The following is a 114,341-nucleotide window of genomic DNA, read 5'->3' on the forward strand; positions in this document are numbered from 1 at the left end:
GTGGAGAGGGTTTACTTGAGCGCCCCCGCCGTGAGCCCCTGCACCACCTGTCGCTGGAAGATGATGTACGCGGCCAGGATCGGCAGCATCGCCATCACCAGGCCCGCGAAGAGGCCCGAGTAGTCGCCCTTGTAGCCCTGGCTGGTGGCCAGCTCGACCAGGCCCTGGGCGAGGACGCGGTTGTCCGGCTCCGTGTTGAGGACCGTCGGCAGCATGTACTGGTTCCACTGCCCGAGGAAGTTGAAGATGCCCACGCTGATCAGGCCGGGCTTGGCCATCGGCAGCATGATCTGGAAGAACGTACGGGTGTGGGAGGCGCCGTCGACGAAGGCGGCCTCCGCGATCGACGACGGCAGGGTCCGGAAGAACGACGTCAGGAAGAACACCGTGAACGGCAGCGAGTACGCGATGTAGGCCAGGATCAGGCCGGGCAGCGTGTTCAGGAGCTGCATGTTGTTCATGACGTAGAACAACGGCACCAGGGCCAGCATGATCGGGAAGCTCATGCCGCCGACGAACAGGAAGTAGATGAACCGGTTGCCCACGAACTCGAAGCGCGCGAGGACATAGGCCGCCATCGAGCCGAGCACGAGCGTGCCGACCAGTGAGAAGCCCACCACGATGATCGTGTTGAGGAAGTACTCGCTCATGTGCGCCGACGACCAGGCGCGCGACCAGTTCTCGAAGTGCAGCTTGTCGGGGAGCGCCCACGGCGTGCTCAGGATGGAGTTGTCGTCCTTGAAGGACGACATGACCGCCCAGAGCAGCGGCAGGACCACCATGATCGCCCAGATGATCAGGACGCCGTGCGAGAAGACGTTCAGGGTGCTGCCCGAGATGCTCTTCCCCGACTCGGGAGCGTCCTGCTTCGCCACGCGCTGGCCGGGGATCTTCCCGGCGGTGTCCGTCGTCGCGTCGGCGGGGGGCGGGGTGTCAGTGGTCTTCATCAGTACTCCAGCCGATCGCGCCGGCCAAGACGCATCACGATCGCCGCGAACAGCAGCGTGACGATGAGGAGGGCGACGCCGATGGTGGTCGCGTAGGCGGCGTTCGCGTCACGGAACGCCGACTGGTAGACGTACAGCGGCAGCACGGTGGTCGAGTAGTCGGGGCCGCCGGGGCCGACGGTCATGATGTTGACCGCCGAGAACGCCTCCGCGCCGAGGGCGAGGATGCCCATGTACACCCAGCCGGACTGGATGGTGTCCCACAGCAGCGGCAGCGTGATCTTGAAGAAGGTCGTGATGCGGCTGGCGCCGTCGAGCAGCGCCGCCTCGTAGAAGTCCTTGGGGATGGAGGCCATGCCCGCGGAGAAGAGCACCACGAAGAAGCCGACGGTGCTCCACACCAGGACGGCCATGACCGCCCACAGCGCCCAGGTCGGGTCGCCCAGCCACTGGGGCTGGAAGCTGCCGAGGCCGATGGCGTCGAGCGCCGAGTTCAGCAGGCCGCCGCTGGGGTTGTAGATGAAGCGGAACAGCAGGGAGACGATCGCGACCGAGAGGACCTGCGGGAAGAAGTACGCGATCTTGTAGAAACCGGAGCCGCGGACGCCGGTGACGGCGGCGCCCTTACGGCGCCGCCCACCGACGTTCAGCATGAAGGCGAAGAACAGCGCGAGGCTCAGTGTCACCAGGGGCAACAGCACGACGAAGATCACACTGTGCTGCAGCGACTTCCAGAAGATGTCGTCGTGCAGCAGGCGCGTGTAGTTGGCGAAGCCCACCATCTTGAAGTCGGGGCTCAGTCCGGTCCAGTCGGTGAACGAGTAGTAGATCGACTGGACGAACGGCCAGATGACGAAGATGGCGTACAACGCCAGGGGGGCCACCAAGAACCCCACTATGAAGCGGTACTTGCCGTGTTGCATGGTTACCGACCCCGATCGCTGTGCGGGTGCCGCCACTGTTGACGTGTGCGCACGTGCTGTTCTTCCGCCTGTCGCTTACTGGTGCTTGTAGTGCTTGACCGACTGGTCCTTGGCCGCCGCGTCCGCGTAGCCCTGGATCTTCTTGATGGCCTCGGCCGGGGTGAGGCGGCCCGCCATCATCTCGCCGAGACCGGAGACGCCGATCTGCTCCTTCTGGAGCTTGACGTACCAGTCCTGGAGGCGCGGGTTGACGACGTTGTCGCCGGCCTTCTCCAGGGCCGCGACACCGGACTTGAGGCCCGGGGTCAGCTCGATGCCGTCGGTGCCGCCGTTGAAGGCGGACAGCGACTTCACCTGGCTGGTGAAGTTCTTCGACGAGGCCTCGCTGAGCATGATGCGCAGCTGCTCCATGCCGCCCTCGACGTTCGCCGCCTTGGCCGGGACGATGAACGGCTCACCGCCGGAGGCCCAGATGGTGCCGAACGGCATCTTGTCGCTCTTGTCGAGGCCGGAGGGCGCGCCGACGGCGAGGTTGAAGTCCTTCGGGATGACCTTCGCCGACTCGTTCTCCACCCAGGAGCCGTTCGGAATGAACAGCGCCTTGCCCTTGGCCCACTCGGTCTGCGACTGGATGTGGTCGATACCGGGCGTGCCCTTGAGGATGTATCCCTTCTTGTAGAGCTCGTAGTACGCCTCGAAGGCGGCCTTGACGGCCGGGTCCTTCCAGGCGTTCGGCTCCAGGTTGTCGATCTTGTCGAGGACCTCGCGGCCGCCGATCTTGGCGATGAACGGGTAGAGCGAGAACGGCAGGTAGTACGGGTACTTGCCCGCGTACGTCCAGCCGGCGATGCCCTTCTTCTTCGCCTTGGCACAGAGGGCGAGCATCGCGTCCCAGTCCTCGGGGTACTCCGAGTCCAGCTTCTCCAGGGCCGTCTGCGAGTACCAGACGCCGTAGACCGTGTACGCGTAGTACATGATCCACACCGGGTCGCCGTCGAACTGGCCCATCTCGACGATGCCCGGCCGCAGGGTGTCGCGAACCTTCTTGTTCGGGTCGTCGATGGACGGCGCGTCGAGCAGCGGGGTCAGGTCGGCGAGCTGCTTCTTGCCGACGAGGACGCCCATGTCCATCTGCTCGGCGCCCGAGTTGTCGATCAGGTCCGGCGGGGTGCCGCCGTTGAACTTCGGCTGCAGCTCCGACTGGATCTTCTGCGTGGCGTGGAAGTTGACCTTCGCCTTCGGGAACGCCTTCTTGTACTGGGCGTTGGCGTCGGTGGCGTACTTGGTGCCGAAACCGCCGTCGAAGATGGTCACCGACAGCGCCGCGCTGGCGTTGACCGCCAGCGGGTTGTTCTTGGACTTGGTGCCCTTTTCGACCTTGTCGTCACTGCCGCTGTCGCCGCTCGCGCACGCGGACAGCAGGCTCGCGGCCGGCACCGCGGCGATGCCGAGGGCCGCGGAACGCTTGATCAGAGTGCGACGGCCGACGCCACCGTTACCGTGCTGGTCGGAAGTGGATCCCATGCTCAAGTCCTCGCCTTCTCCAGGACTCAGGCGGTGAACCGGATCCTCCCCGGCACCGCGGTGATGTGCTGTGTTGTACCCCTGCTGAGGGGGAACGCAGATGGAGCTGGGTGGTGCGGAAACAAGCCGGTCGGAGGGGCGATGCACGGATACCGGGACGCTGCGCGCGCCCCGCCGTTTCCCCCTGTCCCCCCGGTCCCGGCGCGGCCTGAACTCGGGCCTGGCCGGACGCCGACAGGTATAGTCCACTCCCTGTGAGCTGGGCAAGATCGAATGCAGGTTTGGACGCCGGTCTTTTCCGAGTTGAGACCTCCCGGAAATAAGCCGCACGGCGGGCTTTGTCGAGCGTCCCAACTTCCTTGCGTACAAAGGGTGTACACGGAACCCGAATTCCGACCCGAATGTCCGGCCCGTGCACTGGCTTTCAACACCCTTGACACCAGGCGTCACTTGACGCCCTACTGGACCTTGCGCAGCGAACTGACAACGTTGTCTACGGTCGTCGGAGGGCACACACCTCATGCAGGGCCTCACGCAGGGCAGAAGAACCCGACACAGACTCGCGTCCACGGCCGCCCTGGGCGCGGCCGCACTGGTACTCACGGCGGCCGGGCAGGGCGCCGCCGTCGCGGCATCACCCCACAAGCCGCACACCGACACGGAGTTCAGCTCTTCCTTCGAAGCGGGGCAACCCGTTCCCGACTGGCTGAACACGGTCGACACCGCACCGGACGGCAGCAAAAGGGCGTCCGGGGTCGACGGTGCCTACACCGGTGGAGTTCCGGGCAATGTGAACGGCCATGTGACCGAGGTCCGGGCCAGCGGTGAGAACAGCGGCAGCGGCGAGGTCGCGGCCAATCTGACCGACGGCGAGTCGAGCACGAAGTGGCTGGCGTTCGCGCCGACCGCCTGGGTCGAGTACGACCTCGACACCGCGCTCAAGATCACCAACTACAACCTGACGTCGGCCAACGACCACGACGAGCGCGACCCGAAGGACTGGGTCCTCAAGGGCTCGGCGGACGGCAAGGACTGGACCACGCTCGACTCGCGCACCGGCGAGAGCTTCGACAAGCGGTACCAGACGAGGAAGTACGAGCTGGAGAAGCCGGCCGAATACGCCCATTTCCGGGTCGAGTTCACGAAGAACAACGGCGCGGGCGACGCGACGCAGCTGGCCGATCTCCAGCTGTCGACGGGTGACGAGCAGGCTCCGGCGCCCGAGGACATGCTCTCGCTCGTCGACAAGGGCCCGAGCGGCTCGCCGACGGCGAAGGCGGGCGCGGGCTTCACGGGCAAGTACGCGCTGCGCTACGCGGGCACGCACAAGACGGACGGCCGCGCGTACTCGTACAACAAGGTCTTCGACGTCGATGTGAAGGTCGCGCGGAACACCGAGCTGTCGTACAAGATCTTCCCGCAGATGGCGGACGGCGACCGTGACTACGACGCCACGAACGTCTCGGTGGACCTCGCCTTCACCGACGGCACGTACCTGAGCGACCTGAAGGCGGTCGACTCCAACGGCGGTCTGCTCACCCCGACGGGCCAGGGCGACGCCAAGCGGCTGTACGTGAACCAGTGGAACGCCGTGAAGTCGTCGATCGGCTCGGTCGCGGCCGGCAGGACGATCGACCGGATACTCGTCGGGTACGACTCGGCGAAGGGCCCGGCGAAGTTCCGCGGCTGGCTCGACGACATCTCGGTGAAGCGGGCTGCCACGGCCGCTCCGAAGGCGCACCTGAGCGACTACGCGTCGACGACCCGCGGTACGAACTCCAGCGGCGGGTTCTCGCGCGGCAACACGTTCCCGGCGACGGCCGTCCCGAACGGGTTCAACTTCTGGACGCCGGTGACGAACGCGGGCTCGGACAGCTGGCTGTACGACTACGCGCGCGACAACAACGCGGACAACCTGCCCACCATGGAGGCGCTGGCGGCGAGCCACGAGCCGAGCCCGTGGATGGGTGACCGTCAGACGTTCCAGATCATGCCGTCGGCGAAGACCGGCGACGCGCTGGACACCTCGCGCTCCGGCCGGGCTCTGCCGTTCAAGCACGACAACGAGACGGCCCGCCCGTACTACTACGGCGTGACGTTCGAGAACGGCGTGCGCGCCGAGATGGCGCCGACCGATCACGCGGCGGCGCTGCGCTTCAACTACCCGGGCGCCGACGCGAGCGTCATCTTCGACAACGTCTCGGAGCAGGGCGGTCTGACGCTCGACAAGGACAACCGTGTCGTCACCGGCTACTCGGACGTGAAGTCGGGCCTGTCGACGGGCGCGACGCGCCTGTTCGTCTACGGCGTCTTCGACAAGGCCGTCAAGGACGCGGACGCGTCCGGCGTGAAGGGCCACTTCACCTTCGACGCGGGCAAGGACCGCACGGTCACGCTGCGCCTGGCGACCTCGCTGATCTCCATCGACCAGGCGAAGGACAACCTGGCGCAGGAGCTGCCCGCGAACCGCTCCTTCGACTCGGTGAAGAACGCGGCGCGTGCACAGTGGGACAAGATCATGAACCGGGTGGAGGTCGAGGGCGCCACGCAGGACCAGCTCACGACGCTGTACTCCTCGCTCTACCGGCTGTACCTGTACCCCAACTCGGCTTTCGAGAAGGTCCGTTCGGAGGGCAGGTCGACGTACAAGTACGCGTCGCCGTTCTCCGCGATGACGGGTCCGGACACGCCGACGCACACCGGCGCGAAGATCGTCGAGGGCAAGCCGTACGTCAACAACGGCTTCTGGGACACCTATCGGACGACCTGGCCGGCCTACTCGCTGCTCACGCCGGACCGGGCGGGCGAGATGGTCGACGGGTTCGTGCAGCAGTACAAGGACGGCGGCTGGATCTCGCGCTGGTCCTCGCCCGGGTACGCGGACCTGATGACGGGCACGTCGTCGGACGTGGCGTTCGCCGACGCGTACGTGAAGGGCGTGGACTTCGACGCGGAGGACGCCTACAAGGCGGCCGTGAAGAACGCGACCGTGGTGCCGCCGCAGTCGGGTGTGGGCCGCAAGGGCATGGACACCTCCCCGTTCCTCGGCTACACGTCGACGGACACCCACGAGGGCCTGTCCTGGGCGCTTGAGGGCTACCTCAACGACTACGGCATCGCACAGATGGGCCAGGCCCTCTACAAGAAGACCGGCAAGAAGCAGTACCAGGAGGAGTCGGAGTACTTCCTCAACCGGGCCCGCGACTACGTCAACATGTTCGACGACAAGGCCGCCGGTACGGGCTTCTTCCAGGGCAAGGACGCCAAGGGCAACTGGCGTGTGAAGTCCGAGGACTTCAACCCGGCGATCTGGGGCTACGACTACACGGAGACGAACGCGTGGGGTTACGCGTTCACCGCGGTGCAGGACAGCAAGGGCCTCGCGAACCTGTACGGCGGCAAGGACGGCCTGGCGAAGAAGCTGGACACGTACTTCGCGACGCCGGAGACCGGTTCGGCGGACGTCGCCGGTTCGTACGGCGGTGTCATCCACGAGATGACCGAGGCGCGTGACGTGCGGATGGGCATGTACGGCCACTCCAACCAGGTCGCGCACCACGTCACGTACATGTACGACGCGGCCGGCCAGCCGTGGAAGACGCAGCAGAACGTGCGCGAGGTGCTGTCCCGCCTCTACACCGGTTCGGAGATCGGGCAGGGCTACCACGGCGACGAGGACAACGGCGAGCAGTCGGCCTGGTACCTCTTCTCGTCCATGGGCTTCTACCCGCTCGTGATGGGCAGCGGCGAATACGCCATCGGTTCCCCGCAGTTCACCAAGATGACCCTGCACCTGGAGAACGGCCGCGACCTGGTCGTCAAGGCGCCGAAGAACAGCGCCAAGAACATCTATGTGCAGGGCGTGAAGGTCAACGGCAAGACCTGGTCGAAGACTTCGCTGCCGAACTCGGTCGTCGCCAAGGGCGGTGTCATCGAGTTCGCCATGGGCGACAAGCCGTCGAAGTGGGGTACGGGGGCGGACGCGGCGCCCACGTCGATCACCAAGGACGACAAGGTGCCCTCGCCCCGCAAGGACGCGATCACCGGCTCGGGCCCGCTGTTCGACAACACCTCGGCCACGTCGGCGAGCGCGGAGTCGGTGGACCTGCCGGTCGCGGCCGACGGCACGAAGGCCGTGCAGTACACGCTGACGTCCGGCGACAAGGCGAAGGCCCCGACGGGCTGGAAGCTGGAGGCGTCGGCCGACGGATCGTCCTGGAAGACGATCGACGAGCGGTCGGGTGAGTCCTTCGCCTGGGACAAGCAGACCCGGGCGTTCTCGGTGCCGAAGCCGGGTTCGTACGCGCACTACCGCCTGGTGTTCACGGGTGGCGCGGCGACGGTCGCGGAGGTGGAGCTGCTGTCGTAGTCGGCTTCGTGAGCGATGCGGGCCCCGCCGGGATCTTCCGGCGGGGCCCGCGGTGCTTGTAGCGTCGGCGGATGGGACAGCTGGATCAGGGTGAACTGCCGTCGCACGCCTCGTCGTTCGGCGCCGCGGCCGACGCCTATGCCGAGCACCGTCCGGACTACGCGCGGGCCGCCGTGAGCTGGGCGCTCGCCTCGGCGCCGGGTCCGCGCGTACTCGACCTCGGCGCCGGGACCGGCAAGCTGACCGCCACGCTGCTGGCGCTGGGGGCCGACGTCGTCGCGGTCGAGCCCGGCGCGGCGATGCTGTCCGAGCTGCGCCGGACGCTCCCGGACGTACGTGCCCTGCCGGGCAGCGCCGAGGCGATCGGGCTGCCGGACGCGTCCGTCGACGCCGTGCTGGCCGGGAACGCCATGCACTGGTTCGACATGGCCGTCGCCGGGCCCGAGATCGCCAGGGTCCTCGCGCCGGGCGGGGTCCTGGCCGGGCTGTGGAACGTCATGGACGACGACGTCGACTGGGTCTCCGGGCTCGCCCGCGTGAGTGGCAGTGCCGTCGTCGGCCCGCGGGACACGCCCGCGAGCTGGCGCGCCGAGACCGCCGCCATGCACCTCCCGAAGACCGGCACGCCCGCACTCTTCGGCTCGCCGGAACAGGAAGTGTTCCCGCACGGACAGGCCCGCACCGCCGCGTCCCTCGTCGCCACGCTCGCGACGCGTGCTGGCGTACTCGTCATGCCGGAGCCGGAACGGGAGGCCGCTCTGGCCCGCATCCGGGCGTTCCTCGCGAGCAGGCCGGAGACCTGCGAGGGTGAGTTCACGCTCCCGATGCTGACCGGAGTGCTCCGCACCCGGCGCCTGTGAACTCGCACCACACCTCCTTGCCGGGGTCCCGCTCCCCCACGCCCCACTTGTCGGCCAGCGCCTCGACGAGAAGCAGGCCCCGGCCGTTCTCGGCGGTGGCGCTCCGCTCGGGGACGGCCGGGGTTCCGGTGCCGCTGTCGTGGACCTCTACGCGCACGGTGTCGTCGCCCTCGTCGAGGGTGATCCTCAGAAGGAAGCCACGGCCGGGCGGGACGCCGTGGAGGAGGGCGTTCGTCGTCAACTCGCTTACACAGAGCAGGATGTCGTCCGCGCGGGTCGTCTTCTGCCAGGCCGTGAGGGCGGCTCGGGCGAAGTCGCGGGCTGCGGGGACCGACTGGCGTTCTCGGCGGTAGAAGCGTTCGCGGGATTGCGGGTTCATGACGGGGAATGTTGCGCAGGGTGATTGACTGGTGACAGTTCGGCAACCCCGACAGATCTTTTGTCGGGGTGCAGGTGGGGTCAAGGGAGTGTGGGGGTGGGGAGATTGAGCGTCATGAGCCCCGGGAAGCGTCCGCCGAAGAATCCGTCGGCGTTGAGGATGGTCGGTGAACTGCTCGCCCTGTTCCGCAAGGCGGCCGGTCACACCCAGGCGACACTCGCCGCACGGCTGGTGATCTCTGAGGCCACCATCGCCGCGTATGAGCAGGGCAGGCGGCCGTTGCCGCTGGACACGGCCGGGCTGATGGATCAAGTGCTGGAGACCAAGGGGGCGTTGGCGGTCACGGTGGCGAACATGCCGGAGATCGACCAGTTCCCGCTCTACGCCGAGCAGTACATGGCGCACGAGCAGGAGGCCATCGCCTTGTCGTGGTACGACATGGCCGTCGTCCCGGGCCTGCTGCAGACTCCCGACTACGCCCGCGCCCTGTTCAGACAGCGCGTGCCTGCGTACGACACGGACGAATTCGAGACGAAGGTATCGGCCCGCATCGACCGGCAGGACATCTTGCACCGCAAGTACCCGCCGACGCTTAGCTGCATCGTGTGGGAACCGGCTCTGAGGATGGCATTCGTCGAACCCGCCGTGCGTGCGGCACAGTTGGGGCATCTGCGCGAATGCGCGGACCTGCCCGGCCTGTCCTTGCAGGTCATAGCGCTCGACGCCGAGGAGAACGCGGGGGATTCAGGCCCGTTCACCCTCCTGGAAACGCCGGAACACCAGCACCTGGCCTACACCGAGTCGCAACGCGGCAGCCAGTGGGTTTCCGACCCGGACGAGGTGTCTATCCTGCAACGTAAATATGCGATGCTGCGGTCACAGGCTCTCAGTCCCCAGGACACCAAGGGCTTGCTGGATCGGCTTACAGGAGAGCAATGAGCACCGCACTGAACTGGTTCAAGTCGAGCTACAGCAACAGCGATGGCGGTCAGTGCCTGGAAGTGGCCTACGACTGGCGGAAGTCGAGCTACAGCAGCGACGAAGGTGGCGCCTGCGTCGAGATCGCCACACACCTCACCGCCATCCACATCCGCGACTCCAAGAACACGGACGGCCCCCACTTCGCGGTGGCGCCCAGCGTCTGGGCCGCCTTCCTCGAACTGCCCCGCGCTTAATTGCGTGGACGGAACGGCATCGCGGCGCTTACAGTCTGGCCCGAACCGTGATGCAGCCCGAGGAGGTGGGACCCATGACCGCAGTACGCACGTGGGTGCTCTCCTCATTCTCACGGGCCGGCCACTGACATAGGTCGCCGGGAGCGCCCGTACTGGGCGATTCCGAGAGGCAGAGACCTATGGACACAACAGAGATCACGCGCGTGGCCGACCGGCACTGGCACGCGCTGGAGAATGACGAAGTGGTCGGCCGGGGCGAGACCTGGCGCAGGCACGACGGCCGGACCTTCCTGAGCATCGACTCCTGGCGCGACGCGACGTTCGACGCGCTCGCGGCGGCCATGCTGGCGGAGCTGCCGAGGCCGCTGTACACGATGGTCGACACCGCTGACCCCGCGCTGACGTCCCAGTGGGAGCGGGCGGGGTTCACGCCCGCGCGCACCGAGTACGTGTACCGCGTACCCACAACGGGACTGGGCTCGGCGCGCCCGCCCGAGGGCGTGACGATCCTCCCCCTCGGCGCGGCGGAGAAGGACCCCCTGCGCGACCTTGACCGTACGATCCGGGCCGAGGTGGAGGCCACTCTCGGCTGGCGGGAGATGCCGGCCGAGGTGCTGCCGCGCCTGGACGACGCCACCGTGATCGACCCGACGAAGTACGCGGTGGCCGCCGAGGGCGACCGGTACGTGGGCCTGGTGCGGGTGGCGCCGGTCCCCCGGCAGCCCAGGATCGGGCTGCTCGCCGTACGGGCGGACCGGCAGCGGCGCGGGATCGCGCGGGCGCTCCTGGCCGACGTACTGAACCACCTGCACCGGTCGGGGGCCCTGCTGGCCACGGCCGAGATCGGCGCGGCCAACACGGCCGCCGCCGCGTTGTTCAATGACATCGGCGCGGAACGCGTCGGAACCAACCTGGAGGTCGTACTTCACTGATGCCGAAGACAAACCCTGGAATCGAGATCGAGGGCACCGTCACCGAGTGCCTGCGCAACGCCAGCTTCCAAGTGGAGCTGACCAACGGGCACAAGGTGCTCGCGCACATCAGCGGCAAGATCCGGAAGAACTACATCAAGATCCTGCCGTTCGACCGGGTGCTGGTGGAGCTGAGCCCCTACGACCTGACGCGCGGCCGCATCCTCTACCGCTACCGCAACTGACCTGCTCCGGTGCTCACTTGCGCCAGAACAGGTGATGGACGACGCTGCCGCCCGGACTCGGCACCACGTCGAGGTGGAACCGGTCGCGCAGCTCGTCCGGCGACTCCCACAGGCGTGATCCCGAGCCGAGCTTCACGCCCGGTGAGACCGCGACGTGCATCGTGTCGACGAGGTCGGCGTCGAGGAACTCGCGGATGACCGTGGCGCCGCCGCCGAGCCGCACGTCCTTGCCCTGGGCCGCCTCGCGCGCCTGGGCGAGGACGGTGGCCGGGTCGGCGTCGACGAAGTGGAACGTGGTGTCGGAGAGGGTGATCGAGGGCCGGGTGTGGTGGGTCATCACGAAGACGGGCGTCCGGAACGGCGGCTCGTCGCCCCACCACCCCTCCCACTCAAGACTCTCCCAAGGCCCCTTCTGCGGGCCGAACTTGCCGCGGCCCATGATCTCGGCGCCGATGTTGCGCGGGTAGTCCCGGGTCAGGTAGTCGTCGAGGCCGCGGCTGCCGCCCGGGTCGGTGCGCATCGGCCAGCTCGCGGTGGCCCCGCACCAGGCGAACATGGTCCCGGGGTCGGCATGCCCGAAGGGCCGCTCGATGCTCTGCCCCTCCCCCGCGCCGAAGCCGTCGCCGGACACATTGAAGTTCTGGACACGCAGCAGTTGGTCGGTCATGGGCACAGACTGTGCCGGACGCGAGACCGCACCGCACCTCCACGCGCCGCATTTCCCATGACATCCTGCGACACATGATCGAACGCTGGACAGAGGCCACCGTCTACCCCGACATGTGGACCGACCCGGACAACGACCCGCGCGACAACGACAACGCGCCGGAAGGCGAACGGGCCACTCTTGACGACTTCCTGACGGGCTATCGGATCACCCTGCGCATGAAGTGCGAGGGCCTGGACCCGGAGCAACTGGCCACCCGCTCGGTCCCGCCGTCGACGATGTCCCTGCTCGGCCTGATCCGGCACCTCGCCGAGGTGGAACGCGACTGGCGCACCTGGCTGACCCTGGACGAACCGCTGCCGAAGCTCTACGGCCCGAAGGACGCCGACTTCCACGGCGCCGTACCCGAACAGGCGGTGGTCGACGCCGCCTACGCCGACCTGGAACGGGAACAGGCGGAGACGGACGCGGCGCTGGCCGAGTTCAAGGACCTGGGCGAACACGTCGGCCGGGACAACGTCGCGATCCGCGAACTCATGGTCCACCGCATCGACGAGTACGCCCGCCACTGCGGCCACGCGGATCTGCTGCGCGAGCGGGTCGACGGCCGGGTGGGTCAGTAACGGCGGAGAGCCGGAGGGGGCGGGGGAACGGGCATGCGCGTAGAAAGATTCTGGAAGAGCCTCGGAGAGTTCCTGAGCGAGACCGTGGGGGAGGCGCTGGCCGAGCTGGTACTCACGATGCTCGCGTGCGCGCTACTGGCAGCCCTGGTGGGAATCGCGTACCTGAGCTGGTCGTTCAGCCCGCGCGGCACACTCGCCGGGGCCGGCGTGTTCGGCCTGCTGCTCGCCCATGGCGCGTGGCACCTGCACCGGAAGTCCGTCAAGAAACGCGGCCGCCGTGTCCTCCCCACCATCACCACCACCCTCTTCATGGTGACCGCCTGCACGGCCGCCTTCCTGCTGTTCTACGCGTCCGGCTGCGGGTGCGCCTGACCGCTTCTCGCGATAGCGGGCCACAGCCCAGGCGGCCGCCGAGACCGGGACGACGGGCCAGAGCACTGTCCAGACCACGGGCCACCACGAGGGAAGACGCTCGGCGAGGGTCAGATCGAGTGCCGAGGCCACCATCGCCGCTCCCAGGCTGGTGCAGAGCAGCCGGCCGGAGACGCGGGTCCCGCGGCTGCCGCGGAGAGTGGTGTGATCGGTGTGCACAGGTGCTCCTGCGTTCAGCGCCGCGACAGAGGGGCGGCGGGGCGAGGGCCTGGCGAGGTGGGGCACGCACGGCTGGGACCTGCGTGGGGGCAGGTGAACAGGTGGTGGGGCGGAGTCAGTGTGCGCGCCCGGGTGTGATCCGGCCAGCACGTTCTACGCGCGTACCAGGTGCGGGAGTCAACTTTCCCCACTACCTCAACAGGGGCACGACCACGCAAAACAGGTCACCATCACGGACAAAACCCGCATATGACCGGTCTGGACCTGACGCAATCTGAACCCTTGCCCGACTCATTTCGCCTCGGCAGTCGAGGAGTTGAGCATTTTCAGCCATATTTTGCAGCCTGAATTCCAAGTTGCATCATGGAAACTGTTGCTTGAGGCGAGTAAAAGCGGTCATCCAGGGTGAATGCCCCCTGATGCGGAGGGGCTTGTTCCTGCCCGTGTGGGACCCGCCTTCGGGGGCATGGCGGGCGACTCGTGTGCTTGGTCTTGGCAGTCCGACAAAAGGGGCCGCGCCCCGGGCAATCCCGGGACGCGGCCCCAACTACTGCATCCTGCCGCTTAGTTGCGGATCAGGTTGCGCAGCACGTACTGCATGATGCCGCCGTTGCGGTAGTAGTCCGCCTCGCCGGGGGTGTCGATGCGGACGACCGCGTCGAACTCCACGCCGGTGTCGGTCGTGACCTTCACCGTGCTCGGGGTCGAGCCGTTGTTCAGCTCCTCGACGCCGGTGAAGGAGAAGGTCTCCTCGCCGGTGAGGCCGAGGGAGTCGGCGTTCTGGCCCTCCGGGAACTGGAGCGGCAGGACGCCCATGCCGATGAGGTTCGAGCGGTGGATGCGCTCGTACGACTCGGTGATGACGGCCTTGACGCCGAGGAGCGCGGTGCCCTTGGCGGCCCAGTCGCGGGACGAGCCGGAGCCGTACTCCTTGCCGCCCAGGATGACCAGCGGGGTGCCCTGGTCGATGTAGTTGCGCGACGCGTCGTAGATGAAGGAGACGGGGGCGTCCTCCTTCGTGAAGTCGCGGGTGTAGCCGCCCTCGGTGCCCGGCGCGAGCTGGTTGCGCAGGCGGATGTTGGCGAACGTGCCGCGGATCATGACCTCGTGGTTACCACGGCGCGAGCCGTAGGAGTTGAAGTCACGACGCTCCACACCGTGCTCGGTGAGGTACTTGCCGGCCGGGGTGTCGGCCTTGATGGCACCCGCCGGGGAGATGTGGTCGGTGGTGACCGAGTCGCCCAGCTTGGCCAGGACGCGGGCGCCCGTGATGTCGGAGACCGGGGTGGTCTCCATCGTCATGCCCTCGAAGTACGGGGGCTTGCGGACGTAGGTGGACTCGGTGTCCCACTCGAAGGTGTTGCCGGTCGGGATCGGCAGCGCCTGCCACTGGGCGTCGCCCGCGAAGACGTCGGAGTAGGACTTGTTGAACATGTCCTCGCCGATCGAGTTGGCGACGACGTCGTTGACCTCGGCCTCGGTCGGCCAGATGTCGGCCAGGTGGACGGGCTTGCCGTCCTGGTCGACGCCGAGCGCGTCCTTGGTGATGTCGACCTTCATCGAACCGGCGATGGCGTACGCGACGACCAGCGGCGGGGACGCCAGGTAGTTCATCTTGACGTCGGGGTTGATGCGGCCCTCGAAGTTCCGGTTGCCGGAGAGGACCGAGGTGACGGCGAGGTCGTGGTCGTTGACGGCCTTCGAGACCTCCTCGGGCAGCGGGCCCGAGTTGCCGATGCAGGTGGTGCAGCCGTAGCCGACGAGGTTGAAGCCGACCTTGTCCAGGTACGGGGTGAGACCCGACTTGTCGAAGTAGTCGGTGACGACCTTCGAGCCCGGGGCGAGGGTGGTCTTGACCCACGGCTTGCGGGTCAGGCCCTTCTCCACGGCCTTCTTCGCGACGAGGGCGGCGGCCACCATCACGTAAGGGTTCGAGGTGTTGGTGCAGGAGGTGATCGCGGCGACGGTGACGGCGCCGTGGTCCAGCTCGTACGTGGTGCCGTCGGGGGCGGTCACGGTGACCGGGTTCGACGGGACGCCGTTGGAGACGGCCGGGGCGTCGGAGGCCGGGAAGGACTCCTTGCCCGCCTCGGAGTCGTCCGAGACGTAGTTGCGCACGTCCTGGGCGAACTGCTGCGACGCGTTCGCGAGGACGATGCGGTCCTGCGGGCGCTTCGGGCCGGCGATGGACGGGACGACCGTGGAGAGGTCGAGCTCCAGCTTCTCGGAGAAGTCGGGCTCGGCGGCCGGGTCCAGCCAGAGGCCCTGCTCCTTGGCGTACGCCTCGACGAGCGCGACCTGCTGGGCGTCACGGCCGGTCAGGCGCAGGTAGTTCAGGGTCTCGTCGTCGATCGGGAAGATCGCGGCGGTGGAGCCGAACTCCGGCGACATGTTGCCGATGGTGGCGCGGTTCGCGAGGGAGGTGGCGGCGACGCCCTCACCGTAGAACTCGACGAACTTGCCGACGACGCCGTGCTTGCGCAGCATCTCGGTGATCGTCAGCACAAGGTCGGTGGCGGTGGTGCCGGCCGGGAGCTCGCCGGTCAGCTTGAAGCCGACGACGCGCGGGATCAGCATGGAGACCGGCTGGCCGAGCATGGCGGCCTCGGCCTCGATGCCGCCGACGCCCCAGCCGAGCACGCCCAGGCCGTTGACCATCGTGGTGTGCGAGTCGGTGCCGACCAGGGTGTCCGGGTAGGCCTGGCCATTACGGACCATGACCGTGCGGGCCAGCTTCTCGATGTTCACCTGGTGCACGATGCCGGTGCCCGGCGGGACGACCTTGAAGTCGTCGAACGCGGTCTGGCCCCAGCGCAGGAACTGGTAGCGCTCGCGGTTGCGGCCGTACTCCAGCTCGACGTTCTGGCCGAAGGCGTCCTTCGTGCCGAACTTGTCGGCGATGACGGAGTGGTCGATGACCAGCTCGGCCGGGGAGAGCGGGTTGACCTTCGCGGGGTCGCCGCCCAGCTCCTTCACGGCCTCACGCATGGTGGCCAGGTCCACGACGCAGGGCACGCCGGTGAAGTCCTGCATGATCACGCGGGCCGGCGTGAACTGGATCTCCTGCGAGGGCTGCGCCTGGGAGTCCCAGTTGCCGAGCGCACGGATGTGGTCGGCGGTGATGTTCGCGCCGTCCTCGGTGCGGAGCAGGTTCTCCAGAAGGACCTTGAGGCTGTAGGGAAGGCGAGCAGAGCCCTCGACCTTGTCCAGCCTGAAGATCTCGTACGACTCGTCGCCCACGCTGAGCGTGCTGCGGGCGTCGAAGCTGTTCGCCGACACGACAGTCTCCTTCATATATGTGCGCGTTCCACCGCATCCTGCCGCCACGACGGGTCGCCAATCCGCTAAGGTAAGGCTAAGTTAGGTAACCCTTACCGTCCGGACTCGACAGTCGGCGCGCGGCTGCGTGCGCCTCGGCAGATATCTCGATGTCGAGATAACTCTAATACATCACCCGTCGGTGCCATCAAGCGGTGCCGTGCGGGGTTCACCGATGCGCGTACCCACGTACGACCTCTCCATCGTCGTACGGGGTTCAGGGCTCCACCAGTGCTGAAAGTACCGACCTCCGTCGATTTACTAAGGCAGCCTTATCAATTAGCCTTAGTGTATGAACCAAGAGCCGGACCCCGAGGCGGTCGCCTCCGCCCTCCTCGCGAGCGTCAGCGTGCTGGTGCGGCGCGTGCGCCAGGTGCCTGTCGAGAGCGGGCTGACGATGCCGCAGCGCACCGCGCTGTCCCGGCTGGAGCGGCTGGGCCCCACCACCTCGTCGGCGCTCGCCCGCGAGGTGCAGATCACCGCGCAGGCCATGGGCGCGACGCTCGGCGTGCTGCGCGAGCGCGGCCTCGTCGAGCGCAGCCGGGACCCGGAGGACGGCCGCCGGATGGTCCTCTCCGTGACGGAGGCCGGGCGCCGGGCGCTCGCGGACAAGCGCAACGAGCGGGTCGAGATGCTCGGGCGGGTGCTCGGCTCCGACGCCTTCAGTGCGGCCGAGCTGGCTCAGCTCCAGGCCGTGGCGCCGCTGGTCGAGCGGCTGGCCGAGCGGCTCTGAAGGCCCTGATCCTCCTGACGGAAAGCAGGCTGATGGCGAAATCCGGAGGGACGCTCATAGCCGGGCGCGTCCCCGACGAGCGGTACAAGTGGACGGCACTGACCAATACGACCGCCGCGGTCTTCATGTCCGCGCTGGACGGCTCCATCGTCCTGATCGCCCTCCCGGCGATCTTCCGCGGCATCCATCTGGACCCGCTGGCGCCGGGCAACATCGCCTATCTGCTGTGGATGATCATGGGCTACCGGCTGGTCCAGGCCGTCCTGGTGGTCACGGTGGGCCGGCTCGGCGACATGTACGGGCGGGTGCGGATCTACAACAGCGGATTCGCGGTCTTCACCTTCGCCTCGATCCTGCTCTCCTTCGACCCGTTCGACGGCGGCCGGGGCGCGGTGTGGCTGATCGGCTGGCGGGTGCTCCAAGCCGTCGGCGGGTCGATGCTGACGGCGAACTCGGCGGCGATCCTCACCGACGCCTTCCCCGAGGAGCGGCGCGGCTTCGCGCTCGGCATCAACCAGGTGGCCGCCCTCGCGGGCATGTTCATCGGGCTGGTCCTCGGCGGGCTGCTCGCGGCCTGGGACTGGCGCGCGGTGTTCTGGGTGAACGTGCCCGTCGGGCTCTTCTTCACCGTGTGGGCGTACCGCACCCTGCGCGAGACCGGGCGGCACGGCGGCGGCCGGATCGACTGGTGGGGCAACATCACCTTCGGCGTCGGGCTGAGCGCCGCGCTGATCGGCATCACCTTCGGCCTCCAGCCCTACGGCGGTCACACCATGGGCTGGACGAACCCGCTGGTCCAGGCGCTTCTCCTGGGCGGGATCGCGCTGCTCGTCGCCTTCGTGGTCATCGAGCGGCGGATCGACGCGCCGATGATCCAGCCGGGGCTGTTCCGCAACCGCGCCTTCACCTTCGGCAATCTGGCGGGCCTCGCCATCTCCATCGGGCGCGGCGGACTCCAGTTCGTGCTGATCATCTGGCTCCAGGGCATCTGGCTCCCGCTGCACGGCTACGACTACGACGCCACTCCCCTGTGGGCGGGCATCTTCATGCTGCCGCTGACCGCGGGGTTCCTCGCGGCGGGCCCGGTCTCCGGGTATCTGTCGGACCGGTTCGGCTCGCGGGGCCTGGCCACGAGCGGCGCGCTGCTCTTCGGCGCCAGCTTCCTCGGCCTGATGGCACTGCCCATCGACTTCAGCTACTGGATCTTCGCGCTGCTCATCGCGCTCAACGGGATAGCGAGCGGCATGTTCGCCTCCCCCAACTCCTCCTCCATCATGGGCAGTGTCCCGGCCGAACTGCGCGGCGTCGCCTCCGGGATGCGCGCCACCTTCCAGAACTCCGGCACCGCCGTGTCGATCGGCGTGTTCTTCTCGCTGATGATCGCGGGGCTGGCCAACAGCCTCCCGCAGACCCTCACCACGGGCCTCCAGCAGCAGGGCGTCTCCGCGCACGTGGCCGCGCAGGTCGGTGAACTGCCGCCCGTGGCCTCCCTGTTCGCCGCCCAGCTGGGCGTCAACCCGGTGGAGAACCTGCTCAAGCCCAGCGGCGCCCTGCACCACCTCTCCCCGGCGCAGCAGCAGACGCTGACCGGCGGCGAGTTCTTCCCGCACCTGATCTCCGGGCCCTTCCACTCGGGCCTGGTCGTCGTCTTCGCGTTCGGCACGGTTCTCGCCCTGCTCGCCGCGCTGGCCTCGCTGCTGCGCGGGCCGGGCCGGGTCCGCGCACGAACGGCGTCCGGCACCTCCTCCCCCAGGACGCCGGCCCCGGCGTCCTCCCATCCCCAGGAGTAATCAGCACCATGGCACTCAGCACCGTCGACCCCACCCCCGCGCTGGTCGTGATCGACCTCCAGCAGGGCATCGCCCCGGCCGGATCTCCGTTCGACCCCGTCGTGGAGCGGTCGGCCCGGCTGGCCGACGCGTTCCGGCGGCACGGCCTGCCGGTGATCCTCGTCAACGTCAACGCTGTCGCGCCCGGCCGTACCGAGGCGGCGCGGGGAGTCCGGCCCGGCGCGGTCCTGCCCGACGGTTTCGCCGACCTGGTCGACGAACTCGGCGCGCAGCCGGGCGATCTGCGCGTCACCAAGCGGCGGCGCAGCGCGTTCCACGACACCGGGCTCGACACCCTGCTGCGCGACCACGGGGTCACCCAGGTCGTGCTGACCGGGGTCTCGACCGGTTCGGGCGTGGAGTCGACCGCGCGCTCGGCCGTCGACCACGGCTACCACGTCGTGCTCGCCACCGACGCGATGGACGACCCGGACGCCGTCATCCACGAGCACAGCGTGCGGCGCGTCTTCCCCAAGCTGGGCGAGACCGCCACCACGGACGAGATCATCGCGATGGTGGAGGCGACCCGATGACCCTGCTCGGCACGCTCCTGAAGAACCGCAAGGCGGACGAGGCGGACTCCGCCTGGCACCGGCCCGGCCTCCAGGCGCCGGACAATCTGACCCTGACCAGCCGGGACTTCACCGACGGCGCGCCTCTGCCGGCCCGGCATGCGGCGAAGAACGTCGGCGGTGAGAACGTCTCCCCGCACCTGACCTGGACCGCCCCGCCCGCCGGAACGGCCGGGCTGCTGCTCGTCATGGAGGACCTCGACGTCCCCACGCCCCGGCCCCTCACCCACTGCGTCGCCCTGCTCGACCCGTCCTGCACCGAGCTAAAGCCCGGCGCGCTCGACGCCGAGCGACCGGGGCCGGGCGTACGGCCGCTGCGCGCGAGCATCGGGCGGGGGTACCACGGCCCGGGCCCGATCAAGGGGCACGGTCCGCACCGGTACGTCTTCATGCTGTACGCGCTGTCCGCACCGCTCGACGAGTCGGCGCTCGGGGCCCGGCCACGGGCGCTGCTGGCGTCGGTCACGGGGCCGCTGCTCGGGCGGGGGCGGCTGACGGGGACGTACGAGCGCAGCTAGGGCCTGTCTCCTCGGCGGACGTGCCCCTCCGTGCTGGCCACGCCCCCGGTCCGATAGCGTCCCGCAATGGCCAGTGACCTCCGTCTCACCGTTCTCGGCAGCGCCACCCCGTACCCGGAAGCGGGGAATCCGTGCTCCGGGTATCTCGTCGAGGGCGGCGGGGCCAGACTCTGGGTGGACGCGGGCAGCGGGACGCTCGGGGCGTTGCAGCGGTACGCGCGGCTCGACGAGATCGACGCGGTGTGGATCTCCCATCAGCACGCCGACCACAGCGCCGACCTGCTCACCGCGTATTACGGGCTGCTGTACGCGGACATCCGCCGCGAGCGGCCGCTCCCGCTGTACGGGCCGCCGGGGATCGCCGACCGGCTCGCCGACTTCCTCACCACCGGCGACCGGCGCAGCCCCGTCGAGGACGCCTTCGACATACGGGAGCTGATCGACGGGCACGGCGCCCGGGTCGGCGCCCTCGACCTGGTCGCGCGCGAAGTGGCGCACGGGATGCCCGCGTTCGGCCTGCGCGTCGAGCACCGGGGACACTCACTCGTCTACTCGGGCGACAGCGCGCCCTGCGCCGCCCTGACCGACCTGGCGACCGGGTGCGGGACCCTGTTGTGCGAGGCGGACGGCGACTCGGCGGACGGGGTGCATCACGGCCCGGAGGATGCCGGGGAGACCGCTGCCGCGGCCGGCGCCGAACGGTTGATCGTGACGCACGTGGGGCGCGGGATCACTCCGGGGGACGCGGTGACGCGTGCGGCCTCGACGTTCGGGGGTCCGGTGGCGTACGCGGCGCCGGGCGCGGTGTTCCCCCTCGGCTGACGTCTGATCGGGCATCGGGCGGGTATCCGGTCGGCACCAGCCGGAAGGAGACAAGTCCATGCCCCTCACATTCCGCAAGAGTTTCCGCATCCTCCCCGGAGTGCGGCTCAACATCAACCGCAAGTCCTGGTCGATCACGACCGGGGGCGGCTCGCACGGACCGAAGCACACTCACAGCAGCACGGGCCGCCGTACGACCTCCATGGATCTGCCCGGCCCGTTCGGCTGGCGCAAGACGACCACCAAGCGCAAGGGCCACTGACGCGACGTCACTCCGATGGACCCCCCGAAATGCGTCATCTCATATCTGAGATAACGTTCACCTCATGGCAGACGACTACCTCGTACGCATCGGCAAGCTCATCCGCGACGCCCGCCAGCACCGGGGCTGGACGCAGACGCAGCTCGCCGAGGCGCTCGGCACCAGCCAGAGCGCCGTCAACCGGATCGAGCGCGGGAACCAGAACATCAGCCTTGAGATGATCGCCCGGATCGGCGAGGCCCTCGACAGCGAGATCGTGTCCCTCGGTTACGCGGGCCCGATGCATCTGCGCGTCGTCGGCGGGCGGCGTCTCTCGGGCTCGATCGACGTCAAGACGAGCAAGAACGCGTGCGTGGCGCTGCTGTGCGCGTCGCTGCTGAACGACGGGCGCACGGTGCTGCGCCGCGTGGCCCGGATCGAGGAGGTCTACCGGCTCCTCGAAGTCCTCAACTCCATCGGCGTGCGCACCCGTTGGATCAACGACGGCGTCGACCTGGAGATCGTGCCGCCGGCCGACCTCGACATGGCGGCCATCGACGAGACGGCGGCCCGCCGCACGCGCTCGATCATCATGTTCCTGGGCCCGCTGCTGCACCGCATGGACCGCTTCAAGCTGCCGTACGCGGGCGGATGCGACCTCGGCACCCGCACGATCGAGCCGCACATGATCGCGCTGCGCCGGTTCGGCCTCGACATCGCGGCGACCGAGGGGCTCTACCACGCCCAGGTGGCGAAGGACGTGTCCCCGGACCGCCCGATCGTGCTGACCGAGCGCGGCGACACCGTGACGGAGAACGCGCTGCTCGCTGCGGCCCGCCACGACGGCCGTACGGTCATCCGCAACGCGTCGTCGAACTACATGGTCCAGGACCTGTGCTTCTTCCTGGAGGCCCTGGGCGTCAAGGTCGAGGGCATCGGCACCACGACGCTGACCGTGCACGGCGTACCGAAGATCGACGTGGACGTCGACTACTCGCCGTCCGAGGACCCGGTCGAGGCGATGAGCCTGCTGGCCGCCGCGGTCGTCACGGAGTCCGAACTGACCGTGTGCCGCGTCCCGATCGAGTTCCTGGAGATCGAGCTCGCGGTCCTGGAGGAGATGGGCCTCGACCACGACCGCTCCGCGGAGTACGTCGCGGACAACGGCCGCACCCGCCTGGTCGACCTCACGGTCCGCCCCTCCAAGCTGGAGGCGCCGATCGACAAGATCCACCCGATGCCGTTCCCGGGCCTGAACATCGACAACGTCCCGTTCTTCGCGGCGATCGCGGCCTCGGCCCAGGGCAAGACCCTCATCCACGACTGGGTCTACGACAACCGCGCGATCTACCTGACGGACCTCAACCGCCTGGGCGGCAGCCTCCAGCTCCTCGACCCGCACCGGGTCCTGGTGGAGGGCCCGACGCGCTGGCGCGCGGCGGAGATGATGTGCCCGCCGGCCCTGCGCCCCGCGGTGGTCGTCCTGCTGGCGATGATGGCGGCGGAGGGCACCTCGGTCCTGCGCAACGTGTATGTGATCAACCGCGGTTACGAGGAGCTGGCCGAGCGGCTGAACTCGGTGGGGGCGCAGATCGAGACGTTCCGGGACATCTGAGCCCCCTCGCGGGATGCCGTCACAGAGACGGAGTCGGGCCGGGGCCCCTCACGACGGGGTCCCGGCCTTTTCGACGGTGCGGGCGAGAATGCCGAGCGTGGCGCGCAGACCCGCCTCCGGAATGATCGGGAAGATCCCCGCCTCGCGGTACCTCTCGTCGATCTGGCTCCAGTCGTAGTAGGACGTGACGAGGGTGCCGCCGTCGCGGGGTTCGAGGCGGTATCCGTAGAGGTGCCTGATGGGCGGCTGGACGGTGCCGGAGATCGTCCATTCCAGGAGCGCGTCCTGCTCGTACCGCGTGATGATGACGGTCACGTCGTACCGCCCCATGGGGAGATCGCCGAGCGCCTCGCGGTCCATGTGGACGACGAACTCGTCCCCCACCGCGCTCACGGGATCGCCCTCCGCCGACTGCAGCATCCCCGAGCTGTCGATACCGACGTGTCCCTGAGGGGAGCGCAGCACCTCGAAGACGGTGGACGGGGAGGCGGCGATCTGCCGGGTGACATCGAATCGTTCTGTCGTCATGCCTCACCCTTGCATGCGAGTTCGGCCGTATTCGGACAACAGTGAAGATTTGACGCCTGAGTTGTTGAGTGGGCGGGATGATTCCGGGACGTCGTCCGGCCCCGCTGTCGGGGCGCGGACAGGATGAAGGGGGAACTTCCTTGCTCCGTGCACTCTTCAGACCCGCCACGCTCTCCAGGTCCGCCGGCTCCTCGCGGCGGATGGTCTCTCTCGCCGTCGGCGGGACGCTGGCGCTGACCGGCGTCGCCGTGCTTCCCGGGGCCGCGACGGGCACGACGGCGTACGTGGCCAATTTCTACGGCGACTCCCTCTCGGTGGTCGACACGAGCACGAACACCGTCACCGGGAGCATCGCCGTCGGCAACAGTCCCGTCGGGGTGGCGGTCAGCCAGGCCGACGCGCACGCCTATGTGACCAACTTCGACGAGGGCACCGTCTCGGTGGTCGACACGGACAACGACACGGTCGGGGCGACCGTCGCCGTCGGCAGCAATCCGCTCGGCGTGGCCGTCACCCCGTCCGGTGCTTCCGCCTACGTCGCGAACAGCGGCGGGACCACGGTCTCGGTCATCGACACCGCGACCGACACGGTCAGCTCCACCATCACGGTCGGGAACGGGCCCAACGGCGTGGCGATCACCCCGTCGGGTGCCACCGCGTACGTCGCCAACAGCGACGGCGCCTCGGTGTCGGTCATCGACACCGCGACCGACACGGTGACCGCCACCGTCCCGGTCGGGTCGTCCCCCGCAGGTGTGGCGGTCAGCCCCTCGGGGAGCGTCGTCTACGTCGCCAACAGTGGCGCGAACACCGTCTCGGTCATCGACACCGCGACGGACACCGTCAGCTCCACCATCGCGGTCGGCGGCGCCCCGAACGGCGTCGCGTTCGACGCGTCGGGCACGCGGGCCTACGTCGCCGACCGGGGCAGCGACGACGTGAAGGTGATCGACACGGCGAGCGCGGCCGTGACGGCGACCGTGCCCGTCGGCGACGGCCCCGTCCGTGTCGCGGTCGCCCCGTCCGGCACGGCCGTCTACGCCACGAACGTGAACGACGGCACCGTCTCGGCGATCGACACCGGTACGCATCAAGTCACCGCCACGGTAGGGGGATTCGACGGGTCGTACGGCATCGCCTTCGCCGGCGCGCCGTCTCCGGCGCGGGCGGACATCGACGTCCGGCTCACCGCCCAGCCGCACCTGAACATCCTGGTGCCGTACCTCTCGTACACCCTCACCGCGCACAACACCGGTCCCCAGGAGGTCAGTTCGGCGACGCTCACCGCGAAGATCCCCGCGGGGACGAGGGCCACCAACCTCGCCTCGGGGTGCACCGCCTCCGGCACCACGGTCACCTGCGCGTACGGTGCCATCGCCGACGGTGCGAGCGTGAACAAGACGTTCCGGGTCCCGGTCAGCCTGCTGACGCTCGGCCCGGTCAAGGTCACCGGTCAGCGCACCGCCTCCGCGCCGAGCGATCCCGGCCCGGCCAACGACACGGCGTCCGTCACCTGCCACGCCGTCTCCGTCGTCCTCGTCACCTGCCCCTGACCCCTCCCTGACACCGGATCGGCGGCCCGACCGCGCGTGCGCGGTCGGGCCGCTTCGCTGCGCCCTTGACACATTTTGCATAATGCAAAAGTGAGGAAGGGGAAGAAGTGAGCGGAACACATACCGCCGGGCGCACCGGAGGCCCGGTGCGCGGCGGCCAGGGTTCGATGATGGTGATGGCCGTTCTGGTGGGGGCGGGAGCGGGCGTCGGCTCGATCGTCTTCCGCTGGTGCATCCAGACGTTCACCCGGTGGTTCTCGGGGCACGCCGACTACGCGGCGGCGCCCGGCAGCGGCAATCCGCACGTGCCGTGGCTGGGCCCGTTCTTCGTGCTGGTCGCGCCGGTCGTGGGCGGCCTGCTGTACGGGCCGCTGGTCAACCGGTTCGCGAAGGAGGCGCGCGGTCACGGCGTGCCCGAGGTGATGCTCGCCGTCGCCCAGCGCGGCGGCCGGATCAGCCCCAAGGTCGCGGTGGTCAAGACCCTCGCCTCGGCGCTGACGATCGGCTCGGGCGGCTCGGTGGGGCGCGAGGGGCCGATCGTGCAGATCGGCTCCGCGCTGGGTTCCACGCTCGGCCGCCTCGGCAGGCTGTCGGAGGACCGGCTGAAGCTCCTGGTGGCGTGCGGTGCGGCCGGAGGCATCGCGGCGACCTTCAACGCCCCGCTGGCGGGTGTGATCTTCGCGCTGGAGCTGATCCTGGCCGCGTTCAGCATCGAGGCGTTCGGGGCTGCGGTGCTCGCCAGCGTCACGGCGAGCGTCATCGGCCGCGCCGCGTTCGGCGACGTCGCCTTCCTCAGCCTGCCCGCCTTCCACGTCGACCACCTGGCCCAGTACGGGCTGTTCGCGCTGCTCGGCGTCGTCGCCGGGCTGGTCGGGGTGGTCTTCTCGCGTGTCCTGTACGCGATCGAGGACGCCTGCGACTGGCTCTGGCGCGGTCCGGAGTGGCTGCGCCCGGCGGTGGGCGGGCTCGCGCTCGGCCTGGTCCTGCTGGCCCTTCCGCAGATGTACGGCGTGGGGTACCCGGTCCTGGAGAACGCCACGGAGGGCACGTACGCGGTCGGGTTCCTGCTGGTCCTGCTCGTCGGCAAGATGATCGCCACGAGTCTGACCATCGGGATCGGCGGCTCGGGCGGGGTGTTCGCGCCGAGTCTGTTCATCGGGGCGATGCTGGGTGCCGCGTTCGGGGCCGTCGCGCACGGGCTGCTGCCCGGCTCGGCGGGTGCCGTGGGGGCGTACGCGCTCGTCGGCATGGGCGCGGTGTTCGCGGGGGCCGCGCGGGCGCCGCTCACCGCGGTGGTGATCCTCTTCGAGCTGACCGGCGAGTACTCGATCATCCTGCCGCTCATGCTGGCGATCGTGCTCGCCACCGCCGTCAGCCGCCTCGTGTCCCGGGACACGATCTACACCCTGAAGCTGCGCCGCCGCGGCATCGACCTGACCGGGCCCGCTCCGGGCGCCCGCCTGGGCAGCCAGCCGGTCTCCGCCGTCATGGAACCGCTGCCCGCGTCGCTGCCGGACACCACGGAACTCACCGAGGCGGCGGAGCTGTTGAGCCGCTCCGGGCACGGCGCGCTGCCCGTCCACGACCTCGCGCACGCGTACGTGGGCATCGTCACCGCCCGCGCCGTCGCGGAGGCCCTCGCCGAACAGCCCGACGGCGCGCCGGCCCGCGCGGGCGATCTGGCCGAGTCCGTACCCCGAGTCACCGTGGACCAGCGACTCGCCACGGCACTGCACACCCTGCTGTCCGCGACGGGCACCGGCCTGCCGGTCCTGGACCCCGACGACGGTGCACCGGTCGGCTGGCTGACCCACCAGGGAGCGCTGCGCGCGCTGCACGGCCCGGCGACGGCGAGCACACCCGAACCGGTTCCCGTACGGGGATGAGCGCGAGCCCCGGGCCGGTCAGACGCCGTGCCCCGACCGGGCGTCGGACCAGCCCAGCGGATGCAGTTCGGCGTCCGGCAGGTCGGGGACCCCGGGCTCACCGCCCGCCTCGTTGAACGCGTCCAGCGCCTCGACCAGACCGATGCGCTGCGCGGGCGCCATGCGGGCGACGATCGCGGCGATCTCCTGGCGGCGCCGCATCGTGACGTTCTCCACCGTCAGCCGGCCCTCGTCGGTGAGCGTCAGCAGGGTCTCGCGCCGATTGTCCGGGTTGGCCTGCCGGTCCGCCAGCCCGGCCGCGATCAGCCGGTCGACCATCCGCATCGCCGTCGACGGCGCCACCTGCAGCAGGTCGGCGAGCGCGACGAGCTTCGTGGCGCCGCGGGTCGAGAGCACCACCAGCATGCGGAACTGCGGCAGCGTCACGCGGTCCTCCACCTCGGCCAGGGACCGGGCGGAGACCGCGACGAGCAGCCGGGAGGCCGTCAGCACCGCACGCGTCACCGCGTCGACATCACCCAGGTCCCCGCCGGGGGCCTCCATCTCACCCATGTCCCCTTTCTACCGCGCTTCGCGGACCGGGGACTGCGCGGGCTGCGAGGACTGCCCCGGCTGCGGCACAGCCCCGCGTGTCCACAACGGCGTCTAACATGCAGATACCGACATGCCGAGGCCGGCATGCGGATCCGGGACGCGGGAGGAACTGTGGCGGAAGCGGCCGGGCGGCTGATCGTCGTCGTGCTCTTCGAGGGGGTCGACCTGCTCGACGTCACCGGTCCCCCGGAGGTGTTCTCGCTCGCCCTGCGCGAGACCGACGAGGCCGCGGGGTACGAGGTGGTGCTCGCCGCCCGGACCCTGGACCCGGTCACCACCAGCGCGGGGGTCCGCGTCCTGCCGGACCGCACCTTCGCCGAGGTCGCGGCCGGCGCCGTCGACACGCTCATCGTGCCCGGCGCCGTGGAGATCGACGCCGAACGCCGGGTGCGGCCCCTCGTCGATCCGGAGCTGGTCGACTGGGTGAAGGTGCTCGCCGCGCGGACGCACCGGGTCACCTCGGTGTGCGTGGGCGCGCATCTGCTGGCCGCGGCGGGGCTGCTCGACGGCAAGCGGGCCACCACGCACTGGTCGACGGCGCCCCAACTGGCCGCCGATCACCCGGCGGTGGAGGTCGACGCCGATCCGATCTTCATCCGCGAGGGCAATGTGTGGACCGGCGCGGGGATCAGCGCCTGCCTCGATCTGTCCCTCGCGCTGATCGCCGACGACCTCGGCGAGGCGGTCGCCCTGCGCGTCGCCCGCCAGCTCGTCATGTACCTCAAACGCCCCAGCGGGCAGAGCCAGTTCAGCGTGCCGCTGGAGCAGGTCTCCACCACGCGGCGCATCGAGGATCTGCGCCACCACATCCTGCGCCATGTCTCCGAGCCTCTGACGGTCGCCGACCTCGCCGCGTACGCGCATGTCAGCGACCGGCATCTGACCCGGCTGTTCAAGACGGAGCTGGGCACGACCCCGCACGCGTACATCGAGTCGGTGCGGGTGGAGAAGGCCCGGCACGAGCTGGAGTCGTCGGACGCCACGCTCGAACGGGTCGCGTCCGCCTGCGGGTTCGGGACGGTGGACACGCTGGTCCGGGCGTTCCGGCGGCGGGTCGGCACGACGCCGACGGAGTACCGGCGGCGGTTCCGGGTTCCGCAGGCTCTCTGAGGCGTGCCGTCAGGGGAGGACCGCGGTGCCGTCCAGTTCCACCAGGGCCTCCTCGTCCCAGAGCCGGGTGACACCGATCACCGCCATCGCCGGGTAGTCACGGCCCGCCAACTTCTGCCAGATGGCGCCGAGTTCGCGGGCGTGCGCGCGGTAGTCGGCCACGTCCGTCGCGTACACGGTGACGCGGGCGAGATCCGCGGGGGCGCCGCCCGCGTGGCGCAGCGCGGTGAGCAGGTTGGTGAGGGCGCGGGTGAACTGGGCCGGCAGGTCCTCCCCCACGATCTTGCCGTCCGTGTCCAGGGCCGTCTGCCCGGCGAGCAGGACGAGGCGGCCGCCCGAGGCGACGACGGCGTGCGAGAAGCCGGTGGGCGGGGAGAGCTCGGGCGGGTTCACCCGGTTCGGCTCACGGCTCATCGCGTTTCCTCCTTGTACAACTCACGGGCGATGATGGCGCGTTGGACCTCCGAGGCGCCCTCGTAGATCCGGGGCGCGCGCACCTCCCGGTACAGGTGCTCCAGGAGGTGGCCGCGGCGCAGGGCTCGCGCTCCGTGCAGCTGGACGGCCGTGTCGACGACGTGCTGGGCGGTCTCGGTGGCGAGGAGTTTGGCCATCGCGGCCCTGCGCGGTACGCCGTCGGCGCCTTCGTCGTACGCGGAGGCCGCCGCGTACACCATCAGGCGGGCGGACTCGACGCGCAGGGCCATGTCGGCGACCTGGTGGGCCACGGTCTGGAGGTCTTTCAGCGGGCCGCCGAACGCCTCGCGGCGGGCGGTGTGCGCGAGGGTCGCGTCGAGTGCGGCCTGGGCCATGCCGACGGCGAACGCGCCGACGCTGGGACGGAAGAGGTTGAGGGTGTTCATGGCCACGCGGAAGCCGGCGCCCGGTTCTCCGAGCACGTCGTCGGTGGTGACCGGGACGTCGTCGAAGGCGAGGGTGCCGATGGGGTGGGGGGAGAGCATGTCCAGGGGGGTGCCGGTCAGGCCGGGGCGGTCGGCGGGGACCAGGAACGCGGTGACGCCTCCGGCGCGGGTTCCCGGGTCTCCGGTGCGGGCGAAGACGGTGTAGAAGTCGGCTTCCGGGGCGTTCGAGATCCAGGTCTTCTCGCCGTTGAGCAGCCACTTCCGACGGGCGGTCGGGTGCGGGTCCCGTCGTGGCCGGTCGCGCCCCGCGGCGGAGCCGCTGATCGATACAGCCCCGGGCCCCTCACGGGGCGCCTCTTCTGTCGCCTGTAGAGCCAGGGCCGCCGCGTCCGAGCCCGCTCCCGGCTCGCTCAGGGCGAAGGCCGCCACCGCTCGGCCCGCGCGGACCTCCGGGAGCCAGCGGGTGCGCTGGACTTCGGTTCCGTGGGCGTGGACCGGGTGGGCGCCGAGGCCCTGGAGGGCCAGGGCCGTTTCCGCCTCCGTGGAGACCTGGGCCAGCGATTCGCGCATCAGGCACAGATCGAGCGCCCCGGACGTGAACAGCCGGTCCAGCAGGCCGAGTCGGCCCAGCTCGGCGACGAGGGGGCGGTTGACGCGGCCCGGTTCGCCCTTCTCCGCGAGGGGCGCCAGGTGCCGCCGGGCGAGGTCGCGCACCTCTGCGCGCCGGGCCCGCTGACCGGGGTCGAGCGAGAAGTTGCCCATGCATCCACCGTATCGCGCACCGTTGACTGTCGTCACCATCACGCTACGGTGGGACCACGCGACGGCAAGGGGGCACCCGGCCATGACCCATCCGCCCGGCTCACTTCTCCCCTCGGGGCACGTCGACACCTTCGCGCGCGACCAGCTGCCGCCCCCCGAGCAGTGGCCGGGCCTCCTCCTCGACCGGCCCGAGCTGCGCTATCCCGATGTCCTGAACTGCGGCGCCGAGCTGCTCGACGCGACCGTGGAGCGGTTCGGCGCGGACCGTCCGGCCTTCCACTCCCCCGGCCGACTCCCCTGGTCGTACGGCGAGTTGAAGGCGACCGTCGACCGCATCGCGCACGTGCTCACCGACGATCTGGGCGTCGTCCCCGGCAACCGCGTCCTGCTGCGCGGCCCCACCACCCCGCACCTCGCGGCCTGTTGGCTCGCCGTGATGAAGGCGGGCGGCGTCGCGGTGACGGTGCTCGCGCAGGCGCGGGCGGCCGAGCTGGCCACGATGTGCGAGATCGCACAGGTCCGGCACGCGCTGTGCGACGCGCGGTCCGTCGACGATCTGGTGAAGGCGGAGGTTGCGGGGCTGCGGATCACGACGTTCGGCGGGGACGGGCCCGACGACCTGCTGCGCCGCGGCGCCACGAAACCGTCCGCGTACGAGGCCGTGCGCACCTCCGCCGACGATGTCGCGCTGATCGCCTTCACCTCCGGTACGACCGGGCGGCCCAAAGGGTGTCTGCATTTCCACCGGGACGTGCTCGCGATCGCCGACACCTTCTCCCAGCACGTCCTCGCGCCCACCCCGGACGACGTCTTCGCGGGCAGCCCGCCGCTCGGCTTCACCTTCGGGCTCGGCGGGCTCGTGATCTTCCCGCTGCGGGCCGGGGCCTCGGCCCTGCTCCTCGAACAGGCGGGTCCGGCGCGGCTGTTGAGCGCCGTGCCCGAGCACCGGGTGTCGGTGCTCTTCACCGCGCCGACGGCCTACCGGGCCATGCTCGCCGATCCATCCTGGTCCTCGTACGACCTCACCTCGCTGCGTCGCTGCGTCTCGGCCGGGGAGAATCTGCCCGCCGCCACCTGGCACGCCTGGCAGGAGGCGACGGGGCTGCGGATCATCAACGGCATCGGCGCCACCGAACTCCTGCACATCTTCATCTCGGCCGCCGACGCGGCCGTCCGGCCCGGCACGACCGGGGTGCCGGTGCCGGGGTGGGAGGCGCGCGTGGTCGACGAGGCGGGCCGGAGTCTGCCGGACGGGGAGCCGGGGCTGCTCGCCGTGCGCGGGCCGGTCGGCTGCCGGTATCTCGCCGACCCGCGGCAGAGCGTGTACGTGCGGCACGGCTGGAACATCACGGGCGACACGTACGTGCGTGAGCCCGACGGCTACTTCCGGTACGTGGCCCGCGCCGACGACATGATCATCTCCGCCGGGTACAACATCGCGGGCCCCGAGGTCGAGGACGCGCTGCTGCGCCACCCCGATGTGACGGAGGCGGCCGTCGTGGGCAGACCCGACGCCTCGCGCGGGCAGATCGCGGTGGCGTACGTGGTGCTGCGGGCGGGGGCGCGGCAGGACGCGGATGCCTTGAGGGAGTTCGTGAAGGCGGAGCTGGTGCCGTACAAGTGCCCGCGCGAGGTGGTGTTCCTGGACGCGCTGCCGCGCACGGCCACCGGGAAGCTCCAGCGGTTCCGGCTGCGCGCGCCCGGGAGCACCGGGTCCGGAACCGTACAGTGATCACGTGTCCGAGCAGACCCCGCATACGCCCCGGTCGTTGATCGTCACCCTGTACGGCGCCCACGGGCGCGGCTTCCCTGGGCCCGTCCCGGTCGCCGAGCTGATCCGGCTGCTCGGGGCGGCCGGGGTCGACGCGCCGTCAGTGCGCTCGGCGGTCTCCCGGCTGAAGCGGCGGGGCCTGCTGCTGCCCGCGCGCACGGCCGCAGGAGCCGCCGGTTACGCCCTGTCGGACGACGCCCGCCAGCTCCTCGACGACGGCGACCGCCGGGTGTACGGGGGCGCCACGGGCGAGACCGGCTGGGTGCTCGCGGTGTTCTCCGTCCCGGAGTCCGAGCGCGCCAAGCGGCACGTCCTGCGCTCCACGCTGGCCGGGCTCGGCTTCGGCACGGCGGCGCCCGGGGTGTGGCTCGCGCCCGCAGGGCTGTACGCGGAGGCCCGGCACACGCTGGAGCGGGCGGGCTGCGCCGGGTACGTCGAGCTGTTCACCGGCGAGCACCTGGGTTTCTCGGCGACGGCGGAGGCGGTGGCCCGCTGGTGGGACCTGGCGGCCCTGGCCAAGCTGCACGAGGCGTTCCTCGACGAGCACGGGCCGGTGCTGCGGGCCTGGGAGGCGCGCGAGGACACCCCGCCGAGGGAGGCGTACCGGGACCATCTGCTGGCCCTCGACTCCTGGCGGCACCTGCCGTACGCGGATCCGGGGCTGCCGCCCGAGCTGCTGCCCGCGCACTGGCCGGGGCTGCGCTCGGCGGTGGTGTTCCGGGCGCTGCACGAGCGGCTGCACACCGCCGCGGCCCGCTTCGTGCATGCGGCATGACGCGCTCCCCTGACCGTGAACGCTTCATGAACAGATGACCGTAGGTGATGCGTGTCACATGAAGGGGTGCTAAGGGAACCCTCAGGTTTCTCCGGCCCTCTTCTCAGAAAGCGCCTTTAGCGTCGGGCCGCATGAGTCTGATGCGCAAGATGAACCGGGCGCTCACCGCCACCACCGGCCTCCAGGTGCAGCGCGCACGGCGGACGGCGGCGCCGAAGGTGCCGGTGCAGCCCGCGAAGCCGGCCGCCGCGCCGGCCAAGCGGCCCACGCCCGCCTACTCGACCACCACCGACCCGGCCACGGACCGGCTGCTCACCAAGCCGGTCTTCATCATGTCGCCGGTGCGCTCGGGCTCGACCCTGCTGCGGATGCTCCTGAACGCGCACTCGCGGCTGCACTCCCCGCACGAGCTGCACATCCGCCGCCTGGAGGTCGGCTACGGCAGCAAGCTGTCGGAGCGGGCCATGGACGCCCTCGACCTCAGCCGCGGCGACCTGGAGCATCTGCTGTGGGACCGCGTCATGCACCGCGAACTCGTCAGGTCCGGCAAGGACTTCGTGGTGGAGAAGACGCCCAGCAACGCGTTCGTCTACCGGCGGATCCGCGACTGCTGGCCCGACGCCCGGTTCGTCTTCCTGCTGCGCCACCCCGTCTCCATCGCCCAGTCCTGGCACGAGGGCGACCCGGACAAGCGGACGTACGAGGAGGCGTGCGCGGACGCGTTGCGCTACATGAAGGCCGTCGACAACGCCCGCAAGGGCCTCACCGGCGGCCACACCGTGCGCTACGAGGACCTCACCGCCGACCCCGAGGGCAGGCTGCGCACGCTGTGCGACTTCCTCGGCATCGACTTCGAGCCGTCCATGCTGGAGTACGGCAAGCGCGACGGGACCCAGATCCAGAAGGGGCTCGGCGACTGGCGGGACAAGATCAGGACGGGCACCGTCCAGCAGGGCCGCGAGCTGCCGGAGGACGACGAGATCCCCGAGATCCTCAAGCCCATGTGCAAGGCCTGGGGGTACCTCAAGTGAAGCCCCACGCCGAGGTCGAGCAGGTGTGGCCGCGGGACGGGCGGATCCGGGTGACCGGCCGGCTGCTCGGCCTGGACGGGGCGCGGGAGCGCGCCTGGCGGCTCACCCTGACCCGCCGCTCGCGCACCGACCACGTCCTGCGCTGCGCCGCCGAAATGGACGGCGAGCGCTTCACGAGCGAGTTCGCGGTCGCCGAACTGGCCGCCTACGACGGCTCGTCGGACGTCGAGCAGTGGGACCTGCACCTGACGGACGGGACGCACAAGCTGCGCGTCGGCCGCAAGCTGGACGACATCCGCGGCAAGAAGGCGATCATGATCTATCCGGTGCAGCCGGTGCCGGGCGCGGACTTCGCGGTGCAGCCGTACTTCACGGTCGAGGACAACCTGTCCCTGGAGTGTCGCGCATGACGGCCCCGAAGACCGCGAAGAAGCCTCCCCGGATCCGCTATCTGCTGATGCACGCCTACGGGCGCGGCGGCACCATCCGCACCGTCTTCAACCAGGCGAACTCCCTGGTGGCGGCGGGCTGGGACGTCGAGATCGTGTGTGCGCTGCGCAACCGCGACGACCTCCAGTTCCCGCTCGACGAGCGGGTTCCCGTGACGACGCTCCTCGACGTGCGCGAAGGCCACCGTCCCGAACCGCAGGCGCCCGCACGCGGGTTCGCCGCGCGGGTGCGGCGCGCCCTGCGCGGCCGGCCGGCGGACCTCGACGGGCCCGGCACGGAGATCCCCGCCGGTGAGTTCGGCGCCCGGTACTTCACGCGCCGGGTCGAGCTCGCGCTCGCCGGCTATCTGCGGTCGCTGACCGACGGGGTGCTCGTCACCACGCGGCCCGCGCTGAACTTCCTGTCCGCCGCGCACGCCGTGAACGGCGTGGTGCGGGTGGCGCAGGAACACATGAACCACGGCACGCACAAGCCCGATGTGCAGCAGCGCATCGTCGAGACCTACGGCGCGTTCGCCGCCGTCGCCGTGCTGACCGAGCGGGACCGCGCCGAGTACGCCCGGCTGCTGCCCGGCACCCGTGTCGTGCGGATCCCGAACGCCGTGCACTCCCTCGACCAGGTCCCCTCCGGCCACGCGGCGCGGATCGTGGTCGCGGCCGGCCGGCTCTTCCCGCAGAAGGGCTTCGACCTGCTGATCCCCGCGTGGGCGAAGCTCGTCGAGGCCTACCCCGACTGGCAGTTGAGGATCTACGGCACCGGAGAGAAGAAGGCACAGCTGCGCGCCCTGATCGAGGAGCACCACCTCTACAACCACGTCTTCCTGATGGGGCACAGCGAACGGCTCGACGACGAACTCGCCAAGGCCAGTGTCTACGTGCTGAGTTCGCGCTTCGAGGGACTGCCGATGGTGATGATCGAGGCGATGGCGCACGCCCTGCCCGTGGTCTCCTTCGACTGCCCGACGGGCCCCTCCGACGTCCTCACGCACGGAGTCGACGGGCTGCTCGTCCCCGAGCAGGACCCGGACGCGCTCGCCGACGCGCTGAGCCGTCTCATGGCGGACCGCGAGCTGCGTACGGAGATGGGCACGGCGGCGCTGCTCACGGCGGCGGCCTACGGCCCGGACGCGGTGCACCCGCGCTGGGAGGCCCTGTTCTCCGAGCTGACCGGCGCGGGTTGAACCGACACCTCCAACTGACCACCCTCCATTGATGAGTTGCGGCACCGTCGGCGCCGCGGAAGGACTCCACGTATGACTACGGCCAACCAGGCCGGGACGGCACGGCAGCGGTCCCGAGGGGCCACGATCTGGCTCACGGGTCTGCCGAGCTCCGGCAAGACCACCGTGGCGCGCGCCCTCGCCGGGCGCCTGCGCGCGGAGGGCCACCGCGTCGAGGTCCTCGACGGTGACGAGATCCGCCGCTTCCTCTCGGCGGGCCTCGGCTTCAGCCGCGAGGACCGGAACACGAACGTGCAGCGCATCGGCCTGGTCGCCGAGATCCTCGCGCGCAACGGCATCTTCGCCGTCGTGCCCGTCATCGCCCCGTACGCCGACAGCCGCGAGGCCGTCCGCAAGCGGCACGCGGCGAGCGACACCCCGTACTTCGAGATCCACGTCGCCACACCGCTGGAGGTGTGCAGCGAGCGTGACGTGAAGGGCCTGTACGCGCGTCAGGCCGCGGGCCGGCTGAAGGGGCTGACCGGCGTCGACGACCCGTACGAGGCGCCCGTGTCGCCGGATCTGCTCCTGGAGACGCAGGCGCAGACGCCGGCCGAGTCGGCCGGTTCGGTGCACGCGGTCCTGGCGGACGGGGGGCTGGTATGAGCGAGTCGTCGTACGCCCTGAGCCACCTGGACGCGCTGGAGTCCGAGGCGGTGCACATCTTCCGCGAGGTGGCGGGCGAGTTCGAGAAGCCGGTGATCCTCTTCTCCGGCGGCAAGGACTCCATCGTCATGCTGCACCTCGCGCTGAAGGCGTTCGCCCCGGCGCCCGTCCCGTTCTCGCTGCTGCACGTCGACACCGGGCACAACTTCCCCGAGGTCCTCGACTACCGCGACCGTGCCGTCGCCCGCCACGGCCTGCGCCTGCACGTCGCCTCCGTCCAGGACTACATCGACGCGGGCAAGCTCAAGGAGCGCCCCGACGGCACCCGCAACCCGCTCCAGACGGTGCCGCTCACCGAGAAGATCCAGTCCGAGCGCTTCGACGCGGTCTTCGGCGGCGGCCGCCGCGACGAGGAGAAGGCCCGCGCCAAGGAGCGCGTCTTCTCGCTCCGCGACGAGTTCTCGCAGTGGGACCCGCGCCGCCAGCGCCCCGAGCTGTGGCAGCTCTACAACGGCCGCCACGCCCCCGGCGAACACGTCCGCGTCTTCCCGCTGTCCAACTGGACCGAGCTGGACGTCTGGCAGTACATCGCCCGCGAGCAGATCGAACTCCCCGAGATCTACTTCGCCCATCAGCGCGAGGTGTTCAGCCGCAGCGGCATGTGGCTGACGGCCGGTGACTGGGGCGGCCCGAAGGAGGGCGAGGTCCCGGAGAAGCGCCGGGTGCGCTACCGCACGGTCGGCGACATGTCCTGCACCGGGGCCGTCGACTCGGACGCCGAGACGCTGGACCAGGTCATCGCCGAGATCGCCGCCTCCCGGCTCACCGAGCGGGGCGCCACCCGCGCCGACGACAAGATGTCCGAGGCCGCGATGGAAGACCGCAAGCGCGAAGGGTACTTCTAGACATGACCTCCCCCACTGTTTCCCCGGCCGCCGAGGCCGGGACGCTGCGGCTCGCCACGGCCGGGTCGGTCGACGACGGCAAGTCCACGCTGGTCGGCCGCCTCCTGCACGACTCCAAGTCGGTCCTCGCCGACCAGCTGGAGTCGATCTCCCGCACCGGCACCCCCGATCTGGCGCTGCTCACCGACGGGCTGCGGGCCGAGCGCGAGCAGGGCATCACCATCGACGTCGCCTACCGCTACTTCGCCACGCCCCGGCGCCGGTTCATCCTCGCGGACACCCCGGGCCATGTGCAGTACACGCGCAACATGGTGACGGGCGCCTCCACGGCGGAGCTGACGGTCATCCTCGTCGACGCCCGCCACGGTGTCGTCGAGCAGACCCGGCGGCACGCGGCCATCGCCGCGCTGCTGCGCGTCCCGCACGTCGTCCTCGCCGTCAACAAGATGGACCTCGTCGGGTACGAGGAGGCCGCCTTCGCGAAGATCGCCGCTGAATTCGGCTCGCTGGCGGCCGAGTTGGGTGTGCCCGTGCTCACCGCGATCCCCATTTCGGCGCTCGCCGGGGACAACGTCGTGGAGCCTTCCGCCCGCATGGACTGGTACGGCGGCCCGACGGTCCTGGAGCACCTGGAGACGGTCGAGGTCACCGCGGAGTCGCCGGACGCCCCCGCCCGTTTCCCGGTGCAGTACGTCATCCGGCACGGCGAGGCGCGGCACTACGCGGGCCGGCTGGTCTCCGGCACCCTCCGCGTCGGCGACCGGGTCGCCGTGCTGCCCTCCGGCCGTACGACGACGATCACCGCCCTCGACGTCCTCGGCACGGCCGTGCACGAGGCGCACGCGGGGTCGTCCCTGACGATCCGGATCTCCGACGAGCTGGACGTGGCGCGGGGCGATCTGATCGCCCCGGCCGGCGACCAGGCACCGGAGGTCACCCAGGACGTGCGCGCCGCCGTCTGCCATCTCGCGGACGAGCCGCTGACGGTGGGGCAGCGCGTCCTCGTGCGGCACACCACCCGCACGGTGAAGGCCGTCGTCAAATCGCTGGGTGAGGCAGGGCAGTTGACGGCGAACGACCTCGGTCGGGCCGTGCTGCGCACCGCCGAGCCGCTGGCGCTCGACGCGTACGCGGAGATCCGGCACACCGGCGCGTTCCTGCTCGTCGACCCGGCGGACGGGACGACGCTGACCGCGGGGATGGCCGAGCCGTCCCGCTGACCTGCCGTCGCAGGATCAACTCGGCAGGACCAGGCGGGGTTTGGGGGCTTCGAGGCGGCCGGTCTGCGGTGGTCTGCTGCCCGCGCGGTACGGGTCCGGCCAGCCGACGCCCTCTCCCGTGTAGCCCTGCTCGGCCGCCGCGTGCAGGGTCCAGTGCGGATCGTACAGGTGCGGGCGGGCCAGCGCGCACAGGTCCGTACGGCCCGCCAGGACCAGGGAGTTGACGTCGTCCCAGGACGAGATGGCGCCGACGGAGATCACCGGGACGCCGGTCTCGCCGCGGATCCGGTCGGCGTACGGCACCTGGTAGGAGCGCCCGTACGCCGGGCGCTCGTCGGCGACGACCTGGCCGGTGGAGACGTCGATCGCGGCGGCGCCGTGCGCGGCGAAGGCCCGGGCGACCGCCACCGCGTCCTCGGCGGTCGTCCCGCCCTCGGCCCAGTCCGTCGCGGAGATCCGTACGGTCATGGGCCGGTCGTCCGGCCACACCTCGCGCACCGCGTCGAAGACCTCCAGGGGGAACCTCAGCCGGGCCGCCAGGGAGCCTCCGTACGCGTCGTCGCGGCGGTTCGTCAGCGGGGACAGGAAGCCGGACAGCAAGTAGCCGTGCGCGCAGTGCAGTTCGAGGAGGTCGAAGCCCGCGCGGGCGGCCCGCTCGGCGGCAGAGGTGAACTGGTCTCGGATGTCGCCGAGTCGGGAGGGCGTCAGCTCCGTCGGGGTCTGGCTGCCCTTCTTGTACGGGATCGGGGAGGCCGCCACCAGGGGCCAGTTGTCCGCCGGGTCGGGCAGCGGTTCGTCGATGCCCTCCCACATCAGGCGCGTGGAGCCCTTGCGGCCGGAGTGGCCGAGCTGGACGCCGATCGCGGCGCCGGGTGCCCGGGTGTGCACGAACTCGGTGATCCGCCGCCAGGCCGCCGCCTGACCGTCGGTGTAGAGACCGGCGCAGCCCGGGGTGATGCGGCCCTCGGGGCTGACGCAGACCATCTCCGTCATGATCAGGCCCGCGCCGCCGAGCGCCCGCGCGCCGAGGTGGACCAGGTGGAAGTCGCCGGGTACGCCGTCCACGGCCGCGTACATGTCCATCGGGGAGACCACGACGCGGTTGCGCAGCCGCAGTCCGCCCAGCCGGAACGGCGTGAACATCGGCGGGGTGCCCTCGGGGCAGCCGAACTCGCGCTCCACCGACGCGGTGAAGCGGGCGTCGCGCAGCCGCAGATTGTCGTGGGTGACCCGGCGGCTGCGGGTGAGCAGGTTGAACGCGAACTGGCGCGGGGGCTGGTCCAGATAGCGCGGGAGGTCCTCGAACCACTGGAGGCTGGCGTGCGCGGCGCGCTGGGTGGAGGCGACGACGGGCCGCCGCTCGGCCTCGTACGCCCGCAACGCGGCCTCGGTGGTGGGGTGTTCCTCCAGGCACGCGGCGAGGGCGAGGGCGTCCTCGACGGCGAGTTTGGTGCCGGAGCCGATGGAGAAGTGCGCGGTGTGGGCGGCGTCGCCGATGAGTACGCAGTTGCCGTGCGACCAGCGGTCGTTGACGACCGTGCGGAAGGTGAGCCAGGAGGAGTCGTTGGACTTCAGGGCGCGTCCGCCGAGCGCGTCGGCGAAGATCTTCGCGCAGGCCGCGACGGACTCGCGCACCTCCAGGCCGGCGAGTCCGGAGGCCCGCCACACCTCGTCCCGCATCTCGACGATGACCGTCGACTCGCCGTCGCTGTAGGGGTATGCGTGCAGCTGCATCACCCCGTGGGGGGCCTCCGCGATCTCGAAGCGGAACGCGTCGAGGGCGAAGTCGGCGGCGAGCCAGATGTAGCGGTTGCGGTGCTCCTCGATGTGCGGGCCGAACTTGTCGGCGCAGGCGGTGCGGGTCGCGCTGCGCACTCCGTCGGCGGCGACGACCAGGTCGTACTCGGCGCGCAGCCGGTCGAGCGGCGGGGCCGGGGTGCGGAAGCGCAGGTCGACGCCGAGCCGGTGGCAGCGGTCCTGGAGGATCTCCAGGAGGCGGCGCCTGCCGAGCGCGGCGAAGCCGTGGCCGCCGGAGGTGTGCCGTGCGCCGCGGTGCACGATGTCGATGTCGTCCCAGCGCACGAACTCGTCCCGCAGCGCCGCGTACACGACCGGGTCGGCGTGCTCGATGCCGCCGAGGGTCTCGTCGGACAGGACGACGCCGAAGCCGAAGGTGTCGTCCGGCGCGTTGCGCTCCCAGAGCGTGATCTCGCGGTCCGGGTCGAGGCGTTTGAGGAGCGCGGCCGCGTACAGGCCGCCGGGGCCGCCGCCGATGACGGCGATCTTCCCTGGGCGTTTCTGTGGACGCGCGGTCACGCGGGCCTCACTTCCCCTGCCATGCGGGCGGGCGCTTCTCGGTGAAGGCGGCATGGAACTCGGCGTAGTCCTCGCCGGTCATCAGCAGGGCCTGGGTCGCGGCGTCCAGCTCGACCGACGCGGCGAGCGGCATGTCCAGCTCGGCGGTGAGGAGCGCCTTGGTCTGGGCGTGGGCGAGGGCGGGGCCTTCGGCGAGGCGGCGGGCGAGGGCGAGGGCCGCCGCGTCCGCCTTGCCCTCGTCGGTCAGCTCGCTGACCAGGCCGATCCGCTCGGCCTCCGGGGCGCGCACCGCGTCGCCGAGCATCAGCAGCCGGGTGGCGTGGCCGAGGCCGACGACGCGGGGCAGCAGATAGGCGGCGCCCATGTCGCCGCCGGACAGACCGACCCTGGTGAACAGGAACGCGAAGCGGGCGCTGGGGTCGGCGATCCGGAAGTCGGCGGCGAGCGCGAGCACCGCCCCGGCGCCCGCGGCGACCCCGTGCACGGCGGCGATCACGGGGAACGGCGCCTCGCGCACGGCCCGCACCACCTGGCCGGTCATCCGGTTGAAGTCGAGCAGCTGCGCGGTGTCCATGGCGAGGGTGGCGCCGATGATCTCGTCGACGTCCCCGCCGGAGCAGAAGCCGCGGCCCTCGCCGGTCAGGACCAGGGCGCGGACGGCCCGCTCCCGGGACAGCTCGGCGAGCAGGTCGCGCAGATCGGCGTAGGCACCGAAGGTGAGCGCGTTGAGCTTCTCGGGCCGGGCGAGGGTGACGGTGGCGACGCCGTGCGGGTCCACGGCGTACGCGAGGTGGTGCCAGGTATCGGTGCGGGGGGCGGAGCCGGTGAAGGGACTCATGCGCGTACGGCCTCCTGCGGGCAGGCGTGCTCCGACGGCTGTTCTCCGAAGGTATCACCGCTTCGTGACCGTCGTCATCAGAACGCTATAGAGCGGCTACGGGTCCCTTGGGGCCCGGGGTCGGGGAACGGAATAAGGAACAGTTCAACTCATAGAGCCCAATGTCCCGAGGAAGACCACCGGGAGCCTCTATCGACGCACGCCGTACCATTCATAAGGTTGAACGCAGGACGGCCACCCCACGCAGCATCCCCCGGCACCCGTCCCGCCCGAACCGCCCCCACCCGCCCCTCAGGACCCGCCTTGACTCCTCCCCCAGGGCCCTCCACGCCCACGTCGTGGCGCATAGCCCTGCCGCACACGGCCGCCGCCGTGCCGGTGGCGCGCGCCCTCGTCCGTACCGCGCTGACCGAGATCGACTCGCCGGCCGCCGACATGGACACCGCGGAGCTCCTCACGGCCGAGCTGGTGGCGAACGCGGTGGAGCACACGGCCGGTGACGCCCCCATCGAGCTGGTGGTGGAGCTGCTGGAGACCGGCTGTCAGGTCGAGGTGCACGACGCCGACCCGGCGCCGCCCGCGGACCTCACCAATCCGGACGACGCCGAGGAGCCCGACCCGTGGCAGGAGCACGGCCGCGGCCTGCTGCTGATCCGCACCCTGTCCTCGTCGTGCGGACACCGCCCCACCGAGTCCGGCAAGGCGGTGTGGTTCACGCTTCCCGCGGTGCCTAGGCAGCGGCCCCCGTCCGAGGCGTAGGTTCCGCGCTCCCGCCGAGCCGCGAGTTCTTCCGCCCGTAGAGGGCGTAGACCAGCACGCCGACGGCGAGGAACACCGCGAACTGCACCCAGGTCGTCCAGCCGGTGCCCCAGATCAGGTAGAGGCAGAAGGCGACGCCCAGGACCGGGCTGAGCGGATAGAGCGGCACCCGGAACGAGCGCTTGAGCCCGGGGTGCGAGCGGCGCAGGGCGACGACCGCGACATTGACGGCGACCATGGTGGCGAGCGTGCCGATGGTCGTCAGGTTCACCACGGCGTCCAGCGAGGAGAACGCGGCCGGGACCGCGAACACGAACGCCACGATCCAGGTGCCCCGCACCGGCGTCGACGTCTTCGGCGAGACCCGCTCGAAGACGCGCGGGATCAGCCCGTCGCGGGACATCGACATCAGGATCCGGGTCTGCCCGTACATCACCGCGAGCACGACGGAGGCGATGGCGACGACCGCGCCGAAGGCGATGATCCCGCCGCCGACGCCGGAGTGGGTGACGCCGTCGACGACGAGGGAGAGCGCGGCGGGCTTGTTCCCGACGGCGTCCGCGCCGAGCGCGCCGATGGCGGCGACGGCGACCGCGCAGTACAGCAGCGTGACGATGCCGATGCAGATCATGATCGCGAGGGGGATGTTGCGCCGGGGGTTCTTCACTTCCTCACCGGCGGTGGTGACCGCGTCGAAGCCGATGTACGAGAAGAAGGCCAGCGAGGCACCGGAGGTGACGCCGCCGACGCCGTTCGCGAGGAACGGCGTCAGGTTGTGGTCCTCGAACGCGGTGAAGGCGATGGCGCAGAACGCGATCAGGATGCCGATCTTCAGCACGGCCATCGCGGCGGTGGCCGTCGCGCTCTCCCGGATGCCGCGCACCAGCAGCGTCGCGGCCATCAGCAGGACGAGGACGGCGGGCAGGTTGACGGCACCGCCGTCGGACGGGCCCGCGGACAGCGCGGCGGGCAGTTGCCATCCGAAGAGGCTGTCGAGGAGTTCGTTGAGGTACTGGCTCCAGCCGACGGCGACGGCGGAGACCGAGACGCCGTACTCCAGGAGCAGACACCAGCCGACGAGGAACGCGACGCGCTCGCCGAGGGTCGCGTAGGCGAACGAGTACGAGGATCCGGAGACCGGGATCGCGCCGCCCAGCTCGGCGAAGGAGAACGCCGTGAAGACGCAGGTGATCGCGGCGAGCACGAACGAGATGATGACGGCGGGTCCGGCCTCGGCGACCGTGTCGGACAGGCCGACGAAGATGCCCGTGCCGACGACCGCGCCGACCCCGAAGCACACGAGCTGGAAGAGCCCCATGGTGCGCTTGAGACCGTGGCCTTCCAGGTCGGCGCCCGATTCGGCGATGAGGGACTCGGGCGACTTGATGCGCAGGGGACGGTACGTGGGGCGGTGCATGGGGTGGTGCTCTTCTCCGGTGGTGCGGGTGCGGCGGGGGTGTGCCGCATGCCGATGGGGCCGGAGAGGGTGGTCCGGCCCCATCAGTGTGAACAGATATGAACGGTTTCGAGGTGTTACGTGGCGTATGTCCCGTAGGTCACGGGCGGCCGAGCGTGGCGACCATGATGGCCTTGATGGTGTGCATCCGGTTCTCGGCCTCGTCGAAGACGACGGAGTGCGCCGACTCGAAGACCTCGTCGGTGACCTCCAGGGACTCCAGGCCGTACTTGGCGTGGATCTCCCGGCCGACCTTGGTGCCCAGGTCGTGGAAGGCCGGCAGGCAGTGCAGGAACTTCACGTCCGCGTTGCCCGTCGCGCGCAGCACGTCCATGGTGACGGCGTACGGCGTGAGCGCCTTGATCCGCTCGTCCCAGACCTCCTCGGGCTCGCCCATGGAGACCCAGACGTCGGTGACGACGAAGTCGGCGCCGGTGACGCCGTCGGCGACGGACTCGGTGAGCGTGATGCGCGCGCCGCTCGCCTCGGCGAGCTTCTCGGCCTGGGCGACGATCTCGGCGGCGGGCCAGTAGGCCCTGGGCGCCACGATCCGCACGTCCATGCCGAGCAGCGCGCCGGTGACGAGGTAGGAGTTGCCCATGTTGAAGCGGGCGTCGCCGAGGTAGGAGAAGACGATCTCGTTCAGCGGCTTGTCGTTGTGCTCGGTCATCGTGAGCACGTCGGCGAGCATCTGGGTGGGGTGCCAGTCGTCGGTCAGGCCGTTGTAGACCGGCACACCGGAGAACTCGGCCAGCGTCTCGACGGTCGCCTGCTCGTCCCCGCGGAACTCGATCGCGTCGAACATCCGGCCGAGCACGCGCGCGGTGTCCTTGCTCGACTCCTTCTTGCCGATGTGCGAACCGGCCGGGTCGATGTACGTCGTCGAGGCGCCCTGGTCGGCGGCCGCGACCTCGAACGAGCAGCGGGTCCGGGTCGACGACTTCTCGAAGACCAGAGCGACGTTCTTCCCCTTGAGGTACTGCGTCTCCGCACCCGCCTTCTTGGCGGCCTTCAGCTCGGCGGCCAGCTCGACGAGCCCGCGGAACTCCTCCGCGCTGAAGTCCACCTCCTTCAGGAAGTGGCGACCTGCGAGGTCGGGGCGGGCGGTCGTCGCCATGGGGTGCTCCTGAGGAAGGTTCGGGGACAGGGGTGGGAACAACGGGACGATGTAAGTCTATACGATGCTCCACATTTATATTCAGCCCTGCTCGCCGTGGTCGCTCAGCGGGGCGCCCGGGACCCGGCGGTCGCCGCCGTTGCGGTCCTGCCACAGGCGGTAGACGTCCACGGCGTTCTCGCGCGGCTCGTGCCGCATCGGCAGCCTGCGCTCCTGCCACGGCTTGGCGAACTCGTCGTAGAACGTGCTCAGCTCGAAGTACTTGCGGTCGTCCACGTAGTGCGGCTCGTAGGCGTCCCGGGTCGTGACGAAGACGACCTCGTCGGGCGAGCAGTAGTAGAGCGCGCCCAGACACATCGGGCAGGGCTGCGCCAGGACGTAGATGGTGGTGCCGGTCAGGTGCTCGGTGCCGAGCCGCACGCACGCGTCGCGGACGGCCAGCACCTCGGCGTGGGCCGTCGGGTCGTTGGTCTGGGCGACCTGGTTGGCGCGCTCAGCGATGATCTCGCCGTCCTTGACGACGACGGTGGCGAAGGGGCGGCCGCCGTCCAGGACGTTGGCGCGGGCCAGGTCGATGGTGCGCTGGACGAAGTCCATGAGATGCCTCCGGTCGATCGATGGGCGACCGGCTTCCGCCGGTCGATGCCTTGTCGGCCTCTGCCGAACTGCTACCCAGCCTGGATGAACTGCCCCTATAGCGTCCAAGACGCACTGGCCATATCTCCTATAGATGACAGCTATACCCGGCGCTAGGCTCGTCGTATGGCTCCTGTGGAACTGCGGCACCTGCGCTATCTCCTGGCCGTCGTCGACCACGGCACCTTCACCCGGGCCGCCGAGGCGCTGCACGTCTCCCAGCCGACCCTGTCCCAGCAGATCCGGGCGCTGGAACGGTCCGTGGGGCAGCCGCTGCTCGACCGGTCCGGGCGCACCGTACTGCCCACCGACGCGGGCGCGGTCTACGTCGATCACGCGCGGCGGGCGCTGCGCGAGATCGCCGCCGCCGACGCGGCCCTGCGCGACGTGCAGGACCTCTCGCGCGGGCGGCTGCGGCTCGCGGTCACGCCCACTTTCACGGCCTATCTCGTCGGGCCGCTCATGGCCGCCCTGCACGCCCTGCACCCCGGGCTCGACCTGACCGTCCGGGAGACGACGCAGGAGCACATCGGGGAGGGGCTGATCGCCGGCGACCTCGACGCGGGCATCGGTTTCACCGGTCCGGCGGTGCCCGGGGTCACGGCCGAGCCGCTGTTCGTCGAGACGCTCGGCGTCGTCACGGGCGCCGGGGCGGGCTCGTCCGGGGCGGGCTCCGCGCCGCTGGCGGTGGCCGCGCTGGACGGGCGGGACCTCGCGCTGCTCGCCGGCGACTTCGCGACCCGGGCCCGGATCGACGCCTACTTCACCGAGCAGGGGGTGGCGCCCCGGGTCGTCGTCGAGGCCGACTCGGCGCTGGCGCTGCTGGAGATCGTGCGGGGCGGGGCGCTGGCCACCGTGCTGCCCGACGCCGTGACCCTGGACCGGCCGGGACTGTCCCAGGTGCCGCTGCGGCCGCCGCTCCCGCACCGCACGGCCGCGCTCCTCACCCGCTCCGGCGGTCACCGCTCCGCCGCCGTACGGGCGTTCGTGGCGCTGCTGCGGGCGCAGGTGACGGAACGGGGGCTGCCACCCGCCGCGCCGGGGTGACCCCCGGCTTTGGCTTGTGGCCCTTGCCCTTTGCCCTTTGGCCCTTGGCCGTTGGCTCAGCCGGCGGTGACCGGGTCGCGCTCCACCGGGCAGCTCATGCAGCGCGGGCCGCCCCGGCCCCGGCCCAGCTCGCTGCCCGGGATCTCGATGACCTCGATGCCCTGCTTGCGCAGGAAGGTGTTCGTCGTCGCGTTCCGCTCGTAGGCGACCACGACGCCCGGCTCGACCGCCAGCACGTTGCACCCGTCGTCCCACTGCTCGCGCTCGGCGGCGTGCACGTCCTGGGTGGCGGTCAGGACCCGGATGCCGCTGAGGCCGAGGGCCGCCGCGATGGCCCGGTGCATGTGCTCCGGCGGGTGGTCGGTGACCTTCAACTCCCTTCCGGAGGTGCCCGGTTCGATGGTGTACGAGCGCAGCATGCCGAGGCCCGCGTACTGCGTGAACGTGTCCCCGTCCACCATCGTCATCACGGTGTCCAGGTGCATGAAGGCCCGCCGCTTCGGCATGTCCAGCGCCACGATGGTGCGGGCCGAGCCCGCCGCGAACAGTTTGTGCGCGAGCATCTCGACGGCCTGCGGGGTGGTCCGCTCGCTCATGCCGATGAGGACGGCGCCCTCGCCGATGACGAGCACGTCGCCGCCCTCGATGGTGGACGGGTAGTCGGCCTGTCCCTCGGACCAGACGTGGAATCTCTCGTCCCGGAACAGCGGATGGTGCCGGTAGATCGCCTCGAAGTGCACGGTCTCGCGCTGCCGGGCCGGCCAGCGCATCGCGTTCACCGAGACGCCGTCGTAGATCCAGGCCGAGGTGTCGCGGGTGAAGAGGTGATTGGGCAGCGGCGCGAGCAGGAAGTCGTCGAGGTCCATCACGTGGAAGCGGACGGACGTCGGCTCCGGGTGCCGGGCGAGGAACTCCCGCTTCGTCATCCCGCCGATCAGTGCCTCGGCCAGTTCGTGCGCGGGCAGCGCCTCGAAGGCGGCGCGGAGGTGGTCCGTGGCGAGGGGGCCGTACTCCTTCTCGTCGAAGACGCGGTCCAGGACGCGCGTGCGGGCCGCCTGCTCGGCGAGCGATTCCGTGAGCAGGTCGCCGAAGAGGTGCACCGTGACGCCGCGGTCGCGCAGCACGTCGGCGAAACCGTCGTGCTCCTGGCGCGCCCGGCGCACCCAGAGCACGTCGTCGAAGAGCAACTGGTCCTTGTTGCTGGGCGTGAGGCGCTTCAGCTCCAGATCGGGCCGATGCAGAATCACGCGGCGCAGCCGCCCGGCCTCGGAGTCGACGTGAAATCCCATGGGTCCATCCTTCCCCGGGAAGCCCGGGATGCGCCTCGCACACGTCCGACTGCCGGGCCCGCCACCGTCGTGGCTGGTCGCGCGGTTCCCCGCGCCCCTTAAAACCAGTTCGTCACGCGCGGCTCTCGTCGTGGCTGGTCGCGCAGTTCCCCGCGCCCCTGAGGCAGGCGCTGCGCGCCGCCTCCCCTGGGCGAGCGAAGCTCGCTTCAGGGGCGCGGGGAACTGCGCGAGAAGCGGCCACCGGGCCGCGGACGAAGAACCACCCAGGGGCGCGGGGAACTGCGCGACCAGCCCCCACCGGGCCCGCGGAGAATCAGAGGCGGGGGTCCACCGGCTCCGACTCCAGGGACAGAACCGCGAAGACGGCCTCGTGGACGCGCCACAGCGGCTCCCCGTCGGCCAGCCGCTCCAGCCCCTCCACCCCGAGCGCGAACTCCCGCACGGCAAGCGACCGCTTGTGCCCGAGGAACCGCTGCCGCAGCTTGGCCAGGTTCTCCGGGCGCGTGTACTCGGGACCGTAGATGATCCGCAGGTACTCGCGGCCCCGGCACTTGATCCCGGGCTGCACAAGCCGCCCCTTCTCGTCGCGCACCAGCGCCCCGACCGGCTTGACGACCATGCCCTCGCCGCCGCGCCCGGTCATCTCCAGCCACCAGTCGACACCGGCCCGCACCGACTCCGGGTCCCCCGTGTCGACGTACAGCCGTCGCGTCGTCTGGAGCAGCCCGCTCGCGTCGTGCTCGACCATCCGGTCGACGAGCGCGAGCTGCTCGTCGTGCGGCAGCCCGGCCAGGGAACGGCCGCGTACGGCGAGGACCTGGAACGGCGCGAGCCGCACCCCCTCAAGACCGTCCGTGCTCCAGCAGTAGCGCCGGTACGCATCGGTGAACGCGGCGGCGTCGGCCGCCCGCTCCCGCTGCCGGCCGAGGAGGTCGCCCACATCGACCCCGCGCCCGGCCGCGCCCTCCAGCGCGTCCAGCACACCCGGGAACACGGCCCCGGCGGCCGCGCCCACCGCCGCGTACTGCGACCGCAGCAGCCCGGACGCCTTCAGCGACCACGGCATCAACTCGGCGTCGAGCAGCACCCAGTCGGTGTCGAGCCCGTCCCAGAGTCCGGCCTCCGTGACGGCGTCCCGCACCCGCCCGAGCACCGCCTCCGTCATCTCGGCGCTGTCGAAGAACGGCCGCCCGGTACGGGTGTAGAGCGCGCCCGTCACCGCGGTGTCCCCCTCGGCGACGCCGAACCGCTCGTGCGCCACCGCCGCGTCCCGGCAGACCAGGGCCACGGCGCGCGAGCCCATGTGCTTCTCCTCGCACACGACCCGGGCCACACCGTCGGCGGCGTACTGGGCGAACGCCTCGGCGGGGTGCTCCAGATAGCCCTCCACCTGCGACGTCGCCGTCGGCGCCATGGTCGGCGGCAGATACGGCACAAGCCGCGGGTCGACCGCGAAGCGGCTCATGACCTCAAGGGCCGCCGCCGCGTTCTCCTCGCGTACCGCGATCCGGCCGCCGTGCCGGGTCTCCACGGTCCGGCGCCCCCGCACGTCGGCGAGGTCCAGCGGCCGGCCCTCGTGCCCGCCGGGCGCCTCCGTGACCAGCGGCCTGGCCGGCTCGTACCAGACCTTCTCGGCCGGTACGTCGACCAGCTCGCGCTCCGGCCAGCGCAGCGCGGTGAGCCGGCCGCCGAAGACGGCACCGGTGTCGAGGCAGATGCTGTTGTTCAGCCAGGTCGCGGTCGGCACCGGGGTGTGTCCGTAGACGACCGCCGCCTTGCCGCGGTAGTCCTCCGCCCACGGGTAGCGCACGGGCAGCCCGAACTCGTCGGTCTCGCCCGTCGTCTCCCCGTACAGCGCGTGCGAACGCACCCGGCCCGAGGTCCGCCCGTGGTACTTCTCGGGCAGACCCGCGTGGCACACGACGAGCCGGCCGCCGTCGAGGACGTAGTGGCTGACGAGCCCGCGCACGAACTCCCGCACCTCGGACCGGAACTCCTCGCTCTCCGCGCCCAGCTGCTCGACGGTCTCGGCGAGGCCGTGCGTGTGCTGGACCTGGGCGCCCTTGAGCCAGCGCTCCAGCTTGTTCTCGTGGTTGCCGGGGACGCACAGCGCGGTACCGGCCTTCACCATCCCCATCACCCGGCGCAGCACGCCGGGGGTGTTCGGCCCGCGGTCGACGAGGTCGCCGACGAACACCGCCGTGCGGCCCTCCGGGTGCGCGCCGTCGACGTACCCCAGCTTGCCGAGCAGGGTCTCCAGCTCGCTCGCGCAGCCGTGGATGTCGCCGACGATGTCGAACGGTCCGGTGAGGTGGGTCAGGTCGTTGAACCGCTTCTCGCGCACGACACCGGCGCGCTCCACCTCGTCCACGCCCCGCAGGACGTGCACCTTCCGGAACCCCTCCCGCTCCAAGTGCCGCAGCGAGCGGCGCAGTTCACGGGAGTGCCGGGTGATGACGCGGCGCGGCATGTCGGCCCGGTCGGTCCGCTCGGCGTTGCGCGCGGCGCACACGTCCTCCGGCACGTCGAGCACGATGGCGATCGGCAGCACGTCGTACGTGCGCGCGAGGTCGACGAGCTGGCGGCGCGCGTCCTGCTGCACGTTCGTCGCGTCGACCACCGTCAGGCGGCCGGCTTCAAGCCGTTTGCCCGCGATGTAGTGCAGCACGTCGAAGGCGTCGCGGCTGGCGCTCTGGTCGTTCTCGTCGTCGGCGACCAGGCCGCGGCAGAAGTCGCTGGAGATCACCTCGGTCGGCTTGAAGTGGGCCCGCGCGAAGGTGGACTTGCCCGAACCCGACGCGCCGATCAGGACGACCAGGGAGAGGTCGGTGACGGGCAGCACGCGCCCTGTGTTCTCGCTGTCGGTCATGCCGCCGCCTCCTTCTTCTTCTCCACCGTCTTCTTCACCGCTGTCTTCTTCACCGCTGTCCCGGGTCCCGCTGCCTCCCGAACCGTGAAGACCGCCATCTGCGTGGGCGGCCCCACCTCGGGGTCGTCGTCCCCCACCGGCACGTACCGCACGTCGTATCCGTGCCGCCCGGCCACCCGCTCCGCCCAGGTACGGAACTCCTCGCGCGTCCACTCGAACCGGTGGTCGCCGTGCCGGACGTGCCCGGCGGGCAGGGTCTCCCAGCGGACGTTGTACTCGACGTTCGGCGTCGTCACGAGGACGGTGCGCGGCCGCGCGGAGCCGAACACCGCGTACTCCAGGGCGGGCAGCCGGGGCAGGTCGAGGTGCTCGATGACCTCGCTGAGCACCGCCGCGTCGTATCCCTTGAGCCGCTTGTCGGTGTAGGCGAGCGATCCCTGGACGAGCTGCACGCGCGCGGCCTGCCGCTCCCCCATGCGCTCCAGCCTGAGCCGTCGCGCGGCGATGGTGAGGGCGCGCACGGACACGTCGAGCCCCACGATCTCGGTGAACCGCACGTCCTTCAGCAGCTCCTGCACCAACTGGCCCTGCCCGCAGCCCAGGTCGAGCACGCGGGCCGCGCCGGAGGCGCGCAGCGCGTCGAGGATCGCCTCGCGCCGCCGCACGGCGAGCGGCACCGGCTTCTCCTCGGTGTCGGTCGACTCGTCCACGGCGTTGTCGATCTCCTCGACGTCCGTGTCGTCGGCGTCCGCGAGCCGTACCAGTTCGAGCCGCTGCATCGCCTCCCGGGTCAGCGACCAGCGCCGCGACAGATACCGGCTGGTGATCAGGCGCTGCTCGGGGTGGCCGGCCAGCCAGCCCTCCCCCGCGCGCAGCAGCTTGTCGACCTCGTCGGCCGAGACCCAGTAGTGCTTGGCGTCGTCGAGCACCGGCAGCAGCACATAGAGGTGCCGCAGCGCCTGCGCGAGCCGCATTTCCCCTTCCAGGACGAGTCGGACGTACCGCGAATCGCCCCACTCGGGAAACCGCTCGTCGAGCCCGACGCGCTCCACCTCGACGGTCCACCCGAGCGGCTCGAACAGCTTCCGTACGAGGTCGGGGCCGCCGCGCGCGGGCAGCGCGGGCACCTCGACGCGCAGCGGCAACGGCTCCTCGGCCCGCTCGGGGCGCGCCTTGCACACCCCGCGCAGCGCGCTGGAGAACACGGCGCTGAGCGCCACGGCGAGCAGCGACGACGCGGCGTACGGCCGGTCGTTCACATACTGCGCGAGCGCCGCGTCGGCGGTGTTGTTCTTCTTGCCGCGGCGCACCAGCGCCACCGGGTCCACTTCGAGCAGCAGGGCAGCCGTGCACCGCTCCGCGCTCGCCTCGGGGTAGAGGACGTGCGCGGTGCCGTAGGAGGTGGAGAACGCCTGGGCGTTGTCGGGATGCTTGTGCAGCAGGAATCCGAGGTCGGTCGCGGGGCGTTCAGGGGTGCCGGTGGTGCTGATCGTCAGGAACACGCCACCCAGTCTCCCCGGTGGCCGCCACGGCGACCAGCGAGTTTTCCCCCGCGCGGCCCGGCCCCGGGCATCATGGCTGCATGGATCTTCGAGTTTTCACCGAACCGCAGCAGGGTGCCACCTACGAGACGCTGCTCCGCGTCGCGCAGACGGCCGAGGAGCTGAACTATGACGCCTTCTTCCGGTCCGACCACTACCTCCACATGGGCTCCGTCGACGGCCTGCCCGGCCCCACCGACGCGTGGACGACGCTGGCCGGTCTGGCCCGCGAGACGCGCCGGATCCGCCTCGGCACCCTGATGACCGCCGGCACCTTCCGGCTGCCCGGTGTCCTCGCCATCCAGGTCGCCCAGGTCGACCAGATGTCGGGCGGCCGGGTCGAGCTGGGCCTCGGCTCCGGCTGGTACGCCGAGGAGCACGCCGCGTACGGCATTCCGTTCCCCAAGGAGAAGTTCGGACGCCTCGAGGAGCAGCTGGCCATCGTGACCGGGCTGTGGGAGACGCCCGTCGGGCAGCGCTTCAACTTCGACGGCACCCACTACCAGCTGAAGGACTCCCCCGCGCTGCCGAAGCCCGCCCAGGCGCGGGTGCCGGTTCTCGTCGGCGGTCACGGCGCCAAGAAGACCCCGGCGCTCGCCGCCCGGTTCGCCACCGAGTTCAACATCCCGTTCGCCTCCGTCGCCGACAGCGAGGCGCAGTTCAAGCGGGTCCGGGCCGCCGCTGTCGAGTACGGGCGGACGGCGGACTCCCTCGTCTACTCCAACGCTCTCGTCATCTGCGTGGGCCGTGACGACGCCGAGGTGAAGCGGCGCGCGGACGCGATCGGGCGGGACGTCGACGAGCTGAAGGCCAACGGTCTGGCCGGCTCTCCCGCGGAGGTCCTGGAGCGCATCGCCGCATACGAGGCCGTCGGCTCGCAGCGGATGTATCTGCAGATGCTCGACCTGGACGACCTCGACCACCTGGAACTCATCGCCTCCGAGGTGGCACCGCACCTTTCCTGATCCGCCTCCTTCTGATCCGACCCCTGCGTCAACTCCGCTGTCACCCGGTCCCGCTCGACGGCCCCTGTCGGGTGAATTCGCGTCAACCCGTCGTGCGGGGCGGTCCCGCCGCAGTGACTCGGCCCGCCCGATGATCGTTGGCTCGGGCGGAGCCGGACCGCCCGGCCCCCGCGCCGGCGGTCGCTGCCGCGCGTCACTTGCGTCAGCTGCCTCCCCTCCGCGGGGAAGGCAAAGGCCGAGGAGGCCGTCATGTCCCAGGAAGCAGTGCCCGAGCAGGCCGCGCACGATACGAACGTGCCGGAGCAGCAAGGGGCGCCCAAGGGTCTGCTGCAGCAGATGGAGGAGCTGATGGCGGCTCTCAACGCCGATCTGTCGCAGCTCGACGCCGACCTCCAGCAGCCCCCGGGCGCCGACCGTCCGGCCGCCGACGAGCTCTGAGGCAGCCGCCCGCCGAGACGATCACCGCGCTCCCTCAGCAGCCCGCGGGGAGCGCCGTGCCGGGAGCCGCTGCCGCGGGTGCGCTCCCGGTCAGGCCGCCGAGTCGGAGCCGGGCTCGGGCCCGGGGTCCGCGAGGCGGCTGTTCTGCTCCGGCAGCCGTCGGAGTATCTCCAGGACGCGGTCCCGGGACTCGTCCGCCGCGTCGATGGCTTCCATGCACTGCCAGTAGGCCCCCTCCTCGAAGGACTCGCTCGCCACCGCGACGAGCGCGATCCCCACATCGCCGAGCAGCGCGCCGAGATCGATCAGCGCCCCGCGCACATCGCCCAGTTCGGTCAGCTGCGCCGCCCGTATCCCGCCGGCTCCCACCACCGGGACCGCCGAGCCGCCGCTGCCGCGCGCTCCCGCCTCACAGAGGCCCAGCGCCTCTCCTCTCAGCTCCAGTGGTCCCAGCATGGCGAGCCTGCTGCCGATCGCCTGTGCCAGTGCCTGCGCCTGCCACGCCTCCCTCATGATGTCCGGCGCGTCCTGGCTGTCCGCCAAGGCCCGTCGGCCGACCCCGATGAGCCGCACCGCATCCATCCGCGCCTCCACCTGTCACGCCCGAACTCCCTTGTCCACTACCCAGAGTGAGGGGTCGTGAGGCGAAAAGCCAGGGGAGGCCCGAAATCTGTGGACAAGTAATCCGCTGTGGATATTTCTATGACTCCGGAGAGTGACGGATTCCCTTTTTCGGGCCCTTCTCGTCCGCCCCACGCTCCGGCACCGGGAACCGGGACTCGTTGCGGTCGATCTTCGCCGCCAGCGCCGCGAGCGCGTCGACGCCGAGCACCTCGCACAGCTGGAGCAGATACGCGAGGACGTCGGCCACCTCGTCGCGGACCCGGTGCGCCGACTCCGGGTCGTCCATCACCCGGGCCGACTGCTCGGGGGTCAGCCACTGGAAGATCTCGACGAGTTCGGACGCCTCGACGCTGAGCGCCGTGGCCAGGTTCTTCGGGGTGTGGAAGGGCTGCCAGTCGCGGGCGGCGGCGAAGCGGGCGAGGCGGTTCTGCAGGGCGGCGACATCGAGGTCGCCGCCGTCGGCCGGGCGCGCGGCCCCGTTGTTCTGTGCGTCTGTCACGGTTCCAGGTCTACCACCGTCGCACCGTGCGCCCGCGCCTCCCGTTCCGCGCTCGCCCCCTGCCCCACCGCGGCGACGAGCCGGATGTGGCCGCGGGCGCACATCCGGGCGGCGAGCGCGGTGAGTTCGGTGCTCTGGACCGGGTCGAGGCCGCGGTCGAAGCCGTCCGCCGCGATGGTCAGGGTCTGATACGCCTCCGGCACCTCGGCCGCCGCGTCCACCTCCAGGACCTGGGGACCCGTGAGCAGGACGAGCGCGAGGGCGAGATATCTCAACTCGCCGTCCGCGAGCCGCTCGACCGGGGTTCGCAGGCCGTCGCCGCGGTCGATGAAGGCGCGGACCGAGCCGTCCCGTCCGGCCGGCTCGGCGTACACGTCGAGGACCGGTCCGGCGAGGCCCGCCCGGGCCGCGGCGACCAGCAGCGCGTGGCGGTTGCCGCACTCGCTGCGGGTGCGGCGCAGCACGGCCGCCAGATTGTCGCAGCCGCCCAGCAGCCGGTCCGCGCGGGACGGCGCCGGGGCCCGCATCCGGGCGGGGTCGGGGTCGCAGGCGAACGCCGAACGGAGCCCGACGACCACCTGTTCCGCCGCGGCGAGCACCTGGAGCTGTCCCTCGGTGCGCCCGGCGACGCGCAGCGGGAGCAGGGCCGTGCCGAGCAGGTCGTCGGGGAGCGGGCCCCGGGTCACCGGCACCGAACCGGCGGTGTGCCAGGCCGCCTGGACGTCGCGACGGCCCGGGTCGCGCAGGGCGGTCTCCAGGTAGACGACGCCGGGGCCCGTCAGCCGCTCGCCGACGATGCGCAGTTCGGGCTCGGCCTGGACGGCGAGGTCGAGCCGGACGGGTCCGACGGGCCCCTCGACGGTGCAGCCGATGCGGAAGCCGCGGCGGCGCTGGGCGTCGGGCCGCGCGCGCTCGGGGACGTGGGCCCGCGGGTCGGGGAACACCTCCGCCAGGTGCGCGCCGCCGCCGAGCCGGGCGAGGGCGTCGAGGGCCCGCAGCGCGCTGCTCTTGCCGCTGCCGCTGGGGCCGGTCAGCGCGGTGAAGGGGCCGAGGGGGACGGTGGCGCCGCGATGGCGGGCGAAGGCCGAGAGCCGCAGCTCGGTCATGCGCGGGCGGCCGGGGGACGCGCCGGGGGGTAACGGGGGCGCGCCCCGCTGGAGCACGGTCATGAGGTGAAAGTAGGCGGACCGGCACCGCAGAACCGTTCGTCCCCGGTGACCTTCCTACGATCGAGCGATTATGCCGAACGCGATTGCCCGTCGACGGGCGGTCAGGACAGTGCGCCCGCGCCCGCCACGAGTCCCTGGACCTCGGTGCCGGGCGGGGCCAGCAGGAACACGTTGCGGTCGACGCGGTGCATGCCGCAGCCGAGGCCGAGCACGACGCCGCTGCTGAAGTCCAGGACCCGCTTGGCGACTTCGGGCTCGGAGCCGCTCAGGTCGAGCAGGACCGGAATGCCGGACATGACGGTCTCGGCGACCTCGCGGGCGTCGCCGAAGACGTTCACCCGCAGCACCACGAAGCGGCGGCGCGGTTCGGTGTCCACATCCGGCATCGCCCGATGGTCGACCGCCGACGGCCACTCGTTGCGGCTGCGCAGCGGTACGACCTGGGCGAGCCCTTCCCATTGTTCGTCGGTGACGTCGTGGCTGTTCACTGCCCCCACCCCGTCCGGGCTCGCACTGTTGTCTGCACCGACCAATTCTTACGTCATGTCACCCGCTTGGCCCAACACCGACACGGCCCGGCGCCCCTGCCGGTCATGCCGCCAGGGCCACCGCGTCCACGGCCGGCCCCCGCAGTCCGCGCCGCGCGGTGACCAGGCTGGTGACCATGGTGGCCGCCCCCGCAATGGCCACGACCGTGATCCAGATGCCGAGGCCCCGGTCGGGGAGGAGCCCGTCGGTGCGTACGGAGGTGAACGGAAGGAGGCCGGCGAGTGCGGCGAGTGTGCCGAAGAACACTCCGGTGACGGTGAGGACGGCGCCTTCCACCGCGACGGTTCCCAGGATCTGCGCGGGGGTCGCGCCGGCGAGGCGCTGCTGCCCGAACTCCCGTACCCGGGCGGCCGTGGCCGCGTACAGCGAGTTGATCAGCATGACGCAGGCGAACACGACGATGATGCCGACCACGGTCAGGTTGAGCGTCTCAAGGTTCTTGTCCTCTATTGACTTGGTCAACCCCGATGCCTTGATCGCGTCGCTCTCGACGGCCTGCATGTACAGCGTCGCGGTGGCCATGGCGGTGAAGAGGATCAACGGGACGAGGACGCCCGACAGTTGGGAAGCGCGCTGCCGGAGGTTCCGTACGGCCAGGTAGCCGCTCGGTCCCGTGAGAGCGGTCAGGAGCGGTTCGGCCCTGCCGAGGACGGAGCGCAGCAGGCCGGTCGAGACGAGGGCGAGGCCCACGGAGAGGAGGATCGCGCCGTAGGCGGGCGCGGCCATGAGGGCGGCGTCCGTGGCCTTCATCGCGTACGTGGAACAGACGGACACGGAGCCGAGGACGAGCGCCGCCCAGGACATGAACGCCCTTGTCCTGCGCCTGCCGTGCCGGATTCCGGCCGCTTCCCCGGTGACCCGGCGGACGGCCAGGAACGCGGCGCCCGCGGCGGCGACGAGGGTGACGCCGACGCCCGACAGAAGGGCGATCGGCCCGAAGGAGTAGTCCACGGAGCCGGTGACCTGGCCGCTGTCCTTGAACACGCCGAGCAGGACGGCACCGCCGAGCGCGGCGGGGCCGACGGCCAGGAGGACCCCGGTGAGGGCGACAGCGACCGACTCGCCGACGACCATGCGCTTGATCTGCCCCGGGGTCGCGCCGGCGGTGCGCAACAGGTTGATCTCGTCCGTACGTTGACGGACGTTGACCGTCAACGTCGAGGCGACGGCGAAGAAGACGAGCAGGGTGCCGTAGCCGCCGACGACGCTCGCCGCGGTGGTCAGGGTGTCCGCGCTGGTGCTGTCGACGCCGCTGCCCGCCGCCGTGTCGTGCATGGCGTTGAACGTCATGATGATCGCCGCGCCGAGGAACGCGGACAGCAGCGTCGCGAGGAAGCGGCCGGGGCGCTGTCGGACGGAGCGGGCCGCGAGGCCGAGTGTCGTGACCATCGCTCACACCCCCGTCGGCACGTCGTCGCCGAGGTGGGCGAGGCGTTCGGCGACCGCGTCGGCCGTGGGCGCCTTCAGATGTCCGGCGAGCCGGCCGTCCGCGAGGAACTGGACGGCGTCGGCGTACGACGCGGCGACCGGGTCGTGGGTCACCATGACGACCGTCCTGCCGTGGGTGCGCACCGCGTCCCTGAGCAGGCCGAGGACGTCACGGGCGCTGCGGGTGTCGAGGGCGCCGGTCGGCTCGTCCGCGAAGATCACCGACGGTTCGGTGACCAGGGCACGGGCGATCGCCACGCGCTGGCGCTGGCCGCCTGAGAGCTGGTCGGGACGGTGGCCGAGCCGGTCGCCGAGGCCGACGGCGGCGAGGGTCCGCTCGACCCGGGCCCGGTCCACGCGCCGGCCCGCGAGCTTCAGCGGCAGGATCGTGTTCTGGGCGACGGTGAGCGTCGGCAGCAGGTTGTACTGCTGGAAGACGAAGCTGATGCGGGTGCGGCGGAACCGGGTGAGCGCGGCCTCGCCGCGCGGCGGCTTCGCCGAGTCCGTCATCTCCTCGCCGTCGACCACGACCAGGCCCTGGTCGGGGCGGTCGAGTCCGGCGGCGCAGTGCAGCAACGTGGACTTGCCGGAGCCGGAGGGGCCCATCACGGCCGTGAAGGTGCCGGCGGGGAGGGAGAGGGTGATGTCGTCGAGGGCCCGGATCGCGGTGCCCTCACCGGCTCCGCTCTCCCGGGTGCCGTACGTCTTGGTGACCCTCACCAGGCGGAGCGCCTCGGTGCGGTGAGGCGCCTCTGCCTGTGGGTGAGCGTGTGGCTGTCGCATGGCGGCCGATCCCCTCGTCCGGCGCTCGCGCGCCTCGTCGTCGATGCCTTCGACGCTAGGGACGGCGGGCGGCGGGGGCACTGGGCGTACGGCCCGGACCGGGGTGGTGCCGAGTACACCCCTGTAGGTGAGGGCAGCCCTAGGGCCTGTCTCCCAGATCCCTCCGTCCGCCCGAAGGGCGGACCCTGCGGCGTCTGGTGCGTGCTCTAGGGGGTCCCCCCGGCCGAAGGCTGGGGGAGCGCCGGGTGCGAGGCCTCGTACTGGGCGTACTCGGCCTTGTGCCCGGTGCGGCGAGAGCGCGTGCCAGGCGTCGCGGGGCAGGAGGGATCTGGGAGACAGGCCCTAGGCGAGGCCGCCCGAGCGGGCCAGCCAGCGGCCCGCGTGGCGGGTGACCTCGATGGGGCGGCCGAAGCAGGCGGTCATCCGGTCGGCGGTGAGCACGTCCTCGACGGTGCCGCGGGCCAGCACCCGGCCCTCCTTCAGGAGCAGCGCGTGGCTGATCGCGGGCGACAGCTCCTCCAGGTGGTGGGTGACGGTGACCGTCGCCAACTCAGGCCGGCCGGCCGCCAGTCGGCGCATGGTGTCGATGAGGTCCTCGCGGGAGGGCAGGTCGAGCGCGTTGAACGGCTCGTCGAGCAGCAGCAGCGCCGGGTTCGCCATCAGGGCGCGGGCGATGAGGATGCGGGCGCGCTGGCCGCCGGAGCAGACACCGTACGGGCGGTCGGCGAGGTCCTTGATCTGGAGTTCGGCGAGCAGTTCGTGGGCCCGCTCGCGCACCTCGCTGTCGTACGTCTTCCAGAGCGGTTGCACCGTGCCGGAGTGGCCGGTCAGGACGACGGTGTGGCCGGTGAGGTCCTGCGGGACGCGCTGGGAGGTGGACACGTGGCCGATGTGGGCGCGCAGTTCGCGCACGTCGACGCGGCCGAGCCGGTGGCCGAGGACCTCGACGGTGCCGGTGGTGGGGAAGGCGGTCGCTCCGACCAGGCGCAGGATGCTGGTCTTGCCGGCGCCGTTGGGGCCGAGCAGCGCCCAGTGCTCGCCGGAGCGGACGGTCCAGTCGATGCCGTCGAGGATGACCTGGCCGGTGGTGAGGCGGCGCATGCTCGCGCCGTCGAGGGTGGCGACGACGCGCGCGTCCGTCCCGTGGGTCCCGTTCATGATGCCTCCCGATTCCTCGCTGACCGACGGAGACTAGCTGCAAGCACCACATATCCGCCGGGGCGTCCGAGGTGTGGACGAGGTGTGGACCCGGCCGGTGGACGGGCGGGTCCACCGGTCGGTGGACGGCAGGTTCAACCGGCCGCCGCTGCCGGTGGCGCACCCCTTCCGAGCAGCATGGACGTCATGACCAACTACCCAGTGAGAATGGCTCGTTGGAGCGCGGGACATCCGTGGCGCGCGATCGCCGGATGGTTCCTCTTCGTCGTCCTCTGCCTCGGCGCCGGCATCGCCGCCGGGTCGAACCCCGCCACGTCCGCCGACTTCGGTGTCGGTGAGGCCGGCCGCGCCGAGGCGATCGCCCGGGAGGGCGGGCTCGCGCAGCGGCCCGTCGAGCGGGTGCTGATCGAGAACCGGTCCGGAGCCCAGGGCCTGGACCGGACCGAGGGCGCCGCCGTCGCCGCGGACGTCACCCGCCGGATGCGCGCGCTGCCCGAGGTGCGGTCCGTGGCCGCGCCCGTGTGGTCGAAGGACGGCCGGGCCGTGCGCGTCGACGTCACGATGAAGGGCGCCGAACTCGACGGCAAGAAGCACGTCGACCCGCTGCGCGCGCAGACCGCGCAGGTCCAGAAGGCGCATCCGGGGCTGCGGGTCGAGGAGACCGGCGGCCCGTCCATCAGTCAGGGCGTCGACAAGCTGCGCGGGAGTGATCTGTCCCGTACCGAGATGATCGCGCTGCCCATCACCCTGCTCACGCTGCTGCTCGTGTTCCGGTCGGTGGCGATGGCGACCGTGCCGCTGCTGCTCGCGCTGTCGTCGATCGTGGCGTCGGTGGGCCTGTCGATGCTGGCCTCGCACGTCTTCCCGGACGCGGGCGTCGGCACCAACATCATCCTGCTGATCGGGCTCGCCGTCGGCGTCGACTACACCCTCTTCTACCTGAAACGGGAACGGGAGGAACGGGCCCGCGCCCAGGGGACGTTGAGCTCGCGGGCGCTGGTCGAGCTGGCCGCCGCCACGTCGGGGCGGGCCGTGGTCCTGTCCGGTCTCGCCGTCGCCGTCTCCAGCGCCACGCTCTATCTCGCCGACGACGTGATCTTTTCCTCGATCGCCACCGCCGCGATCGTGGTGACGCTGGTCGCCGTGGTCAGCTCGCTGACCGTGCTGCCCGCGCTGCTGGCCACGCTGGGGGCGCGGGCCGAGCGCCGCGCCGCCCGGCGGAACAAGCCGCCGGCCGCCCCGAAGCCCGTACGGCACAACGCCCTGCTGCGTCTCACCGCGCGGCGCCCCGCCGCCGTACTGGCCGTCGCGACCGTCGCGCTGCTGGCCCTGGCCGCGCCGCTGCTCGGCATGCGGCTCACCGACATGGGCCGGGAGACGCACTCGCGGCAGGTGCAGTCGATGCACACCTTCGACCGGCTCAACGCGGCGTTCCCCGAGGTCAAGGCCGCGCACCAGGTCGTCGTACGGGCGTCGGCCGACCGTGCCGACGAGGTGGCGGCAGCCCTGCGTGCCCTGGCCGCCGAGGCGAAGGACGACCCGGGCATGAACGGCACGTCCACCCTGCGCACCTCCGCCGACCACCGCGTCAGCTCACTCGACCTGCCCGTCCCGCACTACGTCAGCACCGGGCCGGCGCAGGACTCCCTGGAGCGGCTGCGGGACCGATATCTCCCGGACACCGTGGGCAAGTTGGGGGTGGAGGCGGCCGTCACCGGGGACGTGGCGCGCTATGCCGACTATCCGGAGCACCAGAAGCAGAAACTGCCGCTGATCATCGGCGCGCTGCTGCTCGTGACGTTCGCGATGACGGTCTGGGCGTTCCGGTCCGTGGTGCTCGGGGTGATCGGTGTCGTGCTGAATCTGCTGTCGGCGGGCGCCTCGCTCGGCGTACTGACCCTTGTCTTCCAGGGGAGTTGGGCCGAGGGGCTGCTCGACTTCGACTCGACGGGGACGATCGGTTCGCGCGTGCCGCTGTTCCTGTTCGTGATCCTCTTCGGGCTCTCCATGGACTACCAGGTGTTCGTGATCAGCCGGATCCGGGAGGGCGTGCGGCGCGGGGTGCCGGCCCGGCAGGCGGTGCTCGACGGGGTGGGGAGTTCGGCGGGGGTGGTGACCAGCGCGGCGTTCGTGATGGTGACCGTGTTCGCGAGCTTCGTGTCGCTGCACTTCATCGAGATGAAGCAGATCGGGTTCAGCCTCGCCGTGGCGGTGCTGCTCGACGCGTTCGTGATCCGGGTGCTGATCCTGCCCGCGCTCATGCTGCTGCTGGGCGACCGGAGTTGGTGGCCCTCGCGCGGGGCGCGGAAGGCTTCGCCGGAGACCGAGGCACCCCGGTCACTGATGAACGTAGGCTGAAACGATGTTGCAACGACCGCGGCGCGGCGACCCGTTTTGGATCTGGTTCCTGCACTCCTGGGACCTGTTCTCCTGGGCGATCCTCGGACTGCTGGCCCTGCTCACCGTCCTGGGTGACGCTCCCACGGGAGCGCGGTACGGGTCGCTCGCGCTGCTGGTCGCCCTCGGCTGCGCGGGCGCCGCGGTCCACCGCTGGGGGCGCGAGGAGCCCGTGGGCGGATACGCCTACCTGGGACTGCTGATCGTCTCCCTGGGCGTCCTGGCCTATCTGCGCGACGGGTTCGGCGTGCTGTTCGCCGTGGCACTCGCCCAGTTCGTGGTGTACGCGGACAGCCGGCGGGGCGCCCTGGTCAGCAGCGCGCTCGGGGGCGTCGCCATCACACTGGGCGGTGTGCTGCGGGAGGGCTGGGGCGGGGAGGCGCTGACCCGCAACGGCATCTCGACCGCGGGCGTGTACGCGGCGGCCGTGCTGATCACGACGCTGACCCCGCGCGCCCTGGAAGTACGCGACGAGCGGGCCCGCCTCCGGGACGAACTGGCCAGCACCCAGGAGGAGTTGTCCGAGGCGCTGCGCCGCGAGGGCGCCGCCGCGGAGCGGGAGCGGATGGCCCGCGAGATCCACGACACGCTCGCACAGGGCTTCGCCTCGATCATCGTGCTCGCGGAGGCGGCACGGTCCGGCATCGACAGCCAACCGGTGCGTACGGCACAGCAGTTGACCTCGATCGAGCAGACCGCCCGGGAGAACCTGGCGGAGGCGCGGGCGCTGGTCGGCTCGACACCGCCGGCCGGGGCGGTGCGGGGGTCGGTGGCCGGGGCGCTGCGCCGCACGCTCGACCGGTTCGCCGAGGACACCGGTCTGGCCGTGGAGGCCGAGCTGCCGGACGGCCTGGACTGCGACCAGCAGACGCGGATCGCGCTGCTGCGCTGCACCCAGGAGTCCCTGGCGAACGTCCGCAAGCACGCCGGCGCGTCGACCGTCGTGGTGATCCTCTCCCCCGGCCCGTACGGCATCGAGCTGGAGATCACCGACGACGGGCAGGGCTTCGACGTCGGCGCGGCGCGCGGCTTCGGGCTCGACGGGATGCGCAAGCGGCTCGCCGAGCTCGGCGGTGAGCTGACCGTCACCAGTTCGCTCGGGGACGGCACCCGGATCCTCGCGTTCCTGCCCCTCGCTCCTCCCGCCCCTCCCTCCCCTCCTGCTTCTCCCGCTTCTCCCGCTCACGACGTCAAGGAGTCCGCATGACCGGCCGGCAGCAGCAGGACGAGCAGGACAGGGCACTGCGCGTCGTGGTGGTTGACGACCACACCGTGATGCGGGCGGGCGTCGTCGCGCTGCTCCTGCCCGAGCCCGGGATCGAGGTCGTCGGCGAGGCGGGCGACGGGCGGGAGGGCGTCGAGCTGGTCGAGCGGCTCGCCCCGGACGTGGCCCTGCTCGATCTGCGGATGCCGGTCCTGGACGGGGTCGCGGCGACCCGGCGGATCGTCGCGGGGCCCGCCGCGACCCGGGTGCTGATCCTGACGACGTACGACACGGACACCGAGATCGAGCACGCGGTGGAGGCCGGCGCGATCGGCTATCTCCTCAAGGACACCTCGCGGGAGCAGCTCGTCGACGCCATCCGGTCGGCGGCGCGCGGGGAGACGGTGCTCGCGCCGCGGGTCGCGCAGAAGCTCGTCGCGAAGATGCGCCGCCCGACGCAGGCCGCGCTCACCTCGCGCGAGGTCGATGTGCTCCGGGCCGTGGCGGACGGGCTGTCCAACGCGGACATCGGGCGGCGGCTGGTCATCGGGGAGGCGACCGTGAAGACGCATCTGCTGCGGGTGTTCGCGAAACTGGATGTGAGCGACCGGACGCGGGCGGTGGTCGTCGCCATGGAGCGCGGGTTGCTGGAGCCGTCGGGCGGGGGTGCGCCGTAGAGAGCGCGCCACAGGGGGGGGCGGGTGCGTTGCCGGGTGCGGGGTTCGTCGTGGCTGGTCGCACAGTTCCCCGTGCCCCTGGAGCGAGCCGCGCTCGCCCGGGGGACCGCGCCTCCGCACACCCGCACCCGGCCGGAGCTCATACGTCACGGCGTGCTATCCAAGGGCTGTGAAGATCTCGTCCCGGCCCGACCGCCCCTTCGACGCCGTGCTCTGCGATGTCGACAATGTGATCCGCTTCTACGACAGCGGTCCCCTCGCCGAGCTGGAGCGGGCCGCCGGACTGGCGGAGGGGAGCACCGCGCGGGTGGCGTTCGCGCCGGAGGTGGACCTGCCGCTGATGCGCGGGGAGATCGGGCTCGGGCAGTGGGTGGAGTCCATCGTCGCCGGGTTCGCCGGGCGGGTGCCGCGGGAGCGGGCGCGGGAGCTGGGCCGGGCGCTCGCCGACTCGCCGTTCCGGGCGGACGCGGAGATCGTGGCCCTGCTGCGCCGGGTGCGGGCGGCGGGGGTGCCGCTGGTCCTGGTGACGAACGCGACGGTGCGCCTGGAGGACGATCTCGCGGAGATGGGCCTGACCGGGCTGGCGGACCACGTGGTCAGCAGCGCCCGGCTCGGCGTGGTCAAGCCGGACCGGAAGATCTACGAGATCGCCGCGTCCCTCGTGGACGCCTCCTTCGACCGGTGCCTGTTTGTCGACGACACCGAGGAGAACGTCGAGGCCGCGCTCGCGCTCGGGATGACCGGCGTCGTCTACCGCGAACTCGCCGACCTGAAGGCCGCGTTGGGTGCGCACCCCGCCCTCAGCTGATCCCCTCCGCCGCCGATCCGCGCGCCGGGTTCTCGAACCGGTAGCCCATGCCGGGCTCGGTGATCAGATGGCGCGGGTGGGCCGGATCCGCTTCGAGTTTGCGCCTCAACTGGGCCATGTAGACGCGGAGATAGTTGGTCTTGTTGCTCTGCGAGGCTCCCCACACCTCGCTCAGGAGCCGCTTCTGGCTGATCAGGCGGCCCGGGTTGGACACCAGGATCTCCAGCAGGTGCCACTCCGTGGGCGTCAGACGGACGTCGCGCCCGTCGCGCACGGCCCGCTTCGCGACGAGATCGACCGTGAAGTGCTCGGTCTCCACGAGGACGGCGGCGGCGTCCGGTGCCGCGGGTGCCGACTCGGCGCGCCGGACCGCCGCCCGCAGCCGGGCCAGCAGTTCGTCCATGCTGAACGGCTTCGTCACATAGTCGTCGGCCCCCGCGTCGAGCGCCGCGACCTTCTCCCCGGACGCGCGGCGCGCCGACAGCACCATGATCGGCACCCCGGTCCGGCCGCGCAGCGCCTTGATCACGTCGATGCCGTCCATGTCGGGCAGGCCGAGATCGAGCAGCACGACGTCGGGCTGCCGGGCGGCGGCGAGGCGGAGCGCGGTGGCTCCGTCGGGGGCCGCGTCGACGCCGAAGCGGCGCGCCTGCAGAGAGATCACCAGGGCCCTGACGAGCTGCGGATCGTCCTCCACCACCAGTACGCGCGTCATTCCGCCGTTCCTGTTCCGGTCCTGTGCGGGTGCGGTGCGGCGGGAGCCGGCGGCCCGGGGTGGTTCCCCGGGCCGCCGGCTCCCGCCGCACCGGTCGAGGCCATCGGCTCCGCCGTGTCAACTCTGCCGGGTCAACTGCTGGAGCGCGATGTTGAGTTCGAGGACGTTGACGGTCGGCTCGCCCATGAAGCCGAGGAGGCGGCCGTCCTTGTGCGCGTCGACGAGCTTCTGGACCTGGGTGACGGAGAGGTGGTTCCGCTCGGCGACCCGGTGCACCTGGAGGTCGGCGTACGCGGGGGAGATCGCCGGGTCGAGGCCGGAGCCGGACGAGGTGACGGCGTCGGCGGGAACGTCCGCGGCCTTCACCGTGTAGGCAGCCGTGGAGTTGTCCTTGACGACGGCGGCCTTGGCGTCCTCGACCTGCTTGAGCAGTTCCTTGCTGTCACCGGAGAGGTTGGTGGCGCCGGAGAGGATCAGCTTGTACTGCGTGTTGACGCTGTTCTCGCCGAGGCCGTTCTGCGGGCGGCCCTGGAACCACTTCAGGTCCGGCTTGCCGTCCTTGCCGGTGTACGACTGGCCGATGAGGGACGAGCCGACGACCTTGCCGTCGGCCGTTTCGATCTCCGAGCCGTTGGCCTTGTCGTGGAAGGCGACCTGGGCGACACCGGTGACCGCCAGCGGGTAGAGCACGCCGCAGACGACGGTGAGGATGATCAGGGCCCTCAGGCCCGCCCAGAGCAACCGGCCTGTGTTTCCTACGGAGTTGTTCATGGTGATCAGCCGATTCCGGGGATGAGGGAGATGAGCAGGTCGATGATCTTGATGCCGATGAAGGGCGCGACCAGACCGCCGAGGCCGTAGATCCCGAGGTTGCGGCGGAGCAGTTTGTCGGCGCTCACCGGCCGGTACCGGACGCCCTTCAGGGCGAGCGGCACGAGGGCGATGATGATGATCGCGTTGAAGACGACGGCCGACAGGATCGCCGAGTCCGGCGAGGACAGGCGCATGATGTTGAGCTTGTCCAGGCCCGGGTAGACCGCGGCGAACAGCGCCGGGATGATCGCGAAGTACTTCGCGACGTCGTTGGCGATGGAGAAGGTCGTCAACGCCCCTCGGGTGATGAGGAGTTGCTTGCCGATCTCGACGATCTCGATGAGCTTGGTCGGGTTCGAGTCGAGGTCGACCATGTTGCCGGCCTCCTTCGCGGCCGACGTGCCCGTGTTCATCGCGACGCCGACGTCCGCCTGGGCGAGGGCCGGGGCGTCGTTGGTGCCGTCGCCGGTCATCGCGACGAGCTTCCCGCCCGCCTGCTCCCGCTTGATGAGGGCCATCTTGTCCTCGGGCGTGGCCTCCGCGAGGAAGTCGTCGACGCCCGCCTCGTCGGCGATCGCCCGGGCCGTCAGCGGGTTGTCGCCGGTGATCATGACGGTCTTGATGCCCATGCGGCGCAGCTCGTCGAACCGCTCGCGCATGCCGTCCTTGACGACGTCCTTGAGGTGGATGACGCCGAGGACGCGGGCACCCTCGGCGTCCTCGACCGCGACGAGCAGCGGGGTGCCGCCGGCCTGCGCGATCCGGTCGGTCAGCTCGCGGGCGTCGGCGGCGACCTCGCCGCCCTGCTGCTCGACCCAGGCGATGACCGAGCCGGCCGCGCCCTTGCGGATCTTGCGGCCGTCGAGGTCCACGCCCGACATGCGGGTCTGGGCGGTGAACTCGATCCACTCGGCGCCGGCCAGCTCGCCCTGGTGCCGCTCCCTGAGCCCGTACCGCTCCTTGGCGAGGACGACGACCGAGCGGCCCTCGGGTGTCTCGTCGGACAGCGAGGAGAGCTGGGCGGCGTCGGCGACCTGGGCCTCGGTGGCGCCACGCACCGGCACGAACTCGGCGGCCTGCCGGTTGCCGAAGGTGATGGTGCCGGTCTTGTCGAGGAGCAGGGTCGACACGTCACCGGCGGCCTCGACGGCGCGGCCCGACATGGCGAGGACGTTGCGCTGCACCAGGCGGTCCATGCCGGCGATGCCGATCGCGGAGAGCAGGGCGCCGATGGTCGTCGGGATCAGGCAGACGAGCAGGGCCACCAGGACGATCATGGAGAGGTGTTCGCTGCTGCCCGCGTTCGCGAACGACCAGTTGGCGATGGGCTGGAGCGTGGCGACCGCGAGGACGAAGACGATGGTCAGCGACGCGAGCAGGATGTTGAGCGCGATCTCGTTCGGCGTCTTCTGCCGGGCCGCGCCCTCGACCAGGTTGATCATGCGGTCGATGAACGTCTCGCCGGGCTTCGTCGTGATCTTGATGACGATACGGTCGGAGAGCACCTTGGTGCCGCCGGTGACGGCCGAGCGGTCGCCGCCGGACTCCCGGATGACGGGTGCGGACTCGCCGGTGATCGCGGACTCGTCGACGGAGGCCACGCCCTCGACGACGTCACCGTCGCCGGGGATGATGTCGCCCGCCTCGCAGACCACCAGGTCACCGATGGTCAGCGCGGTGCCGGGGACCTGCTCCTCGCGCTCCCCCACCAGCCTGCGGGCGACCGTGTCGGTCTTCGCCTTGCGCAGGGTGTCGGCCTGGGCCTTGCCGCGGCCCTCGGCGACGGCCTCCGCGAGGTTGGCGAAGATCACCGTCAGCCACAGCCAGGCGCTGATCGCCCAGCCGAACCAGTCCGTCGGGTCCGTGAACGAGAACACCGTGGTCAGGACCGAGCCGATCAGCACCACGAACATCACGGGCGACTTGATCATCACGCGCGGGTCGAGCTTGCGGCAGGCGTCGGGCAGCGACTTGACCAGCTGCTTGGGGTCGAAGAGCCCGGCGCCGACCTTGCCCTCGCCGTCGTGAGGGGGCTGGTGGCCGGTCGGCACGTCCTGGTGCGGTGCCCGGGTGGGAGTGACAGCGGACATGGCGTCCTCGGTTTTCTCAGTACGTGCGGTTTTCTCAGTACGTTCGGTCTTCTCGGTACGTGCGGTTTTCTCGGTACGTACGGTCATGACGCCAGCCCCTCGGCTATGGGGCCCAGCGCGAGGGTCGGGAAGTAGGTCAGACCGGTGATGATCAGCAGCGTGCCGACGAGCAGGCCGGTGAAGAGCGGCTTCTCGGTGCGCAGGGTGCCGGCCGTGGCCGGGACGGGCCGCTGCTCGGCGAGCGAACCGGCGAGCGCGAGGACGAACACCATCGGCAGGAACCGGCCGAGCAGCATCGCGAGCCCGATCGTGGTGTTGAACCACTGGGTGTCGGCGCTGAGTCCCGCGAACGCGGAGCCGTTGTTGTTGGCGCCGGACGTGTACGCGTACAGGATCTCGGAGAAGCCGTGCGCGCCGGAGTTCAGCATGGAGTTCGGCGGGGTCGGCAGGGCCATGGAGACGGCCGTGAAGATCAGCACGAGGGCCGGCGTGATGAGGATGTAGCAGGCGGCGAACTTGATCTCGCGGCTGCCGATCTTCTTGCCGAGGTACTCGGGGGTGCGGCCGACCATCAGACCGGCGATGAACACCGCGATGACCGCCATGATCAGCATGCCGTAGAGGCCGGATCCGGTGCCGCCGGGTGCGATCTCGCCGAGTTGCATGCCGAGCATCGTGATGCCGCCGCCGAAGCCGGTGAACGACGAGTGGAAGGAGTCCACGGCGCCGGTCGAGGTGAGCGTCGTGGCGACCGCGAAGATCGACGAGCCGCCGATCCCGAAGCGGTTCTCCTTGCCCTCCATGGCGCCGCCGGCGACGTCGAAGGCCGGACCGTGGTGGGCGAACTCGGTCCACATCATCAGCGCGGTGAAGGCGATCCAGATCGTCGCCATCGTGGCGAGGATGGCGTAGCCCTGCCGTACCGAGCCGACCATCTTGCCGAACGTGCGGGTCAGCGCGAACGGGATGACCAGGATCAGGAAGACCTCGAAGAGGTTCGTGAACCCGTTCGGGTTCTCGAAGGGGTGGGCCGAGTTGGCGTTGAAGTAGCCGCCGCCGTTGGTGCCCAGCTCCTTGATGGCCTCCTGGGAGGCGACCGCGCCGCCGTTCCACTGCTGCGAGCCGCCCATGAACTGTCCGACCTCGTGGATGCCGGAGAAGTTCTGGATGGCGCCGCAGGCGACCAGGACGATCGCACCGAGGGCGGCGATCGGAACGAGGATCCGGACGGTGCCGCGCACCAGGTCGGACCAGAAGTTGCCCAGCTCACCGGTGCGGGAGCGGGCGAACCCGCGGACCAGGGCGACGGCCACGGCGATGCCGACGGCCGCCGAGACGAAGTTCTGCACCGCGAGCCCGGCGGTCTGCACGACGTGGCCCATGGCCTGTTCGCCGTAGTACGACTGCCAGTTGGTGTTGGCGACGAACGACGCGGCCGTATTGAAGGCCTGGTCGGGGTCGATCGCCTTGAAGCCGAGCGAGCCCGGCAGGCTGCCCTGGACGCGCTGGAGCAGGTACAGGAAGAGGACGCTCACGGCCGAGAAGGCGAGGACGCCGCGCAGGTACGCGGTCCAGCGCATCTCGGCGTTCGGGTTGGCGCCGATGCCCTTGTAGATCCACTTCTCCACCCGGAGGTGCTTCTCGGAGGAGTAGACCCGGGCCATGTAGTCGCCGAGGGGACGGTAGGCCAGTGCCAGCGCCGCGATGAGCGCGAGGAACTGGAGCGCTCCGGCAAGTACGGGGCTCATATCTGTGCTCAGAACCTCTCCGGATAGATGAGGGCGAGGACGAGATAGCCCAGGAGGGCGACGGCCACGACGAGGCCGACGATGTTCTCGGCGGTCACAGCTTGGTCACCCCCTTGGCGACGAGTGCCACCAGCGCGAAGACCGCGATCGTGGTGACGACGAAGGCCACGTCGGCCATCGTGAGCTCCCTGTTCGAAGGTGGTGAATGAGGTCTGACAGTCAGAGGAAACCCCTGGTCGTGGCCGGATCCGAGCCGCGTTGACGGCTCCCATACGCGGCCGTGGACGCCCTTGACGCGTCTCTTACGCGGGACCGGGCGACCGGTGCGTCCGGACTCTGTCCGCGCCATGTCCTGGAGCTGTCACACTCCGCACCGGGCTCTGGCGGCCGGGGGCGCGGCGCGCGCATCGTCGTAGAGGACGACAACCCACCTGGAGGTGCGCCATGTGTGATCACCGACCCGCGTGCACGGGCCCCGAGCACGTCGTCGCCGCCCACCCCGAGCAGGGCTGGAGCCTGCGGTGCGACGGCGGGATCGTCTTCGACGACACCGGCGAGCTGCTGCCCGACGGCCGGGCCGTGGCGCCGCACCGGTCGTACCCGGTGCGGGACCTCGCCACCGCGGCCTGACCCGGGAACGGCGGCGTCAAGATGACGTACGGAGAGGCGTTCGAAACCGTCAAGAGCGCGGAGGACGGCACCCGCGCTCCCTAGCGTCGGCCGCATGGCAGACACCGCCGCGGCCGCCGAGGACGCGTACTGGACCGAAGAAGCGCGCAGCGCCGTCCGTCACGGACTCGTGCTGGTCGCGCTGCTCCTGGGGATCGACGCCCTGTCGGACCAACTCGCCCTGTGGCGGGCCCTGTTGTGGGTCGCCCTCGGGGCCCTGCTCACCCTCGTCCTGCTGCCCGCGCGGATCAGCGCGACCCCCGACCGGCTGACCGCGCGCTGTCTGTGGCGCGAGCACACCGTCCGTACCGATCTGCTCGTCTCCGTACGGTGCGTGGACGGCGTCGCGCACCGGCTGGTGCTCCGCGACGAGCCGGGCGGCCGGGTCGAGATCGATCCGCGCGTCCTCGTCGCCAATCCCGCGCTGTGGCGGCTGCTGGACGACGCGGCACGGGTGTCGGCGGAGCGCGGGCTGCTGCTGTGCGGCGGGACCGCGCTGCGCCGGCTCGCCCGGCAGGTCGACGCGGAGCTGGCCAGGACCGTCTTCCGGGTGTCCGGGCTGCGCTGAGCCCGGCGGGTGTCTCAGGCCCCGGCCACGGCCTGGCCGTCGTCCGGCGCCGTCTCCTCGGCGAAGTGCCGGGTGTCCAGGCGCAGCCGCCACAGGTTGCGCCGGTGCGCCGCCGCGAGTTCGGCCTCCAGCGGGGACGGCGGCACGGCGAGGACCGGGCAGTGGGCGCGGGCCAGGCAGTAGCGGCTCACCGAGGGCTGGAACATGCGGTGGAGCGTGCCGCGGTGGCCCGCGCCGACGACGAGGAGGTCGTCCTCCCGGTCGGCGGCCTCCACCAGGACGCGGCCCGGGGTGCCCTGCGCGAGGAGCGCGTGCACGGGGACGCCGGGGCCGTCGGGGAACACCTCGTCGAGGGTGCCGAGGAGGGTGGCGCGGGCGAGGTCCTGCCAGTCCTCGGCGGGCAGCGGGTCGACGGGCGCGTGGCGGACGCCGAATCCGCCGCAGGGCGGCTGCCAGGCGAGGACGGGCCAGAGTGCGGCCCGCCGGTGCCGGGCCTCGGCCGCCGCCCGGCGCAGGGCGGTGCGGCTGCCCGGCTCACCGTTCACCCCGACCACGACGCGCGGCGTGCGCGGGGCGGGGGCCGCGTCGGATCCGGACATCGCTTCACCTCCCGTGCTTCAGCTGTCCGTTACGGATGCCCCGTCGACGGCGCAGGACAACACCGGAACCGGGGTTCCCCTCCTCATCCCATCCCCGGCGCCCGGCCGGAACCAGCCGCGTCGGCACTTCTTGGCGCACCTCTGACGGCGCCGGCACCCCTCCCGGGCGGCCCCCGTCACCAGCGCGTCAGCGTCGCCCCGATCGGCGTCAACGTCCCGTCAGGGCAGGTCCGGATGGTGGGCGCGGCGGGCATAGCGTCCTCGGCGTGCCCCGGCCGGACGTCCCCCGGCCGGGGCCAGGACACCCGCTCCCCCGGATCCTCCAGGAGGCATCCCCATGACCGAACTCGTGTGCGGCGACGACCCGGAACCCGCTGAACGGTTCCCGGCCGGACCGCTCTTCGTCCCCGTCCGGCCGGGCCCCTTCGGGCACGCCGCCCGCCTGTTCCGCACCCCGCTCGGCGACCGCACGGCCGTCGGCTTCACCTCCGAGCGGGCGCTGGCCGCCACGCTCGGCCCCGGGCAGCCGTGGATCCGGCTCGCGGGGCCCGCGCTGCGCGCCATGACCGCGCCGCTCGGCGTCGCCACGGTCACCGTCGATCCGCAGCTCACCGCGCCCGCCCCGGCCGCCGCCGCGCCCGCGCGCCGCCATGCCTGGGACGCGCACGCCGTCGGCGTGCTCCGGGTGACCGGGGCCGCCGCCCTGGTGACCGCGCTGTCGTACTGGATCGGCTGAGAAGGAACCACGCCACCATGACCACCGTTCACGAAACCTCCCTCGCCTCCGGGGCCGCCGAGGAACTCTCGGTGTGGCCCGCGTCCACCGCGGAGCCCCGTCCCGGCGGTCTGACCGTCGGCGGGGTGGCGCTCTCCGAGGTCGCCGCCCGCTTCGGCACCCCGGTGTACGTCCTCGACGAGGCCGAGGTCCGCCGCCGCTGCCGCACCTACCGGGACGTCTTCCCGGAGGCCGAGGTGCACTACGCGGCCAAGGCGTTCCTGTGCCGGGCCATGGCCCGCTGGATGGACGAGGAGGGGCTCGGCCTCGACGTCTGCTCCGCCGGTGAGCTCGAACTGGCCATCGCCGCCGGGTTCCCCGCCGACCGCGTCGTGCTGCACGGCAACGCCAAGACCCCGCACGACCTCGACAAGGCACTGGCGTACGGCGTCGGGCGCATCGTCATCGACAGCCCCTCCGAGATCGCCCGGCTCGCCGCCGCCGTCGGCCCCGACGGACACCAGAAGGTGATGGTGCGCGTCGTGCCCGGCATCAGCGCGGGCGGCCACGAGAAGATCCGGACCGGCACCGAGGACCAGAAGTTCGGCCTGTCCCTCTCCGACGGCTACGCGCAGCACGCCATCGCCCGCATCCTCGACCAGCCGCAGCTGAAACTGACGGGACTGCACTGCCATCTGGGCTCGCAGATCACCGAGATCAAGCCATTCCTGTCGGCGGTGCGCCGGATGGTCGGCCTGATGGCACGGCTGCACGAGCAACACGGCCTGGTCCTGCCCGAGCTGGATCTCGGCGGCGGCCACGGCGTCGCCTACCGGCCCGGCGAGCCGGTCCTGGACCTGACCCGGCTGGCCCGCCGGGTCCGCGCCGAGCTGGCCGACGCCTGCGCGGCGGCCCGGCTGCCCGTGCCGCGCCTCATCATCGAGCCGGGCCGCGCCATCGCGGGACCGTCCGGCATCGCGCTCTACCACGTCGTCTCCGTCAAGCGGACGGGCGGCCGCACCTTCGTCGCCGTCGACGGCGGCATGAGCGACAACCCCAGGCCCGCCCTGTACGGAGTGCGGTACGCGCCACGGCTCGTCGGCCGCGCGGGCAGCGCGACCCGGACGCCGATGACGGTGGTGGGCCGGCACTGCGAGGCCGGTGACGTGGTCGCCGCCGACGTCCCGCTGCCCGCCGACGTCCGGGTGGGCGATCTGCTCGCCGTGCCCGTCGCCGGGGCGTACCACCTGTCGATGGCGTCCGGCTACAACCTGGTGGGCCGCCCGCCGGTGGCCGCCGTGCGCGACGGGCGGGCCCGGCTGCTGGTGCGCCGGGAGTCGATCGAGGACATTCGCAGCCGCGACGTGGGCCTCTAGACCCGGCCCCCGCTTCGGACAACTTCCATGATCTTCCTGCGGAAGGAGGAGTCTCCCGCCTAGGGTGCACAGCGTTCGAATCACCGCTCACTCGTTCGCACCTGTACGGACCCGCTCGCAAAGGAACGCTCCATGAAGGAACGCCGGTACCGCATCCTGGTGACCGGTTACGCGATCTCCTCCTATGGCACGTACCTGAACCTGGTCGCGCTCAATCTGTACGTGTACGCGGTGACGGACCGGGCGCTCGCGGTCGGTGTGTTCATGGCCGTCCGGCTGGCCGCCGGGTTCCTCGCGGGGCTCGGGGCCGCCGCACTGCTCGCCCGCTGCGCGGCGAAGCCGGTGATGTTCTGGGCGAACGTGGTGCAGGCCGCAGCGCTCGTGCTCCTGGTGTGCGCGCCGGACGGGCTGCGCACGGCGGCGCTGTTCCTGGTGTCGGCGGTGGTCGGCGGCGCGGGCACGTTCTTCATGGTCGCGTTCCGCAGCTCGATCCCCGACATGGTGGACGAGGGCCGGCACACCTGGGCGAACTCGCTGATGGTGAGCGGCCGTTCGATGGCGATGGTGGTCGGGTTCGCGTCGTCGGGTGTCGTGGTGTCGCTGCTCGGCTACACGGCCGCGTTCCTCGTGGACATGGCGACGTTCCTGGTGTGCGCGGGCACGGTGGCGCTGCTGCCGCTGACCGCGCGGCCGGACCGGGAGGAGAAGGGCGCCCCGGCCGCGGCGGGCGGGAAGAAGCGGAACCCGGGCGCCCTGGCCGCGCTCGCCACCGCACCCGTCATCGCGCTGATGGTCGCGCTGCGCGGCATCGACGCGCTCGGCTCCTCTTCGCACAACGCGGCCCTGCCGGTGTACTCCACGCAGTTGGACGCCGACCGGCCCGCCGTGTTCGTCAGTGTCTTCTGGTGCGTGTGGGCGCTCGGCAACGTCCTCGTGCAGCAGGTGTTGCAGCGGTGGGTGAAGCGCGACGGGCGCTCCGTCGGGGCGCTGGGGTTCGGGCTCGGCACGATCGCGATGTCGGCGACCTTCATCCTCGCCTTCGCCGGGTTCCCGTGGGCCGCGACGATCGTGATCGCGCTGCTCGCGGGCGCGGCCGACGGCGTCACCGAGGTGTCGTACAGCTCGCACCTCCAGACGCTGCCGACGGGTCTGCGCACGCACGCCTTCGGTCTGTCGGCGACGGTGGAGAACCTCGGTTTCGGCGTCGGCATGATCGCGGTCGCGGCGGCGCTCGACGTGTTCTCGCCGCTGTCGGTGGTCGGGGTCGCGCACGGGGTCGCGATCGTGGTGGCCGTGGTGTTCGTCGCGCAGACGCTGCGGCAGCGACGTTCTGATCCGGTGTCCCCGGAGGAGGGGGGCGGCGATGCGGGACCGGCGCGTGGCGGTCGTCGGGATGGCGCTGAGGTTTCCGGGAGCTGACGGCCCGGACGCGTACTGGCGCGACATCGTGGCGGGCGTGACGCACGTACGCCGGTTCGGCGACGCCGACTTCGCGGCCGCCGGGACACCCGAAGCCACCTACAAGGAGCCGGAGTTCGGCGGGGCGAGCGCGCTGCTGCACGGGATCGACGGGTTCGACGCGGCGTTCTTCGGGATGAGCGGGCGCGAGGCCACGGTCACCGATCCTCAGCAGCGGCTGTTCCTGGAGTGTGCCTGGCACGCGCTGGAGGACGCCGGGTACGCGGGCACGGACGCCCGGGTCGGGGTGTACGCGAGCGTCGGCTACCGCCTGTACTCGCTGCACAGCTACCTCGCCCACAACATCGGGGAGCAGGCGGCCGCCGACGACTGGACGGCCGTGAAGCAGATCCAGGTGGGCAACTACCCGGACTTCACGGCGAACCGGGCCGCGTTCCGGCTCGGTCTGAACGGTCCCGCCGTCAATGTGGCCACGGCCTGCTCCAGCGCGCTCGTCTCCGTACACCTGGCGTGCCAGGCGCTGTACGCGGGGGACGCGGAGCTGATGCTGGTCGGTTCGGCGGCGCTGCATCTGCCGCAGATCACCGGGCACCGGCGGGTGAAGGGCTCGACGCTGTCGCCGACCGGTGCGGTACGGGCCTTCGACGCGGCGGCGGACGGCACGGTCGGCGGCAACGGGGTGGCCGCCGTGGTCCTCAAGCCGCTGGAGCGGGCGCTCGCCGACGGGGACACCGTGCACGCGGTGATCCTGGGCTCGGCGGTCACCAACGACGGCGCGGACAAGGCCGGGTTCGCGGCTCCGGGCGTGGCCGGGCAGCGGGACGCGGTGCTCGGCGCGCTGGCGGCGGCCGGGGTGGACGCCGAGTCGGTGCGCTATCTGGAGGCGCACGGCACGGGCACGTACAAGGGCGATCCGATCGAGTTCGACGCGCTCACGCAGGCGCTGCGGCGGCACACCGGGCGGACCGGGTTCTGCGCGCTCGGCTCGACGAAACCGGCGATCGGGCATCTGGACAGCGCGGCCGGGCTCGCCGGGCTGATCAAGGCCGTCCTGGTGCTGCGGCACGGCATCGTCCCGCCCCTGGTGAACTTCACCCGCGCCAATCCTCAACTGGGCGTCGAGAAAAGCCCGTTCACGCTGCCGCGCCGGGCCGCGCCCTGGCCCGCCGACGAGGACGGCCCGCGCCGCGCGGGCGTGCACTCCATCGGCATGGGCGGCACGAACGCCCATGTGATCCTGGAGCAGGCGCCGCCCGCCGCGCCCCGCGCCCCGTCCGCGTCCACCGCTCCCCCGCTGCTTCCGCTCTCGGCGCGCTCCCCCGAAGCCCTCACGGAGCTGGCCCGCGCGTTCCGGGACACACTCGTACGGGAGCCGGGGCCCGACCCGGCCGATCTACTGACCACGACGGCACTCGGCCGCGCCGCGCACGAACACCGGCTCGTCGTCACCGGGGACCCGGTCGCCGGGCTCGACGCGTTCCTGGCCGGACGCCCCGATCCCGCCCGGTACCGCACGGGCACGGCGGGCGCGGCGGGCGGGGACCCGGCGCCGGTGTTCCTGTTCAGCGGGCAGGGCGGTGCGCGGCCCGGCATGGCGGCGGCGCTCGCGGCGCGGTTCCCGGTCGTCGCCGAGACGCTGGACGCCTGTGCTCGCGTGCACCGGCAGGAGACGGGCGCGACGGACTTCCGCGAGCGGCTGACGTCCGCGACGGGGGCGGAACCGGGCGGCTGGGACACGGCGTTCGCGCAGCCCGCGCTCTTCGCGTTCCAGGTCGCGCAGGTACGGCTCTGGGAGTCCCTCGGGGTGCGTCCGGCGGCCGTCGGCGGGCACAGCGTCGGGGAGTACGCGGCGCTGTACGCGGCCGGCGCGCTGTCCCTGGAGGACGGGATGCGGCTGCTGTGCCGCAGGGGCCACCTCATGCAGGACACCGCGCCCGGGGCGATGCTCGCCGTGTTCGCCCCGTACGCACGGGTGCGGGCGCTGCTCGACGAGGTCGGCGCCGGTCTTGAACTCGCCGTGGTGAACGGGCCCGCGCACCATGTCGTCGCGGGCCGCCCCGAAGCCGTGGCGGCCGCGCGGCGGCTGCTGTCCGACGTGCCCTGCGAACCGCTCCCGGTCGACCGTGCCTTCCACACGGCGCTGCTCGACCCGATGCTCGACGAGCTTCGGGCGGCGGCCGAGGGCATCGAACTCCGGCCGGTGGAGCGGGCGTTCGTGTCCGGGCTCGACGGCACGGTCCGGCAGCCGGGCTGGCTCCCCGACCCCGGTCACCTGGTCCGGCAGGCCCGTGACACCGCCGACTTCCACGCCGTGCTGCGTGCCCTCGCCGACCGGGACGTCCTGCTGGAGCTGGGGCCGGGCGCCCCGCTCACCGGCATGGCCCGCCGGGTGCTGCCCGACGTGCCGTGTCTGCCGACGCAGGGCCGGGGCGCGGGCGTCGACGGGCTGTGGCAGGCGGTGGCCGGGCTGCACTGCGCGGGCGCGGCCGTCGACTGGACGGCGCTGCTCGCCGGACACCCGGGCCGCCGGATCCCGCTGCCCACCTACCCCTTCCAGCACCGCTCCTACTGGACGGGCCCCGCACCCGCACCCGAACCACCCGTGGAGGACGCAGTGACCGAGCAGGACGCAGTGGCCGTACCCGCCCAGGACCGGCCGGTGCTCACGCGCGTGCGCGAACTGACCGCGCACCACCTGGGCTTCACCCTGGACGAGGTGGGGCCCGCGCAGACGTACGTGGGTCTCGGCGCCGATTCACTGCAACTGATCGGGATGCTGCGCCAGTTGGAGGCCGAGTTCGATGTGCGGATCGCGATCCGGGAGATCCTGGAGGACGCGGGGACTCCGGAGCTGACGGCCCGGCTCATCGCCGAACGGCGCGAGCGACCCGCCGCACCCGCCACGGCCCAGGTGATCACCCCCACCAAGGACGAGAGCGCGCAGTACGCCACCCGCGCCGAGATCGCCGAACTCGCCCGCCAGGTGAACCTCCTGGCCGAGACGCAGACGGCGATGCTGACCCAGCTCTCCGAGGCGGTGGCCCTGCTCGGCGCCGGCCGCGCCGCCCGATGACGGCATCGGCGGCGGACCGCGCCGCACAGCTGTCCCGGGACCTCACCGCGCAACTGGCCCGGGCGCGCGGCGGCACCCCCGCACCCGCATCCGCATCCGCCTCGGCCGAGCAGCACGGGCCGCGCGTCGTGCTGGCCCCGGACTCCGGAACGGCCGGTGCCGACGCACGGCAGCGCGCGCACGCGGCCGACCTCGCCCGGCGTCTGACCGAACGGACGGCGACATCCAAGGAGTTGGCGCAGCGGCGGCGTTCGGTGCTTGCCGACAGCCGGGCCGTGGTCGGGTTCCGGCGCGCCACGAAGGAGACGCTGTATCCGCTGTCCGCCCGCTCGGCGCGGGGTGCGCAACTGACGGACATCGACGGCAACACGTACACCGACATCACCATGGGCTTCGGCGCGCTGCTGCTCGGGCACGAGCCGGAGTGCGTGACGGAGGCGGTGCGGGCCCATCTCGACGGCGGGCTCCGGTTCGGGCCGCGCCCGGTCGAGGCCGGTGAAGTCGCTGAGCTGCTCGCCGGGTTGACGGGGATGGAACGGGTGGCGTTCGCGAACTCCGGTACGGAGGCGAACTCGGGCGCGATCCGGCTCGCCCGCGCCGCGACCGGCCGCGACCGTGTCGTCATGTTCCGCGGCTCCTACCACGGCCACATCGACCCGGTGCTCGGCCGCCCCGGCCCCGACGGCGGCCGGGCCGTGCCGGTGTCGCGCGGCATCCCGGCGAGCGCGGTCGCCGATCTGCTGGTCCTGGAGTACGGCAGCCAGGAGGCCCTGGACACCATCGACGCGCTCGGCGACTCCATCGCCACGGTCGTCGTGGAGCCCGTCCAGTGCCGCAACCCGGGGCTGCGCCCGGTCGAGTTCCTGCGCTCGCTGCGGGAGTTGACCCGGCGGCGCGGCATCGTGCTGCTCTTCGACGAGATGCTGACGGGCCTGCGTCCGCATCCGCGCGGCGCCCAGCACCACTTCGGTGTGGTCCCGGACCTGGCCACGTACGGCAAGGCGCTCGGCAGCGGCTTCCCGGTCGGCGCGATCGCGGGCCGCGCCGACCTCCTCGACGGGGTCGACGGCGGGTTCTGGCGCTACGGGGACGACAGCGCGCCCGGCACGGAGACCACCTTCTTCGGCGGGACGTACCTCCAGCACCCGCTGTCGATGGCGGCGGCCAAGGCGGTCCTCACGCATCTCGTCGCCGAGGGGCCCGCCTTGCAGGAGCGGCTCAACGCGCGTACCGACGCGCTCGCCGACGACCTCAACACGTTCTTCCGTGACGAGGAATTCCCGCTGGAGGTGGCCCACTTCGGGTCCATGTTCCGCTTCACGCACCGCGCCGACATGGAGCTGCTGTACCGGCACCTCCTGCTGCGCGGGATCTATGTGTGGGAGTGGCGCAGCTTCTATCTGTCGACCGCCCATACGGACGCGGACGTCGAGCGGGTCGCGGACGCGGTGAAGGGCTCGCTGCGGGAGATGCGCGAGGGCGGGTTCTTCCCGGCCACCCGGCCGAAGTCCCCGCCGAAGCCTCAACACCGGCGGCCCGCACCCGACTTCGGTGTCTACTTCTTCGGCGACTATCCGGATGCCGAGGACACCTCGCAGGCGTACGACCGGATCGTGGAGACGGCCCGGTTCGCCGACACGCACGGCTTCAGCTCGCTGTGGATTCCGGAGCGGCACTTCCACTCGTTCGGCGGTCTCTTTCCGAACCCGGCCGTGCTCGCCGCCGCGCTCGCCCGGGAGACGGAGCGGATCCGGCTGAACGCGGGGTCCGTGGTGCTGCCGCTGCACGATCCGGTGCGGGTCGCCGAGGAGTGGGCGGTCGTCGACCGGCTGTCCGGCGGCCGGGTGGGCCTCGGCTGCGCCACCGGCTGGCACGCGCGTGACTTCGTCCTGCACCCGGACCGGTTCGAGCGGCGCACGGAGATCGCCTTCGAACACCTCGATGCCGTACGGGAGTTGTGGCGGGGCGGAACGCTGCTCAGGGAGAGCGGCGACGGCCGCCCGTCCGACGTGTCCACGCTGCCGCGGCCGGTGCAGGAGGCGCCGCCGATGTTCCTGGCGACGTCCGGGCGCCGGGCGTCGTACGAGGAGGCGGCCCGCCGCGATCTCGGCATCGTCACGAACCTGATGAACCAGTCCGTCGCCGAGCTCGCCGCGAACATCGCGCACTACCGCGCCGCCCGCGCCCGGCACGGGCTCGACCCGGACGCGGGCCGCGTCACCGTCCTCCTGCACACCTACCTCGCCGACGACCACGCGACCGCCCGGGAGCGGGCCCGCGAGCCGATGACCCGGTATCTGCGGTCGTCGCTCCAGATGCGGTCGGCGGCCGGTGCCGTCGCCTCGGGCGAACGGGACGTGGCGGAGGCGAGCGAGGCCGACCTGGAGTATCTGTTCCTGCGCGCCTACGACCGGTACTGCGACGAGCGGGCGCTGATCGGCACGCCCGAGACGTGCGCGCCGGTGGTGGCGGCGCTGCGGGCGGCCGGCGTCGACGAGATCGCCGCCCTGGTCGACTTCGGGATGCCCGGCGACCTGGCGCGGGCGGGCCTGGACCGGCTGGCCGCGCTGCGGGAGGCGACGGCGGCGCAGGACGTCACGCCGGCCGCGGACGTCACCGCCCCCGCGACCGCCGCCCAGCGCCGGCTCTGGCTCGCCGCGCAGCTGGCCGGTGACCCGGCCGCGTACAACGAGGTGCAGGCGGTGCGGCTGCGCGGCCCGCTCGACGTGCCCGCCCTGACCGCCGCCGTCGACGGACTCGTGGCCCGGCACGCGGGGCTGCGCACGGTGTTCCGCGCGGGCGGCGACGACGGCCTGCTCCAGCAGATCGTCCGGGCGTCCACGCGCGTCCCGCTGGCGGTGACGGACGCCCGGGACCAGGACCCCGACGCGGCGATCGAGGCCGCCCTGCGCGCGGCGAGCACCCGCGCCTTCGACCTCGCCGACGGCCCGCTGTGCGCACCGCGCCTGCTCACGCTCGCCGACGACGACCACGTCCTGCTGCTCGGCCTGCACCACCTGATCACGGACGGCCACTCGGCGCGGCTGCTCGCGGACGACCTCCAGGAGCTGTACACGGCCCACGTCCAGGGCCGCGCCCCGCACTTCCCGGAGCCCGCCGGAACGACCGTCGACGCGACCGAACAGGCCACGGACGACGGCGACTTGGAGTGGTGGCTGAAGGACCTGGACCCGATGCCGCCCGTGCTCGCGCCGCCGACCGACCGGCCGCGCGGGCGCCGGGTGTCGGGGCTCGGCGGCGCGGCCGAGACCGGCCTCGACGCGGCGCGCACGGCGGCGGTGCAGGAGTGGAGCGGGCGCCGGGGCGTCACCCTGTTCGCGACGCTGCTCACCGCCTGGCAGCTGGTGCTGCGCGAGCGGACGGGGCTCGACGAGTTCGTCATCGGCTCGACGTTCGCCCGGCGCACGCCCGCGACCGCGCGGACCGTCGGCTTCCACGCGGCGGTGCTGCCGCTGCGGGCGGCGCTCGGCGACGGCACGACGGTCACCGACGCGGTGCGGGCCACGCGCGACACCCTGTTCGAGGCCGAGCGGCACCAGCACGTCGACCCCGACGAGCTGGCGGCCCGGCTCGGCCAGGGCGCCGGACGGCCGCGCCCGCTGGTGACGGTCTCCGCCGACCTGGACGCGGCGCCGCTCACCCGCGTCGAGCTGCCGGGGCTCACCGCGTCCGACGTGCCGGGCGGCGCCTCGTCGGCACCGCTCGAACTCGCCCTCATGGCGGTGCGCACCCCGTCGGGGCTGCGGCTGCGCATCCGCTACGACGCCGGGCTCTTCGACGACAAAACGGTCCGCGGCCTCCTCGCCGACCTCGACCGCGTACTGCGCGCCATGGTGGAGGACGCGGCGGAAACCGTACGGGACACCCGGCCCGTGCCGTCCGGCGCGGGCGACGAGCTGCGGGCCGTGTGGCGTGCGGTGCTCGACGTGGAGGACGTCGCCGACGACGCCGACTTCTTCGACCTGGGCGGCGACTCCATCGCGGCGATCCGTCTCGTGAACCGGGTGCGGGAGGTGCTGGGCGCGGAGATCGCGCTCGCGGACTTCTTCGCGGAGCCGACCCCCGAGGCGATGGCGCGTCAGATCAAGGGGGGAGAGGCCGAGCCGGTCTCTCCGGAACCCGGGCCCGGTGTCGTCGACCGGGCTCCCGTCAGCCCCCAGCAGGACCGCATGATCGCCGGCCACCATGCCGTGCCCCGGGCCGAGGTGTGGAACGTGCCGACCCGGATCCGGTTCCGGGGCGCCCTGGACCCGGACGCGCTGCGCACCGCCCTGGCCCGGCTCGTCGAGCGGCACCACGCCCTGCGGACCCGTTTCGTGCGGGGCGCGGACGGCGCCTGGCGGCAGGAGGTGGTCGACGCGCCGCCCCCGCGGCTGCGGATCGACGACTTCTCCCGGCTCGCCCCCGGCACGGCGCGGGAGCGGGCGGACGCGGTGTGCCGGCGGATGGCGGCGAAGCCGTTCGACCTCGCCGAGCCCACGTTCCCGCGCTCCCGGCTGCTGAAGGTGGCCGACGACAGCTGGGTGCTCATGTTCGTGCTGCACCACATCAGCGCCGACGGCTGGTCCCACTCGGTCCTGATGGCGGAACTGGCCGAGCTGTACACGGCAGCGGCGGCGGGACGCCCGCACACCCTGCCCGCGCCGTCCGCGCAGGCCCCGGAGTACGCCCGCGAGCAGCTCGGCGCGCACGACCCGGCCGAGGAGGAGCGGCGCGCCGCGTTCTGCGCGCGGTACCTGGAGGGCGTGCCGTGCCACCTGGACACGCCCACGGACCGGCCGCGCCCCGACACGCTCAGCGGCGCGGGCGGCACCGTGCGCGGCACCGTGCCCGCCGAGGTCCGTACGGCCCTGGAGGACCTCGCGACCTCCGTGCGGCAGACGCCGTTCGCCGTCGCGGCCGCCGCGCTCGGCGTGCACCTGGCCCGGCTCTCCGGGCAGCGGGACGTGCTGCTGGCCGTGCCGTACGCCAACCGGGCGGGCACCGCAGGTGACTCGCTGGTGGCGATGGTGTCGACGTCGGTGATGGTGCGGGTGCGGATCGAACCGGGCGAGCCCTTCGCCGAGCTGGTCGCCCGCACCGGCGCCGAGGCCCTCACCGTGATGGCGCACGTCCTGCCGACGGCCCGCATCATGCGGGCGATGCGCGACGCGGGCGCCACCGAGGTACCCGACCGGGTGCCGAACGTGCTCGCCTTCCAGAACTACCCCGACACCGACATCGAGATCCCCGGACTCGACGTCGAGGTCGAGGACCTGGCGCCGCCCGTCGCCCGCGCCGAGCTGGTCTTCGGCCTCTCGCCGCGCCGCGACCCGGCGCTCGGCCTGCGCACGTTCCTGGAGTACTCGGCCGACCTGTGGGACGCACCCACGGCCGACGAACTCCTGACCTCCTACGCCGTGCTGCTCGGGGAGCTGTGCACGCACCCCGGGCGCCCCCTCGCGGCGCTGCTCGACCACCCTCATCCCTTGCCCCTGGAGGCGGAAGCCGAATGAACCTGCCCACACAAGCCGAGCACGTCGAGGACCTGCTGACGTTCCTGCGGGAGAGCCCGTCGCCATACCACGCGGTGGCCTCGGCGGTACGGCGCCTGGAGAAGGCCGGGTTCACCGAACTGACCGGCACCGAGGAGTGGACCGGCCACAGCGGCGGCCGGTACCTGACCAAGGGCGGTGCGCTCCTCGCCTGGTACGTGCCGGAGGGCGCCCCCGCCAGCGCCCCGTTCCGCATCATGGGCGTCCACACCGACTCGCCGAACCTGCGCGTCAAGCCGACCCCCGACACGGGCCGGGCGGGCTGGCGGCAGGTCGCCGTGGAGATCTACGGCGGCGTCCCGCTGAACACCTGGCTCGACCGCGACCTCGGCATCTCGGGGCGGCTGACCCTGCGCGACGGCACCTCCACCCTCGTACAGATCGACGAACCCCTGCTGCGAGTGCCGCAGTTGGCGATCCACCTCGACCACACCGTGAACGACGGACTGTCCCTGCAACGGCAGCGGCAGACCCAGCCGGTCTGGTCGCTCGGCGCGCCCGAGCACGGCGCGCTGCTGCGCCGGGTCGCCCACGAGGCCGGGATCGACGCGGCCGACGTGCTGGGCTGGGACCTGATGCTGCACGACGTACAGCCGCCCGGACTCCTCGGCGCCCGGCGGGAGTTCATCGTGTCGGCCCGCCTGGACAATCTCGTCTCCGTGCACGCGGGCGTCACCGCGCTGCTCGCCGCCGCCGCGTCGGCGGCCCCCGACCGGGTGCCGGTGCTCGCCGCGTTCGACCACGAGGAGACCGGCAGCGGCTCCGAGACCGGCGCCCAGGGCCCGCTCCTGGAGCGGGTGCTGCACCGTTCGGTGACCGCGCGCGGCGGCAGCGCCGAGGACTGGGAGCGCGCGCTCGCGGGCGGGCTGTGCGTCTCGGCCGACATGTCCCACGCCGTCCACCCCAACTACGCGGAGCTGCACGACCCCGACAACCACCCGCTGCCGAACGCGGGTCCGGTCGTCAAGATCAACGTGAACCAGCGGTACGCCACCGAGGGCACCGGCTTCGCCGCGTGGGCGGCCGCCTGCGAGCGGGCCGACGTGCCGTGGCAGCGGTTCGTGTCCAACAACGCGCTGCCGTGCGGCACGTCCATCGGGCCGATCACGGCCGCCCGGCTCGGGGTGACGACCGTCGACGTGGGCGTGCCCGGCCTGTCGATGCACTCCGCGCGCGAGCTGGTCGGCGCCGACGACCCGGGCCATCTGGCGCGCGGGCTGGCCGAGTTCGTGACGGCAGGGTGACGCGCGGATGCCGGTGAAGACCTTCAGGCTCGACGGAGCACGCCCCGAGGGCGCGGCCTGGCGGGTGCTGCTCGTGCCGCACGCGGGCGCGGGCGCCGCGAGCGGTGCCGCGTTCGCCGCGCACTGTCCCGCCGACTGGGCTGTGGCGACGGCGCGGCTGCCGGGGCGGGAGTCCCGGGTGCGCGAACCCGTGGGCGGGCTGGCCGAGTTGACGGCGGACGTCGTCGCGACGGCCCGTGCCCTGCCGGGTTCGGCGCCGCTGCTCGTGGTCGGCGTCTGCTCCGGGGCGGTGCTCGCGCTGGAGGCCGTACGGGCGTTGCAGCGCACGGGCGACGTCTCCGTGGCCGGGTTCGTGGCGGTGTCTCAGTGGGCGGTCACCGAGAAGCCCGATCCCGGACGGCGGCGGCTGCGGGACACCGACGACCCGGAGGAGATCCTCGACATCCTGCGGGAGTTCGGCGGCGTGCCCGCGTCGCTGGCGGCGAACAAGGAGATGCTGGCGCTGCTGCTGCCGTCGATCGTCGCCGACATGCGGGCCGTCGAGGAGTACAGCTCGGGGCCCGAGCCGCTCCTGGACTGCCCGCTGCTCGCGGTGTTCGGCGACGAGGACCCGCTGTGCCCGGAGGAACGCACCGAGGACTGGGAGCTGTTCAGCGACCGGTCCCGGACGGTGTGGCTGCCCGGCGGGCATCTGCTGCTCACCGAGAGCCCGGCGCTGCTCGCGGAGGCCGTCGCCGGCAGCGTCGACCACTTCGCGAAGGGAGCGAGAGCGTGAGCCGGATCGACGCCCTGCTGCTGGAGCGGTGGGACCGCGACCCGGACCTGCCCGCCCTGATAGCTAGTCAGACAGTGGTATCCATGGGTGAGTTGAAGGCGCGGGTGCTGCGCACGGCGGCTGCGCTGCGCGCGCACGGGGTCGGTCCCGGCGACCGGGTCGTCGTGCACCACGAGCGGTCCGTGGAGTTCCTCGTGGCGCTGCTCGGCACGGCGTTCGCGGGCGCCGCGCACGCCGCGCTCGACCCCGGTGATCCGCTGGAACGCGTACGGGAGACGACCAAGGACTGCGCGCCGCGGATCGTGCTCACCGACACTCGGCTGGCGGACCGGTTCGCGGGGCTCGCCGAGGTGCTGACGGACGAGGAGTGCGCCGCGTACCCGGCCGCTCCCGCGCCCGCGCTCGACGCGTCGCCCGACGACCCGGTGGTGATCATCTACACCTCGGGGTCGACCGGCCGCCCCAAGGCCGCGCTGATCAGCCATGCCGCCCTCGCCTCCCGGCTGCACGCCCTGCAGTCCACGCACCGCATGGACGAGCGCGACCGGATGATCCACCACACGGCGTGCAGCTTCGACATGTACCTGAGCGAGACGTACTGGCCGCTGCTCGCGGGCGCCACGGTGGTGCTCGCCGAGCCGGGGCGGCAGCGCGACGCCGACCATCTGGCGGCGCTGATCCGCGACCACGCGATCACCACGTTCTACTGCGTGGTCTCGCTCCTGGATCTGTTCCTGCTGGCCCGCGACCCGGACGAGCGGTACGACGGGCTGCGTCAGGTCCTCACCGGCGGCGAACCGCTCAGCCCCGACCTGGTGGCCCGCTTCCACGCCCGCTCCACCGCGTCCCTGACGAATCTGTACGGGCCCAGCGAGTGCACGGTCTACTGCACGTACTGGATCTGCCCGCGCGACCCGGACCCGGCGGCGGTGCTGATCGGCGGCCCGGTCCTGGGTACCGAGCTGCGGGTCCTCGACGGCTCCGGGGCCCCGGTGGCGGAGGGCGAGCCGGGCGAGCTGTACATCGGCGGCGCGGGCCTGGGCCTCGGCTATCTGCACCGGCCCGAGCTGACCGCCGACCGGTTCGTGACCACGCCGCACGGCCGGATGTACCGCTCCGGCGACCTGGTGCGGGTGGCAGAACCGGGCGGCGCGCTGGAGTTCCTGGGCCGCGTCGACCGCCAGGTGAAGATCCGCGGCATCCGGATCGAGCCCGCCGAGATCGAGGCAACGGCCATGTCCTGTGCGGGAGTTCGGCAGGCGGCGGTCGTGGCGCACGGCACGGGCGCGGACAAGGCCCTCGCCGTGTTCGTGGTGCCCGAGGACGACGCGCCGCCGCCGGACGAGCTGGGCCCGGCGGTCCGGGCGGGCCTGCGCGACCGGCTCCCCCGCGCCCTGGTGCCACGGACCGTCGAGGTGGTCGCCGCGCTGCCGCTGACCGCCAACGGCAAGCTGGACCGGGCGCTCCTGGAGAAGCGGGCGGCGGCCGTCCCGGCGCCGCGCCCGGCCGTCCCCGCGAGCGGTGATCCGGACGCGCTGGTCGTCGCGGTGTGGCGGGACGTGCTCGCCGTCGACACCGTCGGCCCGGACGACGACTTCTTCGACCTGGGCGGCGACTCGTTCAAGGTCGTCCACGTCGTCGAGACGCTGCGCGAGCTGCTCGGCCTGGACATCCCCCTCGCGGCCCTGCTGCACGAGCCGACCCCGCGGGCCTTCACCGCGGAGCTGCGCGCGCTGCGGGAGGCCGGCGAGTGAACGTCCCGCACGGGCCGCGGATCCGCTCGTTCGCCGATCTCACCGGCCCCGCGCTCGACCGGCGCCGGCCGGTGGTGACGCTGTTCAGCGGCGGCCTGGACAGCACCTACCTGCTGCACCGGCTGGTCCGCGCCGGCTTCACGGACGTGCACGCCTTCAGCGCCGACCTGGGCGCGGGCGAGGACGCCGACGAGCTGCGGCACACCACCGGCCACCTCGGGGTGCGGCTGCACCTCGTGGACGCCCGGCGCACCTTCGCCGACTCCTTCGTCCGCCCGGCGATCGCCGCGCAGGCCGTCTACCTGGACACCCACCCGGTCAGCTCGTCCCTGAGCCGCCCGCTGATCGCCCGCCTCGCCCTGGACCTGACCACGGACCTCGGCGCGGCGGCGGTCGTCCACACGGCGAACCCGTCCCAGAACACGCTGCGCCGCCTCAACGGCGCCCTCGATCTGCTCGGCTGTCCGGTCCCGTACGGCAGCCCGTACGACCTCGACCCGGTCGACCGCGGTGACAAGGCGCGCGAGCTGGAGGAGATCGGGCTGCCGCACCTGGGCAAGCGGGTGGCGAGCGTCGACGCGAACCTGTGGTGCCGGGAGTTCGAGTCGGGCGTCCTCGACGACCCGGAGGACCACACCGTCCCCGAGCACCTGTACACGTGGACGGCCCGCCCGGCCGAGCCGCCCGCCGACGAGACCGTGGAGATCGCCTTCGCACACGGCGTCCCCACGGCCCTCGACGGCCGTCCGCTGCCGCTCCCCGAGCTGATCGAGGCGCTGAACCACCGGGCGGGCGCCCACGGCATCGGCCGCTACAGCGGCCTGGAACACCTGCCCGGCGGCCACAAGGTCCTGGAGCTGCGGGAGATGCCCGCCGCCGCGCTCCTCCTGAAGACCTACCGCCACCTGGAGACGGCGACGCTCGCCGCCGAGACCGTCCGGGAGAAGATGCACCTCGAACAGGTCTGGGTCCGCGAGGCCCTGGAGGGCCGCTGGTACGGCGAACTGCGCACCGCCTGCGAGGAGTTCATCACCTCCTGCGCCGCCCGGGTCACCGGCACGGTGCGCTGGCGGCTGGCCCGGGGCTCCGCACAGACCCGGGCCATCACCGCCGCCGCTCCCCTCTACGTACGGGACCGGGAGGCGTGGGAACGCCTCAGCCGTCCGTCCCCACGGTGGTGAAGGGCAGCACGAGCCGCGACGGGTGCTCGGCGTCGCGGTAGATCTTGTGCGTCACCGGGCGGCCCACCGGCAGGTGGAAGGCGTCCGGCGGCAGCAGCGCGTTGTGCGCGTCGGCGAGCGGCTCGTCGTTGGACAGCTCCACCACCAGGCGGTGACCGGGCAGGAAGGTCGCGGCGAACGGGTAGAGGCGCAGCACGTACTCCTCGATCGCCCCGGGCTCCACCGGCACCGCGCGCGTGTGCGGGTGGTACGGGTCGCCCTCGCCGGTGCGCTCCTCGTCGAGTTCGCGGTGGGATGCCTTGAGGTAGCCGGTGGTGACCAACTGCCGCTTGCCGCCCGGCGCTTCGTCCCACAGCCGCAGGATGAAGTTGGTGTCCTCCTGGTCGATCTCGGCGAACAGGTGCGCCGCGCCGCTGCCGATCAGCTCGGCGGGCCGCTCGAAGGGCTCGGTGCTCCAGCTGACCACCTGCACCTGGTCGGTGACGGTCAGCGGCGCCTGGTAGAAGCCGTCGGGGGCGGCGTGCTCGGTGCCCATGGGCTCGGGCTCGGCGGAGAGCCTGCCGCGCGGGCGCAGGTACAGGGAGCGGTGCTCGATGTCCTTCGGCGGCCACTGGGCGGCGGTGACGGTCTCGCGGGTGCCCTCGACGAAGACGCTGACGGCGGGCTCGTCCATGATCCCGTTGTCGACGCCCTTCAGCCAGTACTCGTACCAGCGGAACATCGTGTCGTGCTCCTCGACCCAGGGGCGCGACTGCATGGGCGGGTAGGAGCCGATCTCCAGCTTCTTGGGGCCCTTGAGGATGTTGAAGAGCTCGATGTGGCCGTCGACGGTCCAGCCGCGGCCCTGGTCGATCTGGAGATAGACCGGGATGTCGATGTTCCGGGCCAGGTTGACGGGGTTGCGGTCCTCGTACCAGGGGCCGTCGAGCGGGTTCATGACGATGTCGAACCAGAACTCGCGGTTCTTCGGGTACTTGAGGACGTGCACGAGGTTCGGCCAGGCCGCGACGTCGGGGTCGGCGAGGCGCTGCTCGACGAGCTTGTCCAGCTCGTCCGGCGTGAACTCCTGCTTCATGCGGGACAGGACGTTGGTGTGCGCGATGCCGGAGTCGCCGCCGCGGCCCTCGCGGGCGGCGCGCGGCATGAACCACATGACGCCGCCGTGGTACGTCGTCTCGTAGAAGTCGAAGTGGCCGCCGCTGACGAAGATCGCCTTGAGGTGCGGCGGGCGCTCGGCGGCGGCGAGGACCTGCATGGAGCCGAAGTAGGAGATGCCGATCATGCCGACGTTGCCGTCGCACCAGGGCTGCGCGGCGACCCACTCCACGACGTCGTACAGGTCCTGTCCCTGGGAGACGCCGCCGAAGTTGTAGTTGCCGACCATCTCGCCGCCGGAGTCGCCGGTGCCGCGCATGTCGCCGATGACGTGGACGTAGCCCTCCTTGACGACGCGCGCGATGTCACCGGCCTCGATGCAGCCGTCCCACATGGGGCTCGGCCTGCGCTGCGGCGGGGTGGTCAGGGCGAGGGCCTGGAGTTCCTTGCCGTAGGCGCTCATCGCGATGAGCGCGGGGCGCGGGGCGTTGTCGACGTCGTGATAGGCGTCGGCGGCGAGTTCGACGCCGTCCCGCATCGGGATCCGCAGGTCCTTGCGGACGGCGAGGGTCTGCGCGCCCGCCCGGAGCGTCTGGTGGTCGGTCATGGTGGAAGCTCCTGTGTCACGCGTTCTGGTCGGCCCGGGCGGACCGGTCGAACTGCTCTCGGTAGCCGTGCATCGACGTGAAGAACGGCGAGGGTTCGAGGGTGGGGTCGCCCGCGTAGCCGAGCGCGTCGGCGGCGGGGGCGAACGGCGAGTACGGCGACGGGGTCTCCCGGAGCCCGGCCCGCAGGCAGTCGCAGGCGGCCTCCGTGACCCGGCCCTCGGCGGTGAGGCTCTGGTCGATCGCCTCCCGCGCCTGTACGGCGTCGAGCTCGACCCCGTAGGGCGTGCCGTCGGCGCGGCGGTAGGGGTGCCCGAGGTAGAGGTGGCGGGGGCGGATCTCGTCGCGCAGGCGGGTGAGGCTGTCGCGGTAAGCGGCCGGGTCGGCGTAGCCGGGGAAGCCGTTGGCCGCGCCGTGCACCTGGACGGCGTCGCCGACGAACACCGCTCCCTGGCCGTCGAGTTCGTATCCGACGGAGCCGGGGGTGTGGCCGGGCATCGCGTGCACGGAGACGGTGACGTCGCCGCCGAGGGACAGCTTCTCGCCGCCGCGGACGAGCCGGGTGGGTTCCAGCTCGCCGGAGATGACGGCGTCGCCGGCGGCCCGGACCTTCGCGGCGCCGTCGGGGTCGCCGAGGTAGCGGCCGCGGGCCGCCAGGTACTCGTCGACGTGGGCCTGCCGGGAGCGCAGCAGCGGGGCGTCGGCCTCGTGGATGACGACCTGCGCACAGCGGCCGGTCAGCTCCCACAGCGCGAACGCGCCGCCGATATGGTCGATGTGACCGTGCGTCAGCAGAATCCACCGAACGTCCTCGATGCGCCGGCCGAGCGCTTCCAGCGCCGGGGCCATGCCCTCGGCGGGCGAGGAGGCGATACCGGTGTCGACGATCGCCGGTTCGGGCGCGTCGAGGTAGAAGCTGTAGAGCCCGAAGCGGCCCCACGGGGAGACCAGGGGGTGGACGGCGACGGTCATGAGGTGCCGCCGTCGCCTGCGATGAACTCGCGGGTCTGCGCGAAGACTTGGTGGTACTCGGGGATCCACGAGAAATGCTGGACGAATCCGTGGCCCGCGCCCGCGTACCGGCTCACCGTCGCCGCGACGCCCGCCTTCGCCAGGCGCTGCCCGTACAGCTCGCCCTCGTCGCGCAGCGGGTCGAGTTCACCGGTGATCACCAGCGCGGGCGGCAGCCCGGTCAGGTCGGTGCGCTTGACCGGGGAGACGAGCGGGTCGGCGGGGTCGGCGCCGCTGTCGAGGTAGAAGGCGTTGAACGGCTTCAGGCCCGCCGTCTCAAGCCCGTACCCGACGGCGTTCTCGCGCAGCGACGCGTACCGGTCGACGTCGAAGTCAAGGTCCAGGGAGGGGTAGTAGAGGATCTGGTGGGTGATGCGGTCGAAGCCCTCGTCGTGCGCGCGGGCCGCGACGGCGGCGGCGAACGTGCCGCCGGAGCTGTCGCCCGCGACGGCGAGCGTCGTGCCGTCCCAGCCGAGGTCCGGGGCGTCCGCCGCCCAGCGCACGACCGCCGAGCAGTCGTCGAGTCCGGCGGGGAACGCGGCCTCGGGGGCGAGCCGGTAGCCGACGGAGACGACCTTCAGGCCGGTCTCGGCGGCCAGCGAGCGGGCGACGTGGTCGTGGGTCTCCAGGCTGCCGAGGAAGAAGGCGCCGCCGTGGAAGTAGATCAGCAGGCCGTGGCGGTCGGCGGTGTCGGGCGTGTAGACGCGGACCGGTACGCCGCCGGAGGCGGTGTGCGCGGTCAGGTCCTCGACGGCGTGCAGCGGCAGGCGGTCGGCGGGCGGCGCGACCTGGGCCTCGTCTGCGGCGCGCAGCGCGGCGGGGTCGATCGGGCCCGGGGGCGGTGCCGGCAGGTGGGCGAGGGCTTCGGCGATCCGGGGGTGCAGCGGCATGACCTACTCCTTCGGGGCGGTGGCGCGAGAACCGGCCGACGGCTTCTGGCCGGGAAAGACCTCGTCGATCTCGTCCTCGGTCCAGCCCTGGCGCGAGACGCGTTGCAGTTCGTCGGTGACCGGCTTGCGGACGGCCTGGAAACGGGCGAGCGCGGCGGGGAGGGAGTCGGCGTCGCGCAGCGCGTCGGCGAGCGCTCCGGCGTCCTCGATGGCCGAGTTGGCGCCCTGGCCCTGGTGGTGGAGCATCGAGTGGGCGGCGTCCCCGATGAGGACGACGGAGTCGGAGTGCCAGGTGTCGACGGGGTCGATGTCGTACACGGCCCGGACGTTGACGGTGTCCATGTCGAGGTCGCGCGTGATGCTGACCAGACGTGCGTCGAAGCCCTCGACGGTGGCGAGCAGGTCGTCCTTGGTGACCTCGGGGGCCCAGGTGCCGTCCGGGCACAGGGCGGTGATGTCGAAGGAGACCTGGCCGCGGTGGCGCAGCGGCAGCAGATAGACCTTGGTGCCGCGGCCGATGTACATGCGCAGGTTGTCGTCGGTGACCATGCCGTGCGCGTCGTCGACGGAGATCACCGCGCGGTAGGCGTGCTCGCCGGAGAACACCGGCTCCTTGTCGCTGAACAGCTCGCGGCGCACGACCGACTTGATGCCGTCGGCGCCGACGACGAGGTCGGCCTCCGCGGTGGTGCCGTCCGCGAAGGTGAGGACGGAGCGCTCGCCCTTGTCCTCGATGCTCTCCAGGCGGTGGCCGAGGTGCACCATGCCCTCGGGGAGCACGCCGAGCAGGGCGTCGATGAAGTCGCCGCGGTGGATCAGATGGGTGTGGGTCTGGCCCCGGTCGGCGGGCCACGCCTCTTTCATGAGGGGGGCGGCGCCGTCCGTGAGGATCTCGAAGTACTCGCTGGGCGAGCTGACACCGGCGATGGCGTCGAAGGTTCCCCACGCGCGGAACCGGTTCATGGTGGAGGGGCGCAGACCGATGCCGGCGCCCACCTCGCGGATGCGGCTCGCCTGTTCGTAGACGTCGACGTGTGCGCCGAGCAGGCTGAGGGCCTTGGCCGCGGCGGCGCCGCCGTACCCCGCCCCGACGACGGCGATCTTGAGTTTCTTCAGGTCCGATGACTGCATGGCGGTTCTCTCTGCTTCGGCGCGGACTGCTTCTGGCCGGGCTACTTCCGCACGGTCAGGAAGTCCGCGGGGTTGTCGACGAAGATCGTCTTGATGGCGGCCTCGTCGAGTCCGGCGGCGCGGAGGTCGGGGATGAGGTCGTCGAAGAGGTAGTTGACGGTGTGCCCCTTGACGCCGGGCCAGCCGAGCGGGCTGCAGTTGGCGTCGGCGGAGGCGAGGACCTGCCCGATGCGGCGGCCGCCGTCGATGAACCGCAGGAAGTGGTCGAGGCGCTCCTGGCGGGGGCGGGCCCAGAACGGCGGGTCCGGCAGCTCGGTCTCGTAGCCGAAGGTGTCGAAGCCGATCCGGCCGCCCTGCTCGGCGATCCACACGTCCCGCGTCTTGTCCGCGTTGACCCCGTCGTCGACGTGGCCGAACAGGACGCGGTCCAGGGGCAGTCCCTCCTCCTCGAAGATCGCGATGGCGTTCTCGGCGTCGATCGCGAGGTGGGTCAGGATCGGTACGCCCGTGGTGAGGGCGGCGCGGGCCGCGGCCCGGTAGATGCGCTTGTCGAGGTCGGTCATCCGGCCGCCGCGGCTGACGCCGACCTTGATGACACCGGCCGGGCCGCCGGTGGAGCCGATGCCGACGGTGATCTCGTGGACGAACTGCCGCATCAGGTAGTCGACATCGGCGTTCGCGAAGTGCGGCAGGGCGGTGTCGCCGCCGACGAATCCGGTGCAGGCGACGATGTGGACGCCGGTCTTCGCGGACAGCGACTTGTAGTAGTCGACGTCACGGCCGTTGCAGATGCCGGTGGCGTCCACGAAGGTGCCGCCGCCGTTCTCGTGGAACGTGCGCAGCTTCGGCACGGTCTCCTCGTAGCGCCGCTCGGGCGTCTTCCACCACTGCGTGTCCAGCTCGGAGCCGGGCATGCCGTAGCCGATGTGCTCGTGGACGGCCACGAGCCCCAGCTCCTCGGCCGGGACGGGTCCCAGGACGGTGTTCACTCGCGACACGGAACTCACCTTTGAGTAAGCGGGATTGACGATCGGTCAGTACTTGGGGGCGGCGGGGTCGCGGCTCAGCGGACCGCGAGCAGCGCGCACGGGTTCCGTACGAGGATCTGGCGCACGTCCGCCTCGCCCAGGCCCCGCGCCCGCAGCAGCGGGACGAACGAGGTCAGGACGTGGCTGTACGGCAGGTCGTTGCCGGGGTGCCCCTTGGCCACGCCGGTCGCGCCGACGGACAGCAGGACCCGGTCACCGAACCCGGCCCGCACCAGCTCGGCGACGAGACCGGCACGCTCGGCGTCGGTCGGATGGCCTTCGCCCTCGGTGCCCACGTGGTCGAGCGCGACATGGGCGCCGAGGCGGGCGACCTCCAGGGGCGCGCCGGCGGCGACGGCGTCCGCCCGGTCGAGCCCGGCGACGACGACGCGGTCGGCGGGCAGCTTCTCGTCCAGGACCGTGCCGAGGTCGTGGAGGGCGTCGGCGCCGAACCGCACGGAGACGGCGACGCCGGTGGCCGCGGCGGCCCGCGCGGCGCCGCGCAGCAGGCTCTCGTCGGTGGCGGTCGCTCCGGTGCGGGTCGCGGCGGTGGCCACGAGACCGGCGGCGCCGCGGCGCTCGACCCGGGGCACGACCATGCCCTCGGTGATCTCCCGGGCGAAGAGGTCGGCGAACCGCTCGGCGGGCCAGGGCGTCGGCGGGTTCGTCTGCGGGGTCAGGAAGTACCCGCCGAGCAGCTCCTCGGGGCCCTGTCCGGTCGAGGCGACGATGTGCACACCGGTCGTACGGGACAGGCTCTCGCAGAGCCGGACGTCCCGGCCGTGGAACATGCCCGTGCTGTCGACGATCGTGCCGCCGCCGTGGGCGCGGAAGTCGTCCAGTTTCGCGGCGAGGGTCTCGAAGATCTCCGCGCGGTCGAAGGTGATGTCGAAGGCGTGCTCGGCGCCCGGCACCACCGACAGCAGCGCCTCGTGCACCGCGACGACGCCCAGATCCTCGGCCGGCACCGGGCCCAGGACGGTGTTCACAGTGTTGCCGTTGGCTCTCATGCCCGTCACGCTAGCCATTCGCTTTACATCGAGTCAATGAAACGAACACAAAGAAAAAACATCGTTCTAGGGGTTGCGTGAAGTCCGGAAATGAGAGCACGAAAAAGCCGGCCGCCCTTTCGGGGCGGCCGGCTCGGTCGTACGGGGGCCGGTCAGTTCAGGAGGTGCACCCAGTTCGCGGCCAGCTCGTCCAGCATCTGCTCGCGCGTGAGCTTCCAGTCGGTGCGGCCCCAGTGCTGGGCCACGTAGTCGAGCTGGGCCATCGCCAGGACACCCCGGAAACGGCGCTGGTGGGGCGCGAGGCGGCCGGCCTCCGTCAGTCCGTCCTCGATGTCGCTGATGGCCTCCTCCAGCCAGCGCTCCACGAGGTCGGTGAGCTCCGGGTCGACCGCTGCGGCGTCCCGTCCGACCCGGATGATCGGGCGGATCTCCGGCCAGCTGTCGGCGGTGCGCCGCAGCCAGGCCGTGATCGCCTCCCGGCCGCCGTCGGCCACGGTGGCCACGAGGTCGAGGGCGGTGGAGCCGTGCTCCGGTGAACCGACGCGCTGCAACGCCGCGTTGAGCTGCTCGTCGATCAGCGCCTTCATCAGCTCACTGCGGGAGGGGAAGTACGCGTAGAACGTGACCCGGGTGGTGCCCGCGGCGGTCGCGATGTCGTCGACCTTGGTGGCGGCGTACCCCTTCGTCTTGAACAGTTCGAGGCCCGACTCGAGGAGCAGGCGGCGCGTCATTTCTTTCTGCGCCTGTCGGAGGTTCGCCATGCGGGGATCCTAACGCGGCCCCGCACGGCGGCTCACAGCTCATCCGGTCAGGTCGCCGGCACCCCACCGGCCACGGGTTCGGCCGACGCCGGCGGGATCGGCGTGAACATGGGCGGCTCCTCGTCCGGGGTCAGCGCGGTCGGGCCGTACAGCCAGTCCACGAAGGCGTAGTCGTACGTGTCCCGGGCGCGCAGCAGCACGTTGCGCTGCTCGCGGGCCGTGCCGTCGAGGTGCCACAGCTCGCCCCAGGCGCGGGACGTGGTCACGACGCGGCGGCAGTGCTCGGGGCGGACCGCCTCGTACGCGGCGAGCGCGGCGTCCCAGTCGGTGCCGCCGTCCGCCGTACGGTTCCGGGCGACGTGCTCGCCCAGCACCCAGCCGTCCTCGATCGCCATGATCGCGCCCTGGGCGATGTACTGGAGCGGCGGGTGCGCGGCGTCGCCGAGCAGCGCGATCCGGCCGTGCACCCAGGTCATGACCGGGTCGCGGTCGAACATCCGCCACCACTTGTCCCGCCACATGAACGGCAGGCCGTCCCGCACGAAGTCGCTGGTGCGGGCGAAGGCGGCGTCGAGTTCATCGGGCGTGCCCCAGTCCTCCTGGCCGGCCAGCGCCTTGGGCGACTCGAAGACGGCGACCTGGTTGAGGAGTTCGCCGCCGCGCAGCCCGTAGTGCACGAAGTGACAGGAGGGGCCGACGTGCACCACGACCTCGCCGAGGTCCGTGGCACGCACCCGCTCCGTGTCGGCGGGGACGGTGCCGCGGTAGGCGACGTACGCGGACGAGACCGGTTCGTCGTCGACGAGCAGCCTGCGCGCCGTGGAGTGCAGACCGTCGGCGGCGATCACGACACCGGCCTCGTGGGTCCCGCCGGAGGCGAGGGTGACGCGGGCACCACCGGTGGTCCCGCCGTTCTCGTACGCGGTGACGTGGGCGTCCGTGATCAGCTCGACGCCCGCCCGCCCGCAGGCGCGCAGCAGCAGGGCGTGCAGGTCGCTGCGGTGGATGACCAGGTACGGGTAGCCGTAGCGGCGCTCCAGGTCGCGCAGGTCGAGCCGGGTCAGCTCGGCGCCGTCCAGGGCGTCGCGCATGACCATCGCGTCCGGGACCACGCCGAGGCTCCTGGCCTCGTCGAGGAGGCCGTAGTCGTCGAGGATGCGGGTGCAGTTGGGGGCGAGCTGGAGGCCCGCGCCGACCTCGCCGAAGGCGGGGGCGCGTTCCAGGAGGCGGACGGCGAGGCCCTGGCGGGACAGGGCGAGGGCGGCGCCGAGGCCGCCGATGCCGCCGCCGACGATCAGCACGTCGGGAACAGAGTCGGGCATGACGCTCCTCTCAGAGCCACGGGCCGAGCGCGGGGGCGCCGGCGAGCAAGTGCGGGCGGCCGGCGAGCCAGGCGGTGACCTCGGGCGGCGGCCCGTCGGGCAGCTCGGTCAGCCCGCGCTTGGCCGTGATCTCGTCGGTCAGCGCGGCCAGGAAACCGTCCGGGAGATCGGTGAACGCGGCGCAGGCTCCGAAGTCGACGGCGTGCACGCACACTTCGCGGGCGCGCATCCACGGCAGCTCGGTGGCGGGGACGGTGCGGCCCTGCGCGGTGACGACCTCGTGCGCCCACTGCGCGTCGGTGAGCTCGGCCAGGCTCTCGGCGAGGCGCCGCGCGGAGCCGGTCAGCCAGGTGCGGAGTTCGTCGGCGGAGAGGGTAGCGCCCTTGGCGATGCCCTCGGCACGCTCCTCGGGCGAGGCGTACATGGGGGTGCGCTCGCCGGTGGCGGCCCAGTGCACCAGGTTGCCGAGGGCGTCGGCGTTGGCGGCGACATGCGCCGCCAGGTGTTTGCGGCTCCAGCCGGGCAGGGTGCTCGGCGCGCTGAAGGCGGCCTCGTCGAGATCCCGTACGGCGTCGAGGACCAGCGCGGTCCCGGCCTCGGCCCAGCCGCGGGCCTCGGCGAGGGTCCTGGTGGGGGCGGTCACGCGACGACCTTGTTCGTGCAGGCGCCGAGGCCGGAGATCTCGGTGACGACGGTCTGGCCGGGCTGAAGGAAGATCTTGGGGTCGCGGGCGTTGCCCACTCCGGCCGGGGTGCCGGTCGCGATGATGTCGCCGGGGCGCAGGGTGATGACGGTGGAGATGTACTGGACCAGGAAGACCGGGTCGAAGAGCAGGGTGCCGGTGTCGTCGCTCTGCATGACCTCGCCGTCGACGGAGGTCGTGACCCGGAGCGCGGGGCGGACCCCGCCGACCTCGTCGGGGGTGACGACGTAGGGGCCGACCGGGGTGGTGGCCTCCCAGATCTTGCCCTGGGTCCACTCGATGGTGCGGAACTGCCAGTCGCGCGCCGAGATGTCGTTCATGACGGTGAACCCGGCGATGGCGTCGGCGGCCTGCCGCTCGTCGGCGCGGCGCACCTCCTTGCCGATGACGACGGCGAGTTCGACCTCCCAGTCGAGCGCGTCGGTCTCGGCCGGCTTGACGATGTCGTCGCCCGCGCCGAGCAGCGTCTCGGCGAACTTCGGGAAGAGCGTGGGGTGTTCGGGCAGATCCCGGCCCATCTCCTTGATGTGGTCGGTGTAGTTGTGGCCGACGCAGACGACCTTCGACGGGTTCGGGACGACCGGCGCGAAGTCGGCGCCCTCGACGGCGTACGCGGTGCCGGTGGCGGCCGCGGCCCGGCCCTGCCAGTCCGGTACGGCGAACAGGGCGCCGAGGTCGGGGTGGCCGAGGTCGACGAGGACGTCCCCGTCGAGGCGGACCGCGCGGGTGCCGTCGGCGGTGCGGAGGGTGGCGAGCTTCATGGGTCAGGCGTCCTTCTGGGTGCGGGCGAGCGGCTGGGTGCGGGCGAGTTTGAGCGCCTCGAAGACGGGCGCGTCGGAGAAACGGAACAGGTCGAGGGCGCCCTCGTCGGAGTCGCTCGCACCGGCCTCGGACCGCGCGGAGAACGGCTCCCAGGACGGCACCACGAACAGATCGCCCCGGGTCACCGTCCAGGTCCTCCCCCCGACGGTGACGGTGCCGGAGCCGTCGAAGACCTGGTAGACCGACGAGCCGGTCTCGCGGACCGGCGCGGTCTCGGCGCCGCGCACGATCCGGTGGAACTCGGCGCGGATGGTGGGCAGGACGTCGGCGCCGTCGTGCGGGTTGGTGTAGCGCACCGCGGCGTGGCCGGGTTCGACGGTGCCGCCGAAGCCCTCCTTCTCCAGGTGGAGCTGGTCGCGCAGGGCGGCGTCGGTGAACTCCCACTTGTACGCGAGCAGCGGGCTGCCCGGCGCGGCCGTCGCGGCGGGGGCGGCCGACAGCGGGCGCAGGCCCGGGTGGCCCCACAGCCGCTCGGACCGGGAGCGCTCCGGGGTGATCCGCTCGGCGTCGCTGATCTCGTCGCGGCCGAACTCGAAGAACTGCGCCTCGGTGACGTACTGGAAGGGGATGTCGAGGCCGTCGATCCAGGCCATCGGCTCGGCGGTGGCGTTGTGGTGGGCGTGCCAGTTCCAGCCGGCCTGCGGCAGGAAGTCGCCGCGGTTCATCGGCACCGGGTCACCGCCGACGACGGTCCACACGCCCGAGCCCTCGACGACGAAGCGGAAGGCGTGCTGGGTGTGCCGGTGCTCGGGCGCGTCCTCGCCCGGCATCAGGTACTGGATGGCCGCCCACAGGGTCGGGGTGGCGAAGGGTCGGCCGCCGAGGGCGGGGTTGGCGAGCGCGATGGCCCGGCGCTCGCCGCCACGGCCGACCGGCACCAGGTCGCCGGCCTGCGCGGCCAGCGGGCGCAACCGGTCCCAGCGCCAGAGATGCGGCACGGCGCGCGACCGCGGATGGGCCGGCATCAGGTCACCGATCTCGGTCCACAGCGGGACGAGAAGTTCCTGTTCGAAGCCCCGGTAGAGGGTCTCCAGGGCGGGGCTGACATCGGGCTGCCCGTCCGCGGCGACGGCCTTGAGCCGGACCGGCGAGCCCTGGGCGGGGTCGTTGTCCTTGAGGGTCTCAGTCACCCGACGAGCGTGCGCCGCGGCCGATGGGAGACCATGGAGATTCTGGAGAGCAGAATCCGAGGTTCAGCGTATGGACAAACCCTTCAAGTCCCCGCCTCCTTATCCGATCGCCAGCGTGGACCACGCGCTGCGGGCGGCGACCATCCTGCAACTGGAGGGTGGCGCGACGGTGTCCCAGATCGCCGACCGGCTCGGCGTCGCCCGCTCCACCGCCCACCGGATCCTGGCGATGCTGGTCTACCGGGACTTCGCCGCGCAGGACGAGGATCGGGTCTACCGCGCCGGGCCCGTGCTCGACCTCGCCGCGCACTCGCAGTCCCTGGTCTCCCGGCTGCGCGTGGCCGCGCTGCCCCATCTGCACCGCCTCGTCGATCTGCTGGACGAGACCGCGAACGTCACGGTGCGCACCGGCGACGTCGCCCGGTTCATCGCGAGCGTCGAATGCCACCGCTCCCTGCGGGTCGGCTCCCGCGAGGGCATGGTCTTCCCCGCGCACCGCACCACGGCGGGCCTGCTGCTCCTCGCCGAACTCCCCGACGAGGAACTGGACACGGTGTACGCGCCCGAGCGCTATCAGGACCGGCCCGCCGACCGCCCCGACCTGGCCCGGCTGCGCAGGGAACTGCGCCGCCTGCGCCGCAACGGTTTCGCCGTCAACCGGGAGCGGTCGGAGCGCGGCCTCGTCGCCGTCGGCGTACCGGTGCGGTCCCCGGACGGCACCGCGCTGGCCGGCCTCTCGGTGTCGATGCCCGGTACGCGTTACGCCCCACAGCGCCTCGAAGCCCTGGTCGCGACGCTGAACAGCGCGGCCCGGGCCCTGGAGAACGACCTGCGCGAGCAGCTCTGAACCACCGTGAACGGTGCCGCCCGGCGGTGACTCAGCGGCGGCTCTTCAGCCGCTCCACCCCGCCGACGCCGAGCGCCGCGAGGCCGATCTGGATGGCCAGTTCGATCCAGTCGATGCCCCGCGTGTCCGCGACGCCGAACGCCCCGGCGACGGCCGTGCCGACGAGCGCGGCGGCGATCCCCACGAGAATCGTCCAGAGGACACCGATGCGCTGCCGCCCGGGAATCACCAGCCGGCCCAGGATGCCGATCACAATGCCGATCACGATCGCCGTGAAGATGCCGGAGATCTCCATGCCGTACGCCTCCCGTTGCTCCTGCGTCGCTCCGCGCCCTCGGCGCGGTTGCCGAGGACGGGTGCCCCGGCTGGGGAGACGCAGTCCACCGCGCGGCGGTTGAGCGGGCGGGGGCTCACGCCGCCACGAGTTCAGGCTCCTTCCGTTCCGCGAGCCGCCCGCCGCGGGCCAGCGCGGCGACCGACGACGCGCAGACGAGGCCCGTCGCGGTCAGCGCCGACCAGGTCAGCCACAGGGCGTCGTGGCGTACGGCGAAGTCCCAGAGGGCGCCGGTGGCGAGGTTGCCGAGGGTGATGCCGAGGCCCGACACCGTGTTGTAGAGGCCGTAGTGCGTGGCCACGAGGCGGTTGCCGGACAGGGAGACGACGGTGTCCATCTCGAAGGGGTAGACGACGGCGCCGCCGACGGCCAGCAGGGTCACGGCGGCGACGAGGGCGAGGAGGACGCCCGCCCGGGCGCCGGGCGGGGTGAGGGCCAGCGGGAGGAAGGCCAGGCCCATCGCGGCGAGCCCACGCACCAGGGCCTGCGCGGGGTCCCAGCGGCGCTTCGCCCAGCCGGTCAGGCGGAGTTGACCGGCCACGGCGACGGCGGCCGAGACGACGAACAGGCCGCTCGTCGCCCACGTGCCGCGCGATCCCAGCGCCTGCCCGGCGGCGAGGGGCAGCGCCAGATAGACCTGGAAGGTCAGCACGTAGGAGCCGGTCATCGCGACGGCGAAGAGCAGAAAGGGACGGTTGCCGATGACGGTGCGCCACTGTCCGAGAACGCTCGGCGGGGCGGTGGCCGACTGTTCGCCGCGGCGGGCCGGGAGGGCACGCCACTGGAGCACGGTGAGCGCCGCGAAGAGGACCGCGGCGACGGTGCACACGAGCCGGAAGTCGGCGGCCAGCAGGGCGAGTCCGACCAGCGGGCCGAGCAGCATGCCCGCCTGGTAATGGACGTTGAACGTGGCGAAGGCGTCCACGCGCCGCTCCCCCGCCTCGGCGGCGAGATAGGCGCGGACGGCCGGGTTGAACAGCGCCCCGGCGAACCCGGTGGCCGCCGAAGCGGCGATCAGGGCGGGCAGGTTGTCGACCCAGCCGAGCAGTCCGAAGCCGACGGTGCGCAGCAGGCAGCCCGCCATGATCGGCGCCTTGTAGCCGAGGCGGTCGGCGAGGGTGCCGCCGATGAGGAACATGCCCTGCTGGGAGAAGTTGCGGACGCCCAGGACCAGTCCGACGGCCCAGGCCGCGAGGCCGAGGGGTCCGGCGAGATGCGCGGCGAGGTAGGGCATCAGCATGTAGAAGGCGAGGTTGATGGCGAACTGATTGACCATCAGCAGCCGTACCGGCGCGGAGAAGGAGCGGGTCTGCCGCCACACCGCCCTCATCGGCCGGCTCCGGTGAGCAGGCGCGCGGCGGGGCCGAGAGGGTCGGTGACGTGGGTGCAGCGGGTCCAGCGGGTGACGACCCGGTCGGTGGCGCGGGCGATCTCGTCGGGGTCGTCGGCCGGGGGCCGGCCGAGGAGCCCGTGCTCGGCGCAGTACGCGTCGTCGAAGACGGTGCCGACATAGCGTTGCGGGCCGTCGGGGAAGACGGCGACGATCCGGTCCTCGGCGGGCAGGGTGCGGGCCAGCCAGCGGGCGACGAGCGCGACGGCGCCGACGCTCCAGCCGCCGGTGGCGTAGTGGTGCCGGGCCAGCCTGCGGGCCGCCCAGACGGCCTCGGGGGCGGCGGTCCAGTGGACCTCGTCGAAGAGGGCGTGCCGGACGTTGCGCGGGTGGATGCTGCTGCCGAGGCCGCGCATCAGCCGGGCGGCGGCGGGCTGGCCGAAGAGGGTGGACCCGGCGGCGTCGACCCCGACGACCCGCAGGGCGGGGAAGTAGCGGCGCAGGACCGAGGCGATTCCGGCCGAGTGACCGCCGGTGCCGACGGAGACGACGAGGGTGTCGATCCGGCCGAGCTGGGCGACGAGTTCATGGGCGAGCGGGGCGTAGGCGGCGACGTTGTCGGGGTTGTTGTACTGGTCGGGGCACCAGGCGCCGGGGTGGGCGGCGAGGAGTTCCGCGACGCGGCGCCTGCGGGCCTCCTGCCAGCCGCCCACCGGGTGCGCTGTGTCGACGAGTTGGACGTCCGCGCCGTGGGCGGTGAGCAGTCCGGTCATGAGCGGTTCGATGCCGGGGTCGGTGACGACGGTGACCGGGTGCCCGTAGGCGGCTCCGGCGAGGGCGAGACCGAGGCCGAGGGTGCCGGAGGTGGACTCGACGATGCGGGCACCGGGCGCCAGGTCGCCGCGTTCGCGGGCGGCCCGCACCATGTGCAGCGCGGTGCGGTCCTTGATGCCGCCGGGGTTGTGTCCTTCGAGCTTGGCCCAGAAGCCGCGCCCTGCGGTGGTGAACGGTTCACCGATCCACAGGACGGGGGTGTCGCCGACCAGTCCGGCAGGGGTGTGGGTCGGGCGTTTGGTGTCGGTGAGCAGTCCGGCGGGGGCGGCCGGAGCGGTGGAGCGGGTGGTGGCCTGGTGCATGACGTGTCTCTCCCGCGGCCGGGGCCCGGTGGGGCGGCCGGCCGGTGCGTGGCGTGCGTGCGGACGGAAAGCGGACGGACATCGGGCGGAGGCCGGGCGCGGTCACGGATCGCCGTCGCTGGACGGCCCCCGCGCCGGGCCGGTCCGGATCAGGTCCGCCACACGCCCAGGCGGGCCCGGTCCCGTTGGAGGGAGTGGGGAGAGCACTCCGGGTGTCGCCCCGCCCCGGCGAACCGCTCGCGCGACAGCTCGGGCGACGAGAGACGCGGCTCGGCCGCCGGCGCGCTCCGTACGGTTTCGGCGGGGGTGCGGTCGCGGGGCGGCTGTGCGGTCGGTTCGTCCATGCCCCGGCAGCGCACGTCGCCTTCACCCCTGCCGTCGGTGCCGTGGGAGGCGACGGCGCTGGTCGCCGCGATGGTGTCGGCGCGCCCGGCCCCGTCCGGGACGGGCCCGTGGGCGCAGGCCAGCAGATGCAGCAGCGCGGCGAGGAGGACGACGAGGGCGGCCCCGGCCCACGCGCCGGGACGGTCGCCACGGCGCACCGAGGGGATCTTCATCGCGACCGAGCGTAATCGACCGCGTACATAAAGTGCACGTGAAGGTGCGTGTGTGAAGACCGGTGGCGCCCTGCGGACAGCCGCCCCCTACTGCTCGTCCTCCTCCTGGTACGAGTAGCGCTGGGCGGCCCAGGGGTCGGCGATGTTGTGGTAGCCGCGTTCCTCCCAGAAGCCGCGGCGGTCCTGCGTCATGTACTCGATGCCGCGCAGCCATTTCGGGCCCTTGTAGCCGAACAGGTGCGGGACCACGAGGCGGAGCGGGAAGCCGTGTTCGGCGGTGAGGGGCTCGCCGTCGTGGTGGGTGGCCAGGACGGTGGTGTCGGCGATGAGGTCGGCGAGGCGCAGGTTGGCGCTGTATCCGTACTCGGCCCAGGCCATCACGTGGGTCACATCGGCGGCGGGCGGGGCGAGTTCGAGGAGGGTGCGGCCCGGGACGCCGTAGAAGGTGTGGCCGGTGGTGCTGGTGCCGGACGCGCAGTGCAGGTCGGCGCGGACGGTGGTCCTGGGCAGGGCGGTGACCTCGTCGAAGGTCCAGGAGTGGGTGGTCCCGCTCGCGGTCGCGCCGAAGACCTGCAACCTCCACCGCTCGGGGCGGAAGCGCGGCACCGGCCCGTAGTGCGAGACGGGCCAGCCCCTGGCCAGCCGTTGCCCCGGTGGCAGCATGCCCTTCTCCATGACAAGACCCATCGTTCCCGTGGACCACAGACGCAACCACAGATGCAAGGTGCAAGCGTAGTTCATCCCAGCGCCTGCACGTCTTATTGACGGGATCAGCTGGCATCTGCGGTGCTCTGGCCAACGCATGACAGCGGTGGGACAGCCGCAGGACGGTCGCCGGACAGGGCGGGAGGGGCGCGGGCGGGCGGGCCCGGATATCCCGGATATCTTGGCGCGCATGCAGTCATACACGATCGGCCAGGCAGCGCGACTGCTCGGCGTGAGCCCGGACACCGCACGCCGATGGGCGGACGCGGGGCGAGTGACGACCCATCGGGACGAGAGCGGCAAGCGGCTCATCGACGGGAAGGACCTCGCGGCGTTCTCCGTCGAACTCGCCAGGAGCGGGACCGGCGAGGAGGACGCCTCCTACACGTCGGTCCGCAACGCCTTCCCCGGCATCGTGACCGCGATCAAGCTCGGTGACGTCGCCGCGCAGGTCGAGATCCAGGCGGGCCCGCACCGGCTGGTGTCCCTGCTCACCCGCGAGGCGGTCGAGGAACTGGAGCTGGAGGTCGGCGTGGAGGCCACGGCCCGGGTGAAGTCGACGAACGTCCATATCGACCGAGTCTGAACGGCGCCCCCGGAAGAGCGCTCTCTCACCCGTCTCCCCGGCAGAGCAGCGCCGTCCACAGATCCAGACGATCGGGCAGCCGGGACAGATCGCGGCCGGTGAAGTGTTCGATGCGCCGGACGCGGTAGTGCACGGTGTTGACGTGCAGGTGGAGCGCCTCGGCGGTGCGGGCCCAGGAGCAGTCGCAGGCGAGGAAGGCCCGCAGGGTCTCCAGGAGGGCGGCGGCGGACGCGGTCTCCGCGTCGAACAGCGGGCCCAGCACGGTCCTGCTGTAGACGGCCCGGACCGGCGCGGGCACCCCGGCCAGGAGCGCGCCGAGGCTGCCGAGGCCGGCGGTGTCGACGAGCGCCGAGACCCCGGGGGCGCCGCCGCTCGCGCAGGTCAGGGCGTAGCGGGCCTCGGCGAGCGCCCCGGCGAGCCCCCGCGGTCCGGCGGCCGGGGTCCCGGTTCCGCCGTGGAACGGTTCACCGGGGACGCAGGCGGCGACGCGTGACCAGGCCGCCCCCGCAGATTCGTCGGCGGCCGGGGCCCCGGCGACGACGGCGAAGGCGGTGCCGTCCGGGAGCCGCCCCACGGCCGCGGGCCCGTTCGCCGCCCACGCCACCGCTTCCGCCAGCGCCCCTTCCGCCGCCCCGCCGAGCCGGGCGCCCGTCGCCGCGGCGACCACCCGGTACGGCCCCTCGACGGGGAGACCGCAGGCCCGCAGCCCCCGCTCGACGTCCGCCAGGTCCGTCGCGTCCCCGTCGGCGCCGGGCCGGGAGAGCAGCGCGCCCAGATCGTCGGCCGCCTGCCGGTCGTCCGCCCTGCGCCGGGACAGCGCCTCCTGGCAGCGCGCGAGGACGGCCGCCACCTCGTGCAGCAGGCCGGGCGGCACGGCGTCGGGATCGGACAGCCGCAACTCCCAACGCTCGTACGGAGAGAGGCCGTCCGCCTCCACCGCCACGGTGACCCCGGCCCCTTCCGTACCGTCAGGAGAGTCGGCCGGTACGGCGGCGACCGTCCGCCCGGTGCCGGTCCGCACGGACGCGGCGGTTCCCAGGTGCCCGAAGGCCGCGGCGAGGATCGCGTCCGGTCCCGCGCCCTGGGCGAGGAGCCGCCCGAGCCGTTCGCGCAGCTGCCCGGGCAGGGCGTGGCGACGGCTCAGCTCGCCCCACTGCCGCACGTACACGCTCTCGGTGACGGCCCGGAACATCACATGCGGCGGTACGCCCGCCAGCGGCATCCCGTGCCGTACGCACGCCTCGATCAGCTCGTCGGGAACCGCGCCGTGCGTCTCCTCCCCGGCCAGCAGGACGGCGGCGTCGGCGGCCCGCAGCGCGCGGACGAACCGGTCCGCCTTGCCCTCGCCGTCCTGCGGGGTCCACCAGACGAGGCCGCTGAGCACGGCCTCGCCCGCCCGGACGAAACGGGCCGGATCCTCCAGGTCGGTGACCGTCACCCCGCTGATCTCCCGCCGCAGCAGAGCGTCCTCGGCCCACAGCGGGCGCAGGCCCAGGTTCTGGTCCCCCAGGAGGTTTTCGACGTGCATGTGTTCCGGCTCCTCGTGCGGCCGCCGGGCGAGGGTTCAACCACCCGGCATCTCGCAATCACCAGGTGAATGCGAGTGCCTGCATGGTAAGTGCAAGGCGAGGAGAGCGAAATGCTCGTTGGTTGATTCACCAAACAGCGGCCCGCACGGCGGGCGGATTCCGTGTGGTGCACCAGTCGTGCGGGCCCGCCGCGGATTGCTTCACTGACGGCCATGGACCTGAACACGGTGGCCGAGATCCGGGACGGGCGGGTGCCCGCGCCCTGGCGGCCCGGCGACGCCTGGCTGGGCGGCGGCACGTATCTGTTCTCCGAGCCGCAGCCGTGGCTGAGGCGTCTGGTGGACCTCAGCCGCACCGGCTGGACGCCCCTCGAACGGCATCCGGACGGCTCCCTGGAGATCGCCGCGACCTGCACCGTCGCCCAGCTCTCCCGGTACGGGAAGGAGCTGGCGGAACCGGCGGCCCCGCTGTTCGAGCGGTGCTGCCGGGCCTTCCTCGCGTCGTTCAAGATCTGGAACATGGCCACGGTGGGCGGCAATCTCTGCAACGGCCTCCCGGCGGGCCCGATGATCTCGCTGACGGCGGCGCTCGACGGGGAGTGTCTGCTGCTGGCCCAGGACGGGGTACGCCGCCGGGTGCGGGTCGCCGACTTCGTCACCGGCGCCGGACGCACGGTCCGCGCCGAGGGCGAGCTGCTGCGTTCGGTGACGCTGCCCGCCCGCGCCCTGGCCTGCCGTACGGCGTTCCGGCAGGCGTCGCTGTACGGGCTCGGCCGCTCCGGCGTGCTGGTGATCGGCGCCCTGGACCCCGCCGACGGCTCGCTCGCGGTGACGGTCACGGCGGCCACCGTCCGGCCGGTGCGGCTGTGGTTCCCGCTGCCGCCGTCCGCTCCGGCGCTGCGCGCGGCGATCGAGGCGGCCGTCGCGGACGACGAGTGGTTCGACGACATCCACGGACTGCCCGCGTGGCGGCGCCACATGACGCTGCGGTACGCGGAGGAGATCCGCCGCGAACTGGGAGACCTGTCAGAACTGGAGGGCGACGATGAGGCTTGAGGTCAACGGGCGTACGCACGCGGAGGAACCGCGCCCCGGCCAGTGTCTGCGCACGTACTTGCGCGAGCGCGGCTGGTTCGGCGTGAAGAAGGGCTGCGACGCGGGCGACTGCGGCGCCTGCACCGTCCACGTCGACGGCGCCCCCGTGCACAGCTGCCTCTATCCGGCCTTCCGCGCCGACGGCCGTACGGTCACCACGGTGGAGGGCCTGGCGGCGCCGGACGGCGAACTCCATCCCGTGCAGCGGAAGTTCCTCGACGCGCAGGGCTTCCAGTGCGGCTTCTGCACCGCGGGTTTCCTGATGACGACGGCGGCCCTGGACGAGGAGCAACTCACCGACCTGCCCAGGGCGTTCAAGGGAAACCTGTGCCGCTGCACCGGCTACCGGGCCATCGAGGACGCGGTGCGCGGGGTGAAGCACGTCGAGGAGCCGTGCGCGGGCGAGGCGGTGGGCCGCAACCTGCCCGCGCCCGCGGGTCCGCAGGTCGTCACCGGCACCGCCCGCTACACCTTCGACCTGGACTTCTCCGGCGGCGGCCCCGGTCTGCTGCACATGAAGCTGCTGCGCTCCCCGCACGCCCACGCGCGGATCACCGCCATCGACACCGCCGCCGCGCTCCGCGTCCCCGGCGTCCACCTGGTCCTCACCCACCACGACGCCCCCGACCGGCACTTCTCCACCGCCCGCCACGAACACCCGGAGGAGGACCCGGCCGACACGCGCGTCCTGGACGACACAATGCGCCACATCGGGCAGCGGGTCGCCGCGGTCGTCGCCGACAGCGAGGCGGCCGCCGAGGAGGGCTGCCGGCGCATCGAGGTGACGTACGAGGTGCTGCCCGCCGTCCTCGACCCGGAGGAGGCGATGCGGCCGGGCGCCCCTAAGGTCCACGACAAGGACGCGGCCACCGCCCGTATCGCCCGCCCCCGCGCGAACGTGGTCGGTGAGGCGCACGGCGAGACCGGCGACGTCGAGGCCGGGTTCGCGGCGGCCGACGCGGTGTACGAGGGCACCTACCGCACCCAGCGCGTCCAGCACGCCAGCCTGGAGACGCACGGCGCCGTCGCCTGGTTCGACGAGGACGACCGGCTGACCGTACGGACCAGCTCGCAGACCCCGTTCCTGACCCGCCGCGCCCTGTGCGACCTCTACGACCTGCCGCACGAGAAGGTGCGGGTGGTCGCGGGCCGGGTCGGCGGCGGCTTCGGCGGCAAGCAGGAGATGCTGGTCGAGGACATCGTGGCGCTCGCCGTGCTCCGGCTGCGCCGCCCGGTGAAGCTGGAGTACACACGCGCCGAGCAGTTCTTCGGCGCCACGACCCGGCACCCCTTCACCATCGAGGTGAAGGCGGGCGCCCGCCGCGACGGCACGCTCACCGCGCTCCAGCTGCGCGTGGTGTCGAACACGGGGGCGTACGGGAATCACGGCCCGGCCGTGATGTTCCACAGCGTCGGCGAGTCCATGGCGGTCTACCGCGCCCCGAACAAGAAGGTCGACGCCTACTCCGTCTACACGCACTGCGTCCCGGCCGGCGCCTTCCGCGGCTACGGCCTGGGCCAGGTGATGTTCGCCGTCGAGTCGGCCTTCGACGAACTGGCCCGGCGACTCGACCTGGATCCCCTGGAGTTCAAGGCCCGCAACGTCATCGGCGCGGACGAGCCGATGGTCACCCCCGGCGGCCACGAGGAGGATCTGCACATCGCCAGTTACGGCCTCGACAGTTGCGTCGACATCGTGCGCCGGGCCCGCACCGAGGCCATGGACGTCACCGCTCCCCCGGGCTGGCTGGTCGGCGAGGGCGCGGCACTCGCGATGATCGCGACCGGGCCGCCCGGCGGGCACATCGCCGACGCGGCCGCCACGCTGCTCTCCGACGGCTCCTTCGATCTCGCGGTCGGCACCGCCGAGTTCGGCAACGGCACCACGACCGTGCACCGCCAGATCGCGGCCGGTGAGCTGGGCACCACCGTCGACCGGATCACCGTCCGGCAGTCCGACACCGACGTGGTCCGCCACGACACCGGCGCCTTCGCCTCGACCGGCACCGTCGTCGCGGGCAAGGCCACCCTGCGCGCCGCCCGTGCCCTCGCCGACCTGCTCCTCGACTTCGCCGCCGCCCGGCTGCGGGTCCCGCGCGCCGACTGCCGGCTCACCGAGGAGGCGGTCCTGCACCCGGGCGGACGGCTCCCGCTCAAGGAGGTGTACGCGGCCGCGCGCGCCGTCGGTGTCGAGTGCACGGCCGACGGCCACTTCGGCGGCACCCCGCGCTCGGTCGCCTTCAACGCCCAGTGGTTCAAGCTCGCCGTCGACCCGGGCACCGGCGAGATCCGCATCCTGCGCAGCGTCCACGCGGCCGACGCCGGGCAGGTCATGAACCCGATGCAGTGCCGGGGCCAGATCGAGGGCGGGGTCGCCCAGGCGCTCGGCGCCACGCTCTTCGAGAACGTACGCCTCGACGCACGCGGCGCCGTCGACACCGCCGCCTTCCGCCGCTACCGGCTCCCCCAGTACGCCGACGTCCCGCGCACCGAGGTCCACTTCATCGGGACCACGGACACCATCGGCCCGCTCGGCGCCAAGTCGATGAGCGAGAGCCCCTTCAACCCGGTGGCCCCCGCCTTCGCCAACGCGCTGCGCGACGCGACCGGCATCCGCTTCACCGAGGTACCGCTGACCCGGGACCGGGTGTGGCGGGCGATGGCGGAGCACGGGGTGCCCGGTGCCGCCTAGGACGGCCGGAGCCCGGTGGTCACGGCCACGAGTGGTAGCCGCCGTCGACACGGATGGCGGTGATCCCGCTGACGTAGCGGGCACCGCAGCGGTCCTGCGGCAGCACCAGCTGCGGTCCCGCGCGGTCCAATGGCGCGTCGTCGATGGTGGCCGCGAGCAGCACGGGGGCCCGGCCGAAGTCGGGGTCGATCTCGGCCCAGGACATCAGGCTGTAGTGGCCGTCGGTGCCGGTCACGGCGATGAGGAAGCGCAGCCGGTCCTTGCGCCGCGCGGGGTCGAAGCCGGGCCCGGCGGCGGTGAGCACGTCGAGCAGGAGCGGGCCGGTGAACCGGTGGTGCTGGATGCCGCTGGTGGCGCACTCGAAGGCGACCGTCGCCTCCTGCTGGGGCCAGCGCAGCAGATCGGCGACGGTCAGCCGGGACGGCCGGGCCAGATCACCGGCGAGAACCACTTCCGCCATCGGGGCGGCGGTCGTACGGGCAGCTGCGCGGATTCGGCTCACGGGCTACCACCTCCCGGGGGACCGTACCCGGCAGGATCAGCTGCACAAACGCATATACCATCTGTCGAATCATCCAGTCTGGCTCATGCGATTCAACTATGCACTTACACCTCGTATTTGCGGCAGTATGCTCAGCGCGATGCCCGAGGAAGGGCAGAGCGAAGCAGAACGAACAGGAGTAGAACCGTGATGACCCCTTCCGTGCGCCGGACCCGCCGCACCCACCGGATACTGCAGGTGACCGGGGCGAGCGCCGCCGCACTGCTGGCGGTGAGCGCGTGCTCCTCGTCCGACGACTCCTCCGGCTCGGACTCCTCGGCGTCCGCGTCGTCGAAGGACAAGATCTCGGGCACGGTCACCGTCTTCGCCGCGGCCTCGCTGAAGGAGAGCTTCACGACGCTGGGTGAGCAGTTCGAGAAGGCGCACCCCGGCACGAAGGTCACCTTCAGCTTCGGCGGCAGCGACTCGCTGGCCGCGAGCATCACGGGCGGCGCCCCGGCGGACGTGTTCGCCGCCGCCAGCCCCAAGACGATGAAGATCGTGACGGACAAGGGCGACGCGGCCGGCACCCCATCGACCTTCGTCCGCAACCAGCTGGAGATCGCCACCCTGCCGGGCAACCCGGACAAGGTCGCCTCCCTGAAGGACCTGACGAACAAGGACCTGAAGGTCGTGCTGTGCGCGAAGGAGGTGCCGTGCGGCGCCGCCGCCGACAAGGCCCTCACCGCCAGCAAGCTGAAGCTCACCCCGGTCTCCTACGAGCAGGACGTGAAGGCCGCCCTGACGAAGGTGGAGCTGAAGGAGGCCGACGCGGCGGTCGTGTACAAGACCGACGTGCACGCCGCGGGTGACAAGGTGGAGGGCGTGGAGTTCCCCGAGTCGACCGACGCCATCAACGACTACCCGATCGCGCAGCTGAAGGACTCGAAGAACAGCGCGGCCGCCAAGGCGTTCATCGCGCTGGTGCAGTCCGCAGAGGGCCAGAAGGTGCTGACCTCGGCCGGGTTCCTCAAGCCGTGACCCCGCTGGACGACCCCGGCGCCGCGGTCCACCCCCGTACGGGTGGGCCGCGGCGCCGGCGCGCGGGCGGGCGGAACTTCCGGGGCGCGCCGCTGCCGCTCCTGGTGCCCGCGCTGATCGGCCTGGCCTTCCTGGTCCTGCCGCTGATCGCCCTGCTCGTGCGGACCCCGTGGTCCGAGCTGCCGTCCCAGCTGACCAGCGCGTCCGTGTGGCAGGCGCTGCGCCTGTCGCTGCTGTGCGCGACCGCCGCGACCCTCGTCAGCCTGGTGATCGGCGTACCGCTGGCCTGGCTGCTGGCCCGCGTCGAGTTCCCGGGGCGCGGTGTCGTACGGGCTCTGGTGACGCTGCCACTGGTGCTCCCACCGGTGGTCGGCGGTGTGGCCCTGCTCTCCGCCCTCGGGCGCAACGGCGTGGTGGGCCAGTGGCTCGACTCGTGGTTCGGGATCACCCTGCCGTTCACCACCGCCGGGGTCGTGGTCGCCGAGGCGTTCGTCGCCATGCCGTTCCTGGTGATCAGCGTGGAGGGCACGCTGCGCGCCGCCGACCCGCGCTTCGAGGAGGCCGCCACCACGCTGGGCGCCTCCCGCTTCACCGCGTTCCGCCGGGTCACCCTGCCGCTGATCGCGCCGGGCATCGCGGCGGGCGCGGTGCTCGCCTGGGCGCGGGCGCTCGGCGAGTTCGGGGCGACGATCACCTTCGCGGGCAACTTCCCCGGCCGTACCCAGACCATGCCCCTCGCCGTCTACCTCGCCCTGCAGAGCGACCCGGAGGCGGCGATCGCCCTCAGCCTGGTGCTGCTCGCCGTCTCGGTCGCCGTGCTCGCGGGGCTGCGCGACCGTTGGATGACCGCCTCATGACCGACACCGCCCCCACCGTGCTGGAGAAGCGGGACCCCTCCGCCGACGGTCTCGACGCCCGTCTGGTCGTCGAGCGGCCGTCCTTCCGCCTCGACGTGACGCTGACGGCCGCCCCCGGCGACGTCGTCGCGCTGCTCGGTCCCAACGGCGCGGGGAAGACGACGGCGCTGCGCGCGCTGGCCGGTCTCGTCCCGCTGAGCGAGGGCCATCTGCGGCTGGACGGCGCGGAGCTGGAGCGCATCCCGCCGGAGCGGCGCCCGGTCGGCGTCGTCTTCCAGGACTATCTGCTCTTCCCGCACCTGACGGCGCTGGACAACGTCGCCTTCGGCCCGCGCTGCCACGGCGTGTCCAAGGCCGAGGCGCGGGCGCAGGCCGCGCGGTGGCTGGAGCGCATGGGCCTGGCCGGGCACGCGGGCGCGAAGCCCCGGCGGCTCTCCGGCGGCCAGGCCCAGCGCGTCGCCCTCGCCCGCGCCCTGGCCACCCACCCCCGGTTGCTCCTCCTCGACGAGCCGCTGGCCGCGCTCGACGCCCGGACCCGCCTGGAGGTCCGCGCCCAGCTCCGGCGCCATCTGGCCGACTTCGAGGCGGTGGCGGTCCTCGTGACGCACGATCCGCTCGACGCCATGGTCCTGGCCGACCGCCTGGTCGTCA

At 71.9% G+C, this 114,341-nt stretch carries 101 protein-coding genes (1 of these 101 running past the window's edge); 52 read left to right on the forward strand and 49 right to left on the reverse strand.

Translation table 11 applies throughout. The annotated features are described in order from the left end of the window. Nucleotides 1–11 precede the first annotated feature (11 nt). From K377_RS07685 to ngcE, 3 genes are all read right to left on the reverse strand, one after another. Nucleotides 12–947: a carbohydrate ABC transporter permease gene (locus K377_RS07685; protein WP_111662423.1), complete on the reverse strand. Its 936-nt coding sequence runs from the start codon at nt 945–947 to the stop codon at nt 12–14. Beyond that, complete coding sequence (locus tag K377_RS07690; protein WP_111662424.1) at nt 947–1,870, reverse strand: carbohydrate ABC transporter permease; 924 nt, start codon at nt 1,868–1,870, stop codon at nt 947–949. The genes K377_RS07685 and K377_RS07690 overlap by 1 nt, the downstream gene beginning before the upstream one ends. 75 nt (nt 1,871–1,945) lie before the next feature. Continuing rightward, nucleotides 1,946–3,394: an N-acetylglucosamine/diacetylchitobiose ABC transporter substrate-binding protein gene (ngcE, locus tag K377_RS07695; RefSeq protein WP_111662425.1), complete on the reverse strand. Its 1,449-nt coding sequence runs from the start codon at nt 3,392–3,394 to the stop codon at nt 1,946–1,948. A 520-nt stretch (nt 3,395–3,914) separates the two neighbouring features. Here ngcE and K377_RS07700 point away from each other — a divergent pair. Beyond that, on the forward strand, nt 3,915–7,763 hold the full coding sequence (locus K377_RS07700) for a GH92 family glycosyl hydrolase (RefSeq protein WP_237551817.1): 3,849 nt from the start codon (nt 3,915–3,917) through the stop codon (nt 7,761–7,763). A 71-nt stretch (nt 7,764–7,834) separates the two neighbouring features. Continuing rightward, nucleotides 7,835–8,623: a class I SAM-dependent methyltransferase gene (locus K377_RS07705; protein WP_111662426.1), complete on the forward strand. Its 789-nt coding sequence runs from the start codon at nt 7,835–7,837 to the stop codon at nt 8,621–8,623. Here the strand turns inward: K377_RS07705 and K377_RS07710 are convergent. Further along, nucleotides 8,577–9,002 (reverse strand): ATP-binding protein, encoded by a 426-nt coding sequence (locus tag K377_RS07710; protein ID WP_111662427.1) that lies wholly within the window; start codon nt 9,000–9,002, stop codon nt 8,577–8,579. The genes K377_RS07705 and K377_RS07710 overlap by 47 nt on opposite strands. 114 nt (nt 9,003–9,116) lie before the next feature. On the opposite strand from K377_RS07710, the gene K377_RS07715 reads away from it, so the two are divergent. The 4 genes from K377_RS07715 to infA all read left to right on the forward strand — a co-directional run bounded on the left by K377_RS07715 (nt 9,117) and on the right by infA (nt 11,333). After that, the gene (locus tag K377_RS07715; RefSeq protein WP_111662668.1) at nt 9,117–9,941 is read left to right on the forward strand and encodes a helix-turn-helix transcriptional regulator; all 825 of its coding nucleotides are present in this window, start codon (nt 9,117–9,119) and stop codon (nt 9,939–9,941) included. After that, a complete protein-coding gene (locus tag K377_RS07720) occupies nt 9,938–10,177 on the forward strand; it encodes a DUF397 domain-containing protein (protein WP_111662428.1) in 240 nt (79 codons plus the stop codon). The genes K377_RS07715 and K377_RS07720 overlap by 4 nt, the downstream gene beginning before the upstream one ends. A gap of 179 nt (nt 10,178–10,356) precedes the next feature. Next, the gene (locus tag K377_RS07725; protein WP_111662429.1) at nt 10,357–11,109 is read left to right on the forward strand and encodes a GNAT family N-acetyltransferase; all 753 of its coding nucleotides are present in this window, start codon (nt 10,357–10,359) and stop codon (nt 11,107–11,109) included. Beyond that, nucleotides 11,109–11,333, forward strand: coding sequence for a translation initiation factor IF-1 (infA, locus tag K377_RS07730; RefSeq protein WP_111662430.1), 225 nt, complete (start codon nt 11,109–11,111; stop codon nt 11,331–11,333). Before K377_RS07725 ends, infA begins: the two co-directional genes overlap by 1 nt. A 13-nt stretch (nt 11,334–11,346) precedes the next feature. Here the strand turns inward: infA and K377_RS07735 are convergent, their stop codons facing one another. Then, nucleotides 11,347–12,000: a dihydrofolate reductase family protein gene (locus tag K377_RS07735; RefSeq protein WP_111662431.1), complete on the reverse strand. Its 654-nt coding sequence runs from the start codon at nt 11,998–12,000 to the stop codon at nt 11,347–11,349. Nucleotides 12,001–12,074: 74 nt separating this feature from the next. On the opposite strand from K377_RS07735, the gene K377_RS07740 reads away from it, so the two are divergent. Both K377_RS07740 and K377_RS07745 read left to right on the forward strand, forming a co-directional pair. Next, a complete protein-coding gene (locus tag K377_RS07740; protein ID WP_111662432.1) occupies nt 12,075–12,623 on the forward strand; it encodes a DinB family protein in 549 nt (182 codons plus the stop codon). Nucleotides 12,624–12,656: 33 nt separating this feature from the next. Beyond that, nucleotides 12,657–12,995 carry a lysine transporter LysE gene (locus tag K377_RS07745; protein ID WP_111662433.1) on the forward strand — a complete coding sequence of 113 codons (339 nt, stop codon included), beginning with the start codon at nt 12,657–12,659 and terminating at the stop codon, nt 12,993–12,995. Nucleotides 12,996–13,778: 783 nt separating this feature from the next. On the opposite strand, the gene acnA is transcribed toward K377_RS07745, so the two are convergent. Continuing rightward, on the reverse strand, nt 13,779–16,493 hold the full coding sequence (acnA, locus tag K377_RS07755; RefSeq protein ID WP_111662669.1) for an aconitate hydratase AcnA: 2,715 nt from the start codon (nt 16,491–16,493) through the stop codon (nt 13,779–13,781). Between the two features lie 331 nt (nt 16,494–16,824). Here acnA and K377_RS07760 point away from each other — a divergent pair, with 331 nt between their 5' ends. From K377_RS07760 to K377_RS07790, 7 genes are all read left to right on the forward strand, one after another. Continuing rightward, a complete protein-coding gene (locus K377_RS07760; protein ID WP_111662434.1) occupies nt 16,825–17,265 on the forward strand; it encodes a MarR family winged helix-turn-helix transcriptional regulator in 441 nt (146 codons plus the stop codon). Between the two features lie 32 nt (nt 17,266–17,297). Further along, nucleotides 17,298–19,055, forward strand: coding sequence for an MFS transporter (locus tag K377_RS07765; RefSeq protein ID WP_111662435.1), 1,758 nt, complete (start codon nt 17,298–17,300; stop codon nt 19,053–19,055). A gap of 8 nt (nt 19,056–19,063) precedes the next feature. Further along, nucleotides 19,064–19,627, forward strand: coding sequence for an isochorismatase family protein (locus K377_RS07770; protein ID WP_111662436.1), 564 nt, complete (start codon nt 19,064–19,066; stop codon nt 19,625–19,627). Beyond that, the gene (locus K377_RS07775) at nt 19,624–20,184 is read left to right on the forward strand and encodes a YbhB/YbcL family Raf kinase inhibitor-like protein (protein WP_111662437.1); all 561 of its coding nucleotides are present in this window, start codon (nt 19,624–19,626) and stop codon (nt 20,182–20,184) included. The genes K377_RS07770 and K377_RS07775 overlap by 4 nt, the downstream gene beginning before the upstream one ends. A 66-nt stretch (nt 20,185–20,250) precedes the next feature. Beyond that, nucleotides 20,251–21,006, forward strand: a complete 756-nt coding sequence (locus K377_RS07780; protein WP_111662438.1) for an MBL fold metallo-hydrolase — start codon at nt 20,251–20,253, stop codon at nt 21,004–21,006. A 58-nt stretch (nt 21,007–21,064) separates the two neighbouring features. Then, nucleotides 21,065–21,268, forward strand: coding sequence for a DUF4236 domain-containing protein (locus K377_RS07785; RefSeq protein WP_111662439.1), 204 nt, complete (start codon nt 21,065–21,067; stop codon nt 21,266–21,268). A 64-nt stretch (nt 21,269–21,332) separates the two neighbouring features. Next, a complete protein-coding gene (locus tag K377_RS07790) occupies nt 21,333–22,862 on the forward strand; it encodes a UDP-N-acetylglucosamine 1-carboxyvinyltransferase (protein WP_111662440.1) in 1,530 nt (509 codons plus the stop codon). 48 nt (nt 22,863–22,910) lie between these two features. Here K377_RS07790 and K377_RS07795 read toward each other — a convergent pair whose 3' ends face one another. Next, complete coding sequence (locus K377_RS07795) at nt 22,911–23,390, reverse strand: SRPBCC family protein (RefSeq protein WP_111662441.1); 480 nt, start codon at nt 23,388–23,390, stop codon at nt 22,911–22,913. 140 nt (nt 23,391–23,530) lie between these two features. Here K377_RS07795 and K377_RS07800 point away from each other — a divergent pair, with 140 nt between their 5' ends. Together K377_RS07800 and K377_RS07805 are read left to right on the forward strand one after the other, a co-directional pair. After that, the gene (locus tag K377_RS07800) at nt 23,531–24,943 is read left to right on the forward strand and encodes a beta-propeller fold lactonase family protein (protein WP_237551818.1); all 1,413 of its coding nucleotides are present in this window, start codon (nt 23,531–23,533) and stop codon (nt 24,941–24,943) included. A 170-nt stretch (nt 24,944–25,113) separates the two neighbouring features. Beyond that, complete coding sequence (locus K377_RS07805; protein ID WP_111662670.1) at nt 25,114–26,829, forward strand: chloride channel protein; 1,716 nt, start codon at nt 25,114–25,116, stop codon at nt 26,827–26,829. An 18-nt stretch (nt 26,830–26,847) separates the two neighbouring features. On the opposite strand, the gene K377_RS07810 is transcribed toward K377_RS07805, so the two are convergent. Beyond that, nucleotides 26,848–27,381 carry a MarR family winged helix-turn-helix transcriptional regulator gene (locus K377_RS07810; RefSeq protein ID WP_111662443.1) on the reverse strand — a complete coding sequence of 178 codons (534 nt, stop codon included), beginning with the start codon at nt 27,379–27,381 and terminating at the stop codon, nt 26,848–26,850. Nucleotides 27,382–27,534: 153 nt separating this feature from the next. Here K377_RS07810 and K377_RS07815 point away from each other — a divergent pair, with 153 nt between their 5' ends. Next, nucleotides 27,535–28,533, forward strand: a complete 999-nt coding sequence (locus K377_RS07815) for a GlxA family transcriptional regulator (RefSeq protein WP_258394992.1) — start codon at nt 27,535–27,537, stop codon at nt 28,531–28,533. A gap of 9 nt (nt 28,534–28,542) precedes the next feature. Here K377_RS07815 and K377_RS07820 read toward each other — a convergent pair whose 3' ends face one another. Both K377_RS07820 and K377_RS07825 read right to left on the reverse strand, forming a co-directional pair. Next, complete coding sequence (locus K377_RS07820) at nt 28,543–28,947, reverse strand: RidA family protein (protein ID WP_111662445.1); 405 nt, start codon at nt 28,945–28,947, stop codon at nt 28,543–28,545. After that, nucleotides 28,944–30,155, reverse strand: a complete 1,212-nt coding sequence (locus tag K377_RS07825) for an acyl-CoA dehydrogenase family protein (RefSeq protein WP_111662446.1) — start codon at nt 30,153–30,155, stop codon at nt 28,944–28,946. The genes K377_RS07820 and K377_RS07825 overlap by 4 nt, the downstream gene beginning before the upstream one ends. Nucleotides 30,156–30,237: 82 nt before the next feature. Here K377_RS07825 and K377_RS07830 point away from each other — a divergent pair, with 82 nt between their 5' ends. From K377_RS07830 to K377_RS07865, 8 genes are all read left to right on the forward strand, one after another. Further along, nucleotides 30,238–31,887 (forward strand): AMP-binding protein, encoded by a 1,650-nt coding sequence (locus tag K377_RS07830; protein WP_111662447.1) that lies wholly within the window; start codon nt 30,238–30,240, stop codon nt 31,885–31,887. 4 nt (nt 31,888–31,891) lie between these two features. Next, nucleotides 31,892–32,701, forward strand: coding sequence for a PaaX family transcriptional regulator C-terminal domain-containing protein (locus K377_RS07835; RefSeq protein WP_111662448.1), 810 nt, complete (start codon nt 31,892–31,894; stop codon nt 32,699–32,701). A 131-nt stretch (nt 32,702–32,832) separates the two neighbouring features. Further along, a complete protein-coding gene (locus K377_RS07840; RefSeq protein ID WP_161195150.1) occupies nt 32,833–33,732 on the forward strand; it encodes a sulfotransferase in 900 nt (299 codons plus the stop codon). Next, nucleotides 33,729–34,142, forward strand: coding sequence for a hypothetical protein (locus tag K377_RS07845; RefSeq protein WP_111662450.1), 414 nt, complete (start codon nt 33,729–33,731; stop codon nt 34,140–34,142). Before K377_RS07840 ends, K377_RS07845 begins: the two co-directional genes overlap by 4 nt. Continuing rightward, complete coding sequence (locus tag K377_RS07850) at nt 34,139–35,362, forward strand: glycosyltransferase family 4 protein (RefSeq protein ID WP_111662451.1); 1,224 nt, start codon at nt 34,139–34,141, stop codon at nt 35,360–35,362. The genes K377_RS07845 and K377_RS07850 overlap by 4 nt, the downstream gene beginning before the upstream one ends. Nucleotides 35,363–35,434: 72 nt before the next feature. Next, nucleotides 35,435–36,007 (forward strand): adenylyl-sulfate kinase, encoded by a 573-nt coding sequence (cysC, locus tag K377_RS07855; RefSeq protein WP_111662452.1) that lies wholly within the window; start codon nt 35,435–35,437, stop codon nt 36,005–36,007. Next, nucleotides 36,004–36,912: a sulfate adenylyltransferase subunit CysD gene (cysD, locus tag K377_RS07860; RefSeq protein WP_111662453.1), complete on the forward strand. Its 909-nt coding sequence runs from the start codon at nt 36,004–36,006 to the stop codon at nt 36,910–36,912. The genes cysC and cysD overlap by 4 nt, the downstream gene beginning before the upstream one ends. Before the next feature lie 2 nt (nt 36,913–36,914). Next, complete coding sequence (locus K377_RS07865) at nt 36,915–38,132, forward strand: sulfate adenylyltransferase subunit 1 (RefSeq protein WP_111662454.1); 1,218 nt, start codon at nt 36,915–36,917, stop codon at nt 38,130–38,132. 15 nt (nt 38,133–38,147) lie between these two features. Here the strand turns inward: K377_RS07865 and K377_RS07870 are convergent, their stop codons facing one another. Next, nucleotides 38,148–40,502, reverse strand: a complete 2,355-nt coding sequence (locus K377_RS07870; RefSeq protein ID WP_111662455.1) for a bifunctional salicylyl-CoA 5-hydroxylase/oxidoreductase — start codon at nt 40,500–40,502, stop codon at nt 38,148–38,150. Then, complete coding sequence (locus K377_RS07875; RefSeq protein WP_111662456.1) at nt 40,456–41,286, reverse strand: enoyl-CoA hydratase family protein; 831 nt, start codon at nt 41,284–41,286, stop codon at nt 40,456–40,458. Before K377_RS07875 ends, K377_RS07870 begins: the two co-directional genes overlap by 47 nt. A gap of 303 nt (nt 41,287–41,589) precedes the next feature. Between K377_RS07875 and K377_RS07880 the strand changes: the two genes are divergently transcribed. Next, entirely contained in the window at nt 41,590–42,045 is a 456-nt protein-coding gene (locus K377_RS07880; RefSeq protein WP_111662457.1) for an ATP-binding protein, read from the forward strand. Here K377_RS07880 and K377_RS07885 read toward each other — a convergent pair. The 3 genes from K377_RS07885 to K377_RS07895 form a co-directional block, all read right to left on the reverse strand. Further along, a complete protein-coding gene (locus tag K377_RS07885; protein ID WP_111662458.1) occupies nt 42,017–43,462 on the reverse strand; it encodes an amino acid permease in 1,446 nt (481 codons plus the stop codon). The two genes, K377_RS07880 and K377_RS07885, sit on opposite strands and share 29 nt — an antisense overlap. A 139-nt stretch (nt 43,463–43,601) precedes the next feature. Then, the gene (gene argF, locus K377_RS07890; protein ID WP_111662459.1) at nt 43,602–44,618 is read right to left on the reverse strand and encodes an ornithine carbamoyltransferase; all 1,017 of its coding nucleotides are present in this window, start codon (nt 44,616–44,618) and stop codon (nt 43,602–43,604) included. Between the two features lie 81 nt (nt 44,619–44,699). Then, a complete protein-coding gene (locus tag K377_RS07895) occupies nt 44,700–45,215 on the reverse strand; it encodes a nucleoside deaminase (protein ID WP_111662460.1) in 516 nt (171 codons plus the stop codon). A 165-nt stretch (nt 45,216–45,380) separates the two neighbouring features. Between K377_RS07895 and cynR the strand changes: the two genes are divergently transcribed. Continuing rightward, nucleotides 45,381–46,301: a transcriptional regulator CynR gene (gene cynR, locus K377_RS07900; protein WP_111662461.1), complete on the forward strand. Its 921-nt coding sequence runs from the start codon at nt 45,381–45,383 to the stop codon at nt 46,299–46,301. A 56-nt stretch (nt 46,302–46,357) separates the two neighbouring features. On the opposite strand, the gene K377_RS07905 is transcribed toward cynR, so the two are convergent. The 3 genes from K377_RS07905 to K377_RS07915 form a co-directional block, all read right to left on the reverse strand. After that, entirely contained in the window at nt 46,358–47,590 is a 1,233-nt protein-coding gene (locus tag K377_RS07905) for an arginine deiminase (protein ID WP_111662462.1), read from the reverse strand. Between the two features lie 313 nt (nt 47,591–47,903). Continuing rightward, nucleotides 47,904–50,459: a polynucleotide kinase-phosphatase gene (locus K377_RS07910; protein ID WP_111662463.1), complete on the reverse strand. Its 2,556-nt coding sequence runs from the start codon at nt 50,457–50,459 to the stop codon at nt 47,904–47,906. Next, nucleotides 50,456–51,961, reverse strand: coding sequence for a 3' terminal RNA ribose 2'-O-methyltransferase Hen1 (locus K377_RS07915; RefSeq protein WP_111662464.1), 1,506 nt, complete (start codon nt 51,959–51,961; stop codon nt 50,456–50,458). Before K377_RS07915 ends, K377_RS07910 begins: the two co-directional genes overlap by 4 nt. Before the next feature lie 80 nt (nt 51,962–52,041). On the opposite strand from K377_RS07915, the gene K377_RS07920 reads away from it, so the two are divergent. Both K377_RS07920 and K377_RS07925 read left to right on the forward strand, forming a co-directional pair. After that, on the forward strand, nt 52,042–52,965 hold the full coding sequence (locus K377_RS07920; RefSeq protein ID WP_111662671.1) for an LLM class F420-dependent oxidoreductase: 924 nt from the start codon (nt 52,042–52,044) through the stop codon (nt 52,963–52,965). A gap of 249 nt (nt 52,966–53,214) precedes the next feature. Continuing rightward, nucleotides 53,215–53,403 (forward strand): hypothetical protein, encoded by a 189-nt coding sequence (locus tag K377_RS07925; RefSeq protein ID WP_111662465.1) that lies wholly within the window; start codon nt 53,215–53,217, stop codon nt 53,401–53,403. 90 nt (nt 53,404–53,493) lie between these two features. Here K377_RS07925 and K377_RS07930 read toward each other — a convergent pair whose 3' ends face one another. The 7 genes from K377_RS07930 to K377_RS07960 form a co-directional block, all read right to left on the reverse strand. Next, complete coding sequence (locus K377_RS07930) at nt 53,494–53,985, reverse strand: DUF6099 family protein (protein ID WP_111662672.1); 492 nt, start codon at nt 53,983–53,985, stop codon at nt 53,494–53,496. Between the two features lie 118 nt (nt 53,986–54,103). Next, nucleotides 54,104–54,526, reverse strand: a complete 423-nt coding sequence (locus K377_RS07935; RefSeq protein WP_111662466.1) for a nucleotide pyrophosphohydrolase — start codon at nt 54,524–54,526, stop codon at nt 54,104–54,106. Further along, nucleotides 54,523–55,695, reverse strand: coding sequence for an AAA family ATPase (locus K377_RS07940; protein ID WP_237551819.1), 1,173 nt, complete (start codon nt 55,693–55,695; stop codon nt 54,523–54,525). The genes K377_RS07935 and K377_RS07940 overlap by 4 nt, the downstream gene beginning before the upstream one ends. Before the next feature lie 101 nt (nt 55,696–55,796). Continuing rightward, nucleotides 55,797–56,183: a cell division protein SepF gene (locus tag K377_RS07945; protein ID WP_111662468.1), complete on the reverse strand. Its 387-nt coding sequence runs from the start codon at nt 56,181–56,183 to the stop codon at nt 55,797–55,799. Between the two features lie 103 nt (nt 56,184–56,286). After that, a complete protein-coding gene (locus K377_RS07950) occupies nt 56,287–57,633 on the reverse strand; it encodes an ABC transporter permease (RefSeq protein WP_111662469.1) in 1,347 nt (448 codons plus the stop codon). Between the two features lie 3 nt (nt 57,634–57,636). After that, nucleotides 57,637–58,455, reverse strand: a complete 819-nt coding sequence (locus tag K377_RS07955; protein WP_111662470.1) for an ABC transporter ATP-binding protein — start codon at nt 58,453–58,455, stop codon at nt 57,637–57,639. A gap of 342 nt (nt 58,456–58,797) precedes the next feature. Beyond that, nucleotides 58,798–59,613: an ABC transporter ATP-binding protein gene (locus tag K377_RS07960; protein WP_111662471.1), complete on the reverse strand. Its 816-nt coding sequence runs from the start codon at nt 59,611–59,613 to the stop codon at nt 58,798–58,800. A gap of 186 nt (nt 59,614–59,799) precedes the next feature. Between K377_RS07960 and K377_RS07965 the strand changes: the two genes are divergently transcribed. The 4 genes from K377_RS07965 to K377_RS07980 all read left to right on the forward strand — a co-directional run bounded on the left by K377_RS07965 (nt 59,800) and on the right by K377_RS07980 (nt 64,699). Continuing rightward, entirely contained in the window at nt 59,800–61,971 is a 2,172-nt protein-coding gene (locus K377_RS07965; RefSeq protein WP_111662472.1) for an MMPL family transporter, read from the forward strand. Between the two features lie 4 nt (nt 61,972–61,975). Continuing rightward, on the forward strand, nt 61,976–63,217 hold the full coding sequence (locus K377_RS07970) for a sensor histidine kinase (RefSeq protein ID WP_111662473.1): 1,242 nt from the start codon (nt 61,976–61,978) through the stop codon (nt 63,215–63,217). After that, nucleotides 63,214–63,891 (forward strand): response regulator transcription factor, encoded by a 678-nt coding sequence (locus K377_RS07975; protein ID WP_111662474.1) that lies wholly within the window; start codon nt 63,214–63,216, stop codon nt 63,889–63,891. The genes K377_RS07970 and K377_RS07975 overlap by 4 nt, the downstream gene beginning before the upstream one ends. A 169-nt stretch (nt 63,892–64,060) precedes the next feature. Continuing rightward, entirely contained in the window at nt 64,061–64,699 is a 639-nt protein-coding gene (locus K377_RS07980; protein ID WP_111662475.1) for an HAD-IA family hydrolase, read from the forward strand. On the opposite strand, the gene K377_RS07985 is transcribed toward K377_RS07980, so the two are convergent. From K377_RS07985 to kdpF, 5 genes are all read right to left on the reverse strand, one after another. Beyond that, the gene (locus K377_RS07985) at nt 64,692–65,414 is read right to left on the reverse strand and encodes a response regulator (protein WP_111662476.1); all 723 of its coding nucleotides are present in this window, start codon (nt 65,412–65,414) and stop codon (nt 64,692–64,694) included. The two genes, K377_RS07980 and K377_RS07985, sit on opposite strands and share 8 nt — an antisense overlap. A 117-nt stretch (nt 65,415–65,531) precedes the next feature. Beyond that, the gene (locus K377_RS07990; RefSeq protein WP_111662477.1) at nt 65,532–66,185 is read right to left on the reverse strand and encodes a potassium-transporting ATPase subunit C; all 654 of its coding nucleotides are present in this window, start codon (nt 66,183–66,185) and stop codon (nt 65,532–65,534) included. 5 nt (nt 66,186–66,190) lie between these two features. Then, nucleotides 66,191–68,317 (reverse strand): potassium-transporting ATPase subunit KdpB, encoded by a 2,127-nt coding sequence (gene kdpB, locus K377_RS07995; RefSeq protein ID WP_111662478.1) that lies wholly within the window; start codon nt 68,315–68,317, stop codon nt 66,191–66,193. 83 nt (nt 68,318–68,400) lie between these two features. After that, complete coding sequence (gene kdpA, locus K377_RS08000) at nt 68,401–70,065, reverse strand: potassium-transporting ATPase subunit KdpA (protein ID WP_111662479.1); 1,665 nt, start codon at nt 70,063–70,065, stop codon at nt 68,401–68,403. 8 nt (nt 70,066–70,073) lie between these two features. Next, on the reverse strand, nt 70,074–70,163 hold the full coding sequence (gene kdpF, locus K377_RS08005; RefSeq protein ID WP_018533641.1) for a K(+)-transporting ATPase subunit F: 90 nt from the start codon (nt 70,161–70,163) through the stop codon (nt 70,074–70,076). Between the two features lie 346 nt (nt 70,164–70,509). On the opposite strand from kdpF, the gene K377_RS08010 reads away from it, so the two are divergent. Both K377_RS08010 and K377_RS08015 read left to right on the forward strand, forming a co-directional pair. Then, nucleotides 70,510–70,695: a DUF5999 family protein gene (locus K377_RS08010; RefSeq protein ID WP_111662480.1), complete on the forward strand. Its 186-nt coding sequence runs from the start codon at nt 70,510–70,512 to the stop codon at nt 70,693–70,695. A 94-nt stretch (nt 70,696–70,789) separates the two neighbouring features. After that, nucleotides 70,790–71,302, forward strand: a complete 513-nt coding sequence (locus K377_RS08015; RefSeq protein WP_111662481.1) for a hypothetical protein — start codon at nt 70,790–70,792, stop codon at nt 71,300–71,302. 14 nt (nt 71,303–71,316) lie between these two features. Here the strand turns inward: K377_RS08015 and K377_RS08020 are convergent, their stop codons facing one another. Then, on the reverse strand, nt 71,317–71,901 hold the full coding sequence (locus K377_RS08020) for a universal stress protein (RefSeq protein ID WP_111662482.1): 585 nt from the start codon (nt 71,899–71,901) through the stop codon (nt 71,317–71,319). A gap of 337 nt (nt 71,902–72,238) precedes the next feature. Here K377_RS08020 and K377_RS08025 point away from each other — a divergent pair, with 337 nt between their 5' ends. From K377_RS08025 to K377_RS08065, 9 genes are all read left to right on the forward strand, one after another. After that, nucleotides 72,239–72,637 (forward strand): SAV_915 family protein, encoded by a 399-nt coding sequence (locus K377_RS08025; RefSeq protein WP_111662483.1) that lies wholly within the window; start codon nt 72,239–72,241, stop codon nt 72,635–72,637. 17 nt (nt 72,638–72,654) lie between these two features. Then, entirely contained in the window at nt 72,655–73,992 is a 1,338-nt protein-coding gene (gene lysA, locus K377_RS08030; RefSeq protein ID WP_111662484.1) for a diaminopimelate decarboxylase, read from the forward strand. A gap of 132 nt (nt 73,993–74,124) precedes the next feature. Continuing rightward, nucleotides 74,125–75,411 (forward strand): MFS transporter, encoded by a 1,287-nt coding sequence (locus K377_RS08035; RefSeq protein ID WP_111662485.1) that lies wholly within the window; start codon nt 74,125–74,127, stop codon nt 75,409–75,411. Continuing rightward, nucleotides 75,356–78,484 carry a type I polyketide synthase gene (locus K377_RS08040; RefSeq protein WP_111662486.1) on the forward strand — a complete coding sequence of 1,043 codons (3,129 nt, stop codon included), beginning with the start codon at nt 75,356–75,358 and terminating at the stop codon, nt 78,482–78,484. The genes K377_RS08035 and K377_RS08040 overlap by 56 nt, the downstream gene beginning before the upstream one ends. Continuing rightward, entirely contained in the window at nt 78,481–84,000 is a 5,520-nt protein-coding gene (locus K377_RS08045; RefSeq protein ID WP_111662487.1) for a MupA/Atu3671 family FMN-dependent luciferase-like monooxygenase, read from the forward strand. Before K377_RS08040 ends, K377_RS08045 begins: the two co-directional genes overlap by 4 nt. Then, nucleotides 83,997–85,283, forward strand: a complete 1,287-nt coding sequence (locus K377_RS08050) for a M18 family aminopeptidase (RefSeq protein ID WP_111662488.1) — start codon at nt 83,997–83,999, stop codon at nt 85,281–85,283. Before K377_RS08045 ends, K377_RS08050 begins: the two co-directional genes overlap by 4 nt. Before the next feature lie 7 nt (nt 85,284–85,290). Continuing rightward, complete coding sequence (locus K377_RS08055; protein ID WP_111662489.1) at nt 85,291–86,058, forward strand: thioesterase II family protein; 768 nt, start codon at nt 85,291–85,293, stop codon at nt 86,056–86,058. After that, the gene (locus tag K377_RS08060) at nt 86,055–87,812 is read left to right on the forward strand and encodes an amino acid adenylation domain-containing protein (RefSeq protein WP_161195151.1); all 1,758 of its coding nucleotides are present in this window, start codon (nt 86,055–86,057) and stop codon (nt 87,810–87,812) included. The genes K377_RS08055 and K377_RS08060 overlap by 4 nt, the downstream gene beginning before the upstream one ends. After that, nucleotides 87,809–88,993 carry an argininosuccinate synthase-related protein gene (locus tag K377_RS08065; RefSeq protein WP_111662491.1) on the forward strand — a complete coding sequence of 395 codons (1,185 nt, stop codon included), beginning with the start codon at nt 87,809–87,811 and terminating at the stop codon, nt 88,991–88,993. Before K377_RS08060 ends, K377_RS08065 begins: the two co-directional genes overlap by 4 nt. Here the strand turns inward: K377_RS08065 and K377_RS08070 are convergent. The 11 genes from K377_RS08070 to K377_RS08120 form a co-directional block, all read right to left on the reverse strand. After that, nucleotides 88,968–90,695, reverse strand: a complete 1,728-nt coding sequence (locus K377_RS08070; protein WP_111662492.1) for a CocE/NonD family hydrolase — start codon at nt 90,693–90,695, stop codon at nt 88,968–88,970. The genes K377_RS08065 and K377_RS08070 overlap by 26 nt on opposite strands. A gap of 16 nt (nt 90,696–90,711) precedes the next feature. Then, nucleotides 90,712–91,665 carry an MBL fold metallo-hydrolase gene (locus tag K377_RS08075; RefSeq protein ID WP_111662493.1) on the reverse strand — a complete coding sequence of 318 codons (954 nt, stop codon included), beginning with the start codon at nt 91,663–91,665 and terminating at the stop codon, nt 90,712–90,714. Continuing rightward, entirely contained in the window at nt 91,662–92,594 is a 933-nt protein-coding gene (locus tag K377_RS08080) for an alpha/beta hydrolase (protein WP_111662494.1), read from the reverse strand. The genes K377_RS08075 and K377_RS08080 overlap by 4 nt, the downstream gene beginning before the upstream one ends. Nucleotides 92,595–92,597: 3 nt before the next feature. Next, a complete protein-coding gene (locus K377_RS08085; protein WP_111662495.1) occupies nt 92,598–93,725 on the reverse strand; it encodes an NAD(P)/FAD-dependent oxidoreductase in 1,128 nt (375 codons plus the stop codon). A 41-nt stretch (nt 93,726–93,766) separates the two neighbouring features. Next, nucleotides 93,767–94,723, reverse strand: coding sequence for a phosphotriesterase (locus K377_RS08090; RefSeq protein ID WP_111662496.1), 957 nt, complete (start codon nt 94,721–94,723; stop codon nt 93,767–93,769). Between the two features lie 65 nt (nt 94,724–94,788). After that, the gene (locus K377_RS08095; protein WP_111662673.1) at nt 94,789–95,763 is read right to left on the reverse strand and encodes a phosphotriesterase; all 975 of its coding nucleotides are present in this window, start codon (nt 95,761–95,763) and stop codon (nt 94,789–94,791) included. A 152-nt stretch (nt 95,764–95,915) separates the two neighbouring features. Next, a complete protein-coding gene (locus tag K377_RS08100) occupies nt 95,916–96,524 on the reverse strand; it encodes a TetR/AcrR family transcriptional regulator (protein WP_111662497.1) in 609 nt (202 codons plus the stop codon). A gap of 47 nt (nt 96,525–96,571) precedes the next feature. Then, on the reverse strand, nt 96,572–97,846 hold the full coding sequence (locus tag K377_RS08105) for an FAD-dependent monooxygenase (protein ID WP_202455626.1): 1,275 nt from the start codon (nt 97,844–97,846) through the stop codon (nt 96,572–96,574). A 10-nt stretch (nt 97,847–97,856) separates the two neighbouring features. Continuing rightward, on the reverse strand, nt 97,857–98,489 hold the full coding sequence (locus tag K377_RS08110) for a maleylpyruvate isomerase family mycothiol-dependent enzyme (RefSeq protein WP_111662498.1): 633 nt from the start codon (nt 98,487–98,489) through the stop codon (nt 97,857–97,859). Next, a complete protein-coding gene (locus K377_RS08115) occupies nt 98,486–99,310 on the reverse strand; it encodes a fumarylacetoacetate hydrolase family protein (protein ID WP_111662499.1) in 825 nt (274 codons plus the stop codon). The genes K377_RS08110 and K377_RS08115 overlap by 4 nt, the downstream gene beginning before the upstream one ends. A gap of 3 nt (nt 99,311–99,313) precedes the next feature. Next, nucleotides 99,314–100,501, reverse strand: coding sequence for a cupin domain-containing protein (locus K377_RS08120; RefSeq protein ID WP_111662500.1), 1,188 nt, complete (start codon nt 100,499–100,501; stop codon nt 99,314–99,316). A gap of 70 nt (nt 100,502–100,571) precedes the next feature. Between K377_RS08120 and K377_RS08125 the strand changes: the two genes are divergently transcribed. Then, complete coding sequence (locus K377_RS08125; RefSeq protein WP_111662501.1) at nt 100,572–101,348, forward strand: IclR family transcriptional regulator; 777 nt, start codon at nt 100,572–100,574, stop codon at nt 101,346–101,348. A gap of 31 nt (nt 101,349–101,379) precedes the next feature. Here the strand turns inward: K377_RS08125 and K377_RS08130 are convergent, their stop codons facing one another. The 5 genes from K377_RS08130 to K377_RS08150 form a co-directional block, all read right to left on the reverse strand. After that, the gene (locus tag K377_RS08130; protein ID WP_111662502.1) at nt 101,380–101,643 is read right to left on the reverse strand and encodes a GlsB/YeaQ/YmgE family stress response membrane protein; all 264 of its coding nucleotides are present in this window, start codon (nt 101,641–101,643) and stop codon (nt 101,380–101,382) included. 115 nt (nt 101,644–101,758) lie between these two features. Continuing rightward, nucleotides 101,759–103,012 carry an MFS transporter gene (locus tag K377_RS08135; protein ID WP_111662503.1) on the reverse strand — a complete coding sequence of 418 codons (1,254 nt, stop codon included), beginning with the start codon at nt 103,010–103,012 and terminating at the stop codon, nt 101,759–101,761. Continuing rightward, nucleotides 103,009–104,148 carry a PLP-dependent cysteine synthase family protein gene (locus K377_RS08140; RefSeq protein WP_111662504.1) on the reverse strand — a complete coding sequence of 380 codons (1,140 nt, stop codon included), beginning with the start codon at nt 104,146–104,148 and terminating at the stop codon, nt 103,009–103,011. Before K377_RS08140 ends, K377_RS08135 begins: the two co-directional genes overlap by 4 nt. A 149-nt stretch (nt 104,149–104,297) precedes the next feature. After that, nucleotides 104,298–104,705, reverse strand: a complete 408-nt coding sequence (locus K377_RS08145; protein ID WP_111662505.1) for a hypothetical protein — start codon at nt 104,703–104,705, stop codon at nt 104,298–104,300. 87 nt (nt 104,706–104,792) lie between these two features. Then, nucleotides 104,793–105,368, reverse strand: coding sequence for a molybdopterin-dependent oxidoreductase (locus K377_RS08150; RefSeq protein WP_258394994.1), 576 nt, complete (start codon nt 105,366–105,368; stop codon nt 104,793–104,795). A 232-nt stretch (nt 105,369–105,600) separates the two neighbouring features. Between K377_RS08150 and K377_RS08155 the strand changes: the two genes are divergently transcribed. Beyond that, complete coding sequence (locus tag K377_RS08155) at nt 105,601–105,996, forward strand: helix-turn-helix transcriptional regulator (RefSeq protein WP_111662507.1); 396 nt, start codon at nt 105,601–105,603, stop codon at nt 105,994–105,996. A gap of 25 nt (nt 105,997–106,021) precedes the next feature. Here the strand turns inward: K377_RS08155 and K377_RS08160 are convergent, their stop codons facing one another. Next, complete coding sequence (locus K377_RS08160; protein ID WP_111662508.1) at nt 106,022–107,524, reverse strand: helix-turn-helix domain-containing protein; 1,503 nt, start codon at nt 107,522–107,524, stop codon at nt 106,022–106,024. A 213-nt stretch (nt 107,525–107,737) separates the two neighbouring features. Between K377_RS08160 and K377_RS08165 the strand changes: the two genes are divergently transcribed. After that, on the forward strand, nt 107,738–108,580 hold the full coding sequence (locus K377_RS08165; protein ID WP_111662509.1) for a xanthine dehydrogenase family protein subunit M: 843 nt from the start codon (nt 107,738–107,740) through the stop codon (nt 108,578–108,580). Then, nucleotides 108,570–111,311, forward strand: coding sequence for a molybdopterin-dependent oxidoreductase (locus K377_RS08170; RefSeq protein WP_111662510.1), 2,742 nt, complete (start codon nt 108,570–108,572; stop codon nt 111,309–111,311). Before K377_RS08165 ends, K377_RS08170 begins: the two co-directional genes overlap by 11 nt. Nucleotides 111,312–111,330: 19 nt before the next feature. Here the strand turns inward: K377_RS08170 and K377_RS08175 are convergent, their stop codons facing one another. Continuing rightward, nucleotides 111,331–111,813: a molybdopterin-dependent oxidoreductase gene (locus K377_RS08175; protein WP_258394995.1), complete on the reverse strand. Its 483-nt coding sequence runs from the start codon at nt 111,811–111,813 to the stop codon at nt 111,331–111,333. A 189-nt stretch (nt 111,814–112,002) separates the two neighbouring features. Between K377_RS08175 and modA the strand changes: the two genes are divergently transcribed. The 3 genes in view from modA to K377_RS08190 are tightly spaced (each overlapping or abutting the next) and all read left to right on the forward strand, a layout consistent with a single transcriptional unit that may run on beyond the window. Further along, nucleotides 112,003–112,833 (forward strand): molybdate ABC transporter substrate-binding protein, encoded by an 831-nt coding sequence (modA, locus tag K377_RS08180; RefSeq protein ID WP_111662512.1) that lies wholly within the window; start codon nt 112,003–112,005, stop codon nt 112,831–112,833. After that, on the forward strand, nt 112,830–113,690 hold the full coding sequence (locus K377_RS08185; RefSeq protein ID WP_111662513.1) for an ABC transporter permease: 861 nt from the start codon (nt 112,830–112,832) through the stop codon (nt 113,688–113,690). Before modA ends, K377_RS08185 begins: the two co-directional genes overlap by 4 nt. Further along, a protein-coding gene (locus K377_RS08190) for an ABC transporter ATP-binding protein (protein ID WP_111662514.1) crosses the window boundary here: on the forward strand, nt 113,687–114,341 show its 5' portion. Its footprint extends 431 nt past the window's final position; only the first 655 of its 1,086 coding nucleotides appear in the window; its start codon is at nt 113,687–113,689; the stop codon falls past the right edge of the window. The genes K377_RS08185 and K377_RS08190 overlap by 4 nt, the downstream gene beginning before the upstream one ends.

This window comes from Streptomyces sp. PsTaAH-137, assembly GCF_003259365.1.
Classification (GTDB): Bacteria; Actinomycetota; Actinomycetes; order Streptomycetales; family Streptomycetaceae; genus Streptomyces.

Coding starts and splice junctions, on each gene's coding strand:
- K377_RS07795 (WP_111662441.1), bottom strand. CDS start 23,390: ATGACGACAGAACGATTCGATGTCACCCGGCAGATCGCCGCCTCCCCG.
- K377_RS07740 (WP_111662432.1), top strand. CDS start 12,075: ATGATCGAACGCTGGACAGAGGCCACCGTCTACCCCGACATGTGGACC.
- K377_RS08010 (WP_111662480.1), top strand. CDS start 70,510: ATGTGTGATCACCGACCCGCGTGCACGGGCCCCGAGCACGTCGTCGCC.
- K377_RS08020 (WP_111662482.1), bottom strand. CDS start 71,901: ATGTCCGGATCCGACGCGGCCCCCGCCCCGCGCACGCCGCGCGTCGTG.
- K377_RS07775 (WP_111662437.1), top strand. CDS start 19,624: ATGACCCTGCTCGGCACGCTCCTGAAGAACCGCAAGGCGGACGAGGCG.
- K377_RS08025 (WP_111662483.1), top strand. CDS start 72,239: ATGACCGAACTCGTGTGCGGCGACGACCCGGAACCCGCTGAACGGTTC.
- K377_RS08160 (WP_111662508.1), bottom strand. CDS start 107,524: ATGCACGTCGAAAACCTCCTGGGGGACCAGAACCTGGGCCTGCGCCCG.
- K377_RS08155 (WP_111662507.1), top strand. CDS start 105,601: ATGCAGTCATACACGATCGGCCAGGCAGCGCGACTGCTCGGCGTGAGC.
- K377_RS07960 (WP_111662471.1), bottom strand. CDS start 59,613: ATGAACGGGACCCACGGGACGGACGCGCGCGTCGTCGCCACCCTCGAC.
- K377_RS07840 (WP_161195150.1), top strand. CDS start 32,833: ATGAGTCTGATGCGCAAGATGAACCGGGCGCTCACCGCCACCACCGGC.
- K377_RS07825 (WP_111662446.1), bottom strand. CDS start 30,155: ATGGGCAACTTCTCGCTCGACCCCGGTCAGCGGGCCCGGCGCGCAGAG.
- K377_RS07955 (WP_111662470.1), bottom strand. CDS start 58,455: ATGCGACAGCCACACGCTCACCCACAGGCAGAGGCGCCTCACCGCACC.
- K377_RS08100 (WP_111662497.1), bottom strand. CDS start 96,524: ATGGCGAACCTCCGACAGGCGCAGAAAGAAATGACGCGCCGCCTGCTC.
- infA (WP_111662430.1), top strand. CDS start 11,109: ATGCCGAAGACAAACCCTGGAATCGAGATCGAGGGCACCGTCACCGAG.
- K377_RS08085 (WP_111662495.1), bottom strand. CDS start 93,725: ATGCAGTCATCGGACCTGAAGAAACTCAAGATCGCCGTCGTCGGGGCG.
- cynR (WP_111662461.1), top strand. CDS start 45,381: ATGGCTCCTGTGGAACTGCGGCACCTGCGCTATCTCCTGGCCGTCGTC.
- K377_RS07685 (WP_111662423.1), bottom strand. CDS start 947: ATGAAGACCACTGACACCCCGCCCCCCGCCGACGCGACGACGGACACC.
- K377_RS07865 (WP_111662454.1), top strand. CDS start 36,915: ATGACCTCCCCCACTGTTTCCCCGGCCGCCGAGGCCGGGACGCTGCGG.
- K377_RS08105 (WP_202455626.1), bottom strand. CDS start 97,846: ATGCCCGACTCTGTTCCCGACGTGCTGATCGTCGGCGGCGGCATCGGC.
- K377_RS07780 (WP_111662438.1), top strand. CDS start 20,251: ATGGCCAGTGACCTCCGTCTCACCGTTCTCGGCAGCGCCACCCCGTAC.
- K377_RS07950 (WP_111662469.1), bottom strand. CDS start 57,633: ATGGTCACGACACTCGGCCTCGCGGCCCGCTCCGTCCGACAGCGCCCC.
- K377_RS08040 (WP_111662486.1), top strand. CDS start 75,356: ATGCGGGACCGGCGCGTGGCGGTCGTCGGGATGGCGCTGAGGTTTCCG.
- K377_RS07895 (WP_111662460.1), bottom strand. CDS start 45,215: ATGGACTTCGTCCAGCGCACCATCGACCTGGCCCGCGCCAACGTCCTG.
- K377_RS07735 (WP_111662431.1), bottom strand. CDS start 12,000: ATGACCGACCAACTGCTGCGTGTCCAGAACTTCAATGTGTCCGGCGAC.
- cysC (WP_111662452.1), top strand. CDS start 35,435: ATGACTACGGCCAACCAGGCCGGGACGGCACGGCAGCGGTCCCGAGGG.
- argF (WP_111662459.1), bottom strand. CDS start 44,618: ATGGCGACGACCGCCCGCCCCGACCTCGCAGGTCGCCACTTCCTGAAG.
- K377_RS07715 (WP_111662668.1), top strand. CDS start 9,117: ATGAGCCCCGGGAAGCGTCCGCCGAAGAATCCGTCGGCGTTGAGGATG.
- K377_RS07885 (WP_111662458.1), bottom strand. CDS start 43,462: ATGCACCGCCCCACGTACCGTCCCCTGCGCATCAAGTCGCCCGAGTCC.
- K377_RS07970 (WP_111662473.1), top strand. CDS start 61,976: ATGTTGCAACGACCGCGGCGCGGCGACCCGTTTTGGATCTGGTTCCTG.
- K377_RS07875 (WP_111662456.1), bottom strand. CDS start 41,286: ATGAGTCCCTTCACCGGCTCCGCCCCCCGCACCGATACCTGGCACCAC.
- K377_RS07990 (WP_111662477.1), bottom strand. CDS start 66,185: ATGAACAACTCCGTAGGAAACACAGGCCGGTTGCTCTGGGCGGGCCTG.
- K377_RS08035 (WP_111662485.1), top strand. CDS start 74,125: ATGAAGGAACGCCGGTACCGCATCCTGGTGACCGGTTACGCGATCTCC.
- K377_RS07930 (WP_111662672.1), bottom strand. CDS start 53,985: ATGGATGCGGTGCGGCTCATCGGGGTCGGCCGACGGGCCTTGGCGGAC.
- K377_RS07705 (WP_111662426.1), top strand. CDS start 7,835: ATGGGACAGCTGGATCAGGGTGAACTGCCGTCGCACGCCTCGTCGTTC.
- K377_RS07965 (WP_111662472.1), top strand. CDS start 59,800: ATGACCAACTACCCAGTGAGAATGGCTCGTTGGAGCGCGGGACATCCG.
- K377_RS08055 (WP_111662489.1), top strand. CDS start 85,291: ATGCCGGTGAAGACCTTCAGGCTCGACGGAGCACGCCCCGAGGGCGCG.
- K377_RS08140 (WP_111662504.1), bottom strand. CDS start 104,148: ATGCACCAGGCCACCACCCGCTCCACCGCTCCGGCCGCCCCCGCCGGA.
- K377_RS07700 (WP_237551817.1), top strand. CDS start 3,915: ATGCAGGGCCTCACGCAGGGCAGAAGAACCCGACACAGACTCGCGTCC.
- K377_RS07720 (WP_111662428.1), top strand. CDS start 9,938: ATGAGCACCGCACTGAACTGGTTCAAGTCGAGCTACAGCAACAGCGAT.
- ngcE (WP_111662425.1), bottom strand. CDS start 3,394: ATGGGATCCACTTCCGACCAGCACGGTAACGGTGGCGTCGGCCGTCGC.
- K377_RS08170 (WP_111662510.1), top strand. CDS start 108,570: ATGAGGCTTGAGGTCAACGGGCGTACGCACGCGGAGGAACCGCGCCCC.
- K377_RS07870 (WP_111662455.1), bottom strand. CDS start 40,502: ATGCCGCCTTCACCGAGAAGCGCCCGCCCGCATGGCAGGGGAAGTGAG.
- K377_RS08015 (WP_111662481.1), top strand. CDS start 70,790: ATGGCAGACACCGCCGCGGCCGCCGAGGACGCGTACTGGACCGAAGAA.
- K377_RS08095 (WP_111662673.1), bottom strand. CDS start 95,763: ATGAGAGCCAACGGCAACACTGTGAACACCGTCCTGGGCCCGGTGCCG.
- K377_RS07725 (WP_111662429.1), top strand. CDS start 10,357: ATGGACACAACAGAGATCACGCGCGTGGCCGACCGGCACTGGCACGCG.
- K377_RS08125 (WP_111662501.1), top strand. CDS start 100,572: ATGGACAAACCCTTCAAGTCCCCGCCTCCTTATCCGATCGCCAGCGTG.
- K377_RS07850 (WP_111662451.1), top strand. CDS start 34,139: ATGACGGCCCCGAAGACCGCGAAGAAGCCTCCCCGGATCCGCTATCTG.
- kdpA (WP_111662479.1), bottom strand. CDS start 70,065: ATGAGCCCCGTACTTGCCGGAGCGCTCCAGTTCCTCGCGCTCATCGCG.
- K377_RS08130 (WP_111662502.1), bottom strand. CDS start 101,643: ATGGAGATCTCCGGCATCTTCACGGCGATCGTGATCGGCATTGTGATC.
- K377_RS07790 (WP_111662440.1), top strand. CDS start 21,333: ATGGCAGACGACTACCTCGTACGCATCGGCAAGCTCATCCGCGACGCC.
- K377_RS07830 (WP_111662447.1), top strand. CDS start 30,238: ATGACCCATCCGCCCGGCTCACTTCTCCCCTCGGGGCACGTCGACACC.
- K377_RS08070 (WP_111662492.1), bottom strand. CDS start 90,695: ATGACCGACCACCAGACGCTCCGGGCGGGCGCGCAGACCCTCGCCGTC.
- K377_RS07910 (WP_111662463.1), bottom strand. CDS start 50,459: ATGACCGACAGCGAGAACACAGGGCGCGTGCTGCCCGTCACCGACCTC.
- K377_RS07710 (WP_111662427.1), bottom strand. CDS start 9,002: ATGAACCCGCAATCCCGCGAACGCTTCTACCGCCGAGAACGCCAGTCG.
- K377_RS07770 (WP_111662436.1), top strand. CDS start 19,064: ATGGCACTCAGCACCGTCGACCCCACCCCCGCGCTGGTCGTGATCGAC.
- K377_RS08075 (WP_111662493.1), bottom strand. CDS start 91,665: ATGACCGTCGCCGTCCACCCCCTGGTCTCCCCGTGGGGCCGCTTCGGG.
- K377_RS08080 (WP_111662494.1), bottom strand. CDS start 92,594: ATGCCGCTGCACCCCCGGATCGCCGAAGCCCTCGCCCACCTGCCGGCA.
- K377_RS07920 (WP_111662671.1), top strand. CDS start 52,042: ATGGATCTTCGAGTTTTCACCGAACCGCAGCAGGGTGCCACCTACGAG.
- K377_RS08045 (WP_111662487.1), top strand. CDS start 78,481: ATGACGGCATCGGCGGCGGACCGCGCCGCACAGCTGTCCCGGGACCTC.
- K377_RS07745 (WP_111662433.1), top strand. CDS start 12,657: ATGCGCGTAGAAAGATTCTGGAAGAGCCTCGGAGAGTTCCTGAGCGAG.
- K377_RS07820 (WP_111662445.1), bottom strand. CDS start 28,947: ATGAGCCGTGAGCCGAACCGGGTGAACCCGCCCGAGCTCTCCCCGCCC.
- K377_RS07985 (WP_111662476.1), bottom strand. CDS start 65,414: ATGACGCGCGTACTGGTGGTGGAGGACGATCCGCAGCTCGTCAGGGCC.
- K377_RS08050 (WP_111662488.1), top strand. CDS start 83,997: ATGAACCTGCCCACACAAGCCGAGCACGTCGAGGACCTGCTGACGTTC.
- K377_RS08145 (WP_111662505.1), bottom strand. CDS start 104,705: ATGAAGATCCCCTCGGTGCGCCGTGGCGACCGTCCCGGCGCGTGGGCC.
- K377_RS07810 (WP_111662443.1), bottom strand. CDS start 27,381: ATGGGTGAGATGGAGGCCCCCGGCGGGGACCTGGGTGATGTCGACGCG.
- K377_RS07765 (WP_111662435.1), top strand. CDS start 17,298: ATGGCGAAATCCGGAGGGACGCTCATAGCCGGGCGCGTCCCCGACGAG.
- cysD (WP_111662453.1), top strand. CDS start 36,004: ATGAGCGAGTCGTCGTACGCCCTGAGCCACCTGGACGCGCTGGAGTCC.
- K377_RS07975 (WP_111662474.1), top strand. CDS start 63,214: ATGACCGGCCGGCAGCAGCAGGACGAGCAGGACAGGGCACTGCGCGTC.
- lysA (WP_111662484.1), top strand. CDS start 72,655: ATGACCACCGTTCACGAAACCTCCCTCGCCTCCGGGGCCGCCGAGGAA.
- K377_RS07690 (WP_111662424.1), bottom strand. CDS start 1,870: ATGCAACACGGCAAGTACCGCTTCATAGTGGGGTTCTTGGTGGCCCCC.
- K377_RS08150 (WP_258394994.1), bottom strand. CDS start 105,368: ATGCTGCCACCGGGGCAACGGCTGGCCAGGGGCTGGCCCGTCTCGCAC.
- K377_RS08135 (WP_111662503.1), bottom strand. CDS start 103,012: ATGAGGGCGGTGTGGCGGCAGACCCGCTCCTTCTCCGCGCCGGTACGG.
- K377_RS08165 (WP_111662509.1), top strand. CDS start 107,738: ATGGACCTGAACACGGTGGCCGAGATCCGGGACGGGCGGGTGCCCGCG.
- K377_RS08115 (WP_111662499.1), bottom strand. CDS start 99,310: ATGAAGCTCGCCACCCTCCGCACCGCCGACGGCACCCGCGCGGTCCGC.
- K377_RS07940 (WP_237551819.1), bottom strand. CDS start 55,695: ATGACCGTGCTCCAGCGGGGCGCGCCCCCGTTACCCCCCGGCGCGTCC.
- K377_RS07805 (WP_111662670.1), top strand. CDS start 25,114: ATGGTGATGGCCGTTCTGGTGGGGGCGGGAGCGGGCGTCGGCTCGATC.
- modA (WP_111662512.1), top strand. CDS start 112,003: ATGACCCCTTCCGTGCGCCGGACCCGCCGCACCCACCGGATACTGCAG.
- K377_RS07760 (WP_111662434.1), top strand. CDS start 16,825: ATGAACCAAGAGCCGGACCCCGAGGCGGTCGCCTCCGCCCTCCTCGCG.
- K377_RS07925 (WP_111662465.1), top strand. CDS start 53,215: ATGTCCCAGGAAGCAGTGCCCGAGCAGGCCGCGCACGATACGAACGTG.
- kdpB (WP_111662478.1), bottom strand. CDS start 68,317: ATGTCCGCTGTCACTCCCACCCGGGCACCGCACCAGGACGTGCCGACC.
- K377_RS07785 (WP_111662439.1), top strand. CDS start 21,065: ATGCCCCTCACATTCCGCAAGAGTTTCCGCATCCTCCCCGGAGTGCGG.
- K377_RS07905 (WP_111662462.1), bottom strand. CDS start 47,590: ATGGGATTTCACGTCGACTCCGAGGCCGGGCGGCTGCGCCGCGTGATT.